Annotated in this window: 112 protein-coding genes, 1 riboswitch and 1 other annotated feature (1 of these 114 running past the window's edge); of the genes, 40 read left to right on the forward strand and 72 right to left on the reverse strand. The window is 43.9% G+C overall.

Annotation, left to right across the window (positions count from 1 at the left end; genetic code table 11):
* The 5 genes from MKZ13_RS25190 to MKZ13_RS25210 all read right to left on the reverse strand — a co-directional run.
* Positions 1 to 318 carry the beginning of a carbohydrate ABC transporter permease gene (locus tag MKZ13_RS25190; protein ID WP_221821009.1) on the reverse strand. The gene continues 603 nt to the left of window position 1, outside the view, so the window shows 318 of its 921 coding nt (coding positions 1-318); its start codon is at positions 316 to 318; its stop codon lies off the left edge, out of view.
* A 23-nt stretch (positions 319 to 341) separates the two neighbouring features.
* On the reverse strand, positions 342 to 1271 hold the full coding sequence (locus tag MKZ13_RS25195) for an ABC transporter permease subunit (RefSeq protein WP_036605780.1): 930 nt from the start codon (positions 1269 to 1271) through the stop codon (positions 342 to 344).
* A 77-nt stretch (positions 1272 to 1348) separates the two neighbouring features.
* Positions 1349 to 2821: an ABC transporter substrate-binding protein gene (locus tag MKZ13_RS25200; protein WP_036605779.1), complete on the reverse strand. Its 1473-nt coding sequence runs from the start codon at positions 2819 to 2821 to the stop codon at positions 1349 to 1351.
* A gap of 281 nt (positions 2822 to 3102) precedes the next feature.
* Entirely contained in the window at positions 3103 to 4617 is a 1515-nt protein-coding gene (locus tag MKZ13_RS25205) for a response regulator transcription factor (RefSeq protein WP_221821010.1), read from the reverse strand.
* A gap of 1 nt (position 4618) precedes the next feature.
* Positions 4619 to 6406, reverse strand: a complete 1788-nt coding sequence (locus MKZ13_RS25210; RefSeq protein WP_221821011.1) for a sensor histidine kinase — start codon at positions 6404 to 6406, stop codon at positions 4619 to 4621.
* A 482-nt stretch (positions 6407 to 6888) separates the two neighbouring features.
* Here MKZ13_RS25210 and MKZ13_RS25215 point away from each other — a divergent pair, with 482 nt between their 5' ends.
* A complete protein-coding gene (locus MKZ13_RS25215) occupies positions 6889 to 9711 on the forward strand; it encodes an endo-beta-N-acetylglucosaminidase (RefSeq protein WP_221821012.1) in 2823 nt (940 codons plus the stop codon).
* 321 nt (positions 9712 to 10032) lie between these two features.
* Here the strand turns inward: MKZ13_RS25215 and MKZ13_RS25220 are convergent, their stop codons facing one another.
* Positions 10033 to 10683: an MBL fold metallo-hydrolase gene (locus MKZ13_RS25220; RefSeq protein ID WP_221821013.1), complete on the reverse strand. Its 651-nt coding sequence runs from the start codon at positions 10681 to 10683 to the stop codon at positions 10033 to 10035.
* Entirely contained in the window at positions 10673 to 11356 is a 684-nt protein-coding gene (locus MKZ13_RS25225; RefSeq protein ID WP_221821014.1) for an NAD(P)H-binding protein, read from the reverse strand. The genes MKZ13_RS25220 and MKZ13_RS25225 overlap by 11 nt, the downstream gene beginning before the upstream one ends.
* A 292-nt stretch (positions 11357 to 11648) precedes the next feature.
* On the opposite strand from MKZ13_RS25225, the gene MKZ13_RS25230 reads away from it, so the two are divergent.
* Positions 11649 to 12209 (forward strand): TetR/AcrR family transcriptional regulator, encoded by a 561-nt coding sequence (locus MKZ13_RS25230; protein ID WP_221821015.1) that lies wholly within the window; start codon positions 11649 to 11651, stop codon positions 12207 to 12209.
* Positions 12210 to 12831: 622 nt separating this feature from the next.
* The gene (locus MKZ13_RS25235) at positions 12832 to 13737 is read left to right on the forward strand and encodes an NAD-dependent epimerase/dehydratase family protein (protein ID WP_339179110.1); all 906 of its coding nucleotides are present in this window, start codon (positions 12832 to 12834) and stop codon (positions 13735 to 13737) included.
* 335 nt (positions 13738 to 14072) lie between these two features.
* On the opposite strand, the gene MKZ13_RS25240 is transcribed toward MKZ13_RS25235, so the two are convergent.
* Both MKZ13_RS25240 and MKZ13_RS25245 read right to left on the reverse strand, forming a co-directional pair.
* Complete coding sequence (locus MKZ13_RS25240; RefSeq protein ID WP_339179112.1) at positions 14073 to 14738, reverse strand: cyanophycinase; 666 nt, start codon at positions 14736 to 14738, stop codon at positions 14073 to 14075.
* A gap of 173 nt (positions 14739 to 14911) precedes the next feature.
* Positions 14912 to 16135 (reverse strand): sigma-70 family RNA polymerase sigma factor, encoded by a 1224-nt coding sequence (locus MKZ13_RS25245; protein ID WP_221821018.1) that lies wholly within the window; start codon positions 16133 to 16135, stop codon positions 14912 to 14914.
* A 255-nt stretch (positions 16136 to 16390) separates the two neighbouring features.
* Between MKZ13_RS25245 and MKZ13_RS25250 the strand changes: the two genes are divergently transcribed.
* A complete protein-coding gene (locus MKZ13_RS25250) occupies positions 16391 to 17209 on the forward strand; it encodes a hypothetical protein (RefSeq protein WP_221821019.1) in 819 nt (272 codons plus the stop codon).
* A 104-nt stretch (positions 17210 to 17313) separates the two neighbouring features.
* Here MKZ13_RS25250 and MKZ13_RS25255 read toward each other — a convergent pair whose 3' ends face one another.
* The gene (locus tag MKZ13_RS25255; protein WP_036605770.1) at positions 17314 to 18849 is read right to left on the reverse strand and encodes a helicase DnaB; all 1536 of its coding nucleotides are present in this window, start codon (positions 18847 to 18849) and stop codon (positions 17314 to 17316) included.
* Between the two features lie 386 nt (positions 18850 to 19235).
* The gene (locus MKZ13_RS25260) at positions 19236 to 19529 is read right to left on the reverse strand and encodes a YuiB family protein (RefSeq protein WP_221821020.1); all 294 of its coding nucleotides are present in this window, start codon (positions 19527 to 19529) and stop codon (positions 19236 to 19238) included.
* Between the two features lie 274 nt (positions 19530 to 19803).
* Between MKZ13_RS25260 and hemQ the strand changes: the two genes are divergently transcribed.
* Positions 19804 to 20550, forward strand: coding sequence for a hydrogen peroxide-dependent heme synthase (gene hemQ / locus MKZ13_RS25265; protein WP_036605768.1), 747 nt, complete (start codon positions 19804 to 19806; stop codon positions 20548 to 20550).
* A gap of 332 nt (positions 20551 to 20882) precedes the next feature.
* Here the strand turns inward: hemQ and MKZ13_RS25270 are convergent, their stop codons facing one another.
* Both MKZ13_RS25270 and MKZ13_RS25275 read right to left on the reverse strand, forming a co-directional pair.
* Positions 20883 to 21137 (reverse strand): hypothetical protein, encoded by a 255-nt coding sequence (locus tag MKZ13_RS25270; protein WP_017692433.1) that lies wholly within the window; start codon positions 21135 to 21137, stop codon positions 20883 to 20885.
* Positions 21134 to 22327 carry an NAD(P)/FAD-dependent oxidoreductase gene (locus tag MKZ13_RS25275; protein ID WP_221821021.1) on the reverse strand — a complete coding sequence of 398 codons (1194 nt, stop codon included), beginning with the start codon at positions 22325 to 22327 and terminating at the stop codon, positions 21134 to 21136. Before MKZ13_RS25275 ends, MKZ13_RS25270 begins: the two co-directional genes overlap by 4 nt.
* Positions 22328 to 22851: 524 nt before the next feature.
* On the opposite strand from MKZ13_RS25275, the gene MKZ13_RS25280 reads away from it, so the two are divergent.
* Positions 22852 to 23853 (forward strand): NAD(P)/FAD-dependent oxidoreductase, encoded by a 1002-nt coding sequence (locus MKZ13_RS25280; RefSeq protein ID WP_036673343.1) that lies wholly within the window; start codon positions 22852 to 22854, stop codon positions 23851 to 23853.
* A 76-nt stretch (positions 23854 to 23929) separates the two neighbouring features.
* Positions 23930 to 24181, forward strand: coding sequence for a hypothetical protein (locus MKZ13_RS25285; protein WP_074096361.1), 252 nt, complete (start codon positions 23930 to 23932; stop codon positions 24179 to 24181).
* A 21-nt stretch (positions 24182 to 24202) separates the two neighbouring features.
* Here the strand turns inward: MKZ13_RS25285 and MKZ13_RS25290 are convergent, their stop codons facing one another.
* A complete protein-coding gene (locus MKZ13_RS25290; RefSeq protein ID WP_017692430.1) occupies positions 24203 to 24346 on the reverse strand; it encodes a sporulation histidine kinase inhibitor Sda in 144 nt (47 codons plus the stop codon).
* 355 nt (positions 24347 to 24701) lie between these two features.
* Positions 24702 to 25361 carry a YheC/YheD family protein gene (locus MKZ13_RS25295; RefSeq protein WP_221821022.1) on the reverse strand — a complete coding sequence of 220 codons (660 nt, stop codon included), beginning with the start codon at positions 25359 to 25361 and terminating at the stop codon, positions 24702 to 24704.
* A gap of 238 nt (positions 25362 to 25599) precedes the next feature.
* Between MKZ13_RS25295 and MKZ13_RS25300 the strand changes: the two genes are divergently transcribed.
* Positions 25600 to 25854 carry a hypothetical protein gene (locus MKZ13_RS25300; protein WP_017692428.1) on the forward strand — a complete coding sequence of 85 codons (255 nt, stop codon included), beginning with the start codon at positions 25600 to 25602 and terminating at the stop codon, positions 25852 to 25854.
* A 25-nt stretch (positions 25855 to 25879) separates the two neighbouring features.
* Positions 25880 to 27409 (forward strand): Ppx/GppA phosphatase family protein, encoded by a 1530-nt coding sequence (locus tag MKZ13_RS25305; protein ID WP_221821023.1) that lies wholly within the window; start codon positions 25880 to 25882, stop codon positions 27407 to 27409.
* On the opposite strand, the gene ppk1 is transcribed toward MKZ13_RS25305, so the two are convergent.
* Complete coding sequence (gene ppk1, locus MKZ13_RS25310) at positions 27369 to 29450, reverse strand: polyphosphate kinase 1 (RefSeq protein WP_221821024.1); 2082 nt, start codon at positions 29448 to 29450, stop codon at positions 27369 to 27371. The two genes, MKZ13_RS25305 and ppk1, sit on opposite strands and share 41 nt — an antisense overlap.
* Before the next feature lie 248 nt (positions 29451 to 29698).
* On the opposite strand from ppk1, the gene MKZ13_RS25315 reads away from it, so the two are divergent.
* The 3 genes from MKZ13_RS25315 to MKZ13_RS25325 all read left to right on the forward strand — a co-directional run bounded on the left by MKZ13_RS25315 (position 29699) and on the right by MKZ13_RS25325 (position 32647).
* Entirely contained in the window at positions 29699 to 29926 is a 228-nt protein-coding gene (locus MKZ13_RS25315) for a hypothetical protein (protein WP_017692425.1), read from the forward strand.
* A 383-nt stretch (positions 29927 to 30309) separates the two neighbouring features.
* The gene (locus MKZ13_RS25320) at positions 30310 to 31323 is read left to right on the forward strand and encodes a glycosyl hydrolase 53 family protein (RefSeq protein ID WP_339185450.1); all 1014 of its coding nucleotides are present in this window, start codon (positions 30310 to 30312) and stop codon (positions 31321 to 31323) included.
* 868 nt (positions 31324 to 32191) lie between these two features.
* Positions 32192 to 32647: a hypothetical protein gene (locus MKZ13_RS25325; RefSeq protein ID WP_221823564.1), complete on the forward strand. Its 456-nt coding sequence runs from the start codon at positions 32192 to 32194 to the stop codon at positions 32645 to 32647.
* An 8-nt stretch (positions 32648 to 32655) separates the two neighbouring features.
* Here MKZ13_RS25325 and MKZ13_RS25330 read toward each other — a convergent pair whose 3' ends face one another.
* From MKZ13_RS25330 to MKZ13_RS25350, 5 genes are all read right to left on the reverse strand, one after another.
* Complete coding sequence (locus MKZ13_RS25330; protein ID WP_221823566.1) at positions 32656 to 32997, reverse strand: hypothetical protein; 342 nt, start codon at positions 32995 to 32997, stop codon at positions 32656 to 32658.
* 219 nt (positions 32998 to 33216) lie between these two features.
* Positions 33217 to 34095: an EamA family transporter RarD gene (gene rarD / locus MKZ13_RS25335; protein WP_339179126.1), complete on the reverse strand. Its 879-nt coding sequence runs from the start codon at positions 34093 to 34095 to the stop codon at positions 33217 to 33219.
* Positions 34096 to 34245: 150 nt separating this feature from the next.
* Positions 34246 to 34797 (reverse strand): hypothetical protein, encoded by a 552-nt coding sequence (locus MKZ13_RS25340; protein ID WP_339179128.1) that lies wholly within the window; start codon positions 34795 to 34797, stop codon positions 34246 to 34248.
* Between the two features lie 372 nt (positions 34798 to 35169).
* Positions 35170 to 35535 (reverse strand): hypothetical protein, encoded by a 366-nt coding sequence (locus MKZ13_RS25345; RefSeq protein WP_221823570.1) that lies wholly within the window; start codon positions 35533 to 35535, stop codon positions 35170 to 35172.
* 286 nt (positions 35536 to 35821) lie between these two features.
* Complete coding sequence (locus tag MKZ13_RS25350) at positions 35822 to 36463, reverse strand: NAD(P)-dependent oxidoreductase (RefSeq protein ID WP_339185451.1); 642 nt, start codon at positions 36461 to 36463, stop codon at positions 35822 to 35824.
* 524 nt (positions 36464 to 36987) lie between these two features.
* Between MKZ13_RS25350 and MKZ13_RS25355 the strand changes: the two genes are divergently transcribed.
* A complete protein-coding gene (locus MKZ13_RS25355) occupies positions 36988 to 37365 on the forward strand; it encodes a hypothetical protein (protein WP_221823572.1) in 378 nt (125 codons plus the stop codon).
* A 476-nt stretch (positions 37366 to 37841) separates the two neighbouring features.
* Here MKZ13_RS25355 and MKZ13_RS25360 read toward each other — a convergent pair whose 3' ends face one another.
* Positions 37842 to 38198 (reverse strand): iron-sulfur cluster assembly accessory protein, encoded by a 357-nt coding sequence (locus MKZ13_RS25360; RefSeq protein ID WP_036605753.1) that lies wholly within the window; start codon positions 38196 to 38198, stop codon positions 37842 to 37844.
* Positions 38199 to 38826: 628 nt separating this feature from the next.
* On the opposite strand from MKZ13_RS25360, the gene mqnE reads away from it, so the two are divergent.
* Positions 38827 to 39933: an aminofutalosine synthase MqnE gene (mqnE, locus tag MKZ13_RS25365; RefSeq protein ID WP_047841294.1), complete on the forward strand. Its 1107-nt coding sequence runs from the start codon at positions 38827 to 38829 to the stop codon at positions 39931 to 39933.
* Positions 39934 to 40166: 233 nt separating this feature from the next.
* The gene (locus MKZ13_RS25370; protein WP_036673332.1) at positions 40167 to 41228 is read left to right on the forward strand and encodes an NAD(P)/FAD-dependent oxidoreductase; all 1062 of its coding nucleotides are present in this window, start codon (positions 40167 to 40169) and stop codon (positions 41226 to 41228) included.
* Here the strand turns inward: MKZ13_RS25370 and MKZ13_RS25375 are convergent.
* Positions 41225 to 41479 carry a YuzB family protein gene (locus MKZ13_RS25375; protein WP_036605750.1) on the reverse strand — a complete coding sequence of 85 codons (255 nt, stop codon included), beginning with the start codon at positions 41477 to 41479 and terminating at the stop codon, positions 41225 to 41227. The two genes, MKZ13_RS25370 and MKZ13_RS25375, sit on opposite strands and share 4 nt — an antisense overlap.
* An 80-nt stretch (positions 41480 to 41559) precedes the next feature.
* Here MKZ13_RS25375 and MKZ13_RS25380 point away from each other — a divergent pair, with 80 nt between their 5' ends.
* Positions 41560 to 41805 (forward strand): NifU family protein, encoded by a 246-nt coding sequence (locus MKZ13_RS25380; protein ID WP_053783253.1) that lies wholly within the window; start codon positions 41560 to 41562, stop codon positions 41803 to 41805.
* Between the two features lie 138 nt (positions 41806 to 41943).
* Here MKZ13_RS25380 and MKZ13_RS25385 read toward each other — a convergent pair whose 3' ends face one another.
* Entirely contained in the window at positions 41944 to 42723 is a 780-nt protein-coding gene (locus MKZ13_RS25385; protein WP_339179134.1) for an SDR family oxidoreductase, read from the reverse strand.
* A 212-nt stretch (positions 42724 to 42935) separates the two neighbouring features.
* Between MKZ13_RS25385 and MKZ13_RS25390 the strand changes: the two genes are divergently transcribed.
* Complete coding sequence (locus MKZ13_RS25390) at positions 42936 to 43895, forward strand: DUF2167 domain-containing protein (RefSeq protein ID WP_339179137.1); 960 nt, start codon at positions 42936 to 42938, stop codon at positions 43893 to 43895.
* A gap of 119 nt (positions 43896 to 44014) precedes the next feature.
* Here the strand turns inward: MKZ13_RS25390 and MKZ13_RS25395 are convergent, their stop codons facing one another.
* From MKZ13_RS25395 to MKZ13_RS25420, 6 genes are all read right to left on the reverse strand, one after another.
* Entirely contained in the window at positions 44015 to 44854 is an 840-nt protein-coding gene (locus MKZ13_RS25395) for a MetQ/NlpA family ABC transporter substrate-binding protein (protein WP_339179139.1), read from the reverse strand.
* Between the two features lie 75 nt (positions 44855 to 44929).
* Complete coding sequence (locus tag MKZ13_RS25400) at positions 44930 to 45589, reverse strand: methionine ABC transporter permease (protein ID WP_339179142.1); 660 nt, start codon at positions 45587 to 45589, stop codon at positions 44930 to 44932.
* Entirely contained in the window at positions 45590 to 46624 is a 1035-nt protein-coding gene (locus tag MKZ13_RS25405) for a methionine ABC transporter ATP-binding protein (protein WP_339179145.1), read from the reverse strand.
* Positions 46625 to 46750: 126 nt separating this feature from the next.
* Positions 46751 to 46892: riboswitch (SAM riboswitch) on the reverse strand.
* 136 nt (positions 46893 to 47028) lie between these two features.
* Complete coding sequence (locus MKZ13_RS25410) at positions 47029 to 47745, reverse strand: Cthe_2314 family HEPN domain-containing protein (protein WP_221823580.1); 717 nt, start codon at positions 47743 to 47745, stop codon at positions 47029 to 47031.
* Between the two features lie 192 nt (positions 47746 to 47937).
* Positions 47938 to 48861, reverse strand: a complete 924-nt coding sequence (locus MKZ13_RS25415; RefSeq protein WP_260632920.1) for a heme A synthase — start codon at positions 48859 to 48861, stop codon at positions 47938 to 47940.
* Between the two features lie 498 nt (positions 48862 to 49359).
* Positions 49360 to 49704, reverse strand: a complete 345-nt coding sequence (locus MKZ13_RS25420; RefSeq protein ID WP_017692403.1) for a thioredoxin family protein — start codon at positions 49702 to 49704, stop codon at positions 49360 to 49362.
* 141 nt (positions 49705 to 49845) lie between these two features.
* Here MKZ13_RS25420 and MKZ13_RS25425 point away from each other — a divergent pair, with 141 nt between their 5' ends.
* Entirely contained in the window at positions 49846 to 51132 is a 1287-nt protein-coding gene (locus MKZ13_RS25425; RefSeq protein ID WP_221823584.1) for a DUF2515 family protein, read from the forward strand.
* A 197-nt stretch (positions 51133 to 51329) separates the two neighbouring features.
* Here MKZ13_RS25425 and MKZ13_RS25430 read toward each other — a convergent pair whose 3' ends face one another.
* The 4 genes from MKZ13_RS25430 to MKZ13_RS25445 form a co-directional block, all read right to left on the reverse strand.
* Positions 51330 to 52958: a polysaccharide biosynthesis protein gene (locus MKZ13_RS25430; RefSeq protein ID WP_221823585.1), complete on the reverse strand. Its 1629-nt coding sequence runs from the start codon at positions 52956 to 52958 to the stop codon at positions 51330 to 51332.
* Between the two features lie 61 nt (positions 52959 to 53019).
* Positions 53020 to 53460, reverse strand: coding sequence for a DUF456 domain-containing protein (locus MKZ13_RS25435; RefSeq protein WP_047841365.1), 441 nt, complete (start codon positions 53458 to 53460; stop codon positions 53020 to 53022).
* A 54-nt stretch (positions 53461 to 53514) separates the two neighbouring features.
* Positions 53515 to 54264 carry a Cof-type HAD-IIB family hydrolase gene (locus MKZ13_RS25440; RefSeq protein WP_076211034.1) on the reverse strand — a complete coding sequence of 250 codons (750 nt, stop codon included), beginning with the start codon at positions 54262 to 54264 and terminating at the stop codon, positions 53515 to 53517.
* Positions 54265 to 54564: 300 nt separating this feature from the next.
* Entirely contained in the window at positions 54565 to 55254 is a 690-nt protein-coding gene (locus MKZ13_RS25445) for a TetR/AcrR family transcriptional regulator (protein WP_313771493.1), read from the reverse strand.
* A 235-nt stretch (positions 55255 to 55489) separates the two neighbouring features.
* On the opposite strand from MKZ13_RS25445, the gene MKZ13_RS25450 reads away from it, so the two are divergent.
* Positions 55490 to 56623, forward strand: a complete 1134-nt coding sequence (locus MKZ13_RS25450) for an SMP-30/gluconolactonase/LRE family protein (RefSeq protein WP_221823589.1) — start codon at positions 55490 to 55492, stop codon at positions 56621 to 56623.
* Positions 56624 to 56773: 150 nt separating this feature from the next.
* Here the strand turns inward: MKZ13_RS25450 and MKZ13_RS25455 are convergent, their stop codons facing one another.
* The 8 genes from MKZ13_RS25455 to MKZ13_RS25490 all read right to left on the reverse strand — a co-directional run bounded on the left by MKZ13_RS25455 (position 56774) and on the right by MKZ13_RS25490 (position 66779).
* Positions 56774 to 57646 carry a metal ABC transporter permease gene (locus MKZ13_RS25455; protein ID WP_221823591.1) on the reverse strand — a complete coding sequence of 291 codons (873 nt, stop codon included), beginning with the start codon at positions 57644 to 57646 and terminating at the stop codon, positions 56774 to 56776.
* Entirely contained in the window at positions 57646 to 58605 is a 960-nt protein-coding gene (locus MKZ13_RS25460) for a metal ABC transporter permease (RefSeq protein WP_221823592.1), read from the reverse strand. Before MKZ13_RS25460 ends, MKZ13_RS25455 begins: the two co-directional genes overlap by 1 nt.
* Positions 58606 to 58608: 3 nt before the next feature.
* Entirely contained in the window at positions 58609 to 59430 is an 822-nt protein-coding gene (locus MKZ13_RS25465; protein ID WP_260632921.1) for a metal ABC transporter ATP-binding protein, read from the reverse strand.
* Positions 59431 to 59461: 31 nt separating this feature from the next.
* On the reverse strand, positions 59462 to 60406 hold the full coding sequence (locus MKZ13_RS25470; RefSeq protein WP_076211030.1) for a zinc ABC transporter substrate-binding protein: 945 nt from the start codon (positions 60404 to 60406) through the stop codon (positions 59462 to 59464).
* 236 nt (positions 60407 to 60642) lie between these two features.
* Positions 60643 to 62592 (reverse strand): penicillin-binding protein 2, encoded by a 1950-nt coding sequence (locus MKZ13_RS25475; protein WP_179088519.1) that lies wholly within the window; start codon positions 62590 to 62592, stop codon positions 60643 to 60645.
* Between the two features lie 395 nt (positions 62593 to 62987).
* Positions 62988 to 65024, reverse strand: a complete 2037-nt coding sequence (locus MKZ13_RS25480) for a penicillin-binding transpeptidase domain-containing protein (RefSeq protein ID WP_221823595.1) — start codon at positions 65022 to 65024, stop codon at positions 62988 to 62990.
* 105 nt (positions 65025 to 65129) lie between these two features.
* Entirely contained in the window at positions 65130 to 66275 is a 1146-nt protein-coding gene (locus MKZ13_RS25485) for a transglutaminase domain-containing protein (protein WP_221823598.1), read from the reverse strand.
* 18 nt (positions 66276 to 66293) lie between these two features.
* On the reverse strand, positions 66294 to 66779 hold the full coding sequence (locus MKZ13_RS25490) for an ATPase (RefSeq protein WP_339179161.1): 486 nt from the start codon (positions 66777 to 66779) through the stop codon (positions 66294 to 66296).
* A 190-nt stretch (positions 66780 to 66969) separates the two neighbouring features.
* On the opposite strand from MKZ13_RS25490, the gene MKZ13_RS25495 reads away from it, so the two are divergent.
* Positions 66970 to 68145, forward strand: coding sequence for an MFS transporter (locus MKZ13_RS25495; protein ID WP_339179162.1), 1176 nt, complete (start codon positions 66970 to 66972; stop codon positions 68143 to 68145).
* A gap of 531 nt (positions 68146 to 68676) precedes the next feature.
* Positions 68677 to 69024 carry a toprim domain-containing protein gene (locus MKZ13_RS25500; RefSeq protein ID WP_062837991.1) on the forward strand — a complete coding sequence of 116 codons (348 nt, stop codon included), beginning with the start codon at positions 68677 to 68679 and terminating at the stop codon, positions 69022 to 69024.
* A 75-nt stretch (positions 69025 to 69099) separates the two neighbouring features.
* Here the strand turns inward: MKZ13_RS25500 and MKZ13_RS25505 are convergent, their stop codons facing one another.
* A complete protein-coding gene (locus tag MKZ13_RS25505) occupies positions 69100 to 69711 on the reverse strand; it encodes an SCO family protein (RefSeq protein WP_339179165.1) in 612 nt (203 codons plus the stop codon).
* Positions 69712 to 70135: 424 nt separating this feature from the next.
* Between MKZ13_RS25505 and MKZ13_RS25510 the strand changes: the two genes are divergently transcribed.
* Positions 70136 to 71116 carry a metal-dependent hydrolase gene (locus MKZ13_RS25510; RefSeq protein WP_339179167.1) on the forward strand — a complete coding sequence of 327 codons (981 nt, stop codon included), beginning with the start codon at positions 70136 to 70138 and terminating at the stop codon, positions 71114 to 71116.
* Positions 71117 to 71232: 116 nt separating this feature from the next.
* Here MKZ13_RS25510 and MKZ13_RS25515 read toward each other — a convergent pair whose 3' ends face one another.
* Positions 71233 to 71454, reverse strand: a complete 222-nt coding sequence (locus MKZ13_RS25515; protein ID WP_056702318.1) for an alpha/beta-type small acid-soluble spore protein — start codon at positions 71452 to 71454, stop codon at positions 71233 to 71235.
* A gap of 120 nt (positions 71455 to 71574) precedes the next feature.
* Between MKZ13_RS25515 and MKZ13_RS25520 the strand changes: the two genes are divergently transcribed.
* Positions 71575 to 71781, forward strand: a complete 207-nt coding sequence (locus MKZ13_RS25520) for a hypothetical protein (RefSeq protein WP_076211019.1) — start codon at positions 71575 to 71577, stop codon at positions 71779 to 71781.
* 128 nt (positions 71782 to 71909) lie between these two features.
* Here MKZ13_RS25520 and trpS read toward each other — a convergent pair whose 3' ends face one another.
* Positions 71910 to 72902 carry a tryptophan--tRNA ligase gene (gene trpS, locus MKZ13_RS25525; protein ID WP_339179173.1) on the reverse strand — a complete coding sequence of 331 codons (993 nt, stop codon included), beginning with the start codon at positions 72900 to 72902 and terminating at the stop codon, positions 71910 to 71912.
* Between the two features lie 73 nt (positions 72903 to 72975).
* Positions 72976 to 73243, reverse strand: a binding site (T-box leader).
* A gap of 245 nt (positions 73244 to 73488) precedes the next feature.
* On the opposite strand from trpS, the gene MKZ13_RS25530 reads away from it, so the two are divergent.
* Both MKZ13_RS25530 and MKZ13_RS25535 read left to right on the forward strand, forming a co-directional pair.
* A complete protein-coding gene (locus tag MKZ13_RS25530) occupies positions 73489 to 74463 on the forward strand; it encodes an aldose 1-epimerase (protein ID WP_036673298.1) in 975 nt (324 codons plus the stop codon).
* Between the two features lie 205 nt (positions 74464 to 74668).
* Positions 74669 to 74902 (forward strand): alpha/beta-type small acid-soluble spore protein, encoded by a 234-nt coding sequence (locus MKZ13_RS25535; protein ID WP_076211017.1) that lies wholly within the window; start codon positions 74669 to 74671, stop codon positions 74900 to 74902.
* Positions 74903 to 74981: 79 nt separating this feature from the next.
* Here MKZ13_RS25535 and MKZ13_RS25540 read toward each other — a convergent pair whose 3' ends face one another.
* Both MKZ13_RS25540 and MKZ13_RS25545 read right to left on the reverse strand, forming a co-directional pair.
* Positions 74982 to 75392, reverse strand: a complete 411-nt coding sequence (locus tag MKZ13_RS25540; protein ID WP_036605727.1) for a hypothetical protein — start codon at positions 75390 to 75392, stop codon at positions 74982 to 74984.
* Positions 75393 to 75666: 274 nt separating this feature from the next.
* Positions 75667 to 77466, reverse strand: coding sequence for a M3 family oligoendopeptidase (locus tag MKZ13_RS25545; RefSeq protein WP_339179181.1), 1800 nt, complete (start codon positions 77464 to 77466; stop codon positions 75667 to 75669).
* Positions 77467 to 77584: 118 nt separating this feature from the next.
* On the opposite strand from MKZ13_RS25545, the gene MKZ13_RS25550 reads away from it, so the two are divergent.
* Together MKZ13_RS25550 and MKZ13_RS25555 are read left to right on the forward strand one after the other, a co-directional pair.
* Positions 77585 to 77755, forward strand: a complete 171-nt coding sequence (locus MKZ13_RS25550; RefSeq protein ID WP_338588501.1) for a YycC family protein — start codon at positions 77585 to 77587, stop codon at positions 77753 to 77755.
* On the forward strand, positions 77752 to 77985 hold the full coding sequence (locus tag MKZ13_RS25555) for a hypothetical protein (protein WP_017692378.1): 234 nt from the start codon (positions 77752 to 77754) through the stop codon (positions 77983 to 77985). Before MKZ13_RS25550 ends, MKZ13_RS25555 begins: the two co-directional genes overlap by 4 nt.
* A gap of 12 nt (positions 77986 to 77997) precedes the next feature.
* Here MKZ13_RS25555 and MKZ13_RS25560 read toward each other — a convergent pair whose 3' ends face one another.
* The 3 genes from MKZ13_RS25560 to MKZ13_RS25570 all read right to left on the reverse strand — a co-directional run bounded on the left by MKZ13_RS25560 (position 77998) and on the right by MKZ13_RS25570 (position 79558).
* Positions 77998 to 78729 carry a DUF2225 domain-containing protein gene (locus tag MKZ13_RS25560; RefSeq protein WP_237178526.1) on the reverse strand — a complete coding sequence of 244 codons (732 nt, stop codon included), beginning with the start codon at positions 78727 to 78729 and terminating at the stop codon, positions 77998 to 78000.
* Between the two features lie 43 nt (positions 78730 to 78772).
* A complete protein-coding gene (locus MKZ13_RS25565; protein WP_036605723.1) occupies positions 78773 to 79150 on the reverse strand; it encodes a globin in 378 nt (125 codons plus the stop codon).
* Between the two features lie 243 nt (positions 79151 to 79393).
* A complete protein-coding gene (locus MKZ13_RS25570) occupies positions 79394 to 79558 on the reverse strand; it encodes a hypothetical protein (protein ID WP_155984997.1) in 165 nt (54 codons plus the stop codon).
* A 151-nt stretch (positions 79559 to 79709) separates the two neighbouring features.
* Here MKZ13_RS25570 and ylbJ point away from each other — a divergent pair, with 151 nt between their 5' ends.
* Together ylbJ and MKZ13_RS25580 are read left to right on the forward strand one after the other, a co-directional pair.
* The gene (ylbJ, locus tag MKZ13_RS25575; RefSeq protein WP_339179187.1) at positions 79710 to 80963 is read left to right on the forward strand and encodes a sporulation integral membrane protein YlbJ; all 1254 of its coding nucleotides are present in this window, start codon (positions 79710 to 79712) and stop codon (positions 80961 to 80963) included.
* A gap of 104 nt (positions 80964 to 81067) precedes the next feature.
* On the forward strand, positions 81068 to 81871 hold the full coding sequence (locus MKZ13_RS25580) for an NAD kinase (RefSeq protein WP_221823620.1): 804 nt from the start codon (positions 81068 to 81070) through the stop codon (positions 81869 to 81871).
* 28 nt (positions 81872 to 81899) lie between these two features.
* Here MKZ13_RS25580 and MKZ13_RS25585 read toward each other — a convergent pair whose 3' ends face one another.
* Together MKZ13_RS25585 and lipA are read right to left on the reverse strand one after the other, a co-directional pair.
* Positions 81900 to 82319: a YutD-like domain-containing protein gene (locus tag MKZ13_RS25585; RefSeq protein ID WP_235200693.1), complete on the reverse strand. Its 420-nt coding sequence runs from the start codon at positions 82317 to 82319 to the stop codon at positions 81900 to 81902.
* A 14-nt stretch (positions 82320 to 82333) separates the two neighbouring features.
* Entirely contained in the window at positions 82334 to 83233 is a 900-nt protein-coding gene (lipA, locus tag MKZ13_RS25590; protein WP_017692371.1) for a lipoyl synthase, read from the reverse strand.
* Positions 83234 to 83473: 240 nt separating this feature from the next.
* On the opposite strand from lipA, the gene MKZ13_RS25595 reads away from it, so the two are divergent.
* Complete coding sequence (locus MKZ13_RS25595) at positions 83474 to 84544, forward strand: M23 family metallopeptidase (protein WP_339179190.1); 1071 nt, start codon at positions 83474 to 83476, stop codon at positions 84542 to 84544.
* Positions 84545 to 84631: 87 nt separating this feature from the next.
* Here the strand turns inward: MKZ13_RS25595 and yunB are convergent, their stop codons facing one another.
* The 4 genes from yunB to zwf all read right to left on the reverse strand — a co-directional run bounded on the left by yunB (position 84632) and on the right by zwf (position 89410).
* On the reverse strand, positions 84632 to 85510 hold the full coding sequence (yunB, locus tag MKZ13_RS25600; RefSeq protein ID WP_237178522.1) for a sporulation protein YunB: 879 nt from the start codon (positions 85508 to 85510) through the stop codon (positions 84632 to 84634).
* Positions 85511 to 85783: 273 nt separating this feature from the next.
* Entirely contained in the window at positions 85784 to 86428 is a 645-nt protein-coding gene (fsa, locus tag MKZ13_RS25605; RefSeq protein WP_036605718.1) for a fructose-6-phosphate aldolase, read from the reverse strand.
* Positions 86429 to 86514: 86 nt separating this feature from the next.
* Positions 86515 to 87408 carry a phosphogluconate dehydrogenase (NAD(+)-dependent, decarboxylating) gene (gene gnd / locus MKZ13_RS25610; RefSeq protein ID WP_017692367.1) on the reverse strand — a complete coding sequence of 298 codons (894 nt, stop codon included), beginning with the start codon at positions 87406 to 87408 and terminating at the stop codon, positions 86515 to 86517.
* Positions 87409 to 87955: 547 nt separating this feature from the next.
* A complete protein-coding gene (gene zwf, locus MKZ13_RS25615) occupies positions 87956 to 89410 on the reverse strand; it encodes a glucose-6-phosphate dehydrogenase (RefSeq protein ID WP_339179194.1) in 1455 nt (484 codons plus the stop codon).
* A gap of 415 nt (positions 89411 to 89825) precedes the next feature.
* Here zwf and MKZ13_RS25620 point away from each other — a divergent pair, with 415 nt between their 5' ends.
* Positions 89826 to 90146, forward strand: a complete 321-nt coding sequence (locus MKZ13_RS25620) for a helix-turn-helix domain-containing protein (RefSeq protein WP_036605715.1) — start codon at positions 89826 to 89828, stop codon at positions 90144 to 90146.
* Between the two features lie 351 nt (positions 90147 to 90497).
* Here MKZ13_RS25620 and MKZ13_RS25625 read toward each other — a convergent pair whose 3' ends face one another.
* Together MKZ13_RS25625 and MKZ13_RS25630 are read right to left on the reverse strand one after the other, a co-directional pair.
* Entirely contained in the window at positions 90498 to 90632 is a 135-nt protein-coding gene (locus MKZ13_RS25625; RefSeq protein WP_339179196.1) for a hypothetical protein, read from the reverse strand.
* A gap of 240 nt (positions 90633 to 90872) precedes the next feature.
* The gene (locus MKZ13_RS25630) at positions 90873 to 92030 is read right to left on the reverse strand and encodes a Gfo/Idh/MocA family oxidoreductase (RefSeq protein ID WP_339179198.1); all 1158 of its coding nucleotides are present in this window, start codon (positions 92028 to 92030) and stop codon (positions 90873 to 90875) included.
* Positions 92031 to 92138: 108 nt separating this feature from the next.
* On the opposite strand from MKZ13_RS25630, the gene MKZ13_RS25635 reads away from it, so the two are divergent.
* Positions 92139 to 93011: an AraC family transcriptional regulator gene (locus MKZ13_RS25635; protein ID WP_339179200.1), complete on the forward strand. Its 873-nt coding sequence runs from the start codon at positions 92139 to 92141 to the stop codon at positions 93009 to 93011.
* A gap of 75 nt (positions 93012 to 93086) precedes the next feature.
* On the opposite strand, the gene MKZ13_RS25640 is transcribed toward MKZ13_RS25635, so the two are convergent.
* Together MKZ13_RS25640 and MKZ13_RS25645 are read right to left on the reverse strand one after the other, a co-directional pair.
* On the reverse strand, positions 93087 to 93836 hold the full coding sequence (locus MKZ13_RS25640) for a DUF3600 domain-containing protein (RefSeq protein WP_339179203.1): 750 nt from the start codon (positions 93834 to 93836) through the stop codon (positions 93087 to 93089).
* Positions 93823 to 94410 carry a sigma-70 family RNA polymerase sigma factor gene (locus tag MKZ13_RS25645; protein WP_339179205.1) on the reverse strand — a complete coding sequence of 196 codons (588 nt, stop codon included), beginning with the start codon at positions 94408 to 94410 and terminating at the stop codon, positions 93823 to 93825. The genes MKZ13_RS25640 and MKZ13_RS25645 overlap by 14 nt, the downstream gene beginning before the upstream one ends.
* 862 nt (positions 94411 to 95272) lie before the next feature.
* On the opposite strand from MKZ13_RS25645, the gene MKZ13_RS25650 reads away from it, so the two are divergent.
* From MKZ13_RS25650 to MKZ13_RS25670, 5 genes are all read left to right on the forward strand, one after another.
* Positions 95273 to 95479 (forward strand): hypothetical protein, encoded by a 207-nt coding sequence (locus tag MKZ13_RS25650; RefSeq protein WP_339179207.1) that lies wholly within the window; start codon positions 95273 to 95275, stop codon positions 95477 to 95479.
* Between the two features lie 199 nt (positions 95480 to 95678).
* Positions 95679 to 96245, forward strand: coding sequence for a methyltransferase domain-containing protein (locus MKZ13_RS25655; RefSeq protein ID WP_339179209.1), 567 nt, complete (start codon positions 95679 to 95681; stop codon positions 96243 to 96245).
* A gap of 57 nt (positions 96246 to 96302) precedes the next feature.
* On the forward strand, positions 96303 to 96983 hold the full coding sequence (locus tag MKZ13_RS25660; RefSeq protein WP_339179211.1) for a response regulator transcription factor: 681 nt from the start codon (positions 96303 to 96305) through the stop codon (positions 96981 to 96983).
* A 49-nt stretch (positions 96984 to 97032) separates the two neighbouring features.
* Positions 97033 to 98079 carry a HAMP domain-containing sensor histidine kinase gene (locus tag MKZ13_RS25665; RefSeq protein WP_339179213.1) on the forward strand — a complete coding sequence of 349 codons (1047 nt, stop codon included), beginning with the start codon at positions 97033 to 97035 and terminating at the stop codon, positions 98077 to 98079.
* A gap of 34 nt (positions 98080 to 98113) precedes the next feature.
* Entirely contained in the window at positions 98114 to 98689 is a 576-nt protein-coding gene (locus tag MKZ13_RS25670) for a methyltransferase domain-containing protein (RefSeq protein WP_339179216.1), read from the forward strand.
* Between the two features lie 82 nt (positions 98690 to 98771).
* Here MKZ13_RS25670 and MKZ13_RS25675 read toward each other — a convergent pair whose 3' ends face one another.
* The 7 genes from MKZ13_RS25675 to MKZ13_RS25705 all read right to left on the reverse strand — a co-directional run bounded on the left by MKZ13_RS25675 (position 98772) and on the right by MKZ13_RS25705 (position 104608).
* Positions 98772 to 99164 (reverse strand): hypothetical protein, encoded by a 393-nt coding sequence (locus MKZ13_RS25675; RefSeq protein ID WP_339179218.1) that lies wholly within the window; start codon positions 99162 to 99164, stop codon positions 98772 to 98774.
* Positions 99165 to 99188: 24 nt separating this feature from the next.
* Positions 99189 to 99971, reverse strand: a complete 783-nt coding sequence (locus MKZ13_RS25680) for an SDR family oxidoreductase (protein WP_339179220.1) — start codon at positions 99969 to 99971, stop codon at positions 99189 to 99191.
* An 89-nt stretch (positions 99972 to 100060) separates the two neighbouring features.
* Positions 100061 to 100639, reverse strand: coding sequence for a TetR/AcrR family transcriptional regulator (locus MKZ13_RS25685; protein WP_339179224.1), 579 nt, complete (start codon positions 100637 to 100639; stop codon positions 100061 to 100063).
* Between the two features lie 61 nt (positions 100640 to 100700).
* On the reverse strand, positions 100701 to 101699 hold the full coding sequence (locus MKZ13_RS25690) for an NADP-dependent oxidoreductase (protein ID WP_339185452.1): 999 nt from the start codon (positions 101697 to 101699) through the stop codon (positions 100701 to 100703).
* A gap of 165 nt (positions 101700 to 101864) precedes the next feature.
* Positions 101865 to 102950: an alkene reductase gene (locus MKZ13_RS25695; RefSeq protein ID WP_339179226.1), complete on the reverse strand. Its 1086-nt coding sequence runs from the start codon at positions 102948 to 102950 to the stop codon at positions 101865 to 101867.
* A gap of 60 nt (positions 102951 to 103010) precedes the next feature.
* Positions 103011 to 103769 carry an SDR family NAD(P)-dependent oxidoreductase gene (locus MKZ13_RS25700; protein WP_221823674.1) on the reverse strand — a complete coding sequence of 253 codons (759 nt, stop codon included), beginning with the start codon at positions 103767 to 103769 and terminating at the stop codon, positions 103011 to 103013.
* A 335-nt stretch (positions 103770 to 104104) separates the two neighbouring features.
* Positions 104105 to 104608: an SMI1/KNR4 family protein gene (locus MKZ13_RS25705; protein ID WP_339179228.1), complete on the reverse strand. Its 504-nt coding sequence runs from the start codon at positions 104606 to 104608 to the stop codon at positions 104105 to 104107.
* Positions 104609 to 105543: 935 nt separating this feature from the next.
* Between MKZ13_RS25705 and MKZ13_RS25710 the strand changes: the two genes are divergently transcribed.
* The gene (locus MKZ13_RS25710) at positions 105544 to 106218 is read left to right on the forward strand and encodes a hypothetical protein (RefSeq protein ID WP_339179232.1); all 675 of its coding nucleotides are present in this window, start codon (positions 105544 to 105546) and stop codon (positions 106216 to 106218) included.
* Positions 106219 to 106713: 495 nt separating this feature from the next.
* Positions 106714 to 107979, forward strand: coding sequence for a hypothetical protein (locus tag MKZ13_RS25715; RefSeq protein WP_339179234.1), 1266 nt, complete (start codon positions 106714 to 106716; stop codon positions 107977 to 107979).
* A gap of 151 nt (positions 107980 to 108130) precedes the next feature.
* Here MKZ13_RS25715 and MKZ13_RS25720 read toward each other — a convergent pair whose 3' ends face one another.
* The 5 genes from MKZ13_RS25720 to MKZ13_RS25740 all read right to left on the reverse strand — a co-directional run bounded on the left by MKZ13_RS25720 (position 108131) and on the right by MKZ13_RS25740 (position 113760).
* Positions 108131 to 109741: a hypothetical protein gene (locus MKZ13_RS25720; protein ID WP_339179236.1), complete on the reverse strand. Its 1611-nt coding sequence runs from the start codon at positions 109739 to 109741 to the stop codon at positions 108131 to 108133.
* Positions 109742 to 110066: 325 nt separating this feature from the next.
* Positions 110067 to 110276: a hypothetical protein gene (locus MKZ13_RS25725; RefSeq protein WP_339179238.1), complete on the reverse strand. Its 210-nt coding sequence runs from the start codon at positions 110274 to 110276 to the stop codon at positions 110067 to 110069.
* 26 nt (positions 110277 to 110302) lie between these two features.
* Complete coding sequence (locus tag MKZ13_RS25730) at positions 110303 to 112165, reverse strand: hypothetical protein (RefSeq protein WP_339179240.1); 1863 nt, start codon at positions 112163 to 112165, stop codon at positions 110303 to 110305.
* Complete coding sequence (locus tag MKZ13_RS25735) at positions 112158 to 112667, reverse strand: ABC-three component system middle component 2 (protein WP_339179243.1); 510 nt, start codon at positions 112665 to 112667, stop codon at positions 112158 to 112160. The genes MKZ13_RS25730 and MKZ13_RS25735 overlap by 8 nt, the downstream gene beginning before the upstream one ends.
* The gene (locus MKZ13_RS25740; protein ID WP_339179246.1) at positions 112660 to 113760 is read right to left on the reverse strand and encodes an ABC-three component system protein; all 1101 of its coding nucleotides are present in this window, start codon (positions 113758 to 113760) and stop codon (positions 112660 to 112662) included. Before MKZ13_RS25740 ends, MKZ13_RS25735 begins: the two co-directional genes overlap by 8 nt.
* Before the next feature lie 416 nt (positions 113761 to 114176).
* Between MKZ13_RS25740 and MKZ13_RS25745 the strand changes: the two genes are divergently transcribed.
* Positions 114177 to 114935, forward strand: coding sequence for a hypothetical protein (locus tag MKZ13_RS25745; protein WP_339179248.1), 759 nt, complete (start codon positions 114177 to 114179; stop codon positions 114933 to 114935).
* The last annotated feature ends 408 nt before the right edge of the window (positions 114936 to 115343 follow it).

Genomic DNA, 115343 nt, shown 5'->3' on the forward strand with positions numbered 1-115343 from the left:
ATACGCATACAGCGACATGAGAATCAGACTGATGATGGTACCAAGTACCGTCACCAGAATGGTAACTCCATACGCCCGCAGCAGCGTGTCCCCACTCTGCCAGACAAACTGATATGCCGCGAGACTCCATTCTGCCGGAATCAGACGATACCCATCACGGGCCAGTGCTTTCTCGTCTGTAAACGAGATGATAACTACAAATATAAAAGGAAATACACAGATCAGAGCAAATAGACCGGCGATGATGTTCATGATCACGTTCCATCCGTTGGATACGTGGTGGAAGTCGCGTTTTTTAACGAGCCTTGCTTGAGCCATAGTGGTTCACTCCTTTCCCTGTCCTAGAATAGGCTACTGTCTTTATCTACTTTGCGAACAACATAATTGGAGATAATAACAAGCACAAAGCCCACCACGGATTGATACAATCCCGCTGCTGTACTCATGCCGATCTCACCACTAGTTTTTAAACCTCGATATACATACGTATCAATAACATTGGTCACGGAGTATAACGTTCCCGAATCCCTTGGGACTTGATAGAACAGTCCAAAGTCGGCATAGAAAATGCGGCCTACTGCCAGCAAGGTCATAATCGTGATGATGGGTGACAGCAACGGAATCGTAATATTACGAATCTGCTGCCATTTGCTTGCTCCATCAATCATGGCTGCTTCATAGAGTGATTTATCAATCCCCAGTATGGAAGCCAGATAGACAACGCTGCTATACCCGATGGTTTTCCATAACGCTACGAATACCAGAATATACGGCCAATATTTTGCCTCAGAGTACCACTGAATCGGTTCCATCCCAAACCAGCCGATAATCTGATTCAACATCCCGCGGTCCATGCTCAAGAAGCTGAAAGCGAAGTAACCAACGATAACCCAGGATAGAAAATACGGCAGAAACATGCCGGTTTGATACAGTTTGGCGAGTCGTTTATTCACTAGTTCCGAGAGCAGGATTGCCAATGCCACAGCAAATACCAGTCCCAGGAAGATAATGGCGATGTTATAAAAGAGGGTGTTGCGTGTAATGAGCCATGCGTCACTTGTGCTGAACAGGAATTTGAAATTGTCCCAACCAACCCATTCACTCTTCATCAGACTTGCCCAGAACCCTTCACGGCTGAATCGATATTCTTTGAAAGCAGCCACTGTGCCCACAAGTGGCAAGTAGGAGAAGAAGAAGAACCAGATGGCGCCTGGCAGCACCATGAGCAGCATGACTCGGTTTCTAATCAGGTTTTTCAAAAATGTAGTCATTGTGGATATCCTCCTTCAGGCTTGAATGAAAAAGGACCGGACGCGATAAGCAGCCGCCCGATCCTTACGATGTACTGTTACTTGTTTTCCGCTCTCCAGGCATCCAGCTGGCTTTGGGCTTCAGCCATTACTTTCTCCAGTCCGGCTTGATTGAACTTCTCAATCACTTGATCCAGATTGGCTGCCGGGTCCAGTGTACCTGTCATCAGTGCTGCCCAATATTGCTCTTTCACGTTCTGTACCGCTGTCAGTTCGGACGATACATTGCTTGCATCAAAGTTAAAGCTGAGGATCGGGGAATTGACACCTTCAGCGTTAAACTTCTTGAACTCATCCCATTTGTTATCCGGGTCATTGCTGTTCAGATAGAGCAGCATGTTGTTCCCAAGGGAGTATGAAGGCATATCGTAGTTTTTCGATTCAGGCAGATTTTCCATATGTGTGTCATCCACTTTTTTGTAGTGTGTGCCCTCAATACCGGAGTCCACCATATTACGCAGCACAGGATCTGTATTGAGCAGGTTCAGGAATTCCATCGCTTTCTCCGGATATTCCGAGTTCGCCGAGATGGCCATGATGGAACCTTGTACAGATGTATTTGTTATAATTGCTTCACTTGCAGGTGTGGAAACGACTTGATAACCGTAACTTGCAGACCATTGATTGTCCGCGAGCGGCTGAGTCTGTGCACGATCCAGGAACCAGTTACCCGATGTTGTCAGGTCGTTCGTGGAACCTGTTGTTGCCGCTTCTGCCGACACATAACCAGCCTTGTAGTATTTGTGCATCGTGGTAAGTGCTTCTTTCATTTCAGGTGTTTCCAGTATGTTTACAAGCTTATAGTCTGTTGTATCCAGCTTGATTGCCATCGGCAGATTCTGAATGACATAGTCATAAGGCACGTAAGGAACATAGTTTTTATCCATGGCAAATGGTGTTACACTTGCCTCGTTTTCCTTAATTGTTTTGAGCAGAGGCTCCAGACTGTCTAACGTACGAACGCCCGAGATATCCAGCTTGTATTTATCAACCAACATTTGGTTAAAGCGCCATACCTCTTGTTGTGGCAGCTCTTTGTTGGCTGGAATTCCGTAATTGTGTCCATCTACCTTGGAACCGCTGAGGAATGCAGGATCAATGGTCTTGGTAAGATCCTGACCGTATTCAGCAAGCAGGTCATCCAGTTCGAGGAATGCACCTTTTCTGGCATTTTGTACATAATCGAATCCACCAGAAGAAGTGAACAGAATGTCCATTGGCTCACCGGATGCTACGTTAACCTGCATCTTCTGCGGGTAGTCACCCCAGTCAACCATCTTCATCGTTACCGTGGCATTAATTTTCTCTTTGGTATACTTGCTCACTTCTTCCATCACTTTATTGACGTCTTTCTGAGGGGTACCGATGGTATACCAGATCAACTCTACCGCGTCATCTCCAGCTCCCCCGGATTCTGAAGCATCTTTGCTTCCTCCACAGGCACTAAGAACAAGTGTAACGGCCATTAACAATGCAAGAACGAGTGAGAAGCGTTTTCTTTGTTTACTCATTTCTTTGATCCTCCCTTTTCGTGTTCCCTTAGGCTCTACTTACTAACTGCTTTAACCTTATCGAATGAAAGCATTTACAAAAAGAAGATAAACTTAAGTTTTCGAGGTACAAATTAAAGAGAAATCGTCCTTGGGCATCTATTTTGTACCTATTTAAATAAATCGCTTACATGAAAGAGACATGCCGGGTAACGTATGCCATGATTTTCATCCATGCCATTCCTGTTCCCGATATGTCTCTTGGCTCTCTGTCCGCATGGTTGGATCTACCCGTCACCGAATTAACCAAACACCTTGAAATCAGTCGGTGAAATCCCTACATATTTGCGGAACTGTTTATAGAAATACCCCGTCTCCCAATACCCTACATTTCGGGCGATCTCATGTACCTTCAGATTGGAATTACGTAGTTGCTCCTTCGCACGTTCAATCCGGTATTTGTTGATATATTCGGCAAATGTCTCCCCGGTCTCCTTATGGAACAATTGTCCCAAATACACCGGATGAAGATGATAATGGGCACCCAGCAGCTTCAGGGAAAGCTCTTCTGCGTAGTGTTTGTCGATATGCTGAAGCACCTGGTTCACAATCGGATTCTTCAGATCCTGCAATAGGGATTGGATCGTCTGCGACCCAACCTGCTGAAGTGCCCGCACGAGTTCATCAAAAGTGCCACTGTCCAGTACAAGTTGAAGCCCTTGTTGGTATATGGCAGACTCATCCGAGTGTTTGATGCTCTCCAGTTCCATTTTGAAGCGAATCACAACTTCCAATGCGGTATTCTGTAACTCCCCAGGTGTAAGCCCATCGCGATGCTGTTCAAAATCCATGCGAATCCGGTCGGCAAGTTGTTCTGTATTGCGGGATAGAATGAGTTTGGCATACTCCCTCCATTCAATGAAAAAGGTCGCCGTTGAATTTCCGCACCTTTCCAGCATGGCATGGTCGATGACTTTAAGGTCGGGATAAATCATCACATACTGGAGTGCTTTTTTGGCCTCCGCATAACTGGTCGGCGCATGGTATAACCCTTTCATCAATCTGCCTGCTCCAATGCGTGCCGCCGGATGGGTTAGGGTTATCGCATCAGATAATGCCTGAAGGCCATCCATTAGCTCCTGTTCCTCGTCACTCGTACCCTGAATATTGGCAATAATGACGATGTCTCCATCGATATCATGAAATACGTTCAAATGGCGTTTGTCTCTCAGCATTTCCTCAACGCGTTCAAACATGCCAGCTGTCTGCCCTTTGTCCCGCAAGACAGCCACAGCAACGTAAGGTGCATCTAGCGAAAGGTTCATAAACTGGGCACGTTCTTCAAATTCGGTAGCTGCAATCTGTCCCGTAAGCCATCGATGAAGAATGTTATCTTTTAGAATCTGGATACCATACGCATCATCGGCTTGAGGTGATAACGTATGATCCAGCTTGGACGCCGTGTTGCTCAGCGTGGATTCCAGTTCCTCCACATTAATCGGTTTGAGCAGATAGTTTTCGATCCCCAGCTGCATGCCTTCCTTCAGATATTCGAACTCATTAAAACCACTCAGGATAATGACCTTGATCTCAGGTTGCACTCGCCTTGCTTCCCGAATCAGGTCAAGACCATTCATGAGTGGCATGGATATATCCGTGATCAGAATGTCCACAGGCTGAGTGGAGAGCGCTTGTAACGCTGCCTGCCCATTACCTGCATGGCTCACAATTTCCATACCAAATGAAGACCAATCCACAATATCGTATAAACCTTCAATGATGAATGGCTCATCGTCCACAATAAACACCTTGTACATATTACACACCTGTCCCTTCTGTATGTGGATAACGCACCCTGATTCGTGTTCCTTCTCCGAGGGTGCTCTCTATGGTGATACCGAACTCTGGTCCATACAGGAAGCGCAATCGACTATGGACACTGCGCAGCCCGAACATCTGACCAGACTCTTCAGGACGTTCCAGTTCTTCAAGGATTTCCGACAGGCGTGCCGGATCAATGCCTTTGCCATTATCTTTCACTTCCACTTGCACCACATCATCTGTCTCTTCCACAACAATCGATAATCGGTTATCCGAACGTTCTGTCTGAATGCCGTGTACAACATAATTCTCAATGATAGGTTGCAGCGAAAGTTTGACCACAGGGTGCTGATAATAAGCAGCGTCGATCTGGATCGTGTATATAAAAATATCCTTGTAGCGGATTCGGAATAACTCCAGATACAATCGACAAGCTTCCATCTCATCCTTCAGCGTATAATTTTTCTTCTGCTGTACCAGGCTCTTGAACAATACGGATAGACTATAGATCATCTCGCCAACATCTCTCGCCCCTTGGGATATCGCCCTCATCCGAATCACTTCAAGCGTATTGTAGAGAAAATGAGGGTTGATGCGCGCCTGTAATGCGACCAGCTCGGTCTCCTTCTGTTTGATCTCGGCTTTGTAGACCCGTTCAATATACAGATTCAGCTCATCCAGCATGTCGTTGAAGCTATGTGAGATCTGCCCCAGTTCATCATCACGTGCGTCGTCGATGCGAGCCGTCAAGTTGCCATATTTCACTTTTTGCGTAAAGCGAATAATTCGACGGGTTCGTTTGGCAAAGTTAATAATGAAAAACGCCGGAACCAGCACGGCAAACAGAATACACACAATACTGATCGAGATGATGGTATTGCGAATGCCCGCATAGGTTTCAGCCATCTCTTCCACCGGAACGGTACCAATGACCACATAACCCTGATCCGCGGAGACAAACTTGTTCACGTACATGTTCTGCTCCTTTTTCATTGAATCCATATCCGTCTGATCAAACAGCGAATCGGCCACATTCACGTAGGGGTACTTCTTCCCGTAATAATGATTGTTGGAGTCAAATAACACTGTCCCCTTCGCCGATAACACCACGATTTCTCCCTTGAGATTACTCTCGTAGTTATCCAGAGCGTTACCGATTCCTTCTGAGTCAAAGAAAACAAGAAATTGGCCCAGATTCCGAAGAGTCTGTGTATTGTTAATTGGTACGCGGATGGAATAGAGCGCAGGGTCCCATTGATTAATCTCTTTGCGAATCCAGTAATTGGGTGCACTGATATTGGGTGTTTCCATCGCCATCACGTCCGGAATATAGGAATGAGCCACATTCGCGTCCAGCTTGCGGAACTGCTTGTGTTGATTAAAGGTAGACAGATCCTGCTGCTCGGCGCTATACAACATGAGTTGATTAATCTGCGAATTGCGATCCATAATGTTCTGAAAATGTTTCAATACATCGGCCGAATAGTCGTCCTGGTTGGCGTAATATCCATTGGTCATGTGCTGAACATATTCAGCGTACGAATGATTCATCAGGTAAGTAATGTTGGCGGAAAGCGCCTCATTCTGATGCATGTCCCTCACCATGTTTTGTACCGATTCATACTGCTGATGAATGTATCGATCCACATGTTCCATCGCCGCTTTCTGGATCGCCAGTTCCCGGCGAATCGTGGAGTCGGACACCGACAGGAAGATGATATAAGATAACGTAATGATCGTGACAATAGATATCATCGAAAAGATCAGGAGCATTTTCATAAACATATTATTTTTGAAGAAATTATTGTAAACGCTAACAATTTTCAATTCGCATGTTCCCTCCGATGCTGTTTTCCTGACTATATAAGTTGAACTAAAGATTACTTACACTGACACTACGATGACAGAATAACCTTCCAATCGCTGTTATCCCCAGATTTTTTCGATTCCCTTTTCTTAAGGGAAAATCCGGTGATAGCGTATGCTTCCGATGCAGCTTTCTTTCAGAAAGCTTTTAGGCGAACGCTTCGCTTTTTCAGGTTTCTTCTGTCCTCTCCGTTATCGTGTAAATGATTAGTTCAACTTATATTGAATTATATCACCAGGCTTCTGACATTAACTTGTCACCTGGAACTTTTCTTTAGTTTATATCTGTGTTTCTTTAATTTCACCCTATTTAAAAACGCTTTCATCCACTATCGTTAACCATAAGTTTAGCTTTGTGTAAAAGAATACCTTACATTCATTCCACTTGAAGGAGGAACAGCATGACACGCAAACTCAAACCAAAAGGCCTCATTCCCAAGGTCACTGCCATGGTCCTGACCACGGCTCTGCTTGGACAAGTTGTTGCATCATCCGTTTATGCCGGAGACACGCTCCCTTACACCGGTGAAAGTGCCAAAGGGGTTAATCAGCCCTATCAACACGGATACACCTCGGCCCAGATTCTGAACTGGACACCCGAAAGTGATATCCATGGCGATTTACTTCGTGCCCATGTTCCCTTGCAGCCCCGTAATGAAGCCTTCGCCGCCACCCAAGCTTATCCCGAGCTTAGCCCGGACACCCAACTGTTCACAATGAGTGGTGATTACGGCAATGCATTTTTCGATAGCACACCTTATACCAATGAATTCAGCCAGTATCTATTTAATTATTGGCAATATACAGATTACTACAGCTATTGGCACGGCATGGCCTCTGCGGGAGTACCTGAGGAGCTGTACGATCCGAGTAAAGAGTGGACGGAGAAATACTTCGAGTTTGGCATTTTGAACATTCCGAATCCGGCCTACACCAATGCAGCCCACAAGAACGGCGTTAAGTCCATTGCTAACATCTTTTTCTCGGACAATGACCGTGGACCACAAACCTATAAACAAATGCTGATCCAGGATGAAAACGGTAACTTCCCTGTGGCCGAGAAACTGGCCGAGATGGCAGAATACTACAACTACGATGGATATTTCTTCAATCAGGAAGAGGTTGCCCGGGGTGTAGCCCCTGAGGATATCGCTTCCTACAAGAAATTCATGAAATATCTAAGAAATAAAGGCCTGTACGTTCAGTGGTATGATTCCACCATCAATACAACAGGCAAAATTCAATACCAGAACCAATTCAATGGGCTCAACAGCCCCTTTGTACAAGATTCCGTTCTCGGCAGAGTCTCGGATTCCATCTTCCTGAATTATGTATGGAACCACAAGATGCTCCGCGATTCCCGTGATCATGCCCTTAGTCTGGGACTGGATCCATTGGAAACCGTATTTGCTGGTGTCGAAGGTGGACATGACAAGTTCGGCCGCTGGAAGCAATCCTATGACCTGCGCCATAACCTGGATGAGAACGGTCAACCCATGAACAGCATCGCGACATTGGGTGCCGACTTCACCCACAACGCCCTGGATGAAGAGATGGGCGACGGCAGCACCAATCACAGAGCTGAGGATGAGTACCAGTGGATGACCTTTGTGCGCGATCGTGCGTGGTGGTCTGGTCCAAATCAAGATCCGACAGATGCACGTCGTAATGCGTCTGCCGATCTGTCGGATGTGTATGCTTCCGGTGCAAATTGGGATGGAATCGCTGCGTATCTGACCGAACGCTCCGTTATCAACGGCTCTAATTTTGCGACCAGCTTCAATACGGGCCACGGTCTGAAATATTATGAAGACGGCGCTGTCTCGAACGATAAAGAATGGTCGAACATCAACATTCAGGATATCCCTGTCACTTGGCAATGGTGGATGGATAGTAAAGGTGACAAGCTCAGTGTTGATTTTGACTATGGTCCCTCTTATGAGAAAGGCGCAAGGTACAACTATGACTCCATTGGCGCGTTTAATGGCGGCAGCTCTCTCGTGGTGAACGGCACACTGAACGCGGAGAACTTCCTGCGCCTGTACAAGACCGACCTGTCCGTCAACGGACAATCGAAACTGGAACTGACGTATAACAAACCGTCGACTAGTGACGCTTCCTCCCTGCATGTTGGGTTGATCTTCGAAGATGATCCATCCAACGTGGTCAACGTAAATGTGCCTAATGCAGGCCAGCATACAGAAGGCTGGAAGACAACTTCGCTGGATTTGAGTGCCTATCAAGGCAAAACCATTGCCGCTATGGGATTATCTTTTGACCCGAATGGCAAAGCAATTGAGAATTACCAGATGAACATTGGCGAGATCCGCATTTCCGACGGTTCAGCGGCTGTACCGGATGCACCGACCGGATTCCATATTGCCAAAGCACTGACCAACACCGACGAACTGGTTGTTGCATGGGACATGAAGGACTATTCAGAGGTCAAGCAATACAATTTATATGAAAATGGCGCCTATGTAGGCGGCGTGTATGATTCCACTTTTTATATCAAATCGCTAAAACAGCCGTCTGGTGAACTGTCTATACGTGCGGTGGGTGCAGATGGTACCGAGAGTGAAGCAACCGTCCTGCCTTACGATCTGAATGCAGCCGTTCAGAATATGGATGTGAAATTCAAAAAGAATGGCGATGCCATCGTAAGCTGGAAAAACCCGAAAAAAGCAAAAGATTCGGGCAAAGACAAAGATAAGAATACCGGTAAAGACAAGGATAAAAATAAAGACAAAGGTAAAGGCAATGAGTCTATTCAACTCACACTACAAGCCGAATACACAAAAGAACCTTTCACCAAGTCACTTCAGGTTAAAAAAGGAAAACAGTCTGCCGTCTTGACCGGACTTCCGACCAACGGTGAGCATTACGTGCTGAACATCGCCATTGGCGGGCAGAACCCGGTAACCCATACCGGACAGCTGGCAGATCTTCAGATTACACCATACGCCAAGGAAAAGGTCACGGTAAAAGATGGAAAGTACACATTAGCCCTCCCGGATCTGGAGGACTGGTATAAGATCTATGTATATGAAAATGGGGTGGCACGCGAGTTCGGAGTCACTTACGTATCGCAAAAATTCCCGTATATCATTCGGGGAAGAACAAAGCTGAGTGAACTGACCTTCACGCCATCATCCAGCAACAGCTCTTTGAAGCTGGTTATTGAGGATTATGCGGGCAATCAGGCCGCTACGATTTTGAGGTAACACTACAAGGTATTTTCGCGCCCGCCTGCATAACAAAAAAGAAACGTACAGCCCTTCACTTCCCAAAGGAAGTTGAAGGGCTGTATTGGTTGATCTCGAGTATGTTAGCGACTGAGATTTAACGCATGAGTTTACCAAAGTTGCCGTAACCTACATTCTAGCTTAATTGGCATCATCATTCTCGTCCCGAAATGTATACAAAAAGATCGTTCGGATTTTTGCAACGATCCGTATTGTCAGTCCGCTAGTTGAAATCAGCAGCTAATCACTTTGATGCCATTTTAAGTTTTGTTCAACTAACGTTCCCCGTAACAATAAACTCTATCGCAAAGGATCAAAACATACAGACAGCCAATTAGATCCCCCCCATCTCTCAAGATGGCTGCCTACTCCGAGAGGGACAAGAAACTTTCTTACTTTGTTTCTTAATTTCTTGATTGCTCGATAATCTAGATGATCATAGTGATCGTGTGATATAAGTACAGCATCAATTTCTGGAAGTTCCTCAATTCCGATTGGCATTTGTTCACTATAACGCCTGCCACCAAATCTAAAGGGAGAGGTATAGTCCGTAAATACCGGGTCTAACAATAATAATTTGCCATCCAGTTGGATTAATGAGGTAGAGTGTCCGAACCATGTAAACGATGCATTATCCATGCTTCTTGAGAAAAAAGATTTTGTTATCCTTTGAACTTGAAGCGGTTCTTTAGGTCGCGCATTAGGATTTCCCTTCGCGATTTCACAAAGTAGTGGTAGTAACACCTTCAGTCTATAGTCGACACGCGATTCAATAGGATATTTAAACTTCCCTTTTACGAAGTTCTTGGATTGTTGGAATTGGCTTTTCTTCTTTCTGGTCGGTCTTGCTCCAAAAACGGGCAAAGAGTTCATAAGAACAATACTTAGAAATGTCAAAATTAGAATAACGAAAACTAACGTTCCGTTTAAGACAACCCCATTATCGCCCAACGTTAACGATCTTCCTGACCCAGGTTGGCTCATTCGTCGCCGCCCTTACGAGGCAGTCGGCGCAGTCAGCGAAGGAAAGTGGCCGGAGCGGAGAAATGCGGATCGAGGGGCCTGCCGTATATTTCGAAGTGGCGGCTACGTCGCTAAGAGCTGGCGGTCGTACAATGATCCAATCTAATTCGCTCCGTTGTACTGCACGCTCGGCAATGGCCTTGTCCTCAACCGCCTTCGTGAAAATACGACCCGAAATATTTATGGCTAAACGATTTAGTGCTGAAAGTTCTTTTCCATCGCTCAGACCAATGCCGCTCTGCATGACGAAGTGCTTAACTCCGGCGCTCTGACAGGCTGCCAGGATGTTTGTAATGCCCACCGACATGATGGTTCCTGGCGAAAAGTTTTTGCGGATGTTCGAGATCCCCTCCGATATGACGGTACCCTGCGAAAAGTGTCCGGTAGGACCTATGCAACTAATTACCACATCTGTATCGGCCAAGGCTTTGGCAATGCTCGGCATATCAAGTACATCTCCCTGTCGGACGCTGAGGCGCGCTGTGGGGGCGATGACTTCCGGCCGGCGAGCCACGGCTACAACCTCGTGCCCCAAATCAAGTGCTCGCTCTATCACTTTCCTGCCAGTCGCACCCGTCGCTCCTATTACCGTTATCTTCATTAAGTAGTTCCCCCTTTGAATATGATAATTATTACTTCTATTCATAGCTGCTTTACTAGACAGCACCAGTGGCTGCCAAAGCTTTGACGCAGCTTGCTAACCGCGAAGAAAATCGGCTCTCTACTGGTTAATATCCACAGAAAAATGCACATTGGAGTATTAAGTAACAACTGTGTATAATTATAAACAAAAAAATAATGCGTCAGCAATTACCAAATAACCGTAATTCGTGCATTTATTCACAAATCATTTGAAGTTGTGTAATTTATTTCAGAAAGCATGGTGACTCATAGTGTCTAAGGTGGATAGAAGAATAATCAAATCTCAAGAAGCGATAAAAAAAGCTCTGATTGAACTGATGATTGAAAAAAAAATCGACCAAATTACTATACAAGAAATTTCCGATAGGGCAAATGTTAGCCGAAGAACCATCTATCTTCACTACATAGATAAATTTGATCTTCTAGATAAGCTAATGGAAGAACATATTAACGAACTACGGAAACTCTGTGAATTAGCAGCTAATAATACCGTTTTTTATGATGCGGTATTGTTATGGTTCGAGTACTTTGAGAGTCATTATTTATTCTTTTCAACGATGTTGGCGAATCAAGGAGGTCCTTTTTTTCACAGTCGGTTCCTTGAGTTTGTCCTCCAAGAGTTAAAGAATGTAGAAAACATAACCGAAGGAGATTCTCAAGGATTAAGTGACGGTGACGCTGAAGATGTGATTATTCAATTTTTTGGAGCTGCTATCGTAGGGGTAGTGGAATGGTGGTTCAAGAATGGAAAGCCCTCCCCCCCTCACTATATGGCACAACGAGTGGGGGCATTGTTAGAAAGGAATTTATAATCGATCTTGAATCAACACACTTTATTTCGCTATCCTGCCCGTTAGTTGAATAAAAGCAGCCGATCACATGGATCAGTTGCTTTCTTAGTTAAATTGAGCTATCGTTTCTTCGTTAGTTCAATATCCTTTACTGCTAGGATGTCAGCAATCACTTCATTTTTTCAAAAGGAAACCGAAGTAGAAATTTATTGAAATAATATGCAGAGGATTTCCTAATTGTTGATAGCTTCATCGGCCGAGCTGAGATAATTGCAGAACGAAAAACCGGATGCTCGTTGTTAAAAACATTTGGCACGAGAACGATATAAAGCTAACAAAGAAATTGCGAACAGCTTTGAAGTTTTATGCCGGTTTAGGCGAGCTCGGTACTTGACATATGTAATGCATAGCCCTAAAATGAGCTAAGTCAGTCGATTATGGACTCGATGAGTCGATAATAGGAGCGCAAATGAATTATTCTTAACTCGACTTTGTATGAATGCAAGCTGAATCACGCACCTTTTTTTACCTCTATTATAGATATAAAATATCTATAATATCTTATTATTAATCTAAGTATAGGAAGCAGTGACAGATCGTATTACTTTACTTTTAAGAACTTAGATTAGGGAGATGACGAACGATGAAAATATTTATGACAGGCGTTACCGGATATATAGGAAGTTCTGTGGCTAAAGTATTGCTCGATGCAGGGCATTCTATCTATGGTCTGACCCGGAACACCAGCCAAATAAACGAGTTGAAAGAGCTTGGAGTGGAGCCTGTCGTGGGCACACTTGGAGATACGGAAATACTGGCTGATTACGCAAAACGGAGCGATGGAGTGATTCATACAGCTGACGTTGCTCACCGCAAGGCTATTGAGACGTTTATTAGCGCTTTGCGCGGTACAGGAAAGCCATTAATTCACACATCCGGTTCAGGCAACGTTGGGGATGATGCCAAAGGCGAATTCCAGAGCGAGCAAATCTATAACGAAGAAACACCTGTAACAAGGGACTTGGAATCGATTCGAGTCAATGAGCTGGTGCGTAAAGCAGGGGTCGATCAAGGAGTGCGAGGTATTGTCATCGTACCTTCGATGGTATATGGAACGTCTCTCGGACTTCCAAGAGACAGCATTCAGCTTCCAATGATTGTACAGAAATCGAAAGAAATGAAGGCCGGAGTATATATTGGCAAAGGTCTGAACAGATGGTCGAATGTCCATATTCGTGACTTGGCCCAATTGTATCTTCTTGCGCTAGACAAAGCGCCCTCCTCCTCTTACTTTTTCGCAGAAAATGGCGAGGAATCGTTCTGTGATCTAAGCCGTTACGTGAGTGAGGCGCTTGGATATGAGGGACGCACGGTGAGCTGGTCTCTGGAAGAAGCGGTTGCTGAATTTGGCCTTCTGGCTCAATATACACTTGCGACGAATTGCCGAATTCGCTCTGTGCATGCTCGAAACTTGCTTGGCTGGAAGCCTGAAGCCGAATCCGTGCAAACTTGGCTTGCCATGGGTATTAACAACGCTTTCAGTCAATAAAAATTACACCTCTTATTCGCAAGATGGCATTGAGTTAACCTGCCCGTTAGCTTAATGAGGAGCTCATCATCCTAATATCATATTGTTCCTGTTCTCTACTTTCTATAAAGGTATACAAAAAAGGAGCGTCACCATTTCTGCAACGCTCCTATTGTCCGTCCGCTAGTTGAAAACAGCAGATGATCACTTTGATACCCTGCCGACTATAGGTCCTAGGAATGTTAAGATTGCATCTGTTTACAAACAGTATTCCACTCATAGAGAGGTTGCTGTAAGTCATGATTTTATACATCAAAAGGAATTACTTATGTAAGGTCCCCAGCCACTCACCCTAATTAGAACGTCTCAACCAACTTCTGAATCTTTGAGTGGGAAATTAAATATACTGGTCCCATTATTTCTATTTTGCCGTCCTCGACACGTATAGCGCTCTCCTGTTCTGCCGCATAAATATCAATTTCTTCAGACAAGGGGAACAGGTAGCCTTGAACAAACGTTGCGTAATCGCGTTGAGAATGAGATTCGTAGGCAAAATGATCAAAGCCAATACCATCATAAATAGTACTTGTTTCAACTTCATCCGTGTTATTCAAGCTTAACCATTTTGCAGCCATGTTTAACGCACCGGCGCTGGCACCCATTATAATGGCATTGCTATTCTTAATAACATCCGATAATTCATATTCCACCAAAAAATCGTTCTGCAAAACAGGATATCCACCACATAAAAAAATGACAGAAGCGTTCTGAATGAATCGCTGAGCATCTTCTTTCTGCATACGGTAATCGATGAAATGATATTCATTAAAAATAATGTTAGCCTGATTCAACCATGTCCATTCAGAAATATCATCAAAGTTAACTTGCTCATCTGTATAACCAGACGGATCAGCACTAATCATAACAAGCGATTTTCTGTCTTGTATATCCTCCTGCAAACAATGGACCAGCTTCTCAGGAAAAAAATGATTAAACCAACTGAAATAGTAGTGAGTTTTCAAACTTAATTACCTCCATATGTATTATTTACATTCATCCATAGGATTCATAAACAACCTCTTTTTATATGCATTATACAAAATAATCCAATTAATTGATAGTACATTTAACATAACTATAACCCCGTTAAAAAAAGCCCGGTTCTTCCCCCGGGCAACATACATTTTTGTATGGGTTACTTACTTATAAACTCTACCATCTTCTGATGCAATTCCTTCTCGGAACATTGAAAGATACCATTAAAATCCTCAGGGTTACGGATCAATGTGTTTAACTGGTCTATTCCATATTGTTGAACAACAAACTCCACAAATAGGAACGAAAACTGAAAACCTTTCATCGTTTCGAAATCCCAGGTATCATTATCTAATTGTTCGAACGTTGGGATCTCTAAATTGTGAATAGCCTCTTCTGTTGTACCTTCAATATAGTCCTGAGTCATCAGCTTGGCTTCATATCCACCAATTCCTTGCCTTATCCATTTCGGAGCCTTCGGATTGATTTCACTTATTAGCCACATGGTGAACAAGTGAACCGTACCTTTAAGAATCGATTGATAGGTATGCTCCGGTCCTGGATTTAATGGAGATACAATTTTAAGAATACTCCCTTCATAGGTACCCATGAACCAATTCGGAGCATCTGCTTCTCCGACCGCTTGGTGAAACGATGGCATATCAGGATATACTTCAATCGTTACTTTTCGCGATGGATGATAATTGTACTTTAACGAGATTCGTTCAATATGATCACTTAGTTCATTGAACAAATCATGGTGTACTTTATTAGGCGTATTGTTCAATCCCTCGTTTTTACCCTTATTAACAATTGAAATCAAATCTTGAATAGACATGATCGTAACGCCTCCCCATTCTTTCAGTTCCTTTTTAAGTTTTTCCAAAGCTCTATAGAGTCTGTTCTTTACTGCACTCTCACGCATCCCTACAATCTTAGAAATTTCAAGCAATGTGCAGTCCACAAAAAAGCGTAATGCAATGATTTCCTGGTCGGTTTCATTTAACTTTTTCAGCGCAACTCCGATATCAATTCGAAAATCAACATACTTCGTAAATTCTAGGGAGATCGACTGTGATTCATATCCCGTAAAATCAAACGGCGTTTCTTTTTTTCGCGATAATCTTCTATATTCGTTTTTCACTGTATTCTGAGCAATCTTGAATATCCATGTAAATAAATTTGATTTCCCTTGGAATCGGTGAAGATTCTCGACTGCTTTTAAAAACACCTGTTGAGTCAAATCATCTGCAACCATCGGGTTCAATTTCAGGGAAAAGTAGTTGCAAATTCTTTGACGATACAGCTCATAAGTGTTTTCAAAGTTAGTGATACTTTCCTGTTTATCCGGATAAACAGGTTTTGTGTCATGAGCTCCTGACATGGTAAGAACCTCCTCTTGATTTACAATGAATTAGACACCAGAGAGAGTCAGAAGGCCACATAAATATAAAATAAATATGTATTCAATCTTTCAGGTTTGTTACTTACAGGACTAATCACCCTTTTTTGAAATCTCACTTCATATCATCTCTATGATTTCATATCTTTACAAATTTATAATGATAAGCAAAGATTGGAGTAGTTCTGGAGGGAATCACATCATGTAACGACTTCCCAAAATGAAGGAGAGATAGTAATGAAATACACCAATGTTTTATTATCAAGCGTCATTGTTTTAGGTAGCTTAGGCACGTTATCAACAGCATCATCTTCGTTTCATACTTCTGATAAAGTAGCACACATTGCTGTTGACTCAACATCTGTGAACTCTTCGACATACCAGAGTATACCTAAGTTAAAAAAAACGACCGGCTCAAATAAAATTGTCTGGAAAGGTGACAACATCACGATAACCGCGAACATCTTAAAGCTAGATGCTGCTGCCGATTTTGAGCAGAACATCATTGACACCATTGTAGTTACTCATGATAAAGAAAAGTACACCCTACAAACAGGAGATTTTGAGGTTAAATTATTGGATATCACTAGTGTTGTTAAATCTCCATCTAATCAATGGATTGCTATCCAAGTAGAAAAAAGTGCTGGTAGCAACCTCATTCTCATGAACCTTAAAACAGGAAAGTACACGATTATTAACGAACGTCTTGAAAAAGCAGGTAAACAAAATGTAGAAACCATTTCATCATATAATTGGTCACCAAAAGAAGACATCATTGCATTTTCTTATGGAAATACGGAGAAAAGCACGTTAGCAATATACGACACTAAGAAAGACAGTGTTGTTTATCTCCCTCGGGCAACCAACTATATTAGCACCGGTTTAGTTTTATGGCATAAGAACGGAAAAATTATGGATTACATTAGTGAGTATCCTTCAGATCAATGGATTCTTTGCAGATACGATACAGGAAGCAAAAAAGTTAAGCCTGTAAAAAGAATCACAAAAAAGGAATTTCAGCAGTGGTTTAAATTAGATAAATATCCTACGAGCTAAAAAAAATGATTGGACGGAAAATACATTTCTTTCGTTCAACTTATATAACAAAAAGGCGAGTCTCCATTAATCGGGGACTCGCTTTTTTGTCTTTATTATTAAATTTAAGAAGTGCCTTTTTGCTTACTCGCCTGCATCTGCTGGGCAAATCGCATCATCTCTTCGAACTCTTCCTCGGATACGGCATCCCCATCGGTGCTTATGTCTTGTACAATTGGAATTTCGGGTTTGGCTTTGGTTCCTTTGCCGTATGTACGGGTACGGGTTCCAGCTGCACCAGCAGCCTGTTTGCCTTTGACCTTGGCCTGATCACGAATATATTGCACAGCTTTCTCATATGAGTTTACCTGCTTAAGCAACATGTTGGAGGCTATGGCCTCAACGAAGTTACGGTTAATCCGCTGCTCTCCGCCGGATACAAGTAATGCCATCAAATAATGAATCAGTACATTGATGACTTCGCCAGGTAACTTGTAGCTGAGATCAATTTTCTCAAATATATCGATCAGATTGTCCGGTACTGCGCCCGGGAAAAATGTCTGCAACAGACGTGTGTATGGCTCATTGCGCAGCATCATATTATATTGATGAATATCACACTTGGTCATAAATTGTGGAGGCACTTCGACGTAATATTCCATCTGCACTCCATGCTCCACAGGTGGTTCACCGGAGTCTTCTTTCCGTTCAGGCTCCTCCATATGCTGTCTCAGTGCCACGACCTTGGCTGCCTGTACAGTCTGTTGCTCATGGCGCTTCTTCGTCTGTCTGAACTGCATACTCGCCTTATGCTGAAGATCATCCAGAATCAGCTGGCCCTGTGGACTGAAAATATCATCTTCATCCAGCAGACGGCATACATCCTGCACACTGAGATTAAACTTGTTCACGACATAATTTACAATGCCTAGTTGTTCATGATCAAATCGCAATTGTTCTACATGACGACGATTGACCGACTCCCGCGGGAAACGCAAAATAATGTCGGCATAGTTCAAACTGTTTTCTTCCGCTGCATCATTCGTGCCTGTCCGTTGGGCCGTAGTTGATACTTCCGACAAAGCCTGCTCCAACTCGTAATCAATCACGTGGGTATTCAATTCAAATATATCGTAAAAGGGAACGGAAATATTCTCTTTATTGGCTGCCGGATAAGGCGCGTCCCCATTTTCCACTGCCGAGAAACCCGAACGCAGGGAAAGGACGGCGAATTTACCTATCTTGTCACGAAGCAGCAGTGTCAAATGCTGTGTCCGGAAAAACTCTGCCGGAGAGAGCGGCGGTTGCAGCTCATATTCGTAGATGTAATCATCATTTTCCGGTATATATAGGCGTGATGTCTGAAGTAGCCCCACTGCCTCAAGCTTGGATGTCTGCTCTAACAAATATTTGCGCCCTTTCTCACTTGGCTCCAAGCCAAGCGTCATGAACAGCCTCCGTTGCTGTTCAAGCGGCGAATAACCGACCTGTTCACCGGGAAGATGCTGAAACAACAGCCGATACAAGCCAACCGCAAAAGCACCTACCATGGGCTGATATGCTCCTGTAAGCATACGGTCATCCAGGGCGCTAAGTCCAAACTCCCTGTATACGCAGTAGCGATGATGTTCAGTATAATGGTGCAGATTCTTCATGCGCATAGCCTGATCTCCTTCTCCCCAAAAGTATGTTTATCTATTCTATCATAAATGTCTGATCATCAAATGCTCAAAAACAGGTAAAAAGATGGCCTGTTCTCGCTCCGTTTCGTCCTAGGTCGACATCATTCACGTTTTCGCCGAATTTAGCAAATTTCTAAAATAAAAATGTCGAGAGCCGCTAGAATACTATAAAAGCTGTAGCCGCAGAATACAAGGGAATATCTAAAGAGAATGTTCTCCAGATGTATATGAAGTACAAGTCTACAATAATCCTTCTAATAAAAATGAACAGCAAAAAAGCCTTCCCTTTGTACTCGTAAGCGTTTACGACAAAGACAAGACTTTTCACGCGATTACAGTGGCATGTGTTACCTCTTTCCATCAATCTAAAACATTCTGTACCCACCCAAACGTAACTTCTGAATCGTCCAGCCACTGATTACCGCACCAGCCAGTCCAGCGATGCCCGTCATATAGTCTACAATCTGGAAAGAACCCAGATGTGACATCAGAGATGACGACTGATCCCATAGAGAGTACACAACAATAGGTAGAATTACAATAATGAACAGATAGGAAGGAAACCAGGTTGTCTTCATCAGCATGTTCAGAATGAAACCGATACCAAACATCATAACGAAAAATAATACCATCAATACCAACACAGGTATAAATTGCATCGGACGACATTCACCTCTTCTTTCACACATTCAGGTTTCACTTCTGGATAGTAGTTAGTGTACCGCAAAAAATGTGGCGAAGCAACGAACTTTCTGGACAAATTTCCCTATATTTATACTCTGTTCATTTGCCCTTCTGCTTCATGTTGGGATACAATGTAAACGATAAAGCAATCACCCGTCCCTTATAGTGCGTGTTCAAAATCAAAAGCGGACTTTTTGAACAACCTCTTATAGGGATTTGGAAATATACCTTGCAGGAGGAACACAACCAATGAACGAAGCCGCATCAACACTGGAGGGCTGGTATGCCCTGCATGATTTTCGCTCGATTAACTGGGCCGCCTGGAAAGCAGCAGATGATGAAGAACGCGCTGTAGCACTGGACGAGCTTCAGGAATTCTGGAAAGAATGGAAAGAAGTCGAGGATTCATCCAAAGGAAGTACCGTTGTATATACGGTTGTAGGTCAAAAAGCAGACCTCGTCATGATGCACCTGCGTGAAACGCTGGAAGATCTGAAGGCTGTTGAGAACGCGTTTAACAAAACGATGTTTGCCCAATACACAACCAAATCGTATTCCTACGTCAGTGTAGTGGAGCTGAGCAACTATCTTGGCAAAGAAGGCGAAGACCCGATGCAAAATCCGGATATTATCGCCCGTCTGAAACCTGTTCTGCCACAACGACAATACATCTGCTTCTATCCGATGAACAAAAAACGTGAGCTGAATGACAACTGGTACATGCTTTCCATGGACGAGCGTCGCACCATGATGCGCAGTCACGGCATGATTGGCCGCAGCTATGCGGGTAAAGTGAAACAGATCATTACCGGCTCTGTCGGTTTCGACGACTGGGAATGGGGCGTTACGTTATTTGCGGATGATGCACTTCAGTTCAAGAAACTCGTCTATGAGATGCGTTTCGATGAAGTTAGCGCCCGTTATGGCGAATTCGGTTCGTTCTATGTGGGAAGTCTGTTGAACGAAGGAACACTGGAAGACATGCTTAAGCTGTAAAAATAGCACAAAGCACAATAAAGCACCGCGACATCTCCTATTAAGGATATTGTCTGCGGTGCTTTATTATCTATCAATATTCTACTACCTCAAGCTTGATTTAGATCTATATTGTTTGAACTATTTATTTACATAAAAACGGAAAGGACAGAAAAAACCTAAAAAAGTGAAGCTATAAGCTTTCTGAAAGAAAGCTACTTCGAAAGCATCCACTTCGCCTAAAAGCTTTCTGAAAGAAAGCTGCATCGGAAGCATACGCTATCACCGGATTTTCCCTTTAACAAAAGGGAATCAAAAAATCTGGGGATAACAGCGATTGGAAGGTTATGTCTCTAATCCTCGTCCTCTTCATCTACCGCTTTCAGCGACTCGAGGAACTCGGCTGTGGCCCGGTCACGGTCACGTCCCTTCTCTTTAAGCCGCTCAATCGCAGGCATAATGAGAATATCCACTTCTTTCTGCACAATGTAGGCCAGATCATATTGATCCTGTTCCTCCAGATAACCACCGACCTGCATCAGGGCGTTGTAACGATCCAGCTCTTCACGTGTTAATAGTCCCCGGACCTGAACACTGCAATGTCTCATCCAAAAAACCGCCCTTTCTTCAGGACTAACGGAATACCACCAATGATGAACAGATAACGCAGATCAACCAGCTTCTTCAACTGAGCTGCTTTCCAGCCTTTGTATTTCTTGCCGCCTACAACGGCAATAGCTTCACCTTTACCCAATGAGGCAACCGTGCCTTTGCTCGTAAATACAAAAGGTTGTTGCTGTTTCTTGCGAATGGATGCCACGACGTTCTTGGCGCAGTTCACACCCTGCTGCATCGCAATCTGGGCTGTTGGTGGATAAGGCCGTCCTTCAGCGTTGAAGACAAGTGAATTATCACCAATGACATAGACATGCTCATGCCCTGGAGCACGCAAGTAGTCGTCTACTTTCACACGTCCTCGCATCACTTCAAGACCTGCCTGTTCAAGCAGTGAGTTACCGCGAATACCGCCGGTCCATACGACTGTAGCCGCATCGAGTTTTTCACCCTCACCCACAATAACCCCGTCCGGGAGACATTGCTTGATTGGAACACCAATTTTGAAAGTAACGCCCTTCTTCTTGAGCACATTCATCGCATGTTCTACCAGTTCCGGATCAAATCCAGGCAAGGCCGAAGGCGCTGCCTCTACATTATAGATGTGCACATGTTTTGGATTCACGTCGAACTCCTTGCACAGCTGTGGAATACGATCTGCAAGTTCAGCTACGAATTCAACACCACTGAAACCCGCTCCACCTACGACAAACCGAATACGATTTCGTTTATTATCGTTTTTGTACATCGCAAATTGATATTCGATGTGTTCTCGAATCAGTCTGACCGAGTTAATGCTGCGGATTGTCATGGCGTGATCGAGCATCCCCGGAATACCGAAGGTCTCAGGCTCACCGCCTAGTCCAATAATCAGATAATCATAGGATAACGTACCATCCTCCAGAATAATCTTCCGATCCTGCAGACGAATCTCCTTCACGGAAGACTTGACCAGATCAATCTTGAACTCATCAATCAGCTTGGAAATGGGCACTCTTGCATGCTCAATGGTATCCGTGCCGGCTGCCGGCATATGTAGATGTGTAGTAATATAATGATAATCATGCCGGTTCACCAATGTGACATCGGCCTCGTTATAGTTCAATTCCTTCTGCAGCCGCTGGGCTGTCAGAATCCCGCCATAGCCCGCGCCGAGGATGACGATTTTGGGAATACTGCTCATGTCTATACCCCTTCCGGTTTCACTTGCATCAGCCCGATCTTGGGTGAGATGCAAAATGCACATACTTACAAATATTGATGAGGTCTTGCCCATTATGACGACAAATGTTAACTTCGCGAATTTATTTAAACGTTTGCATCAAAATTGATCCGTTTGTATGCAAGTTATCGTTTTAAGTTGTGAAATTAACCACAAGATTCTACAAAACACGGGATCTCTCTTCTTATTACATATTGACTCTAAATTAGACAAAAAAACACATAGTACAGGTCAAGGATATCTGTATTTCAAGTAAAGATCAAGGTTTTTTTTGTTATTTTTCATAACCTTTCATTTCCAATTTCATCCTATTCTCATCTGATCTTCATCAATTATTCTCTGATTCGTGATGTAGCTAACTTTGCAACCCTGAGTACACCGTTTATAATAGGAAAGACAGTTCAGCACCCATGCCGGTTACGATCCGTAGCCTGCACATTCTTTCTGTTAACTACCTATTAAAATATGAAAGGTGTTGTTGATTCTTGACTGCACAAAATTCCAGTCATGATATGACTGATTTACTTATTATCGGTGGAGGCCCTGCGGGTCTGTTCGCCGCGTTTTATGGTGGGATGCGTCAGGCATCCGTTACACTGGTTGAAAGCATGCCACAGCTTGGCGGACAACTTGCCGCTCTTTACCCGGAGAAATACATCTATGATGTAGCCGGATTCCCGAAAGTAACAGCTCAGGAACTGGTGAATAACCTCGTTGAGCAAATGAATCATTTTAACCCGAACATCCGCCTTGAAGAAAAGGTTGTATCGGTGGAGAAAAAGGATGAACAACATTTCATCGTGAAGACGGATGAGAATGAATATCATGCCAAAGCCGTCATTATTACAGCTGGTGTAGGTGCATTCGAACCACGTCGCCTGGAGCTTGAAGGTGCTGCCAAGTTCGAGAAGAGCAACCTGCACTACTTCATCAGTGATCTGAATGCCTTCGCTGGCAAAAAGGTACTGATCAGTGGCGGCGGTGACTCCGCGGTAGACTGGGCACTCATGCTGGAGCCTATCGCTGAGCAAGTGACGCTGATCCATCGCCGGGACAAGTTCCGTGCGCATGAGCACAGTGTCGAAAACCTGATGAATTCCAAGGTAAATGTCGTTACACCGACCGAAATCACGGAACTTCACGGAGATGACACGATTACCAAAGTAACCCTTTCCCATGTTAAAACCAAAGAAACTCAGGAAATCGAAGTAGATGATGTGATCGTTAACTTCGGATTTGTCTCTTCTCTCGGACCAATTGCCGAGTGGGGAATCGAAATTGATAGTAACTCCATCGTTGTTGATTCCCGCATGGAAACATCCATTCCAGGAATCTTCGCTGCCGGTGATATCACAACATACCCGGGTAAACTGAAACTGATCGCTGTCGGATTCGGCGAAGCTCCAACAGCTGTCAACAATGCGAAGGTATACTTCGATCCGGATGCCAAGTTGTCCCCAGGACACAGCAGTAACATGAAACGCTAGTTTTGCTGAAATAACATATATTGATACAAAAAAGGGTATCTTACTCCTGAGTGAATCCATATCAGGAGGGATACCCTTGTCTTATATATGCCCGCTGTGTAACGGTCTGGTTGTACCGGAGCAGGCTTGCCCCCACTGCCTTCAGGGACTGTTAGAATGCGGCAAATTGGATGATTACACCGGACCATACAGCCCCTACGTATTCCAACCTTCCTCTGACACGGCAGACGAAGTCGAAAACGTTTGCAATCATGTGATGTACTGTCACCATTGTCAGACGAGCACGCCATGGCCTGTCTCACTATGGGACTTGTCCGGAAACCTGTAACATTGCCTGCAATGAGGATCTCTAGTGAAGAATGGCAGATACGTCGGTACCCAGTTTGCGCTTATGGATTTCTGCCAACAGCAGTGCGATGAAATCTCGTTCGAGATTCAACTCAATCGCTTTATGGTAGGAATCCAACAACATCTCATCGGATAACATAGCCATTTCCCGCCACAACCTTTCCTTTTTTTTCCTCAAAACTATCATATCAGAGATTCATATAGAGAACAAGCGTTCTTGTTATCCACAACGATATGTGGAAATCCTGTGCATAGTTTGTTGATAAATGGAAAATATATAGAGTAATCAACGTGTATAGTGTGGACAATATTTATGCACAGGAAGTTTGTACTACTGTCAGAACGTTTATCAGCGTATTTTTTTTGGAATAAATTCATAGTTTCAAGACTTGTTGCGAGTAAATTACCCGGTAATGTAAAATTTCAAACGGTTTTCATAACGTTTTCTTCTATATATTATCGGTTTTTCTTGGATTTTCTTGAGCTTTCCCATTCATTTTCTATTGGGGTCTGGTATTTACTTCCAAAATCCAGATCTTGCCTGAATAATCCAGTCCATAATCAAATCCAAGCTGACCTACACCAGGGAACTGACTTTCCATAATGTACGTACATGTCAGTGTAAGTGAACGCATCTCCCGGCGTTTGTGCCGACCGGATATATGTGGCAGGGATAAACCAAGAGCTCGCCTTCCTGATAACATGGTGCCACCCTTGCTCAGATTCGTCACACAGAGCCCGGGACGAGCGAGTCGTCCTACTAAAGAACGGAATACCCAGCCTCGTTCGGTTTTGACTACTTTGACTCTGTAATCAACAGGTCTCCCTTGAATCGTTGCCAGATGAATGCCTTGCTGGATCAAGTACCTGCGTCTAGCCTTTACACGCACCAGAGAGCGATACATCTGACTGAAACTGGCGAAAGAACGGGTCGTTTTCATATGGGTGTATCGATAAGCCCCACCGCTCGCCGATACCCGGATGACACCGTAACCTCCACCACCGACAATAGGTTTGACATACACCATTCCATAACGACTGAGCATTTGCAGCAGATTACCCGGGTTGAATGCCTTGGTCTGTGGGATATGGACAGCAGCTATCGGGTATTTCATCAGAGCCGCTGTCTTCCGCCATTTGCTTGCAAGTTGTCTCGACATGGGTTGATCTCCTTCCTTGAAACCATAGTCCTTCCTTATACATACTCAACAGAAGCCTTGCTTTCTTGGATGTCTGTCCACGGCAAAGGCCCCTTTTCCATGTAACCTGTCCCAGGGGTGATGGCGGAAACGGGAACAAGCGCCCGGTTTGCTTTTCAAACAAGTCAATCTGTCGTATGCTACTAAGGAATGGCTTGGAAGGGCTTAAATATGAGGATCTAAGGAGCGTTAAGAACAAATGGAAGCATTTTTCAAATCACTTTATGGCGTAGCCTATTTTGCAATGTCGATCGTTCTGGTAGCTGTTACGGTACTTCTCTTTGTCACAGGTATTCGACTGTTTATGCAAAAGCGTAATCGCGGCTTTGCCGTGAGTTGTCTTATATTTGCCTGTTTCATCGTCTTTATCATTGTTGTTATGTTAACTACGCCCTTCTCTGCCACACCGCCGGGTTCACCGGAAGCCATGGCTGCCCTTCTTCACTTTGGGTAGTTGAACTCTGTAGAAGGAGATGCTTATGACACGTACTAATGAAACCTTAGGAATTATTGATATCGGCTCGAACTCCATTCGTCTAGTTATATATGAACTGGATCAGGACGCAGCCTATCGCATCATTCATGAAGACAAATATGCCGCTCGTCTGAGCAGCGTTGTTGAGTCCGATGGAACCATTCTGCGCCATTCTCTGGATAAAGCCATTACCATCTTGCGTCAATTCAAAGCGACCTGTGAAGCGTATCAGACCAAACTGATTCGCGCAGCAGCTACCGCTGCCATTCGTAATGCAAGCAATGTTCTGGAGATTATTGAATGGCTGGAGACAGAGACGGGACTTACCATTGAATGTGTATCGGGAGATCGGGAGGCCTATTATGGGTTCCTTGGTGTCACTCAATCCATTGATCTGGCAGACGGTTACGTCGTGGATATTGGAGGTGGCAGCACAGAGATCACGGTCTTTCGGGATCGGAAAAGGTTACATAGCATCTCCCTCCCCATTGGTGCAGTGAATTCACATGCCCGTTACGGGGGCGAAGATCAGTGGACCGAGGTTAATGCACATGCATTATGCAACGAAGTCATTGAGGCTCTCCGTGGACAGGATTGGATTCGTGAGCATCCTGGTCTGCCACTCATCGGACTTGGCGGCACAATGCGTACACTCGCCAAAGTGGAACAAAAGCGTACCCAGTATTCTTTGCCTGTCAGCCATCATTATGAGATCAGTGAGGAAGCGATGGAGAACATCGCTCGCTCCTTGCCACATCTCACCTCAGCACAACGCAAAAAGGTACCTGGGCTCGCCAAAGATCGCGCAGACATCATTGTGCCTGGCGTACTGATCCTGCGAACAATCTTCCAGTTAATACAGGGAGATCGTTATGTGGTTAGTGGCGCGGGTCTACGAGACGGGTTATTGCGAGATTACATGGCTGGAGGTCAGCCGGTCGTTCCAGACGCGCTGAAGGACAGTATCCGCAACTTTATCCATTTTGGTCCGCCTATTCCAGAGAAACGTCTGCAACGGATTCATCAGGATATGGTCACCCTGTATACGGCATTACAAGGTACCCCTCCTGATCAAGCAGATGCCCGAATCCTGTATGCATCCTCCATGCTGCACATGGCAGGTAAGCAAATTAACTATTTCCGTTATACACAGCATTCGGCCTATTGGATTATGAATGCAAGCATCTATGGACTTTCTCATCGGGAGACCATTCTAAGTGCCAGTGCAGCTGATTATCATCCCAAAAAAAGAACGCCCCAGCTGCTGAATAAGCACCGGGACATTCTGAAAAACTCGGATGAGCGGCATGCTCATCGAATTGGCTCTCTGCTGCGCGTAGTCGAAGCCATTAATCGATCTGAGAGCATCGCTGCGATCAAAGCAACAAAAGAAAACGACTCGCTGCAGGTGCAATTCACCTGTACAGCTGAGCCGTTACTGGAACTTGATGGCCTGGAAGAGGCCGTCAAGGATCTGAAGGAAGCCTGGGGAGTTACGTTAACGCACTCCATTCAGCAGGCTTCCAAGGGATAATACCCATGGCCTCCGTCTGACTTCTCAGCGGGGGCTTTTCATTTTTTACAAATACATAATTGCCACCAGGCATAAGTTCTCTGGCTTTGACATTATCCATAAGCGACAGATTAAGAATATCCACCAGCATCTTTTTCAACTCTGGATCGAATACGGGACACATCAGTTCAATTCTTCGATTCAGGTTACGTGTCATCCAGTCTGCACTGGAGATGAATACATCGGGATTGCCGCTGTTTTCAAAATAAAACAACCGTGAATGCTCCAGAAAACGATCCACAATGCTAATGACCCGAATATTCTCACTGAGCCCCTCTACCCCCGGACGCAGACAACATACACCACGCACAATCAGATCAATCTGCACGCCAGCTTGAGAAGCCTCGTACAATTCATCAATCATTTCCTGATGGGATAAGGAGTTGATCTTGGCAATGATTCTGGAAGGTTTGCCTTTCAGCGCATGCTCTGTTTCTCTACGAATCAGTGCAAACAGCTCATCCTTCATACCATCTGGAGCTACGCGGAACGCCTGCAATGCCTTCGGACCGGAGTATCCGGTAATCTCATTGAACAATTCGGATGCATCTTCCCCAATAATCGGATTAGAGGTGAACAGTCCCACGTCCGTATACACTTTGGCTGTACTCTCATTATAGTTACCGGTTCCTACATGAACATAACGTCTCAGCCCCTGCTGTTCCCTGCGTACGACAAGTATGATTTTGGCATGGGTCTTGAGTCCAACCAGTCCATAAACCACGTGACAACCGGCTTTCTCCAGCTTACGGGCCCAAGCAATGTTGCGCTCTTCATCAAACCGGGCTTTCAGTTCAACCACCACCGTGACCTGCTTACCACTCTCAGCGGCAAGTGCAAGTGCCGGAATAAGACGTGAGTCGCCATTGACCCGATATAATGTCATCTTGATGGCCAGAACTCTTGGATCTTCCGAAGCCTCCAATATAAAATCAGTGACTGGTTCAAACGATTCGTACGGATGATGCACCAGTACATCTCGTTTGCGCAGCAGCTCAAAATGACTTTCTCTTGGCAGAAACTCAAGTGGGTAGACTGGCTTCACCGGACTGTATTTCAGATGTGAGAAACTTTCCAGACTGTCCACGAATCCCGCCAGAAAACTCAGATCAAGTGGTCCATCAATTTCATATACCGGGTCCTGAATATCAAATTCATCCTGCAATTCCAATAGAGCATCCGGACGAAAATCCTTACAGACTTCCAGTCGTACAGGAGCCCCGCGGCGTCTGCGGCGCAATTCTTTTTCAATAGCCTCAAGCAGATCTTCCGCTTCTTCTTCATTAATGAACAGATCCGCATTACGGGTGACTCGGAATTCCTGTGCAGCAAGTGAGATATATCCGCTGAAGAGCGTATGGATATGATGTTTGATAAGATCTTCAATCAGTATGAATGTTTTCTTTTTGCTATTCGCCCGAATGGGAGCCTGAACTACCCGCGGCAGATTGGAAGGTACCTGAACAATAGCCATAAACGGCTCGCCCTCTTGCTCCCCTTCCTTCTGTAACATCACGGACAGATAGACAGACTTGTTGTGTACCAGCGGGAACGGACGACTCTGGTCAATCGCCATCGGTGTGAGTACCGGAAAAATAATTTCATGAAAGTACTGGTCCATTGCGCGCTGCTGTGTCACATTAAGATCTGTATATTCCTGAATGTTCACGCCTTTCTTGGCGAGTATACGAATGAGTTCACGATACGTTTTATACTGTTCGGCGACCATGGTCCCGGTTCGTTTGATCAATCTGCGGTACAATCCCGAAGGCGTGTATCCTGTAAAATCTTTTTGCGTGAATCCGGCCTTGATCTTCTCTTTTGTCTCCGCCACCCTTACACTGACGAACTCGTCCAGATTACTAGCGACAATGCCGAGAAATCTCATGCGTTCCAGCAGAGGCGTTGTTGGATCCTGGGCCTCCTGAAGTACGCGCCGATTAAATTCAACCCAACTCAAATCACGATTAACGTAGTTACCTGTTTTGACGTCTCTATGCATGTATGGCCTCCGAATGTGTTGCATATCTATTCTTGGTTAGAAGTTCTCATATAATTGTACTATTCGTAATCAACATCAAGCGTCAGCGCAGTGTAAACGCTACGTAAAATTTATGTAAATGATACCTCATGGCCGCAACTTTTTCCATCCCTTTACAAAGGTCAATAGACAGAGTAAAGTGAAGTACAGTGTGATTTGGTCCGGTTGCTTGTTCTCATTCCAAATATAGTTGATTAAAGGAGTATATAATGAAATCCAACAAACCTAGAACATTACAAAAAAATATAGAGTTTTTCACGGCTGCACTATCCCAATGTATGGTAAGCGCGTGGCAGGAAGACCCGGCTGGTGTCTATTGCGAGGTCGGTTGTGGCATTGTGGAGCGGATCAGTGAAGACAGTGTGCGCATCCGAAACAATGACGGAACAAAGAGCCATTATGCACGAGATATCACGATGTTCCAAACTGAAAAATAATTTTGCTTAAATACGTAAAAAAGACTAGCTTTCCGAAACAAGGTGTTGTATACTCTTGCCACAAGGAAAGGAGGTGCGTCAACATTTCTAATGTCATGTTGAACGTGTCCCTTACCCGATCCACTAGCTCAAATTAAAAGAGTCTGGTGGAGGCGCGGGATACGGATCAATGTTTCAAAAAGCGCCACGGGTAGAAAAGCCGTCTTCGGACGGCTTTTTGTTTTCTCTTTTTCTGTAGAGAGGTTGAGAAAACACCCAAAATATTGGAAATGGACCCTTTAGTAGAGCAAACCAGGATGGCTATAATTAGGATGCAACTCAACCTAAATCCGAGGAGGCATCTTGTAATGTTCAAAAATGTAAGGGGTTTCAAGACATCCATCATGTTGGCTTTTGTTTTGTTATTCACCTCCATCATGTTGCCCGCAGGTCAGCATGCCAGCGCAGCACCAAGTTTCGCCAAAGGAGCCGACATCAGTTGGGTTCCCGGAATGGAAGCCCTGGGTTACAAATGGAAAGATAAAAACGGCGTACAGCGCGACATCATTGATATTTTGAAAAAAGACTATCAAATCAATTCCGTTCGCATTCGGGTATTCGTTAATCCTTCGAATGATTATGGGAACGGTTACATGAATAAGGATCGCGCGGCTGCACTCGCACAACGTGCCAAGAATGCTGGCATGAGTGTAATGCTTACCCTGCACTATAGCGATTCATGGGCAGACCCTGGTCAACAAACCAAACCAGCTGCCTGGAAAAACTACACGTTTCAACAGCTCATGGATGCGGTGTGGAACCACACACGTGATGTCATGACGGCGATGCAAAGCAAAGGCGTTACCCCGGACTGGGTACAGATCGGGAATGAAACAAGCAATGGTATGTTATGGGAAGATGGCAAAGCATCCACCAACATGAAAAACTATGCGTGGCTGGTGAACACAGGCCATAACGCAGTGAAGTCCCTGAGCAGCGGCACCAAAACCATTGTGCATCTGGCAGGTGGAGATGATAACGCCCTCTATGTATGGAATATTGGTGGTCTGATTAATAACGGAGCTAACTTTGACATGATTGCCATGTCCCTCTATCCTTCAGCTTCCGGCTGGAACACTGCTGTGACAAATACGGTAAACAACGCCAAGGATATGATTAACCGTTATGGTAAAGAGATCATCATCTCCGAAATTGGCATGGACAATAACCAGGCTGCAGCTGGTAAAAGTTTTGTTGCTGCGATGAAAAACCAAATCCGTAATCTGCCCAATGGCAAAGGTAAAGGTGTATTCTACTGGGAGCCTCAGGCTACACCAGGATACAACGGCGGCTACGGCAAAGGCGCATGGCAGTCCAATATGATGCCAACGGTGGTCATGGAAGGATTTATTGACTAGGTACGGTGGGTAGAAGTGAATTGGTGGGCAGCGTGGTGGGCGTTCCAGTGGCGGATCGTTCTTATGATCGCTGTTATCCCCAGATTTTTATGAATTCCCCTGATAAGGGGAAAATCCGGGGATAAAGGCGAACGCTCCGCTTCTTCAGAATCGATTCCGCCCCCTCCACTACGTTGCTGCTCCTTGAGATACTTCTAAAACCGTGTGTAGGCAAGTTATTAGGGTACCGAAAGGCGGAAGGCGCTGTTCCCGGTGGGAGTAGCGCCTTTTTTTACGTTGGATTGCGTTGAGGGGGTAGCGTGGTGGGCGTTCCGGTGGCGGATCGTTCTTATGATCGCTGTTATCCCCAGATTTTTATGAATTCCCCTGATAAGGGGAAAATCCGGGGATAAAGGCGACCGCTTCGCTTCTTCAGAATCGATTCCGCCCCCTCCACTACGTTGCTGCTCCTTGAGACACTTCTAAAACCGTGTGTAGGCAAGTTATTAGGGTAACGAAAGGCGGAAGGCGCTGTTCCCGGTGGGAGTAGCGCCTTTTTTTACGTTGGATTGCGTTGAGGGGGTAGCGTGGTGGGCGTTCCGGTGGCGGATCGTTCTTATGATCGCTGTTATCCCCAGATTTTTATGAATTCCCTTATTAGGGGAAAATCCGGGGATAAAGGCGAACGCTCCGCTTCTTCAGAATCGATTCCGCCCCCTCCACTACCTTGCTGCTCCTGATCGGGCACTCCTAAAGCGTGTCGCAATCAATCGAGGAGGGGGGCATCACTCGGGCTGGAGACTGATGTTCTTTTGGCTTACATATGAATATAATAAGTTTATTGAGATAACACATAGGATCAACTTCTAATTGGAGAGGAGGCATATGGATGAGCTTTTTAAAAGGGTTCGGTCAGTTAGCTGGGGAAGTTACCGGAAAAGTGTTGGGCGGCAGTGTGAGGGTTGTTGGTGAAATCGCGGGTAGCCCCTTTATCAAAGAAATCGGGAACGGCGTAGAAAAAGCTACGATTAATACAGGCAAAACCGTTGGACAACTGGCTAGCGGGACATATGATCTTGCCAGTGGTGCAATTCGAAAAGATGATACCGCCATAGACGCGGGGCTTGCCGATATTGGAGGTGCCGTAACCAATACTGCAAAAGGTGTAGCGATATCAGCCAAGTATGTATATAACAGCGGTAAAGATGTTGTTGTGGGCATGAAAGAGGAAGATAAGGACCGAGTGAAGCTTGGTGCCAAGAATCTTTTAGCTGCTGCTGCGGTAACAACACTTGCTGTCGGCGTCATTGATGCAGTTGATGGGGCTGAAGGTGTAGATACGTAGGATTTAGATTAGATCACCAATAACACAACAACTGAAGAAATACAGCCTAGCAGGGCAACCAAAATATGGAGACAACTAAATGAGATTTTTTCAAGTAAAATCCGTTGTCTCTTTTGAATTAAACACGAGTAGATAAACACTGTAACCACAACGGGCAGATATAAATGAAGATCCGGACCATCCGTGCTTGGTAATAGTTTATTAATATATCTACCTATCGTTTCGTTGACCATCATGAACCCATATATAATACCGATTATCGCTGAAACTGCAAACTGAAATAGTATCTGAACTACAGCATTCTTTACAAAGAATGGATCATGTTTGCGGTAACGGTCATTAACGATCATCTATCTGTCGCCTCCTCGTTTTTCGATTACTCTTTTTGGTTACTCTTTTTAGTTACTATTTTTAGTTACTATTTTTGATTACTACTCCTGTATTTTACCATAACGTTGATCAGCCTTCCTTTTTAGTTTTTATCGACCTATCGCTCCCCAACAAACAAAAAATTGCCCTCTCCACCTCATTGGCAGAAAGGGCATTTATAACGATTCAGATACCTCTGTTCAGCTTACCTTAGCGAGTCTCGTAGCACGTATCGATGCGGCAGCGTATACGATAAGCGCTGTCCAGATGAGTGTGAAACCAACAAGCAGAACTGGCGAGACCGTTTCCTTGAACACAAACACACTCAGGATCAGCATGATTGTCGGCCCAATATACTGTACGAAGCCTAGTGTGGACAACGACATCCGAGCAGCCGCCCTTGCAAAGAACAGCAGCGGCAGCGCCGTCACCACACCGGAAAGCAGCAGTTCGAAGAACATCGGCGCAGGTAACGTCCATGCCGTTGCTTTTCCTACTATGGCTAAGTAGATCCAGTAGCCCAGTGCGACGGGTAGAACTACAGCTGTCTCCGAAAATAAACCCACAGAAGCGTCTTGCTTAATCTTTTTCTTCGCCAGACCGTACAAGCCAAATGACACGGCCAGCGAGATCGCTACCCATGGGAAACGTCCGTAGTCGATGGCGATGATAAGCACCGCGACACCAGCGATGGCAATCGCGAGCCACTGTCCACGGTTTGGCTTTTCATGAAGAAAGACAACCGCCAGTAACACGTTCAGCAACGGGTTCAAATAATAGCCCAGACTTGTCTCAACGACATGACCGTTGTTAACGGCCCAAATGAAGATAAGCCAGTTAATAGCAATTAGCAGCCCACTCGCGGTAAGGGACAGCAGGGTCGAACGACTGGTCAGAATGCGCTTCATGTCACTCCAACGACGTTGGACGGCAACGAAAATCCCCATAAAGACAAATGACCAGACAACCCGGTGCGATAAAATCTCACCTGCCGGTACATTTTCAAACAACTTCCAATACAGCGGGAGAACTCCCCACATGATATACGCAATGATCGCGTTGATTAATCCACTATTCATAACTGTATCCCCTCTTATTGCTCTGATATCTCAACGGATTATACGCCTCGATCCTCGTTTAAGTAAAGGGGGTAATAGGTCATACAGGAATCCATGCCTAGTTCAAATGACTTTTTCTTTGAGCAAAATTCCCCGTTTAGCGCTACCAAATTATACTTTGCGTTTTTTCTTTCTTACTCTCATGAAGAAGATAAAGATCGCCGCAAATACGACTACACCTACGATAAACAAATCAATATCTTGCTCAAACATAAACCACATTTTGTGTTCTACGTTTACTTGTTGTTTTGGTGGAAAGCCTTCCCCGAATAGTTCAGTTGCTTGATTAATATTGTTCATTTCGATGGTTGAACTGCACGGACTACTACTTAATTCACCATCCACTTCGCTAAAGTATATTAAGTATTTGTTACCTTCCTTGAAATCAAATCCCCATGTGAAGTTAGTTGCAATAATTAGTTGAGAGTCAACTTCAGTATTCCAACTCCTCTCAACTTCCACTAAAATATATCTAATTTTCTCTTTGGTCCCTGTAAATCCCTCTTGCTTCAAGTCGACCTTTACTTGCTTTACTTCACCATAAACAGCTCCATCATATATTTCTAACTGTTCTTGGGGACCTCCCGATTCGGCACATGACAAGGCTTTAACATCTTGTACATCAGAAATAAAAAACACGGTAGAGATAAAAAAAATCAACATGATTATACGAAGCTTCAGTTTATCCACCTTCTTCTCATAACATTAATTCGTACATCTTTATTGACCTCTTTAACAGGAAAAATGTTGCATTTCCCCTGGCCGTTAGGTGAATGAACAACGAAGCAACCAATCGGACACAGTTGGTTGCTCCATTTGTCTTTATTAAGTTACCATTCAAGACTAATCTAAAAGAAATAAAACTAAGATATTTTTCTTACAGCAAACCATAGCTCAACAAAATTCAGTCCATCTTTACCACCAGTAATTTCAAATTCCATTCCGTCGACCTGTTCATATCCTGTAGTAGGAAGCCATTCAGAAAAGAATCGTCTATGTATGGTAGCATCACATTTGATCCTATTTTGGTTACTTTCACTTTCCTCCAACATGAAACACGCCAATTACGGTTTCACCATCTTTGTCATACAGTGGAATATCCCATCCGTCTGGTGATCTGCTGTTCTGTATCGCAATAGCTTCTTCAGGTGTTTTTGGTTGCTCGCCATCCATGTCTTTTTTCAGCAGATATCCTTCTGTACCATCCACACCAGTAGCCAAGATTAAATCAGGTTCCGTTTCTGGAGAAGTCGCATATGCGGCAGAACCATATGTCTGTCCATTCTTATTTTTCGGATAAAGAGAAGTAATGTGAAATTGATTCATCGTATTTTTAACGTTTGTATATTGGGATAACCCTGAACCACTCGATACACTAATCATTAAAACCACAAATATCAATAGTATGACTCCTTTAGAATACATCTTCACAACTGTTCACTCCCTTATACTTTTGAACTCGCAGAAATTCCAATGAAGAGAAGATGGTTTTCACCCAATCACATTTCCTTCCCATCTTTAGAATAATATAACATAGATTCAAAGGAGTAGTTGGAAGTTGAACGATACTCATCTAACCTGTCTAACGTTATTGCAGAGCATCCCTCTTCGATAACATAAAAAAAACGGACACTGATCTGTTGAGATCGGCGTCCGTTTGTATGTTCCATATTATAATCTAAAAGTGTTACTTCACTTCGCCAACAACGGTAAAGCGCTCGTTTTTGTGTTGTGGATTTTCGATCTCATCAACCAAAGCAATCGCATAGTCTGCATAGCTGATGTAGCTGTTGCCTTCGCTATTCACGAGAATAACGTCGTTGCCTGCTTGATATTGGCCGGTGCGTACGCCTTCTGGATTAAAGAATCCAGCCGGGCTCAAGAATGTCCATTGAATACCTGAAGATGCTTGCAGATCCTGCAAGTTTTGGCCTTGGTTCGTTGCAGTTGCTTTATAAGCATCAGGGAATCCTGGGGATTCAAAGACACGCAATGTTTTGGACTCGTCTGTGAACAAGCTTCCTGCTCCACCCACAACGATCAGACGAGTGTTTGGTGCATCCTTCAGGATGTTGATCAACGCTTGTCCTACTTCCACATGAAGGTTTTCTTTACCCGCTGGTGCACCAAATGCATTTACAACCACATCGAATGCTTTAACATCTTCTGCTGTAAGATCGAATACATCTTTCTCCAGCGTATTCAGGCTTTTATCTTCCAATTTGGATGCATTACGAACGATTGCCGTTACTTTATGCCCTCTGTCTGCCGCTTCTTTCAAAATCACACTTCCTGCTTTGCCTGTTGCACCAATGATTGCAATGTTCATCATGATCTCTCCTTTAAATTATCGATATTGTTTATGTTTGAACTTTATATTGTAACTATAGTTGTTACAACTAGGTTTGTCAACTCTTCTCGCTCAGACAGTATTCTTATTAAAGGATACCCACAAACTGAACTCAATCTTCTAATTTATAAAGATATGAATAAAATCACTTCGATATTTTTCCTGTTTTATCCATTTACAGACTATGAAAAAGAGCGTAGTTATAGAGTTTTCCACATACAACTATAAAAATGACATTTTAATCTGGAATAGATAACCTTAGATTATATGAAAAAAATGACACATATTTTACAATATTTTTCCATCATATATATGTTACATTATATATGTGGGATGGGATATAAAAGAAAAAAAGTAAATATAAGGAGGTTTAATTGATTTTATAATTTAAGTTTACTCTTTTGCATTTGTTTGTAATCAGAGATAACTCTATTTCATCTCACTCGGTGATTTTACTCATTTTAGCGAATTATAATCTATTCAAAAAAAAGGAGAGTTTAGCCATGTTAAAAAAATTCATCGCAACATCCGTAGTTGCATCGATGTTAATCCCTGTTTCTGGAGTCTTTGCTTCTGAAGATGTTAGTAATACAGTAATCCAACCTACACAGGCAACATCTATCACTCAAGAATTACCTAATTCAGATGTATCCATACTGGCTCTATCTTCATACTATAGAGTGAATGACTATTCTAATTTTAGAAAAACACCTTCACCAACTGGAGTAAATATTGGTTCGCATGTTTACGGAGATGTAGTTTATGGCGGAACGGAAAGTGTTGTTGCAGAAGGGATGACATACCTCTATGTCTATAGTTACAAATATCAAGCCTGGGGATGGATTCAGAATTATTATCTCGACAAAATCGTGCAGCCATAATTCAAATGAAGTTAATTAGCTAAAGAATATTTTGGAGAACAACATATTAACTAATGTAAAGTACTGATTGCAACTTACAACTTCAATCAGTACTTTTTTTGTTTCAGCGATACTTACATATTGTTATAGAAAACAGGACTGAAATTAGAAAAACCTTGAGTGGTTGTTTTAATCTATATCATTCGAATTTCTATGTACATTAGAAAAATAGTGGTGATTTCCGCCTCAGAGTGGAACCCTTCCTTTTTTCGGACCATAAAAGAAAGACCTCCACAACGTAATTAGTACGAGACTAATACGTCATAGAGGTCGTGATTCACAACCCTGAAATGGCATTTCAAGGATTGATAACGTTCATCTTCCCGGGTTGTTAACCTACCGAAATATCTGCGCAATTCACAATCTGCACTGGTAAGGCTACCGTTACATGCTTGCGTCCGTTATCCGTTACCGAATGCGCTCAAACCCGCGCCAGTTTAACAATCTTTATCAGGTACGCCCGCGTCTTCCTTCGTACGGAAAGAAGATCCACAACCACAAGTGGCTACCGCGTTCGGATTATGGATAGTGAAACCACCCGTCATACCGGACTCTTCAAAATCAATTTCAAGTCCATCCAGGTATTTCAGGTTTTCCTTCTCGACTACAACCTTCATGCTCTGAATATCCATATACAAGTCCTCATCGGACTCTTTATCGTCAAAGCCCATGGCGTACGAAAATCCGGTGCAACCGCCCGGTGCTACGCCAAGACGCAGGAACATACCAGGTGTCTCTTGCTGTGCAAGCATCTCTTTCAATCTGTCAGCAGCCGTTTCGCTGATGTTAATCATGCCAGGTCACTCTCCTTTTTCATATAAAATCATGTTCAAAAGGGCGCTTTTCAGTACCAAGAAGATGGGATGAAGATAGAAATGGAGTAGCGGAGCGTAGGCAAAACTACGTAGCAACGGACATTTCGGCTGAATCCCATATTCGACGCTGAGATGCCTCTAGGCATCCTTCGTAATCAAAAGCGTACTTTTTGAACAACCTTTCATTAACTCTTCTTTAAATTATACTCCACCCCGTCAAGGGTCTCAAGTCATGTTTGCCTCTTTCCGCGTTCCCCCTCTACTCCTTTTTCTTCCCAGTGTATTGAACCCCCGCGACACGAGGTTTATAATGAATAGGTGGTCGCACTGAAATGTCGATATTTTGTCATGACTTATTCAGGTGACGATCATATATAGAGTTGTAATTTTTTTCACATTTCGAGACTGTCCGCAGTCCCCAATGCATATAGAGTCACAGGACTCACTTTAATGAAAAAATTAGCTTTACGTACGCAGCACACGCTGCACCGGGTAAATAAGAGTTAGTCCATATAAGAAGGCGGCAGTTGACCGCATCTTTGCTATGTAGTTCTGTATACAGATCCTACACACAACTCAAATCCGGTTAAGAACAGGAGGAAACAGTATGTCTACATTGGTAACACCGTTCACAGACAAAAGAATGGCTGAAATCGTTGAGAAAGTGCAGAACGGCGTAAGGCTGAACGTAGAAGACGGCGTATATCTGTATGAAACAGATGATCTGCTGACTTTGGGCCAGCTGGCCAATGAGGCCAACTTGCGGAAAAATGGTAAGAAAGTATATTTCATCGAAAACATGAGTCTTTATTTTACGAACGTATGTGAAGCCCACTGCGCTTTTTGTAATTTCCGTAAAGACCAGGGTGAAGAAGGCTCCTATACATTATCTGGTCAGGAAATGATCGATTATGTAGAACAGCATATTCATCCGGGCGTGCGTGAGTTCCATATTGTAGGCGGACATAATAACCATGTTCCTTTTCAGTATTATGTCGATTCCCTGCGTGCTTTAAACGAGAAATATCCGGATGTTACGCTGAAAGCCTACACGGCAGCCGAGATTGATTTCTTCACCCGCATCAGCGGACTCAGTATTAAGGAAGTTCTGCAGGAGCTGCAAAAAGCAGGTCTGAAAACATTGACTGGTGGCGGCGCTGAGATTCTGTCGGATGAATATCGCAAAAAAATGCGTGTAGACAAAGCGAACGTCGATCGTTATCTTGAGGTGCACCGTACTGCTCATAACCTGGGCATGCGTACACATACTACGATGTTGTATGGATCGATTGAATCCTATGAGGACCGGGTCAACCATATGGTGCAGATCCGTGAATTGCAAGACGAGACCAACGGATTCATGGTCTTTATCCCGCTTTCCATGCAGCCAAAAAGTAAAAACGCGAGCATTATGCGTCGTAACTCGGCTTATGAGGATCTCAAAACAATTGCGATCAGCCGTCTGATGCTGGATAACATCGATCACATCAAAGCATACTTCATTAATATCGGTCCACAGCTAGCTCAAGTTGCCCTTGGATTCGGTGCTTCGGATGCACACGGCACAATCGTCCGCGAACGGATTAGTCATGCGGCAGGTGCACTCACTCCTGAAGGCCTTACACGTAAAGAGCTCATATGGCTCATTAAGGGTGCAGGACGTATTCCGGTAGAACGTGATACGTTCTACAATGAAATTCAAGTGTACGAATAGGATATAACTCCATCACAACCAATATTGCACCAGCACCACTCCAGAACGCAGCTTTCATTATAGGGAGACGTTTGAATTCGAGTGGTGCAAACTGCTGAATAATATCTTCAATTTTCAACGTCTACTTTTTAATTATTCAAAACCAAACAAAAGGAGCAGCTATGTTATTGCATAGCTGCTCCACAGTTTACAGCCCCATTTCAGTGGGACTGATGCAGAAAGGAAGCCGAGTCATGAAAAATTTCGTCATTCTTGGAGGCGGTTATGGCGGCCTCACCATCATCAAGGAACTTCTGGAGGGTAAAATTCCATCCGATACACAAATTATTTTGGTGGACCGCAGCCCCTTTCAGGGATTAAAGACCGAATATTACGCACTCGCAGCAGGAACCGTATCTGATTATGACCTGCGTATCCAATTTCCAGTGAGCGATAAAGTCACTTACCGTTATGGAGAAGTTACTTCGATTGACCTGGAACAGCGTCAGATTGAATTTGAAGGCCAAGACCCGCTCGTGTATGACAAACTTGTCATTGGACTTGGTTGTACGGACCGTTTCCACAATACACCAGGTGCCGAAGATTATAGCTGTACCATTCAGAGCTTTAGCAAAACACGCGAGACCTACCTTCGCCTTAATGAAGTCAAAGCCTATGGCAATGTGCATATCGTAGGCGGTGGACTAAGTGGTGTCGAGATGGCAGCCGAACTTCGTGAGAGCAGACCGGATCTAAACATCAGCATTTTGGATCGTGGTGAACGTGTATTATCCGCTTTCCCGCAACGTCTATCCGTGTATGTGCATGAATGGTTCAACGAACATCAGGTAGAGACACGCGGGCATATCGCCATTTCACGTGTTGAACCTAATGCTATCTATAACCGGGATGAACAGATTCTAACGGATGCTGTCGTGTGGACTGCAGGCATTCAGCCCGTAAAAGTGGTACAGGATCTGGACGTGACCAAAGACCCTCAAGGACGTGTCGTCCTGAATGAATACTACCAAATCCCGGAATATACCGATGTGTATGTCGTTGGTGACTGTGCCAGTGTACCTTATGCACCTAGCGGTCAAGCTGCGGAAGTACAGGGTGAGCAGATCGCCCATATTCAGCATGCCCTCTGGAAAGGCGAAAAGCCCAATCCACATCCACTCAAGCTTCGTGGCACACTGGGTGCACTCGGCAAGAAGTCTGGGTTTGGGCTGATGGGCAAAACGTCCATGATGGGACGTGTACCTCGTATTTTGAAAAGTGGTGTGCTCTGGATGTCCAAGCGCCATCTCGGTTAGTCGAGATCGAGCTCGTCCCAGACATCGGCTTCGGCAATTTTGGCCAGAATGGCGTTATATAGATCTTCCACTTTGTCCGTGATGACAACTTCACCATTCACCAGTGCAAATGGAGTCATGGAACATTGGCCGCAGTTGGTGAGGCAGCCGTATTCAATCACGTCATAGTCTGGATTTTCTTCCAGTTGATCCATGACTTCATCTGTGCCAAAATGCATATTATTGGCACAAAATTCAATAATCGGTCTCATTTAGGTTCACCTGCTTTGTTTGACCATTTTAATTTGTGGCCATTTGTAATATAATATAGGAAGGAAAGGAGTTGAACAATATGAGCGAAAACGCACAAAGCACCATGTATGATGAGGTATCTGATGTGCTTGATAAACTTCGTCCGTTCCTGCAGCGCGATGGCGGTGACGTGGAACTGGTCGACGTGGAGGACGGCATCATTAAGCTGAAACTGGTCGGTGCCTGCGGCAGTTGCCCAAGCTCCACCATTACCTTAAAAGCCGGGATTGAACGTGCCCTTCTCGAAGAAGTAGAGGGTGTACAAGAAGTCGTACAAGTATTCTAATCAATCCTTCACGAAATAAACCTCAAGAGCCTTTCGCTTCGCATGAAGCGGAGGGCTCTTTTTTTGTGTGCATATGCAGAGAGTCCATTTCATCTGTCCCTTTGACGGGTTTCCACGTACAATCCTTCAATTCACCTTTTAAGTATCCTCGCGCTGTATGGTTGGACGAATCGGATCAAGTCCTCCAGATACATCCATAATGTTGCCTGTTATAAAATCGGAATGATCAAGGCACAGATACGTAATCACTCGTGCAATATCTTCACCGCTGCCTGGTCGCCCTCTTGGCGTTTCGACATCGGTGATGCCTGCCATTTCATCAATCGTTTTCTCTTTGTTCGCACCACGAATGTCACCTGGACATACCATGTTAACCGTAATTCCATACGGGGCTTCTTCAACCGCGAGTGTCTTTGTAAAAGATACCAGACCCACCTTGGCAGCCGCATATACGGCGCGATGAGGCCAAGATCTTGCTTCTCCAGCATGACTGAAGCCAAAATGGATAATGCGTCCCCATTGCTTGCGTCTCATCTCTGGCAATACACGCTGATCCAGTAACATCGGTCCCAACAGATTTCCCTGCACAAGCATCTGGACCTCAGCTTCAGAATAATCCGCAAATAATCGTCGTTCACGGACAAATGGACCCGCGTTATTCACCAAAATATCAATGCTGCCCAGGTTGCCTTCCACCTGCTCAACCAATGAAGAGATATCTTCCACCTTGGATATATCAGCCTGGATGGCAATGCACCGCACACCCTTGGCTATAATCTGAGCCTTTAAAGCCTCAGCTTCTGTTCTGCTGTGTACATAGTTAAGGGCAATATGACACCCTTGATCTGCCAGACTGAGGGCCGTCATTTTACCAAGACCTTTGGCACTTCCCGTTATGAGGGCAATCTTTCCCTTCACGTTCATCCCCCTCTTCAAAGAGCAGTCACTATCCAGTATAAAAGATTTATCGTCCTCCTACAACTCACTTATCCACAAGGGATTATCCACCTTTAATTCCAAATATATCTTGATTGAAAACAAACACCTATGGTACTGTCGAGGATATAACCCGAAAGGACCTCTACATGAATATGAAGAACAAAAGATGGATAGCATTTCTTACACTTTTAATGTTGAGTTTATTCACAGTCTTTAGTGCCTTACAGGTATCAGCCGCAAATGAGACTGAACAAGCACCTGATGAGTATGATTGGATTACTGGACCAGCATCTGTCTCTCTGGACGGTAAGGCCACCCTGGAAGTCCCTGAGAGCCATTCCTATCTGGATAAGGCCAATACCCAACGCTCGATACTTAACAGTGATAGGAAGCCTAACGGGAATGAAATCGGAAGCCTAACCAGCAATAGTGAATTCGGCTCGTGGTATGTTGTGTTTGAGTACGTGAAAACAGGTCATATCCATGATGACGATCAGAATTTGAGTGCCGAAGAACTATTAAGCAGTTATATCCGAGGCACAGAAGAAGATAACAGAGAACTTGATCCTGAATATAGAACGTACATAACGGGGTGGGAAATCGAACCGGCATATGACAGTACCAAACATCAGTTGGTTTACTCCCTTGGTTTCAAGAATGCTGATCAGCAAGCCATGGTCAATTACAATGTAAAACTCCTGACGCGTGAAGGGTACATTACAGCCATTCTGGTTACAGATACGGCCAACTTTCAACAGAGCCGCCAGGCATTCGAGGAAACTGTCCTTAATCAAATTAGTATCAATGCAGGATATACCTACGAGGAGTACAATGCTTCGACTGACAAAACATCCACCATAGGGCTCAACAGTCTTCTGATGGGCGGGATCGGGTACACGGCTTCCCAGAAATTCAGTGCTCTTCTTTTGCTCAAAAAAGGATGGGCTTTGATCCTGGTTGTCCTTCTTGGGCTAATCGGTTGGATCAGATACAAGATCAAAAGCTCACACGCAGAAGAAGAGAAACTCTCTCCCTCCGAGAGGACGTACCTGCAAGAAGCAGATGAGCAGCAGTATGCTGATCAGAATGAATTATCCTATTACCGCCAATCTGGACATCACTCTAGCGCTGATAAACCGGAAAAACTCTGACTTAAGTTGATCCCCACGTCAGCACCCACTTAGGAAACATAAAATAAGCCGTATATCTCTTCTGGAGAGATATACGGCTTATTGTTAATAGCTTCACATCATATCATACATATTGTGAATTATTCAGTTGCAGGTTCAACTGCACCTTTATAACGTTCTTTGATGAATGTTTTCACTTCTTCGGAGTGCAAAGCAGCAGCCAGTTTTTGGATTGCATCTGCATCCTTGTTGTCCTCACGGGAAACGAGGATGTTTGCGTATGGGTTACCTTGCAGATCTTCGATCAGCAAAGCATCATTCGCCGGATTCAGGTTCGCTTCAAGCGCATAGTTAGCGTTGATGAATACCAGATCCGCTTCATCCAATTGACGAGGCATCATGGCTGCATCCAGCTCAATGATATCCAGGTTCTTCGGATTGGCTGTGATATCTTGAATCGTAGATGAAATATTTGTGTTGTCTTTCAGCGTAATAATACCTTCCTTCGCGAGCAGCAACAGTGCACGTCCACCATTGGATGGGTCATTTGGAATTGCTACTTTTGCTCCGTCAGCCAATTCATCCAAAGACTTAATCTTTTTGGAGTATCCACCAAAAGGTTCAACATGAACAGGCGTTACAGAAACGAGGTTGAATCCACGTTCTTTATTCTCTGTGTCCAGGTAAGGCTGATGCTGGAAGAAGTTTGCATCCAATTTTTTGTCAGCAAGTTGCTGGTTAGGTTGTACATAGTCATTAAATGTAACGACTTGCAAACGAATACCTTGTGCTTCCAGTTCAGGCTTGATGCTTTCCAGAATCTCTGCATGTGGTGTAGGTGAAGCTCCAACTTTCAATTCAACCGTGCGTGGTGCACCTGCTGAATTGTCTGCGCCGCTATCCGAGTCCTTGTTGTTTCCGCAAGCTGCGAGAACCGCAATCAACATAAGACTAAGTAAAGCAAAAGACCATTTTTTCATGTGTAAAACCCCTTCTCTAGTCATTTTTGTCATGTGGCATCCGCATAAATGCATATCCATCATGTTATCTATGTGTTATTTCCTGGTGAAAAATGTAACCAAGCGATCTCCAGCCATCTGGAGAATTTGCACTAGAATGATCATCGACACTACGGATATAATCATGATTTCATTTTGATAACGGAAGTATCCATAGTTGATTGCCAGTGTTCCCAGTCCTCCACCGCCAACCATGCCCGCCATCGCCGTATAGGAGACGAGCGTAACAATGGTGATCGTTATACCAGCAAGCAGTCCAGGCAGTGCCTCAGGCAGTAACACCCGTCTTACAATCTGTCCGGTCGATGCACCCATCGACTGTGCCGCTTCAATGACACCCCGATCAACTTCTCGCAACGTTGTCTCCACCAATCGAGCAAAGTAAGGAGCTGCTGAAATAACTAAAGGTGGTATAACACCTAACACTCCTGTAGCTGTACCAACGAGTATACGAGTGAATGGAATAAGAGCAACAATCAATATGATAAATGGGACTGAGCGCAGAATATTAACAATAAGTGATAGTATAGTGTACACTGCCCGTGACTTGATCGAAGAAGATCTAGCCGTCATGAACAGCAGAACTCCGAGCGGCAAACCTAAGATAACGGTAAACAAGCCTGATACACCCAAAATTTGCAGTGTCTCTATGGAAGCTTTACCAACCTCTTCCCAGCGTACGGTTGAAAAATCCATCTAACGAAGCACCTCCACATCAAGTCCCTCAGCGGTTAATTCTGATATCGTCCGATCAATCGCATTTGAATCACCCTCGAACCGAACGGTCAGCTGTCCATAAGGAACCTGTTTAATCGTAGAGATTGTTCCTTGCAGGATGGCAAAATCAACACCCGTCTTACGTACCGTCCTGGACAGAATCGCTTCATACGTTTTGTTACCCAGAAAAGATATCTTCACAAGTTTGGAAGCAACACCTGCCTGCAATTCAACGCCTGCATTCGCCAGAGCGGTCTCTTCCAGAGCAAGTCCAGCTTCATGGTCACGCATCATGAAGTCCCGCGTAATCGCATGTTTCGGCTTCAGGAACACGTCTGTTACAGGTCCCTGTTCCACAATGCCACCTTGATGAATAACAGCTACCTTGTCACAGATGTTCTGAATGACATGCATCTCATGTGTAATCAGTACAATCGTGAGGTTGTACTTTTCATTAATGTCGAGTAATAACTTCAGGATTGAATTTGTCGTCTGCGGATCAAGTGCCGAAGTAGCCTCATCACAGAGAAGTACATTTGGATCACTTGCAAGTGCTCTTGCAATCCCTACACGTTGTTTCTGGCCACCCGATAATTGAGCCGGATATTTGCTGCTATGGTGTTCCAGACCAACCAGTGCCAGCATTTCCTTCACTTTGCGATCAATGGCTTCCTTGGGTGTATTCACAAGCTTTAGTGGAAAAGCTACATTGTCATATACCGTTGCCGAGGATAACAGATTAAAGTGTTGAAAAATCATCCCGATTTTGCGTCTCTGTTGCTGCAATTCGGTTTTGCTCAGTTCAGTCAGGTTGATTCCGTCAACCCATACTTCACCCTCCGTAGGCCGTTCCAGCAAATTAATACAGCGAATCAATGTGCTTTTGCCCGCTCCGGAATGACCAATCACTCCGTAGATTTCGCCCTTTTGGATGCTCAAATTCAGCTCGGACAACGCTGTTGTAGATTTTGCCCCTTTGCCGTACGTTTTCGTTAAACCTTTTAATTCAATCAATCGCACTTGCCCCTTTCCAACCACCTACATGTATCTTTACCCGATCTAAAGGAAAACTCCCCTTAAAGTACAAAAAAAGAGCCCTTTGCAGATACAAAGAGGGCTCTTTACGTGAAAGAATATACCTTCTCATCTGCCAAAATCGTGTCTTGCACCATTTTGTAGGAATTAGCACCTAACATCTATAACGAATGATACATGTATCATGTCGTTACAAATCGGTTGCCGGGCTTCATCGGGCCTGTCCCTCCGCCGCTCTCGATAAGAAATATGTTGTTGTAGGATTTTATAAGTTCATGTAGTTTATGCTTTATAATGTGAACGTAACTTTTGAAATATCAGTTCAATCTTTGTCACTGTAACATTCTAATTGAAACTCAGTATATTCCAAGTATTCCGATTTGTCAAAGGGAATTATTTCTTTTCCATATTTTGTTGATATAACTATAAGAGGCTGTTAACGTTTCACAGACCATATCCACGCCCTGACGCATTTCCTGCACATGCTGATTCAGATCCTCCAATTTCACTTTACCTTGCAGGGTCTGATGTAACTGCCACAGATCATCATGCATTTCAGAGTTCATGTAGTGAATTTCCATATTACGTCGTTTGCGCAGCTTGCTCATCGGTTCACGATAAGAGTCCTTGATCTGTATTAATTGCAACGCAAGATCATGATGCTCCCTCGCATAATCGAACTGCCTTAACACCGTAAAATAAGAAAAATGCGCTTTGGTATTGGAAGTATTCAGCTGGAATATTTCATTTAATACCGTGCCCACTTTATCCAGAATGGCAAAGCAGCGGATAAAGCCATCTTTGTAGAAATACACATATCGGGCATACTCGGCTTTTTCAGTCGGCGTCATATCGTTCGTTGAACCTGCAACGACCTTTTTGCGAAAATGAGCAGCAGCGAAACAGCTTTGCTCCAGTTCATCCAGTGAGGAGATGAGTCCCTGCGTCCACACATACAGCTTTCGATAGTCATGCGTGGGATCATGGTCTACATGCATTTGTCGCTGAAATAGCTCAAGCGTATGCGCCATTGCGTCCATCGCTGCCTTCAATTTACCTTCGTTTATACGTGGCTTTTCCCCCAACAACGTTCGTAGCATATCTAACCTCCTCTTTTCCAAATCAACAAGAATTCATCACCGTAAACGTAAAAACATCATCCATTCCGTGTAATTGCTGCATGCCATAGGTTGCCCTGATCCCACTGACATCAAACAAAGTCCACCTGTCCAATGATGTACATCACTGGATGGTGGACTTTCATGTTTAGCCCAAAAGAATGGAGCTATGTCTTAGAATCGATTAACCGGGCGATGCAGCTTGTACACCAGGAAACTCATATACGTTAAGATTCCGAACAATAGGGCAATATCCAGCATATGAGCAAGAGCTACGAACATGTATACTTCCGGACGGTTCATTGTCACCATCATGAAAATACCAATGACTACTTGCATCAGAATAAGAACAACGGATACCACACCAAGAGTACGCATTTCCTTGTTGTCCGGATGATTACGGTAAGCGAAGTGACCCAGGATTGCGATAACAATCACGAGCGACGCAGCTGCTGCACGGTGAGCAAAAGCAACCGCTACCCCACCTGAAAGCTCAGGAATAATCTGCCCGTTACAGAGCGGAAATCCGGAACATCCGCCGGCAGAATCCGTGTGGCTCACAAATGCACCCGTGTATACCACGAGATATGTGTAAATGGTGGAGAACCAGACCAGATTCCTGAATTTTTTAGTGACCCGAGGGTATTTATTCAGGCGCTCCAATCCACCATCTTTGGCCTCCTGCCTTATGCCCAGCGCCATCATTAGGGAACTGGCAAAAGCAATCAGTGCAAAGCCGAAATGCAGTGCCATGACTGCTGAAGATTGGGAGAAGACGACGGCAAAAGCCCCCATGATTCCCTGGACGATAACAAATACCAGAGTTAAGAAAGAAAACAATTGCAGGTCACGGCGTGACTTGCCGAATCGCAGAAAAGCCACAAACGAGGCAATGGACAACAGTCCAGCCAGTGCACTTACAGCGCGATGGGAATATTCAATGAGTGAAGCCACAGTATGTGCGGGAACGAGTTTTCCGTTACATAAAGGCCATTCCGTTCCGCAGCCAAGGCCCGATTCCGTTTTGGTTACAATGCCTCCACCAAAAGTGGCCAGAAACATGACAAGACAGGTTAATACGGTTAACCATTTAAACAAAGTTAAGTGTTTCAATTTTTTCTCACCCGCTGTTGGTTTAAGATGGCGAAGAATATTCTCCGCTTGTTTCGGTACTTTGACACTTATTTCACAACTAAATTCATTATACCGGATAAAATGTTCATTGACGTCGCGCTTTGTGACAAAATGTTAACGTCTGGTGAAATAATGACCCACAGGTCATTGGTGATATGTACAGAAACGTTTCTTATATAGAACAAGTCGAACACACAAACGCCATTTCCCTATTTCAAGAGAAATGGCGTTCTTTGTATTATACCCTTTTACAACATGAACCTCTCATACTTTTATATAAGTTCAATGAAACATTTACACAATAGCGGAGAGGACAGAAATAACCAGAAGAAGCGAAGCGTTCGCCTTTATCCCCAGATTTCCCCCTTTATAAAAGGGATCAAAGAAATCTGGAGATAACAGCGATCGGAAGGTTATTCTGTCATCGGAGTGTCTATGTAAATTTATCAAACTTATATAACATTATTTATGGATCGTGTTGTACACCTCAACTGCGCGATCCAGGAACTGCTCAATCTCTTCTCTCGACTTGCGCAGCTTGTTCACATACCGTACCAGTTCGCGGCCATCTGTATACGCCACAAAGCTTGGGATGCCAAGAATATTCTGTTCTTCACTAACAGTTCCAACCTGATCCACATCGACCTCAATCAAAGTCAGTTCACGTGCATATTTCTCTTCAACCTCAGGCATAAACGGATCGATGTATTTGCAGTCACCACACCAGTCTGCCTTGAATACGGCAATCGTCAAACGTGGGGATTGGATGGCTACATCAAAAGCCGGTTTGGAAGTAATCTGTTCCATTCGGTTCATCTCCCTTTCTGTACCTTGTCTTACCCTAAGTGAAGCAAATTGGCGAGTGGAAGTCAAATAATCAGCGCATACTTAGAATAACCACATGGTCTGTGAAATTAAACCCAGAACATCATGAAAGGATGTCACATCATGACTTCCACCAGAACCGATTCTTCCAGCGAACAACATCACGGGTCCCTCCTGCAGATGGTTCGTTCCATTCCGGGTGCTGCCCGGGAAATATGGCGTGGCAAACAGGCTGCATGGCAAGCTTCAGCACAGCTTCGTCACCCTTTGCGTGACATCGAGTGGGATACCGATACGGCAGCTGCCTTACAGTCTGAGGTGGAGCGTTTGTTACCTGCCAGCAGCAAATCTTTTGCACGCACGGACCAGGTTCAAAGCGCACTCGTCTGTGAAGAAGATTGCATCATTCTGGAAGAGATTAAGACACTGACCCAGGAGCACAATCGGAGTAATATCACCCGCACGGCAGCCTATCTGGAATGTTATGAGCAATATCCCGAACTGCATTGGGCACTGCTGGCCCATATGGTCTCTCGCAACGGCGGATATCACATGACAGATCTTCAGAGTGACTTGATGCATAATCTGCAGAATCAAAGCGATCGCGAGCGTATGTATCGGCTGCTGGAGCGATGCAATGCACTCATTTTCCAGGATGCATATCCCCAGCTTCTGCTGTATATGAACAGCCGTCGCATCGGACGAAGCTGTTTCCATCTCTTGTCGCACTTTCACGTATCGGCGTTTATGACGCCGTTTTGGGAACGCTTTTGGCTGGAACGATGCAGTTCACTGCTAAGTGTGGCATTAATTATTAATGAGCAGAACTATATCGAGAGCCGAGTCGTGCAGCATCCTTATTTTCAAAAAGAAGTACTTTCCAAACCCGCATTCCATCTGCATAATCTGGCCGGTCTGAATCATATCGTCTTCCCTCTTGGACGAGGAGCAGGACTCGCAGGACGCGTCATTGAACATTTTGGCAAGTTGGATGAGCGAATCATGTTTGGCAAAGGCCTATATGCTCTGTTGTTTGGCGTGGAGCAAGTACACACACAAGTGTTGGAGTTCGCACGTTTGGTTCCCCATCGTGGCTCGCGCGCTGAATATTGGCCTGGCCTGTTTACCAATCGTGAAGACGAGGCGGGTGAACATACATTATACGCTCAGGCGTTACTGGATGAGGAATGGCTTCCAGAAGGGCAACGATTATATAGTCCGGAACTGCTCTCCGTATGGGGAGACACGCCTTATGAACCGATCACCAGACAGGACTGGCTTCAGACTCGGGATTGTCTCGGTTATCTGACGGCACCGCGGCGTCCATGGCTATTCGAGATGAGTCACGAACACCGGTATGGCATGCTGAAAACAGCACTGGCTCATGATGCTAAAGCCATCACACACTAATCTAAAGATCATATAGAGCAGGCAAAGACGGATGATGTGAACACCGATGTACCGCTAATCCTCGCTTGCTGGACTAATGTAAAGTTCAGTCGCTCAGCTCTCCTTATCTATACAAAAAGCCCTGTCCGCTTAACAGCAGACAGAGCTTGTATCCTATTTTCACAAAATAGTAATGCTTGAATGGTACTCCTTGCATTTTAAGCTCTTTGCCCAGCTCCACGTTGAAGACGCATAAGTGGACGAAGAATTTTTTGCAGGATACGTGGGTAACTGCCCAGTTCGTCCTTGCGCAATACACGCAGCACAACCATGAGAACCAGATACACCACCACAACAAGCACACCAACCACAAGGCAGGTAAGCAAGAAGGATACGCGTGCTGGCAGGAAGAGTCCAAAGATCATATTGCCAATCCAGTTCGCTGCAAATCCTACACCTGCTGCAAGCAACACTGTAATGATAAACCCTTTCCAACGATCTCCCATGATGGAGAAATCAACGATTTTACGAAGGACCCGCAGATTCAGGTACGTGATGACCAAGAAGCAGAGGGCCGTTGCAATAATGATGCCGTAAATGCCGAAGATCGGCGCCAGAATCAGACTTGCGATCAGTTTGATCACAACTCCTGCTGCGACACTGATCATCGTAATCCGCGGTTTCCCTACCCCTAGTAAAATAGAGTTGGTGGTCATCATCGTAATCTGGAAAATGGTACCGAATGTCAGCAAGGCAATGATCGGCGTTCCATCCAGATTGGTAAACAGCAATCCGTTGACCGAATATGCTGCCGCACAAAGTGCAATGACAATCGGCATACCAGTCAGAATCGAAATGCGCAAGGCAAGTGTAACCTGACTTTTCAGATGAGCTTCATCCTTGCGGGCAAATGCTGCCGATATGACAGGCACCAATGATTGACTCAAAGCGATAGCCAGAATCGGAGGAATACCCGCAATACTTTGGGCTTTCGCACCCAGGATCGCAAGTACACCAGTCGCTTCTTCGAGTCCGATCTGGCCACTAAGCAGTGGTACCACAAGGGATGAGTCGATGAAGTTAATGGCTGGAACCGCAAGTGAAGACAGCACAATTGGAATAGACAGCTTGAAGATATCACTGTAGATACCTCGCATTGGTAACTGCTCTGCACGCTCGTAATTCAATTGGGCAGCACGGTCGCTACGACGCAGCTTCAAGGTGAAGTACAGCATGACACCGAAGGCACCCACACTTCCCAATACCCCACCAAATGAGGCTCCCGCAGCAATCGTCTGGTCATCATAATTCCATTGCAGCATGACATAAGCCACGATAATGGCTGTACCTACACGGGCGAACTGTTCAACAATCTGTGAAATACCCCCCGCTGTCATGTTGCCGCGTCCCTGGAAATATCCACGCATCATCGCAATGGCCGGGAACAGCAGCAAGGCTGGAGCCAAGGCGCGAATGGCGCTGACCGACTCCGGTACTTTGGAGACATACGTAGCATAATAAGGTGCCGCGAACCACAATAAAGCAGACATGACTACCCCGGCAACAGCTGCAAAGATCAGGGCTGCACGGTAGATCTGTTGAGCTTCACCCGCGCGTCCGAGCGCATAACGTTCCGATACCATTTTACTCAGAGTACTCGGTATGCCCGCCGTTGCTACAGTTAACAGCATTAAATATACCGTATTGGAGATCGTAAACGATGCGTTACCGACATCTCCAAGGATATGCTCAAGCGGCACCCGTTGAACCAATCCGAGTACTCTTGCGATCAGTGCAGCGGCCGCCAGAATGAGCGTACCCCTAATGAATGTTTCTTTCTTAGACAAACGAATTCCCCTTCTTTCCTCCACACCGGACGTGCATCCCGTTGAAGCTAATCCTGAACGTTTAGGCGAATCTTACCACCCAAATAATAAAGAGAACAATCATGACGATTTGCAAAATAATTTTCATCACAGTACTCGTAAATAGCCCCACGACGGAACCAAATCCAACTTTCGACGCTTTGGAAGGTGAAGAACCTCCGATCAGTTCACCGATAAAAGCACCGATAAATGGTCCTAGTACCAGTCCAAATGCCGGAATGACAAATGGACCAATGATAACACCAATGGTACTCAGCGTGGTCGATAACTTGGAGCCACCAAACTTCTTCACACCCCATGCGCTGACGACATAATCAGCCACAAACAACACAACAACAATCAGAATCTGAATGATCCAGAACCACACACCAAACGGATCAAAGCTGAAGAACCAGCCGTAGACCAGAAACGCAAAGAAAATCGCTACAGCACCAGGCAATATGGGATATACCGTTCCAGCCATCCCCACTGCAAACAGCAGCACAATTAAAATCCAGGCAATGGTTGCGAGCAAAGGTTACTCCCCCTTCAAAATATGTTCACGGATCACTTCAACAATGCCGTCTTCATTGTTACTCGCTACGATCAGATCAGCCGCTTCCTTGACCTGCTCCTGCGCATTGCCCATCGCTACACCCAGACCTACGGCCTCAATGACAGCCAGATCATTCAGACTGTCTCCGACAGCAACAACTTCGGACATCTCGATACCCAGCAGTTTGCAAACCTCAGCTACACCACTGGCTTTGGATATTCCAGCAGGGTTGATCTCGATATTAACAGGTGAAGAATTCGTCATCTGCAGACCACCCATTTGTTGCAGTTCCATCATGATCTGGTGACGAGCTTCATCCACTTCGGTATTAAAGCCGAATTTTAGCCATTCCAGACCTTCAATATTGTCCGTCCAGCGATCACGATTGAACAGCTCTTCCACGGAGTATGCCCAGTACCAGCTGTTATATTTCTCACCAATCTCCTGCATTTTACGAATCAATGCCGGATCCATCAGATGACGCATATGCAGATCATGCGGTGCTTTCCAGACTTCACTACCGTTAACGGTTACCATCGGTGTCTCCAGCCCAAGCTGGACCGCATAAGGCATCGCATGGAATACAGCTCTTCCCGTAGAAAGGCACACATGTACACCCCGACGAATGGCAATCTGAATCCACTTGGCGGTCTCCTGTGTAATTTCATGATTATCGTTAAGTAATGTTCCATCCATATCCAATGCAAGCAATTTGTATTTCAATTCACTCATACAGTAGTTCCTCCTAGGTTGTCTCTCTATTTCTCCCTAATTTTAAACTCACAACAAGATCGCCCGGCATCCGCAAAATCGGACGCTCCGGACGTCACAGCTAACGACATTTTACCACAGATCGTCGACCTGCAACAAAATAACCCGCTCAGGATTACACTTCGAAGTTATTACATTTTATGTAATATATAATTTCCTAAATAAAAAACGATCCATCTCCTACAGATGAACCGCTTTTAGCTTAACCTTAGTCAATCTGCCTGTTTTCCCTGCCTAACCCGTAGCCAAGATTAAATCCAATTATCCCCTGTCCGCTCCTCTGTCTTGCTTGGATACTGCAAACAAGGATTGGGACATCAGATTCATGGTTTGTTTATATACGGTATGGGCTGCCTTTACATCACCAAGGAACCCGCCCATATACAGGTGGATTACACCGTGCAGCGATGCCCATATAGTACTAACAAGAGTTTCGGTCTCTTCCTGGTCCGAAATCTGTCCTTGCTTCTGGGCAGTGCTAATTAGAATCAGCAAGCGGTGTATGGCAGTCATCGTTCCCTGCATACTCTCTGCATCCGGCTTGAACTCTGCAAAAGCCCCTCCGAACATCAGCTTATAGTAGCTACTATAATCCTGCGCAAACTGCCAGAAGGCTTCCCCCAAATCCAGTAAATGCTGCAAGAAGTCAGAGGACGGCGGCACTTCTTCCAAACGCTTGGCGAGCAATTTGCAGCCCTCCAGATACAACTGCTGGGCCAGGCCCTCTTTATTGACAAACAAACTGTAAATGATCTTGGTGGAGCAGCCCATCTTTTGCGATACTCTGCGTACAGTAACAGCCTCCGGACCTTCTTCCTGCAAAATGGTTGCAGCCGCATCAACCACAAGCTTACGGAGATTTTCCGTATTTTGCAGGCGAGCTTGCTGATATGTTTTTAATGCCCGCCTCTTGGATGGTGAGGGCTTGTCTTCGTTACTTATAAGGATCACCTTCAATTAGTTATCACGTTTCCGACTTCTAACAGGCATTCTAACCATTAGCAGAAAAGTTGTCAATGAAGTCATCATGATAAAAAAAAGAATTTGACACAATCGTTTTCTTTTGGTTACTATGATTCTTATAGGAAACAATGTTACTGAAAATGGTCTTGAGTTCATTTTATATTTTTTTGGAGTTTCGGTAACGTTGTTCCCCAAAAGAAACAGTGTATTAAGGAGGATTAATATGTCAACAGAACAAAAACAACGCAAACGATCCACTGGTCAACAAATTCGTAAATGGAGCCTGACTCTGCTAGGGGTAATTGTGCTGGGAATCGTTGTATTCCTGCTAATGCCCGCCCCGGTAGAACCCGCTGTTTGGTCTGCACCTGCTGCTCCTTCTTTTGAGAAGGAGGGTCCCTGGAAAGAGAACAACAAACTTAGCTCCGCTGAATTGGTTACCGGCCGCGCGAAGTTCCCGGAATTTATCACTTTTGACAAAGAAGGGCGACTGTATACGGGTGACTCCGACGGCAAAATCTACAGAGTAACCTTTGACGCCGAAGACAAGGCACAGCCAGCAGAGGTATTCGCTGATACCCATGGAACACCTAACGGCCTGAAATTTGATGCTGCCGGAAATTTGATTGTGGCGGATATTCAGAAAGGGCTCCTGTCCATTGACCCGAACGGAAACATCGAAGTACTAACCACTGAAGTAGATGGGGGGCCGATCTACCTGGCGAACGAACTGGACATCGCGCAAGACGGATCTATTTATTTCTCCGATACCTCTAACTATGGCAAAGTCATGTTCAAAGAAATTGCCGAGAATAAACCGCATGGACGATTGTTGAAATATGATCCACTGACCAAACAGACGAACGTTCTGCTTAAGGATTTATATTTTGCCAATGGGGTGGTACTGTCTGCCGAAGAAGACTTCGTGCTAGTCGCAGAATCGTATCATTACCAGTTGACCAGGTACTGGTTGAAGGGTCCCAAACAAGGCACCTCTGATATTTTTGCGGAGAATCTGGCTGGGTTTCCGGACAATATCACCCGTGACGCAGAGGGACACTTCTGGGTAGGGGTATTCACAACCCGTCTGTCTTTTGCCGATTACATGCATAGTCACCCTTGGTTAGCAGCGACGATGTCCAAAGTTCCACAGTCCTTGTTAAATGGAGCCAGTGCCCCGGTGAAACACGGACTTGTTGCAGAATATGGACCAGAAGGAGAGCTTATTCGTAGTTGGCATGATCCAGAAGGAACATTGTATGGCATCACCACGGCCGTAAACCAAGGGAAATATGTGTATCTCGGAACCGCACCGGGAGGAAGCCAAGGGGTTCATCGGGTGCCTTTGAAACCGTAAGGATTGTTATATTCATCTACCTCATTGCCACCTTTAGGCATCCCAATAGCAGCTCACTCCAGCAGGAGGGGCTGCTATTGAATTTTTCTTCGTTCACAGTCCAATCATAAAAAACCGCCTGCAAAGCAGGCGGCTAACAATCTCTATGAATTAACGTGCCGCGAATTTGCGACGAACGTAACGGAATACGATGCCATGTTTCGGTGACAGAAGCAGTGCAAGAACAAACAGAATTCCAGCAACAGCTACCATGCAGCCCGCAATGGAAGCATCCAGGGCGTATGCCATGATGTAACCTCCAACCGAAGATGCTGCTCCGATCAGGACGGCATACAGTATCATTTTGCCCAGACGATCTGTGAGCAGGTAAGCCGTCGCCGCTGGTACGATCAGCATGCCCACCACGAGAATCGAACCAACACTTTCAAATGAAGCTACGGACGTCATCGAAACAAGTCCCATGAGCAGATAGTGGAACAGCACTACTGGAATGCCGCAGGCCGCAGCCAGCGCCGGATCGAAGGCACACAGCTTGAACTGTTTGTAGAACAGCCCAATAACGACGAGGATGACTAGCAAAGTGATACCCAGCATCCAGACTGCCCTCGGACCGACATCGGTACCTCCAAGGGTTAGCGTATCCCACTGTACATAAGCGATCTCTCCGAACAAGACACAGTCCAGATCCAAATCAATATGCTGGGCGTTCAGACTAATCAGAATGACTCCTACTGCGAAGAGTGCTGTGAACACAATTCCGATCGAGGCATCAGACGACAGTCCACCTGCCTGCAAACTCTGTATGAAGAACACCGTCAGTAATCCAAACACTGTTGCACCAAGTAGCATCCATAACGAATCTCTGGAACCGCTCCACAGGAAAGCAATCGCAATACCGGGGAGAACCGCATGGCTGATCGCATCACCGACCAGAGCCATTCGCCGCAGAATCAGAAAACAACCCAGAATGGCGCAAGCAGAAGATACCAAAACGGCCGTCAAGATAATCCAAAACGTTGCCATTACATTTCCCCCCGTTCCTGCTGATTTCGCTGTGCGGCGAGAGTCTGGAGTGTAGCTCGCTCTTCACGCATATATGCGGACTTTGCCTGAATACTACGCAACCGTCGGGCTAACAATCCACGACGTGGGGCGAGCAAGGCTGATCCGGCAAACAGCACCGTAGCCGCAAGAACCGTTACAGGTCCTGTCGGCAGATTGGGCACGAGCGTGCTGAAGATGGTACCCGTCGCTCCGCTCAATGCACCAAATATGCCTGCCAATAATACCATGAGTGCAAGGGAGTCGGTCCAGCAGCGTGCCGCTGCAGCCGGAGTCACCAGCAGGGCCGCGACAAGCACCACACCCACCGCCTGAATCCCGGCAACCACCGCGATCACCGTCAAGAGCAGAATGAGCTGCTCCAGCATGGCAACTGGCAGACCCATGCCTCGTGCAAAACCCTGGTCAAAACTCACCAGCTTAAATTCCTTGAACCAGGCAAGACAGGCAATCAGTAACACGAGACATACCCCCCCCATGACATAGACATCCGTCATGACCATGGATGCCGCCTGTCCAAACAAATATTTATCGAGTCCGCTTTGGCTTCCACTCGCCCCATGCTGAATGCGCGTAAGCATGACTACGCCAACCCCGAAAAATACGGTCAGCACGATCCCCATCGCCGCATCCTGCTTGATCCGGGAGTAACGTGTAATCCACGAAATTCCAAATGTAGCCACAATGCCAGCCACCAGAGCACCGAACAGAAATAAGCCTACGGACTTCGTTTCCGTTAACATAAACGCAATACAGATTCCGGGCAGAGCAGCATGAGCAAGGGTGTCCCCCATCAGGCTCTGTTTACGAAGAAAGGTGAAGGAGCCAATAATTCCGCTACTGAATCCTAACAACAGACAGCCAAGCAATATCCAACGTGTATTGGGGTCAGATAAGATGGCAATGATCCAGTTCCACATGCACTACACCTGGCCTTTCTCCGTCCGGCTTCCGATCATCGCAATCCGGCCTCCGTACGTCTCTTGCAGTGTATCCGGTACAAATACTTCGCTTGTCGGTCCGCCAGCCACGAGTCGTCCATTGAGCAGCAGCACATGGTCGAAGTATTCCTCGACTGTCGCCAGATCATGGTGAACGACCAGTACCGTCTTTCCTTCTTTCTTCAGCTGTTCCAGAAGTAAAATGATAGCTTTCTCCGTTGTAGCATCCACACCTGCAAACGGCTCATCCATGAAATAAAGATCTGCGTCCTGCACCAGTGCCCGTGCCAGAAAGACACGCTGCTGCTGTCCACCGGACAGCTGACTGATCTGGCGGTACATGTAGTCGCCCATGCCTACTTGCTCCAGGCAGTGTGCCGCCAAGTCCCGCTCCTTTTTCCCCGGACGACGGAACCAGCCCAGATGACCATACCGTCCCATCATCACCACATCGAGCGCATGTGTAGGGAAATCCCAGTCCACCGATTCCCGTTGGGGCACATAACCGATGCGGCGACGTTGCTCCCTGTACGATTGTCCGAAGATCCGTACCTCACCATGCATCTTCGGTACCAGTCCCAGAACCGCTTTGATCAGTGTTGATTTCCCTGCACCATTTGGTCCGAGAATTCCGATGAGCTGTCCTTCCGGAATATCGAAGGATACGCTGCTAAGCACCGGCTTTTTGTGATACGCAACGGCCAGATCCCTCACACTGAGAGGAGCCGATGTTGGCTGCGTTCCCTGCAAGTGACTATTGTTCAGTTTCTTAGGAGTTTGTTCCAATAAAGTTGTATCTTCCATAATCCTGTAACTCCTCTCTTCATGTGATTCATTATTTCAGGGCTTCTACAATCGTCTCAACATTGTGGCGAATCATACCGATGTATGTGCCTTCTTCCGTTCCCTCAGCCCCCATGGCATCCGAGAACAGTTCTCCACCAATGCTGACCGTATGGCCTTTTTGAGCTGCTCCGGCAATGATGGCTTCCATCGCTTTTGCAGGTACACTCGATTCAACAAATACTGCTTTGATATGGTTATCCACGAGATAATCCCGCAGTTCGCTAACATCTTTTGCACCATATTCGGCTGCTGTACTGATGCCCTGAAGCCCCATCACTTTCATGCCATAAGCCTGACCGAAATATCCAAATGCATCATGCGCCGTAACCAATACCCGGCTTGCTTCCGGAATCTCCAGAATCTTCTCACGCACCTCGGCATCCAGTGCTTCGAGCTTCGCCAGATACGCCTCTGCCTGAGCCTTGTACTCTTCCGCATGGCCCGGGTCCGCCTCCACGAGCGTATCGCGTACGGCTTCTGCCGCATGCATCCAGTGGCTGACGTTAAACCAGACGTGTGGATCATATTCGGTGCCGCCTGTATCTTTGCCTGAGTGTAACTCCTCGACTGGAATAGTCTCTGTAACAGCAGTAACCAGCTTGCTTGAGGACATTTTCTCCAAAATGTCTGTCATTTTGCCTTCAAGATGCAGTCCATTATAGAAAATGACTTTTGCTTGTTCCAGCTTGCGAATATCACCTTGGGATGCCTTGTACAAGTGGGGATCAACTCCCGGGCCCATTAGCCCGGTAACATCAACATATACCCCGCCTACCTCACGTGCTACATCAGCGATCATTCCCGTTGTAGCGGTTACTTGTAACTTGCCACCACTGCTCGTCTCTGCATCACTGGAACATGCCGTAAGTACAATAACCAGAACCAGAGCCGCTAGCGTAATGACCCCCCTCTGAATACTCCTCATTTTCACCATTAACAATTCAATCGTCCCCTTTCCCTCTCCTAAAATACTTGTCTACATCTAATTTTGTTGTACAAGGTATTAAATTTTAATCAAGACTAATAATGTTTCCCTTGTGCAAATTTTATCCGAAGCCAAAAAAAAAGGCAAGGGATTATTTCCCCTGCCTGTCCAAATATATTTAATTCACTTCATAAACCTTTCGGTCACGATGTTAAAAGAGCTAACTTCCGCGAGGTTCTTTTGCATTACTCTTTGTCTTTTCCTTCGTCTTTCTTACCTTTCGGCGTTCCATCGAGACCATACACTTCATCATATGCATCGAAAATTTTCCGTGCAATCGGTGAAGCACTGACTGACCCGAATCCACCTTCCGGTACAACAACAGCTACAGCAAGCTTCGGATTATCTCGTGGTGCAAAGGCAATAAATACACCATTCTCTTTTTTGTTCGGTCCGGTCCCCTGCTCTGATGTTCCTGTTTTCCGTGCATAATCGTATGGGAAACCGTCAAATGAACTTACTTTGGTAACCATACCTTTGTGCACTTCATTCCAGTGCGCATCGGCAAAATCAACTTCATTGAGCACCTTAGGTTTGATCTCTTTCACCACATTACCGTCCGCGTCACGAATTTCCTTCACCAGATGTGGTTCCATCCGTTTACCCTTATTCGCAAGCATCGTGGTATATTGGGCGAGTTGCATCGTGGTGTACTTGGCTTGTTGTCCAAAGGAGGCAAATGCCAAACGTGTTAGAGCTGATTCATGATCCTTTTTATATTCCAGTGTACCCAGGTATTCACTTGGTAAATCTACTCCCGTAGACACACCCAAGCCAAATTCCTGCATGTGTTTGTGCCAGACATCGATGCCTTTCTCTGAGCCATAATTACGTAACAAACGTTTACCCACCATATCAATCATGAAGGCATTGGAGGATTTCTCAATCGCTCTTCTCGCCGTAATAGAACCATTATACGCAGAATGCGAGTTCTTCACTTGTCGCCCGTCTTTCCCCAAAACCGCATATCCCTGATCATGATAGGTCTCTCCTGCTGTAAATAATCCCTCTTTTAATCCAATAAGCACACTTAGCGGCTTGATTACTGATCCAAGGAGTACAACGGATTCCGCCCGACTAGGCTTGGCATCATTCGGTGGGAACGATTCAGTGGTTCCGTTCCGGAATACATATTTGATTTTGTCATAATCCCAATCGTTCGGATCATAATCTGGCATACTTGCCATAGCTACCACATTCCCCGTATCCACTTCCATGGCTACTGCGTATCCGGTAATTGCCTTGGGAAGTCTGCGCAATTCGTCCGTTATCGCCTCTTGTGCAGCCATCTGAATTTCCTTGTTAATGGTGGAAACCAGACTGTAGCCTTTCTCCGGTGGTGTTTGTAACATCGTCCCATCTGGCAGATTACGTGCGTCAATATCAATGGACTGATATCCGCTTCGTCCACGGAGTTCTTCCTGATATTGAAGCTCCAGCCCATCGAAGCCAACCTTCTCTTCTTCATGGTACACAAGACCAGGATCACGCTGGGTACTTGCCCCCTCGCGGATTGCCTTATATTTGGCAATGGAATCTGGTGCTCGTTTGAACTCTCTTGTGTAACCGACAACCTGAACCGCTACGCCATCCGGGTCATATTTTCTTATGTTTTCTTCCAGCACCATAACACCTGGATATTCTGCTTTTTTCTCCATAAAAAAGGCAATTTCTTTAGTCGATAGATCCGACTTCACCAATCTTGGCACATACCCGAACGTTTTCTGGTAATCCAGATCCAATCGTTTGATGATCTCTTCCGCGTCCGGCTGCTCTTTGTCCCCTGGATTAAACTGCTTAAACACAGCCGCCAAATCATGAGCCAGCTCCTCTGCTTCCTGTCTACGTTCATCATTCCGATAATCCTCGTACAACAACACATACAGGGACTGTACAGGTTCGGAATAAGCCAGCGCGACTTCCCCTGTCGCATCATAGATGGGACCACGAACAGGTGCGAGTGGAATGTCTTTGGTATTACGACTCGTTTCCATATACGTCAGTTCAGGACCCTCCACAAATTGCACAAAGGCCAACCTGAAAATAAGGATACTGAATATGACAAATGCCGCGAAAAAAAACAGATTCAGCCTTGCGGTGGAAGGCTTGTTGACGGGTGTATCTTCCTCAGTCATGGGTTTCTTCCTCAATCGGTTAAACATGTTTTAAGCCTCTCCCGTTCCTCTATAAAAATAAAATATTTAATCCGTCTTGTGAACGTGTTCAATCCATATTTAATCCTTTCTCATACAAGTCTACCAAAGGTTAGCTGTCACGTCTTTCAATATTTGGTTACATTTTCGTAAACAGAACCGTTACACTACCCAATCTACGGATTTCAATGTAAACACTGACATATCAACGTTATCCCGTTCTCCGGATCGCGTTTACCCTTCCCTTATATAAACGTGGAACAGCTCATATGGTTACATATTAATGCAACTAATTAGTTCACTCTTACGATCCATTCTCCGCGTAAAAACAAAAAAGAGGACCCACGGAGGGTCCCCTCTGTAACCAATGCCTCACATCACTGTGTGCCTGATTCCGAATCTGATTCTTTATTTTTGTCCTTTTTCGGTACACCGTCGAGACCGAATTCCTCGTCATAGGCATCGAAGATCGCACGTGCAACCGGAGCCGCACTGCTTGATCCAAAGCCCCCTTCGGGGATAACTACAGCGACAGCAAGCTTTGGATTATTACGTGGGGCATAGGCGATAAACACCCCGTTATCCACCAGTTTACCGCCGACGAGTTGCGTCGATGTTCCTGTTTTTCTGGCGAAATCATAAGGGAAGCCGCTAAATGCCGAAACTTCGGTAGCCATGCCTCGTTGCACTTCGTTCCAGTAGGCGTCGTTAAACTCCACCGTGCTCAGTACCTTCGGTTTTACTTTCTTGACCACGTTGCCTTCCGAATCCCGGAACTCGTTAACCAGTTGTGGTTCCATCCGTTTTCCTTTGTTCGCAAGCATTGTGGTGTACTGTGCTAACTGCATAGTTGTATATTTTCCTTGCTGACCAAAGGAGGCATATACCAACTTGGTCAAGGAACTCTCGGAGCTTTCCATGTATTCTTTGAGACCAGGCCGCTCATTAGGCAAATCTACCTCTGTAGATACACCAAGACCGAATTGCTCCATATATTTATCCCATACGTCAACACCCTCTGCACCATACTTCGAATACAGTTTCTTCCCGATCTCGTCGATCATAAACACGTTTGAGGAATGACGAATCGCATCACGAGGATACATTGCACCATACACATGCCCTGATGAGTTCTGCACTCTGCGATTGTCTCCACCAAAGGTCGTTGAACCTCTATCCGAATATACGGTATTTGTAGTGAAGAAACCTTCTTTCAAACCGATCAATACACTAAGTGGTTTGATCGTTGAACCGAGCAACACAACAGATTCCGCCCGTTTACCAGAGTCATCCGGCGGGAAGCCCCGAATCGTACCATTCTGATAAATATATTTTATTTTTTCATAATCTTCTGTACTTACACCGCCTGTTTTCCACACATTGGTGTCGTAATCAGGCATACTGGCAGCTGCTACAATTTTTCCCGAATCCACTTCCATCGCCACGGCATATCCCGTCTTCGCATTTGGATGCAATTTACCGGATACCGGATTCCGATGGAGCCAGCTCAGCTGGTCTGTAATAGCCTGTTCTGTTTTCACCTGAACGTTCTTGTTAATGCTGGAAATCAGGTCGTAACCTTTCTGCGGCGGGGTAGAACCTGCTACACCTTCAGGCAAATTACGCAAATCAACATCAACGGATGTATATCCGCTTTTGCCGCGGAGTGCATCCTGATATTGCAACTCCAGTCCATCAAAACCTACAAATTCATTCTCCGTATACACCAGGCCCGGATCCGTTTGCGTTTTATTGGCCTCATCCACCTCTTTGTATTTGTTCAAGGACTTCGAACTTCTGAACTTCTTGAGATAACCGATGGTCTGAACCGCTACCGTATCCGGATCATAGAATCGTACACTCTCCTCGACGATCTGAATACCTTTGAACTCGTCCTTGTGCTGTAGGAAATAAGCAACTTCTTCCTCGGACAGATCACTCTTGATCAGACGCGGCATAAAACCGTTCGCTTTGCGGGAGTTCAAGTCCATCTCTTCAATAATTTTCTCCACTGTAAGTGACTCTGAATCCTTCAGCTTGTACTGTTCAAACACATCATGCAACCGAGTTGCAATATCCTGCACTTCCCCTATGTTAGGACTCGGTTTCCCATCAACATCCCCATAGTTTTTATACAGTGTCAGGTAGAGAGACTGAATGGGCTTGGAGTAAGCCAACTTCACCTCACCTGTAGAATCATAGATCGTGCCTCTCACAGGAGGAAGTGGTACATCCTTGGTAATGTTACTTGCTTCTTCCTGACTAAGTTCAGGGCCCTCCACGAATTGCAAAAAGGCCAAGCGTACAATAATAACGCTAAAAATAACAAAGGAAGCGAAGAAAAATACGTTCATTCGGTAACTGAAGCGCCGTTTGTCCGTAAGTTCATCCTTCTCATTGGAATGTTTTTTCATCCATCCTACCTCTTTCATGACTTGATGCATACCGCTCAAACTGATTCTTCGCGGCATGATAACCTGGCAACGTCGTCATATTCCGGACCCATGTCCGTTGTATTGCTAAGCTGATTGATCCTTTAGATGGGTGTCGGCAAAATTCGGAGGATTAAACCAGTCTCCACTGATCGCCCATGTCGGGTCAAGCGGAACCCAGCTCTCGGAATCACTCAAATACACCTCATTCCACGCATGCGGACCGTACCCTCCCTGACCGTTATAACCAAGTCCTGTAACCACTTTGACTTCAAGTCCTTGTGAACGGGCCATTACCGCATAGAGACGTGCATAATCAATACATACGCCTTTACGTGTATCAAATGTATTCTGTGGATTCTGTTCATGCCATATGCCCTTTTGCTCATAGTCATCCACTTTACCATAGTCATACTGAATACGTGAACCTACCCAGTCGTATAGCGCTTTTGCTTTGGCTTCATCTGTCGATTGGCCTTTGACAATCTCACTCGCTGCAGATTCAATGTCCGTCGGAATATTGTGGTCTATGACTTCATATTTGCGTTGCAGGATGCCGCCCAGTTCCTTCTGCACAGCCTGCGTAAATACGGGTAGCTTGTCCTTAATGAACGTGCCGGACAAAGGTTCGATAACCGATTTGGCCCCTTGCATATAGATCGGAGATGCTTCCACATATCGGCTGAACATGCTTCCAGGGTAAAGACTGACAATCATGAACAAAACCGCAATGACAATCATTCCGCGGACGGAGCCTATGATCGTGCCAATGACTGCACCCGTCAACCGACTAAACATACCTTTAGGCGCACTTTCCTCAGCTGACCCCTGCCTGCTGCTAAAAATAAATGATGAGAGAAACCCAAGAATCAGTCGGATGAGTCCATAGCTAAGTACAAATAATACAGCGAACCGCATTAGCGGAAAATCTGCAATCGCCGTAACCAACGTATAATACATCTGTTCCCACCGGTTCAACTCACGGTTAGGCATGGCTGAAGCATACTCAGACAGCCACTGCTGTACATATGGCGCAAGCCACAACGTTAAACCGATCGACAACAGAATACCAATGACCGCCATAATGCCATCCATCAGGAACCCAAAGAGTCTGCCTGCTGAACGCGAAGCCCCTCTGGACCAACCCTGCAATAATGAAGCAGCCACAATCAGCAACAGCATAATCGTGATGCCATTCAATTCCTTCAGGCTGTCCAGCCAATTCTGCAGCACGTACCGATTCCCCCTTTACTACGATGCTGGTGCTGTTTTGTTGTTCTCCTGTGCCTGTTCGACAAACGTACGTATCGTTTCATTGTCGAGTTTCCATTCGCCAAGTGAAATTCCGCGGAAGGTCACATCGACTTTATCCGATTGAGTTCTGCCTTTAATCTCCACATTGGGACTTGTGATGGTGAACGCTCCATCCTGTCCTTTGACGTATTTCGCTTTGGAAGCCTCCTTAAGCATCATGCTGGTTGCTTCCTTCTTCAATGTATCCATCGTGCTGGATTGTACTTCTGTTACTGTCTGTTTGATCTGATCAATGGAGATGCCGCTGTATATCAGTAGAGCCGCAATAATGATGATGGCAATCGCCCATTTCAATACGGTTTTGACCACATTCAGAACAAAGAACAATATGATCAATGCAACCACGATCACCAGCCAGTTCTGCATCACAAACTCTTTGATTACTTCTATGTTCATGACTACACCTTCCGTATTAGAATTCATTCGTAACACTCCCGAATATTATACATGATTTCCGAAGCTGCTGTCAGCTAAGCCCTCTCCCTTAAAAATAAACGGTCTAAGTTCGTCCCGCCGGGCGTACAAGTAGTACCATGAGGTTCTTCCGGGAGAACGGGGAACACGTTCAAGACCTGTAGTTTGAACATGCATCGCTTAACAAGGAGGGGCTTATGTGAAAACGGCCATCTGGCTATACCTGTTTTTGTTCCTTGCCGTATTTGATTTGCACGCCCAGTATCCCATTCTGACTCCTTTTGCCATCTCGCTGGGAGCCGCCCCTACCTTCATTGGCTGGATGATGGGCATCTATTCCTTAACACATCTTCCTGGCAATCTGATTGCTGGAACACAAATCGATAAACATGGCAGTCGCCGCTACATTGTATTCAGTCTGCTCGGTGCAGGATTCATCCTGCTCCTGCAAGCCTATGTCCAGACACCATGGCAACTACTGGCGCTGCGTTCCATCAGCGGGTTTGTACTGGCCTTCCTGTCTCCTGCATGTCTCGCCCTGCTTGCACAGTTATCCAGCGATCCGGTTAAACAAGGGAAGTATATGTCGGGTCACGGGGTAGTACATACCCTCGCATCTGTGGTATCACCAGCAGCCGGTGCGATCATTGTAGGTTCCATGGGATTCTCGGCTACATTTTCAGGCTTGGGCTATCTGCTTATTCTCACTGGTGTTATTGCTTTCATGACGATGCCTCGTGGCATCATCAAGCAGCAGGAGAGAGTAACGGAACCTGCCAAACCTGACGTTGCACCAGCAGATGCCACAAGTGCATTCCTGCCGGTGTCCTGGCGATACTTTGCCTTGCCTCTGGTGATTGCCTGTGCCCAAGGGATTCTCTTCTTCGAATTACCCCTGCGGGGCGGAGGACAATCGTCCATCATGTCTACCGGACTGCTGTTCTCTATAATCAGTATTGGGGCACTCTTCACCCTCAGCATGTTATTTCTCAACCGGTATTCCCCCAAACTGCGTCTGGTTGCGGGTGTGCTGTTGATGTCCTTGTGTTTTTTTGTAATGGCCGCCATTCCGCAAATCCCGTTGTCTACCGTATTATTTGTACTCGGGATGTCCAAAGGCATTATTTTTCCAGCTATGGCTACCCTATTTATCCGTCTGAGCGGAGGAAGCAGGTTAGGCCGCATTTTCTCGCTGCAATCCATCGCCACTTCCATCGGCTCTTTCATCGGCCCCATCACAGCCGGGCAACTTCGTGTCGGGTTATCACCCTATTTCATCGCGTTTCTTTTGTTAATGATTGGTATACTACTGCTTCCATACTATACATCCAAACGCGAAGCTCCCCTGTCCGATCCGAAAAGTATATTAAATTAGGCCTGTATCAATCTCTTCTTCCCTACCGTTATAACAGCAACTAGGCCTGTATTTTCATTAGCTTTGCATCATTCCCCCATTTACAGCTAAACTATATAAAATGGACTAACGTTTTACACGTTGATAAAAGCTAACTGGGAAATCTATCTTTTACAATCACCGAAGGTTTTATCTTATTGAAGATCATTAAGGTTGAACAATTAGCCAAAAGTAGTGAAGGGGACGGAATCGATTTTGAAGAAGCGGTAGCGTTCGCCTTTGTCTCCAAATATTAACTTTATAAAAGCAAATCAGAAATATATGGAGACAACAGCGATCGGAAGAACGATCCGTAACCGGAACGGCCACTGCAAGCTATTACTGACCTAATGATGCACATGAGATAAGATTTCAGAGAATTGTCTTGATGGGTTGTTCTCTCCAGTTAGCAAACGCGTAAAGAAAGGAGTCCATTTTATATAATCAGTCGATTTTCGCTGCAACATTTCCCGGGGAATGTCGACATAAGCTCTCGAACAAGAGGTGAATATCATGCCTATTCATGTCATTGTGGAAGGTAAGAATGACCGAAGCAAACTGAAACGTTTGGTTGGACCCGAAATCAACATTCTATGTACGTTTGGAACACTTAATTCCCTCAAGCTGGAGACCCTGCGCAAGCAAGTCGGTTACGATGAAGTCTTTTTATTTATGGATAATGACAGTTCCGGCAAAAAAATTAGAGGTGTACTTCGGGATGCTTTCCCGGATGCAGTACAGATGTATACACGACGAGGATATGCGGGTGTGGAAGGAACACCTGATGAGTATATCATTGCCCAGCTGGAGAAAGCCGGGTTAGAGACATACATCCAATACCCTGAACATCCTTCCTTTTAAAATGAAATACCAAAAGGCTGCCTTTGGGTTGATATCCAACCTGAAGGCAGCCTTTACAATATGAGTATCAGATGATTATTCCTTAATCAGATTGCGAATATCCTCAGCAATGACAGCTGGCACAACGTCCTCTGTATTAAACGCATTATATACCTTGCGCAGCTGGTTGTTCTCATCCACCAGACCAATCATGTTCATATGGGCAAAATCATCCTTACTCTCCCCATCGATCAGGATCTGGAATGATTCCCTGGCCAACTGTTTGGTTTTGTCCATATCCCCTCGCAAGAAGTACCATCCGGAATAATCCGCGTGAAAACGGTCTGCAAACGTCTTAATCTTCTCTCTTGTATCGACTTTGGGGTCGAATGAAATAGATACAAATGAGACATCTTTACCAAAGGTGTCGTCCTCTTTCAACAGATCCTGCACCTGGGATAACGTAAAGGTCGTAATCGGGCAGACATCCGGACAACTGGTGAAATAAAAGTAGAACAATCGGACTTTCCCTTGCGTATCCTCCAGTGATACCGTACTGCCATCTACATTTTCCATAGAAAAGGATTGGATTTCACGAATCTCGGGTAATTTTTCCTTACTGGCAAATACGGTGCCCCACATCAGATACACAGCCATTATCAGTGCGAGCCCGAGCAGCATCCATGTCCATTTGTACTTTTTCAGCATCTTCCTCGTCCCTTCTGTATCTTCTCTTATGAATACGCATACATATGTGAACCCAAAATCACGTTTGTTTCGCTTCATCCATCTACTGTGACATATGTATTCAAAGAAACCTACTTTTTATGAGATTCTATATTATTGTAACGGTTAAAAGGAACAATGCCCATAAATATTTATGTAACATATCCGACCGCGTATTCTCTGATGCAACTTCTCTCAGTATCCGATATAAAGTTTATCATAGGAAACACCAAAATAGTTTGACAAACTACGTACATTTATTGGGTATAATACAGTTTATTGTCATAAATTTGAAATTAGGGATGTTTTGCATCCTGACAGACGGATATTATACACTATATATGGGTATCACCTAGATAGAGAAGTAATATGCCTTAGAACGATACACCACACAAAGGAGACGTTTATGGATACCTCTACACATTTTGTCATGGGGATTGGTCTAGCCGGTCTGGCTTATGTCGATCCTGTCGTCGCAGCGAGTCCCATGCTTGCAGCTGCGGTAATGATTGGCACGATCGCCGGTTCCCAGGCCCCTGACATTGATACTGCTTTACGTCTCAAAAGCAATTCGCTTTACATCCGGAATCATCGGGGCTTGTCACACTCTCTGCCATTTCTCCTGTTATGGGTTTTGCTCATCACCGGCGTCATTGCACTGATATTCCCTGATGTCCCTATTGGACACGTTGCCACCTGGACCGCTGTGGCCGTAGGCTTTCACGTATTCACCGATCTGTTCAACACCTACGGAACCCAAGCCGCCCGGCCTTTTACGGAACGCTGGATCGCCTGGAACATCATTCATATTTTTGATCCGTTTCTATTCACTACACATGTCATAGCTATTCTGTTATGGGCCTTTGATCTGATCGCCCCTGCACCACTCTTCGTTACGTTGTATAGTTTGACCGCTTTATATTATATATGGCGAACGATTGCTCGTGCACAAGCAGTCAGAAAAGTCAGACGTCTCGACAACAGCCCAGAGCAGGCAAGATACATCGTCATTCCAACGATATCCTGGAACCGCTGGCATGTGGTTAAACGAGTTGAGGACGGCAGTTATGTGATCGGTAAAATGGATGGTTCTAATCTGGCATGGAGTCTGCACGCCTCTTCTTCTACTCATGCGGCCGTTGCTGCTTCACGCAAATCACCGGAAGTCAGTGCCTTCCTCTATTTCACCTCCTATGCGGTGGCAGAGGTTGAAGAACTGCCTGCCGGTTACAAGGTCCGGTGGGCAGATGTACGTTATCGACACCGGAAACAATATCCATTTGTCGCTGTGATTGTGATGGATCGGAATTTTGAAACGATTGATACGTATGTAGGCTGGTTAAGCGATGAGAAGATGGATAAAAAACTTTTATCTGCACGCCCTTGACGAAGTGAGCATGGCAAGGCACAATCAAACTTAGGAACTGATACGCGAGAAAGCCCGGTGCGTTTCCGCCCCGGGCTTTCTGTTTATCCTGTTTTGTTGCTGTTGGTTAAAATAAATTATTTGCCAGACCCAGCCAGAGACTGCTCAGCGATTTGTACCAGACGTTTGGTGATATATCCACCCAAAGATCCTGTTTCACGGGAAGTGTAGTTACCGTAGTAACCGTCTTGTGGGATAGTTACACCCAGTTCCTGTGCAGCCTCCATTTTCAATTGTTGCAGTGCTGCAGTCGCTTGAGGTACCACCAAGTTGTTTGAAGAACGAGATCCTTGAGCCATAATTTATAATCTCCTTTCAATCTGTGTCTGTAATGTATTGCAAGCTTGCAAGATTATTATGGCTCGTAGGCTTCAGGTTATACGGAATTTCACTAAATTTGTAGATGGAGGTTTTTCCCAATGAGTAAAGGCTTATCCTTATGGTTCGCATTCTCTTCGATTATCTTGTTAACGGTTTCAGCAATTATGATCTCCTACTCCGGTTGGTTTGCTGCACTACTGTTTGTCCTGTCCATCGCCAACATTGGCTGGGGATTTGTGATTCGTGCCAAAAAAGAACGTCAGGAAGTTCAATCGGCTGCTTCAGCTTCAGAGCCCACTTCGTGAGCAGGTCATTTGATAGTTCAATAAAGTTCAATAATGAACGCACAAAAATAAAGAGGAGTCCTTCAATAGGGCTCCTCTTTATTCATGTTAACTATTCATTGCGTGAAATATGAAGGTCTTGTTCAGGACTACTGTTTATGTCTTGGAACAAATCCCATACGTTCTTTCACTGCATCCAACGTTTGAGCAGCAACTTCTTCTGCACGACGGGCTGACGTATCCAGAACATCCGCCAATTCGCCAGATTCACGAATCTCATTATAACGTTGTTGTAGCGGTTCAATCACAGATACAACCACTTCAGCCAGTTCCTTTTTGAACGGACCATACATCTTGCCTTCATAACGCTCAGCCACTTCTTTAAGCGTCATACCTGCACATTCAGCGTAGATGCTCATTAGATTGCTGACTTCCGGTTTGTTTGCCGGATCATATACGACTTCACGTCCCGAATCTGTAGTGGCACGACTGATTTTTTTGCGAATCACATCCGGCGGATCCAGCAGGGCAATATAGCTGCCAGCATTAGGGTTACTTTTGCTCATCTTTGAAGAGGCATCATCAAGTGACATGACCCGAGCACCCACCTGCGGAATATACGGATCTGGAATGGTGAAGTACTCTCCATAACGGTGATTAAAACGTCCTGCCAGATCACGTGTCAGTTCCAGATGCTGCTTCTGGTCCTCACCTACTGGCACAAGGTCAGCATTGTATAACAAAATATCAGCCGCCATTAATGATGGATACACGAACAGTCCCGCACCAACGGAATCTTTACCGGATGATTTATCCTTAAACTGAGTCATCCGTTCAAGCTCACCCATGGAGGTCAGCGTTGTCATCAACCAGCCCAATTCTGCGTGCTGCGGTACATGGGATTGCAAAAATACGTTAGATTTCGACGGATCAATACCTGCTGCAATAAACAGTGCAGCTACTGCTTCTGACTGTTCACGCAATGCTGCTGGCTCCTGAGCCACGGTGATGGCATGAAGATCAACTACCATGAAATGACATTGATAGTCATGCTGGAGTTTTACAAAATTTTTGATTGCACCAATATAGTTGCCCAATGTGAGCTTACCGCTTGGCTGAATACCTGAAAGTACTGTTTTCATTACCCATAACGCCTCCCTGATTATATATATAAACTCCTGCTATTCTCTGCGAACGCAAAAAGACCCCACATCCGCAAGGGACGTGAGACCGTGGTGCCACCCTTATTCGCATTTCTTCGATTGCTCCTGACTCTGAATCAAGTCAAGCCGATGAAATGCCTTCATTGTTCCGTAACGTGGATTATACGGCAGACTCTAGTGAGGCAAGCCCATCTCTGGCTTAACCTGTTCAAACCTACACTCAAGGGTCCATTCGGTAAAGAGCTCACACCGGTTCACATCAACCACCGGCTTTCTGAAGAGGATTCTCTTGGCCTACTTATCCCTGTCATCGATTTCATGTCATTCAATTCTAATAAATGCTTTCAGAGTTCCATCTTAATGCGCACAGGCGCGAATGTCAAAATGAGTTGAACTTTTTTACCCGAGACATCAAAATCTGTTATGATGGAATTGCTTATCCTGTTGCCTGCTTCACACGAAATAGCGCAGGAAATAGCTGGCATGTACACAACGACACGCCTGCAGCAGTAGCTTCATCACGACTGCTTGCAGACAGATTTCAAGTGGGAAAAGGAGCATCGATATGAAACAAGTGACCAAAGGCCAATGGAATGGTTACGACACGTATATCCTACATAGCCGTGAATTGGAAATCACCCTGCTGCCGCGTCTTGGAAATAATATTATTTCTATTCGCGATTTAGTGCAGGACAGAGATGTCGTCCGCCGTCCGGATGAAGACGATCTTGCCTTTTATCTGCAGAAGCCGTACCATTTTGGCGTTCCTCTTCTGATTCCACCAGGGCGCATTCATCGTGGACAATTCGAATATGAAGGTGTTCGTTACCAGTTCGATCAGAACACGGCGAATGACAACCATATTCACGGTCTCCACCGTACCCAATCCTGGTGTGTCAGTGACATTGAGGAAGATGAAGACGGCTGTGCTATTACGACTGAATTACTGACCGAAAATGAAGAGCATTGGATGGCCCAATTCCCGATTCCCCTGAAACTTGAGATGACGTTCAGTCTGCAAAACGCTGTATTTAGCCAGCGTCTGCGAGTCACCAATCTGAGCTCAACACCTGCTCCATTCGGGATGGGATATCATACATGGTTTTTGTTAGATGGCAAACCTGCCGACTGGACACTGCAACTACCTGTTTCCGGAATATACGGACAGAATGAAGAACAACTACCGACAGGTGAACTGGAATCCCTGGGTGAATGGTCTGCTCTGAACGAAGGCATCAATTTGCAGGGACGTAACTGGGATACCCTGTTGAAAGCTACCGAAGGTGAACCGGCTACGGCTTACTTACGCAGGCAAGATGGATATACATTGAAATATTCAGCAGATGAAGCATTTTTCAAACATTGGGTTCTCTTTACCAAAGGTGAATCCGATCAGTTTTTGTGCATTGAACCGTACACATGGCTACCTGATGCACCTAATTTGGCTTTATCGGATGAACAAACCGGGTTGATTCGTTTGGAACCGGAACAGCCTGTTGAGTTATTTACACGTATTGAGGTTATACCTCCTACCGACTAAGCGAGCTGATCATCTTCTATGTTACTTTTACGCATATCACCCTATATTTTGATATCCAAATACAACTTGCCGACCCGCATTGGGTCGGCTTTTTTATGTGTCCTGTGCACTGATATTTATCCATATTTTCCCTTACGCCATATCATGTATATTTCCGTATTCTCTAACCATACTAACATCACCAAGCCATAAGGAGGTGACACATATGTACGGAAGTCAAAACCAAGGTAGCGGTAGCCGCTCCAACAACCTGGTCGTTCCCCAAGCAAATGCTGCATTGCAACAATTGAAAATGGAAGCTGCACAAGAGCTGGGTGTAACGATTCCACAAGATGGTTACTACGGTAACTATACTTCCCGTGAGACAGGTTCTCTGGGTGGATACATCACTAAACGTCTGGTACAAATCGCTGAGCAGCAATTATCGGGTCGTTCGTAAGCTCGTAATTAATGCTTAAGTAGCGTTAAAAAACAAAAGCGGCCTTCTTCGGAAGTGCCGCTTTCTCTTGTGTAACTAATTATGAGGTCGACTCCATATCTGAATCCTTGTATGTATTGGTTCTAGGGTAACGAATCATCAAGCTTGCCATATTGTAATTAGACTCCATCGTTGCATCTACCAAAATCATACCTTGTCTTACTGTGAAATCGTACGATATTTCGCCATGTGTCCAATTGCGTTTGAATTTCAACGTCTCCAATGCCATTGCCCGGAAAGAAGTTCTCTGGGTTTCATTTAGCCCCCCTTCCTCCACATCCATCTGCCCATCTCGTCCAGCTATCGGATTATGTCGAATACCGAATTTCCCAATTACGTTGTTTCGTATTTGCACAAAAACTACCCCTGAATCTAACCCTGATAACTCATGATCAAGTTCTTTGAATACCAAATCCAACTGTCTCGCTAATGAAAGCTCATCAATTTTCATATTAACACTCTCCTTATATGCTTATAGTCCTATACATCAAGGACTTATGACTCATTATATGACATCATATGTGCTCATTCAACAAAGAACGGCAAAGTTGGGTATTTCTAACTATGATTTGCACAATTAATTGCCATTTCACTTCCTTAAACTGAGCTTTTTCACTTAATTACGACAAAATCTTCGAGAATCGAAAATGAGGATTCAGTACAAAAAAAGGCTGAAATCCCGAGTCTGTTAACACGGGATTTCAGCCTTTTTATATATGTTCAACCTATTTTTCGGTTGCTGTCATCTGTAGAAACTGCTCAATATCGGCAATAACCAAGTCCGCAGCATTTTGCCAGAATTCCGGTTGTGTCAGGTCGGTACCCAGATGTTTCTGAGCAAGTTCTTCGACCGTCATACGCCCTGTATCCCGCAACAAATCATCATATTTATCTGCAAATGCTGTACCTTCCTGCTGTGCTCTTGCATAGATTCCCGCACTGAACATATAACCGAACGTGTATGGGAAATTATAGAACGGTACACCAGTTAGATAGAAGTGCAGTTTGGATGCCCAGAAATGAGGGTGATCTGATGCAAGTGCACCGCAGAACGCTTCCTGCTGCGCCTCCACCATTAATTTTGATAATTCATCCGCGTTGACCAAGCCTTTTTTGCGTTGTTCATAGAAACGATTCTCAAACAGGAACCGGGCATGGATGTTCATAAAGAAAGCCACACTTCGCTGTATCTTGTCTTCCAGCAAAGCCAGCTTCTCTTGCTCATCTGTTGCCGCCTGCACCAGGGCATCAGCTACAATCAGTTCAGCAAACGTGGACGCTGTCTCAGCCACATTCATCGCATAACGTTGATTCAATGCAGGCAACTCTTCCATAATGTGTTGATGATATCCATGACCAAGTTCATGCGCAAGGGTCGACACATTAGACGGTGTCCCGGAGAAGGTCATGAAAATTCGAGTTGCTTTGCTAAGTGGCAAAGACGTACAGAATCCACCTGGACGTTTGCCAGGACGGTCTTCTGCTTCGATCCAGCGTTTCTCAAAAGCCATCTCTGCAAATGAGGAAAGTTTAGGACTGAACTTGGCAAACTGCTCAACAATATTGATGGCTGCCTCATCGTAAGTGATTTTGCCACTCGATTTACCTACAGGTGCATCTACGTCGCTCCAGCTGAGTTTGTCTACCCCCAGCAGTTCTGCCTTGCGCTCCAGATATTGAACAAGCGCAGGTTTGGCACCGTTAATCACATCCCACATCGTATCCAGTGTCTGACGTGACATCCGGTTAATGGCCAGAGGTTCTTTGAGGATATCATCCCAGCCACGTTTCTCATATAACTTCAGACGGAATCCCGCGAGGTGATTCAGCGTGTCAGCGCAGAAATCTTCGACATCGGTCCAAGCCTGCTCCCAGTTTGCGAATACCGTCTCGCGTACATTCCGATCACTATCGCTCAGCTTGTTGGCAGCCTGTCCTGCGGAGAGCATCACCGTTTCCCCATCTTGCTCAAATGGAATGTTCACCTTGCTGACAATCGTGTTGTAGAATTTGCCCCAACCATGGTAACCATCCACACCCAGATCCAGAGCAAGACCTTCCAGTTCAGGCGACAGCTTCTCACGAGCCAGCGTGCGACTCTCGTTCAGTACAAATGCCAGCGGCTGAATATCTTCCCGAGCAATCCAAGCGTCCCACACCGAATCCGATGTCTGACTGAGTGTATTATCGAACTTCGATTTGCTGCCGTTCAGCATCGCTGCAATAGAACTGATGGCGCCCTGAAGCTGGGTTGCCTTTTTGTCCTTCTGGTTTTGCGATGAGAGGCAGGATACAAACGCAGAACCTTCCGATATGCGGATATAACAGCTTTGCAGCAGTTCCAAAATCGGATCAAATGCAGCCGTCTCTTCTAATGAAGTCGGTGCAGGTGTTTCGTTCAACAGATTTTGCAGTTTACGTACATCCTCTTCCAGTTCAATCAGATACGCAGCGAATGTCTCGGAGGAAGAACCTCCACTAAAAATGGACTCCAGATCCCATACGGGGTGTAATGGCGTTTTCATTTAATAAGGCACCTCTCTCTATAAATTGGATGGTTAGGATTGAATTAAAAACTGGTTTTCTGTGTGCCATATCTCTATACTAGAGAAATACTTATAGTAACTTTCAGGAGGTAAACGTATGAAACCTTTACAAGTATCGGCTGATACAGCCGTCAAATTAGCAGAATCCCTGGGCGTACCTTTGGAGCACCTGATGCACATGCCCCAACATATCCTGATGCAGAAGATTGCGGAACTTGCCAAACAAGAAGCCTCCAAACCTTCCGCATCAGAAGGCGAACAAGAATGATTCCGTTTGAGAACAGCTGGCCTTACGATATTGTGATGGGAGACATCTATGTACAGCAATGTCCCTATTGTCATGCAAGCAACGTGCTGCTCCCCCTCAAACCCAAAGAGCTTGTGCTCATTCGCGAAGGCAAAAAGAAATTACTGGTCTTTCCCTGCTGTAATACAAGCATGACCGTGATCGACAACGACAGTGACTATTTGTTATCCAGCCGTCCTGTCCGTAACTAATGTAAGATCAACTTAGAGGGGGCTGCGCTTTGCAGCCTCTTTGTCTGTTTCCAGCATCTCTTCAGGGAGTTCCAACTTACTTGAAATCATCTGCTCACGCAGCAGAGCCCACTGTTCCCTTGAAGCACGAATCATGGCCGCATCTGTGATCCGCTTGTCATGAATGACCTTGCTGAACCATTGCACTGCTTCATTAAACCGCCCTACCCTGCGGTTCAATTCCCCGAGCAAATACAACAGTTTGGCTTCATTGCCACCCGTTCCTTCACGTTCGAACACCTTTACATAGGCTTCAAGGCTAAATTCAAGAAAACGATGTTCCTGTGCATGGTCCTCCATATAACGATACAACCAAGCTATATGATGCAACAGACCAGCGACGACACGATCTTTCTCCTGGATAACCTGTGCGCATAGCAAGGCAAGCTTGTACGTAGCCAGCGCCTGTTCCAGTGTTCGTGCTCCGCTATAATCACGTTTAACCCAGCGGTTACCGATCTGTTCCTTAAAAGCCTTGCGCTGAGCATCATTCAAATGCTCCGTTGCGTTCTCCGTCGAGGCAAACCCGCACTGCGGACAGATGCGAACCACATAAAAATCTGGATTCTCCAGCTTGTAGTACGCACAAAAATCCGAATCCGTCCGGTAGGGCCTTTTCAAACTCGGTCTTACCCGTGAGGTTTCATACTCGGTTTCGCAATAATGGCAGGTCACTTTCACCTTATACAGCGGCTCTAATTCCAATCTCTCCCATCCCTCTCCCGTACGCTCGTAATCATATTCGGAACTATGGTGTATTCACAAAATGATGTGCAGGCCCGGATAAACGCTGCAGGATAAACGAATGCAAGGGCTCCTCCACACCAATCTGTGTTAAGGCTTGATCCATACATGCAAGCCAAGCCTCAGCCCGTTCAACCGTCACTTCAAAATGCATATGACGGGCACGCATCATCGGATGTCCAAACGCCTCGGAAAACAGCCCTGGGCCTCCAAAAAACTGAGACAAAAACATATACTGCTTGTCGATGACCGGCTGAATATCTTCCGGGAAAAGCGGAGCCAGCTGCTCATTCTGCTGAACGATTGGATAAAAGGCCTCGACCAGTGCGCGAACACCTTTCTCACCGCCAAGATTGTCATAAATACTCAAACTGGGATTCATTCGTCTGATTCCCCTTTCTGATGTCGAATTTTGCCATATATTACACGTTCCGTGAACATTGTGAAAACAGTAACAATAACCAGGCTCCAAAAGCCTTTATCTCCATTCTATCAAAAAAAACCAAAAAGTCCTATATAACATGAACTTTCAGGACATGTAACCTGCCACCTGTATATAGGACTTTCTTCAAAACATAACACAAAAAAAGCGCCAACCGCATAGGTTGGCGCACTAGATATTCCATTAATAACTCCGCCAGTCCTCTTCCTCAGAGCGTACCAGCGAGGCACGTATCACATATACAAAAGCACAGACCAGGATTCCGGTGACAAGACTCATGATCATCACTCCATCCGAATTGAATTCCACCTTGGAGACAATTAGGTGACGTTCAGGCGTTTTTCTCATTTTAGCACACATCACTCAAAAACACAGCCACTTTTGCAAGCGCTTTCTACGTATAATTTTGTACTGTTTGTCCACTTTTTTTCATATATTGATGGCAATAACATCACAGACTTCGCACACCGACCATTCCAAAAATAAAGGAGAAGAATTCATGGCTGCTTCACAACGACTCACCCATGTCCTGGTCACACTCGCTCTCCTGATCCTTTGTGTGTTAATTGTTTTGTATCCAGCGGAAACCTGGCATGCAGGTGTACGCGGACTGTCCATCTGGTGGGACGTATTGTTTCCCTCCCTTTTTCCTTTTTTGGTGCTGTCCGAGCTGCTGCTCGGCTTTGGCATTGTTCATTTTCTAGGTACCTTGCTGAATCCACTGATGCGTCCATTGTTTCGTGTTCCCGGAAGCGGTGGTTTTGTATTTGCCGTGAGCTGTGCATCCGGTTATCCTACAGGGGCTAAACTGACCGCCCAGTTATGGGAACAAAAGCTGGTTACCCGGGAAGAAGGAGAACGGCTCGTTGCCTTCACTACATCATCCGATCCGATCTTCATGATTGGAGCGGTATCAGTTGGATTCTTCCATAATGTCGCCATTGCTCCAGTATTGGTTGCGAGCCATTACGCTGCAGCTTTTCTGGTGGGTATGCTCATGCGTTTTCACGGGGGTACAGCGCAAGGCTCACAGCCAGACATCTCTTCTGCATCCCCATCGGAGGGGATACCTAGAAACAGACTGGTCCGGGCCATCTATGCGATGCATGAAGCAAGAAAGGCTGACGGACGGGCATTCGGTGAACTGCTGCGCACGGCAGTCTCCTCATCCCTTCGCCTTATTATTATCGTAGGAGGGCTGGTTGTATTCTTCTCGGTCATGATGGAGCTACTTATCCAGACCGGTTGGCTTGGCGGATTATACGGGATAACCGAGCAATTGTTACGACATAGCGGACTGCCTCCATCCTTATCTCCTAGCTTGGTTGGGGGGCTGTTTGAAGTAACGCTGGGGAACAAAGAGGCCGGGAGTGCCGGGGCATCCATCCCACTCGTCTATAAAGTAGCTGCAGCAGCCTTTGTTCTCTCCTGGGGCGGATTATCCGTCCATGCACAGATTATGAGTGTTCTTAGCAACACACCCATGAGATACGGTCCTTTTCTATTTGCCAGAGCAATTCATGCGCTAATCGCACCTGTGCTGGTCCTGCTATTGTGGACACCCATGATGGGGCGTTCCTCTTTACCCGTTCTCATGGAGCCCGGTTTCATCCCATCGTTATCAAGGTATACACCCGATTGGGGACTGATTTTCTTGTCCGGAATGATTGTTTTTGTAAGCCTCATCGTATTGTTGTTATTCCTTGCGATATTAAGTTCCATTCTCAAGCCTAGACGACATGCCAAAAAATAAGTGAACGATTCATCTATATTTAACTGAATATGCGCCCAAACGTTGTGTTCTTCCGCGGAATTGATTATCATCGGTAGTATAATGACCACAAAGGAGCTTTCATCTTGAGATACTATGTTCAAGACCGCGGAGACCAGTTATCGATTGATCTCAGTCAGCAGTTTCACGCGCTGGCGAAGGAAGAAGGGTTCAAGCTGGATGCAGAATCGCCGGAGATTGTTATCTCCATCGGGGGCGATGGTACGATGCTACAGGCATTTCACAATTTCATCGACCGTATTCCGGATATTGCTTTTGTTGGGGTTCATACAGGCCATCTCGGCTTTTACGCCGATTGGAAGAAGGAAGAATTACGGGAGTTAGTCAGGCTGATGAGTGGCAAAGGAGATCCGGAGCGTCTCAAACCACGCATTGTGCAATACCCGCTATTGGAGCTTGAGATTCGGAAAAAGTCGGGGAATACCTCTTACATCGCCCTTAATGAATTTACGTTAAAAGGTGTAGACGGTACCGTCGTGGCCCAGGTCGATATTAACGATGTGACATTTGAGATGTTCCGTGGGGATGGCATCTGTGTATCCACGCCATCAGGCAGCACGGCATACAACAAGGCCCTTGGCGGTGCCATGGTTCATCCGACCATCGAGGCAATTCAGATTGCGGAGATTGCATCGATTAATAACCGGGTCTATCGGACACTTGGTTCACCGGTTATTTTGCCCAAGCATCATCATTGTGATATTTTCTCCCGCAAGGATCAGCGGTTACTGATGACCATTGATCATGTGAATGTGATGGTGGAGGATCTGATCTCCGTCCGTTGTCAGGTATCCAGTCACAAGGTCAGTTTCGCACGTTTCCGCCCTTATCCATTCTGGAACCGGGTTCGCACGGCATTTCTTGACTAAAATAAACACAGCAAAAAAGCGGTCCTTCTCAGGAACCGCTTTTTGCTTTGGCTTGAGGCTGATCCTTGCTCTTCTGAAGTACAAAGTACGCACAGCCAAAGTTACAATATTCATTGATATAATCCACCATACTGGCGATCGTGGAATCCTTTGTCGCTTTTGGATGGTTATCACGGTAAAAACCTTTTAACCTCAACTGGCTATAACCCCAGTCCCCGATAATATAATCATAACGCTCCAGCACTTCACTGTAACGATCACGGAAGACCTCTGGATTCCAACCTTCTTTGTGGTTCTGGACGATTTCATAATTTTTGCCGCCGATCTGTACAATGACCGGTTCTTTGGGCTTTTCTTCAACTGATTCAACAACCGATTCCTGAACCGGTTCCTGGATCTGTTCCTGAAGTTGGTCCTGAATCTGTTCTGTGATTTTTTCTTCTTCCAATCCGGTATCCTCCATCACGCGTGTGTTGCCGCCTGTTCAGCATGTTTGGTAGCCGATTTCACCTGTTCATGCGCATGGTAGGAGCTGCGGACCATCGGGCCGGACTCGACGTGGCTGAATCCACGTTTTAGTCCTTCCTGTTTCAATGCAGCAAACTCCTCTGGCGGATAATACTTTTCAACATACAGATGTTTCTCCGATGGCTGCAAATATTGACCAATCGTCATAATATCACAGTTTACCGCACGAAGATCATCCATTGTTGATAAAATTTCATTATATTCCTCACCTACACCAAGCATGATGCTTGATTTCGTAGGGATGTTAGGTTGCATTTCTTTGGCACGAGCAAGCAATTCCAGTGAACGTTTATATTTCGCCTTGGCACGCACTTTGTCTGACAACCGCTCAACTGTCTCAATATTGTGATTCAGGATGTCCGGTTTGGCATCCATTACAATCTGCAAAGATTCCCGATCACCCAGAAAGTCTGGAATGAGTACTTCAACGCTGCACAATGGCAACCGCCGCCGTACGGCCTTCACCGTCTCTGCAAAGATCGTAGCTCCCCCATCCTTCAGGTCATCACGGGCTACACTTGTAATTACGCAGTGTTGCAGATTCATCTGCTCTGCTGCTTCCGCCACACGTTCTGGTTCCTGCAAATCAAGCTCCGTTGGCAAGCCAGTATTCACCGCGCAAAAACGGCATGCCCTTGTGCAAATATCGCCCAAAATCATAAAAGTGGCCGTTCGATTGGCCCAGCATTCATAAATATTCGGACACCGCGCTTCCTCACATACCGTATGCAGCGTTTTGGAACGCATCATCGTTTTCATTTCCTGATAGTTATCGCCGGTTGTCAATTTGATCCGAATCCAATCCGGCTTCGGTTCTTTAACACGTTTAGCCAATGCATAAACCTTCTTTCTACTGAAGTTAGGCTGTTGCTCGGAACATATTATACCATGAAAGCGCTGGAAAAACCCCCATTTGTCACATCTTGTGCATTCATGCCCGATATGGACAATTTGTATAATTCGATTCCCCCCAAGAGTTTACATGGATAAAATGAGAACTTTTGAAGAACGCTAACCTTTAGCTTGGTTCATCGGGTACCTTGTATCATTCTAATGGAAAGGGGCTGCTTCCCAGTGCAACAACGCTTGACCTTCAGGCACACATACCGCTTTTGGATCAAAACATTACTTGCAGGTACTCTGCTTCTCCCATTCTTGCCTGTTGAAGTTTACAGTGAACCCGCCGAGGCCGCTCCCAAACCACAGGCTGCCGAGTTAAAACCCGCAGAAATTTTTGCTGCACGTCGCCATTTATATGAAACCATTGGTCAGATGACACAGATTCCCTGGTACAGGCTTGCCGCAATTGATCAGTATGAACGAACGATTACTCGTGCACACCCAAAGGATCGCAAGCATCCTGAGCGACTTACAGGTATTTTCATGACCTCTCCGGCATGGAGAGGATGGCTAAATCCTGATGAGACGGATCAACGCCCGAACTCCATTCTCTTTTTCAACGGATATGGACGTGACGGTTCTGGGGATGGCCTGGCAGATGCCAACAATGATCAGGATGTGCTGTACAGCATAGCTTCTGTTATTCAGGGTTACGGACACAAGCAAGAGGACTTCAACATTGCCTTGTGGGAATATTATCACAACTCCCGTGCTGTACAACGGATACAACAATTCGCGAAGTTATATGAGCATTTTGACAACTTGGATCTATTTGGACATGCCTTTCCCGTGCCGCTCGGAACCAACTACTCCTACCGCAGCACCTGGGGTACGAAACGAAGCTGGGGCGGCTATCGCATTCATGAGGGAACCGACATCTTCGCTCCGCATGGACTACCTGTGCGCAGCACCTGTTACGGGATCGTGGAAATCAAAGGCTGGAACCCGTTTGGCGGCTGGCGCATCGGAATTCGCGATTTGAACAACCATTATCATTACTACGCGCACCTCTCGGGTTTTGACAAGAGCGCACGCATCGGTGAAGTGGTTATCCCTGGTCAGGTCGTGGGATGGGTTGGCAGTTCGGGTTATGGCAAACCTGGGACACAGGGTAAATTCCCTCCTCATCTGCACTATGGGATATACCGGGACAGCGGACTGCACGAATGGTCGTTCGATCCTTACCCACAGCTGAAACATTGGGAACAGGAAGAACGCAAACAAAAGAACAAGAAAAGTAAGTAAAACGAGGATATGCACGATCAGCAAAGCGAAAAAGGGACCTCATTAATAGAGGCCCCTTTCTTTGTTTTACAATTCAAATTGTGTGTATCATGGGTGCGCGTCCTTATTGAGCTGCAATCCCCCATTCACATCAGGCAGATCATCCGGTTCAATTTCAAGTTCATTCCCTTGCAAATGGTCTGACGGCGTCTGTTGCTGGTTCTGGCTAGGGGGATTCGTAGTCACTCCATTACCGCTTGATACACCCGTATGACCTGATGGCAGCGCAATAGCTGGGGCGTTACTGCCGTTAGTGCCCACTGGCTTGCCCTGATTATCGTAATAATACATTGGCACATCCCCGACAACCAGAAGGTAGGAAATCGGAATTTCCGTATCAACCGTTTCGGGCTCCATGTCGAATGGCACCACGACCGCGACCTCAGCAATAATGTGAATGTACACTTCCACCAAAATCATGTTAATCCCCGCATTTTGCTGACGGGTGTTCAGGTCCACTTTGACAGCGCCTTGGGGCTCAATACGAACCGGTATACTCGGGCCAAATGAAGCCAACACCGGACTGCCCAGCGCCTGCCCCAGCGGGATTTTTTCTTTTAACATGTGTACATTCTGCAGCGTGGATTGCACAATATTCATCGTACTTGCAGTAATTCGCATATGCTCATTGTAGTTCAGCATGAAACCGGACACTTTCCCGGCGGTATCCGTCTTCCAGTCAATCAGTCCTTCGTTGGTTTTGCCATCTGCAACCTGTGCTGTAATCGCCTTGTTGATCGCTTCAGTCGCAATCTGCTTCACTCTAATCTTGGCCAAGTGCATGATGGGGGGCTTCATCTTTTTATCCACATAAGCAAAGCCCTGCATCAAACAAAACGCGGTGACCAATAGAATGATCAACCACATTTTGCGTTTGCCGCTTGGCGGCTTACGGCGTCTCCGGCTTCGCCATTTTCTTCTCATCATCGAAGTGTCCCTCCCCTACGGGATGAGCTATAGGCTATATGTTAACCTTATGCACCGTTGTCCCGAAAAAGAAGGACAGTACATGGACACTGGATAGAAAGTAACAACAACAACGACAACATTAAAGGGACAAGTACTCCTCATTGGCTAAACTAACCGCAAATCGGAAACTACATAAACAGAGATAAAAAAAGCCTTTCGCCCGCAGATTACTCTGCAAGGCAAAAGGCTTTATGTTCAGACCACCCAAAGATTCAGGCCATGTCTATCCTTTTATTTCGGAACAGATTCCCAGTCTTTCAGGAAACGTTCAATCCCGCTGTCCGTCAGTGGGTGTTTCCAGAGTGTCGGCAGAAGCGAACCCGGAATGGTGGCAATATGCGCACCGGAAAGGGCTGCATCCTCTACATGTTTGATATTGCGAATGCTTGCTGCGATAATCTCGGAAGGCAGATCATACATGTCCAGAATCAGACGCAGATCACGAATCAATTTCATACCATCCACCGCAATATCATCCAGACGACCAACGAATGGACTGATGTAGGTTGCACCGGCTTTCGCCGCCATCAGACCCTGTGCTGCGGAGAAAATCAGCGTTACATTGGTTTTGATCCCTTTTTGCGTCAACTCATGACAAGCGTACAGCCCATCTTCGGTCATCGGCAATTTAATGACTACATTCGGTGCCCATTCTGCAATTTCATAAGCTTCCTTCAACATATCCTCGGCTTTGAGACCGATGACTTCAGCACTGACCGGCCCTTTAACAACGCCACAGATCTCCTGAATGACTTCTTTAAATACGCGACCTTCTTTGGCAATCAAAGACGGATTAGTCGTGACTCCATCCACCAGACCCAGACGTTCGATCCGTTTGATTTCTTCCACATTCCCTGTATCCAAGAAAAATTTCATGATATGTTCCCTCCACTTGATGAATTCGTAAACACGATATAAGTCATTACCCGATGTTCATCATATGTTAACAGTTATATATAAAATTAATTTTTCTCTACTGCGTGACCGCCAAATTCATTACGCAATGCTGCTACCACTTTACCTGTAAATGTATCTGTTTCCAGTGAACGATAACGCATCAGCAAGGACAACGCAATAACCGGTGTAGCGGTTTGAAGGTCAAATGCCGTTTCTACCGTCCAGCGTCCTTCACCGGAAGAGTGCATTACGCCTTTAATCTCATCGAGGTTTGCATCTTTGGAGAAGGCACGTTCTGTCAGTTCCATCAACCAAGAGCGGATAACGGAACCGTTGTTCCATACGCGTGCTACTTGTTCGAAGTCGAAATCAAATCCACTTTTCTCCAATACGTCAAAACCTTCACCGATGGATGCCATCATACCGTACTCGATACCATTGTGAACCATTTTGAGGAAGTGACCGCTGCCTGCTTTACCAGCATACAGGTAGCCATTCTCCACGGAAGTATCTTTAAATGCAGGTTCAACGATTGCCCAAGCTTCCGGGTCTCCACCGATCATATAACATGCGCCATTACGTGCGCCTTCCATACCGCCAGATGTACCTGCATCCATGTAGTGAATGCCTTTAGGTTTCATCTCTTCGTAACGACGGATAGATTCTTTGTAGTGGGAGTTACCCGCTTCAATAATGATGTCCCCTTTGGACAACAATGGGCTAACTTCAGCCAGCACAGCGTCTACTACGTTGTGGGGAACCATGATCCACAATACACGTGGGGATTCGAGCGAAGCCACCATCTCTGCGTAAGAAGATACGCCTTCAGCGCCATATTCTTTCATTTCATTTACTGCTTCAGCGTTCAGGTCAAAAGCAACCACTTCGTGTTTGTGATCAATCAGGTTTCTACCCAGGTTCAATCCCATTTTTCCTAATCCGACAAGTCCAAGTTTCATTTCAAAATCCTCCTGTTATGAACAATGTTTAAATTTCATTTGCGTTCAAAATTTAAAATAAGTGCTTAACGTTTGGCGAAGTAACCGTTCCGGTCACGAATCGTTCTTTTGATCGCTGTTATCCCCAGATTTTTTGAATCTCCTGTATAGGAGAAAATCCGGGGATAAAGGCGAACGCTTTGCTTCTACAGAATCGATTTCGTCCCCTACACTACATTCTCAGCGTTCAAGCCAACCCATTTTCAAAACTGAACCGCTAATCTATATTCAAAAATTTTCACGGCCTTCTGGCAAACATAACCAGAAGGACTTATGCAAAATTGGAACGGTATGATTCGTAATAGTTACTGTATATATCAGTATTTTGCATTATTCGATCCAACTTGCTTTCAATTGACAAAGCCCTCAGGGAATAAAACATTTCTTTCTATATCCTGCTAACTTGAAAGACGCAATTTGGATTGTGCAAAATGTTCATGGGTGAGCAGAACGGATTGTACTGTTTTTTTTACTATTGTGTTCTCTTATGCTCACTCTTTCGTTTCACTTACCACCAACGGTAACCGTCTGCTGCGGTCAGGCGATCTGCTGACTCTGGTCCATGCGAACCTGCACTGTACGTATCCAGTGGCACGCTGCCCGCTTCGAATGCTTCCTGAATCGGTTGTACCCATTGCCATGCCAGCTCCACTTCGTTCCAGTGTGCAAAGAAGGTGGAATCTCCACGCATCGCATCAAAGATCAGATTCTCGTAAGCTTCAGGGATGTTACGTTTACCTGAGTTAAAGGTCATATGCATTGGTTCCACTTCACCATGGTTCAATGGATTCTTCGCATTTAATTGAAGCGAGATGCTTTCTCCCGGACCAATTTCAATCGTCAGCAGGTTAGGTTCCGTTGTATTTTCGGATTCATGACCTGTCTTCAGTGGTGCCTTGAATTCAACAACGATTCTGGTGGATTTCTCAGCCAGGCGTTTACCTGTACGGATATAAAATGGAACTTCGCTCCAGAATGGATCATCGATCCAAAGTCTCGCGGCAACATACGTCTCATTCTGAGATCCGGCTGGAATGCCAGGCTCGTCCAGATATCCAACAACCGAGGAACCTTGCAGCTCACCTGCTGCATATTGCGCACGAACAACCTCAGAAGCGATATTTTCTTTTGTCAGCGGACGAAGTGCTTCAGCAATTTTTTGCTTTTTGAATTGAATCTCTTCCGGTGTGCAGCGTTTTGGCAAATGCAAACCAATCATCATCAGCAACTGAAGCATATGATTTTGGAACATGTCACGAAGGGCACCGCTTTGGTCGTAATACGCGGCACGTTCTTCAACACCTACCGTCTCACTTGCCGTAATCTGTACATTGGCAATATAACGGTTAGACCACAACGCCTGAATCACCGGATTTGCATAGGTGAGCGTCTCAATATTTTGAACCATCGGTTTACCGAGGAAATGGTCAATGCGATAGATCTCTTCTTCCGCAAAGGTATTGCTCAGTTTCTCATTCAAGTCACGAGCCGATTGCAAATCATGTCCGAATGGTTTTTCGATAATCAGTTTCTTCCAGCCTTTGGTGTTACCCAGGCCACTTTCTTGAATGTTCAATGCGATTGGCTCAAAGAATTCTGGTGCCACCGACATGTAGAACATACGATTTTCTGGAATGTTAAGCTCTTGTTCACGCTGTTGAACCAGTTCCAACAGTTTGGTGTAATCTTCAGGCTTCGTATTATTTAAAGAACAATAACGGAAAGCTCCAATGAAATCACGAACCTGAGATGCTTCTTCCGGCGTCTGACGTGAGAATTCATGCAGTGACTTTTCAACATTCGCTTGGAAGTCCGTATCCGACAATTCACGTCGTCCCAATCCAATAACGGAGAAGGATTTCGGCATTTTCTGATCCATGTACAAGTTATATAATGCAGGGTAAATCTTGCGTTTGGCTAAATCGCCTGTTGCCCCGAACAGGACAAATGTCATTGCATCCATTGGAGTGCCTCCTGTGATCTGTGCAGTATAGTATATGATGTTGCAAAATGTTCAAATCCAAGCATGACAAAAGACGGAATAAGTGGGTGTGTTCCCCGCCTTGCCTCCGTTTATATAACGCACCTGAATTCAACCATGGAACATTCCTTCTCTCCACAACCTGTGTTTAGGTTATAAATTGTAACCATTTGAATTAACGTTACCCATATTACACCTGTCGTCACAATTCGTCAACAATCGTGTCGAACCTGTGAACTCCAGTGTTTATAGGGTTTTTATTTGATGATAACGCTTTATGTGGTAACATTAAGAACAATTGGCATGTGACATTTTACACATATGGCCTGTGGACAAGTAGGTTACAATAAGTATACTAATGATATTACAAGCAATACTAAATCAAAGGAGTACAATCATGAGCGATGATGAGAATGCCAAGCAAATATGCACAAAAGTGGAACAATCTTATCAGATCATTGGCCGAAAATGGGTAGCCCTCATTATCCATGCGTTGATGGAGGAACCCAAACGCTTCAGTGAGATTCACGCTTATATCCCTGACTTGAGCAAACGTGTGTTAAATGAGCGAATGAAGGAATTGGAGGAAGAAGGACTTGTGGTTCGCCATGTCGTCACGGAACGTCCAGTTCGAACTGAATATATGTTGTCACGAAAAGGAACGGAACTGGGGAGAGCGCTAAGTGCCGTGGAACGTTGGGCTGATAAGTGGTTGTAATAGCTTAAGGAATCCTTAATGTTTATTTAGCTTGAAGATTACCGATGTGCAATCCCGGAGGTGGAGTATCGCATTTAGCAACTGGCTAGTGCAATCCGCATCCGGGATTTATTTACTTCAAACGGTAATACTAATTGTGTATAGAGACGTAATAACGCTATTTTTACAATCCAAATTAATGCTTACTGTTCCGTTCAAATTGTTGCCGATACTGAAGCGGGATCGTCTCGGCAGATTTGCGAAATAACTGGATGAAATACATCCGTTCGGAAATCCGGCACGTCTGCCAATCTCCTCCACCGAAAGTGTTGTTGTCTCAAGGAGTAAGTAGTCCTGCTTTAAACCTTCGAGCTATGACGTAATCCGTAATGCTTCTACCTGTCTCTTGATGAAAAACGCAGGAAGCATTCGATTTGGCAAGTGAACATCTCCCGCCATCTGGTCCAATCTGATCTCATATTGGAAATGCTCTTCAATCCATTGCATCCTCTTCTCCAAGTGTCTAAAATGACGTGAATCCGCTAACTGCGAAAGCGTTTCATCTACTTCTTATTTTTATTGATCCAATCCCTGACTTGGAGATTATTATCTTAAAGTGATTTCCAGTTACATGGATGGAAAAACCAAGTGTATTGATTTTTTATGGTGATGTAGGTGTAATCGACCTAGTACAAAAAAAGATGCCCATTCTCACTTATGTGAGGGGCATCCTTTTCACGTAAAATACTACGAATCTAACTTCCTCCCGAGTGTAATACTCGAATCCTCGAAGTTGTCTACCGTCGTCTTTTTTTCATAAAAGTGTACGGCATGTTGCATAATTCCTTCTCTTGTGTAAAACGCGTCTTCCGCCCCTAGTGGAAAAACAACCTTTTCTCCCGTACTTGCCGACTTATAGATACCCACAATCAGTTCAAGCGTATTCCGACCACTTTGGCCATCCACCAGAAGGGGAGATCCTGTCTCAATAGCATTTAACACATTCTCAACTTGCCCAGCGTGACCGACATGAATAACATCTGGTAATTCGTCAGCGAGCTTCTGAATCTGGTGTTCCAACTCTCGATTCGGTTCCGGAAATCCGTTATTCCGCGCGGTAGAAGCAACGACTTTCCAAGGTGCAGATACCCGGGCTTCTTTGCCCTGAAAAATTAACTGTTGCTCCTCTCCGTGATGTACGACGGAACTGGTAATCATGCCAAGCGCCCCTTCCTGGAAGCGAAGCATCGCCATGGATATATCCTCAACTTCGGCATTATCATGTGCCTTATTTGCCATCATCGCCTGTAGTTCCACTGGAGGTCCCATCATCCAGAGCATGGCATCAATATGATGCACCGCATGATTAAGGGTACAGCCTCCGCCTTCTTTTTCCCATGTCCCGCGCCACCACAGATCATAATAATTGTGGCCACGCCACCAGAACGAATCAACCTGCACATGTACAATCGGTCCCATCCGTTTACTGTCCAGCACACCTTTTAACTTCATCATTGGAGTCGTAAAACGATTCTGTGCTACTACGGATAGCAACTTGCCACTTGCTTGCGCTGCTCTCAACATCAGATCCGCTTCCTCCAGGGAAGAAGCCATCGGTTTTTCAACCAACACATGTGCACCTGCTTGCATGAAGTCACACGCAATGGGAGCATGCGTATACGGTGGTGTACAGACTGATACCAGATCAATGTTTTGGGCAAGTAACTCTGTGTAATCCGTGACAGCTTGTGCACCTTCCAGACCATATTCATTAATTCGCTTCTGTGCTTTTTCCACGTAGATATCGACCACAGCAACAATCTGACATCGCTCAGGGAACGACATATATGCTGAGATATGTGCTCCACTAATTGCACCTGCTCCGATAATCGCCACTTTTAACATCGTTGCATACCTCCCTTATTCCCTTCACAATACACAATAATAAAGCGCTTTTATGCGTTCATCTTGTGCTAAAATAAAACTATCTTGCGCATGATAAGGGAGGCATTTATGAAGTCCATTTTTCTGGGAGAACAATTTAATCTGGTCTGTCGTCGTACATCCAACACTACGTCTCGCGAAGTGTTCCATGCTCATTCGCAGCTGGAGATAACCTATATTCACGAAGGATATGGGCAGTTGATAACCGAAGGTCAGGTTTTCTCCCTTGAACCCGGTATGCTCATGATTTTTCGACCTTTTCAATTGCACCACATCCAGATTCAAGTATCCAGACAGCAGCCTTTCATTCGAAATGTACTCATGGTTGAACTTGATCTACTGAAGGCACATTGGCCCCAATTTATCGTTACTTACGACTTCATACAGGATCTGCTGGAAGAGCAATCCCCCATTCAGCCCATCCGACTTGCTGCCACATCCCCACTCGTTCAACGAATGGAACAATATGCAGATACGTATCTAGGTCTGCTTCCCCACGAAATAGAGGAGGATACACGCCTCTTTTTATTGGATCTGTTCGCACAACTTCGCTACCTGTGGCAAGACGGGCAGCAACGCCGCTCCGAAGATGTACTCTCGTCCAGTGCAGTTCTTCACCCTCATGCCGAAGCCATCATGCAATGGATTGAACAGCATTACCATGAGCCTTTTCGTTTGGAGGATATCGCAGATACACTTCATTTATCTCCCTATCATCTGTCTCATGTTTTCAAAAAAGCGACCGGAACCACAATCGTTGCTTATGCTCAAGCCACCCGCATTCGTCATGCCTGTGTGCTGCTCACCCGTTCCTCGCTCACCGTTCCCGAAATCGGTCACCGTGTCGGTATGACGAGCCCCTCCTACTTTTGCAAAGTATTCCGTACTACCACAGGCTCTACACCACATCAATATCGGCTGAAGGTGCAGGGGAGGAAGTAATGGATCACAACAACAAGAAAGAAGCGAAAGAATTCACTTCTCCGCTTCTTCTCGTACAAACCGATTTCACTTGCTTCACCGCACATCAAGCCCCAACTTCTCCAAATACGGAATAAGTCGCTCTCTTAATTGCCTCAAATCATCCTTCTGTTCCACTGACAAGCGTTCATCATGAATACTTCCATCCTTGTCCACCACCATCACTTCATACGCCTTCATTTGTTCATACACAGATTTCAACTCGGTAAACTCCTCTTTAGTTAACATCTCCTCCGCCCGCGCCAACTGCTCCGTCCAGAATTGTTGCTCATTCATAGGATCCTTTTGTGAAGCATTACTCACAGCTTCCAGCTTCTCGAAAAACGGTTCCAGCTCAGCTACAAGAAGGTTATATCGTTCTTGCTCTACTGTACTCCACTGCTCTGGATGCATATTGCCCTGAGAATCAGCATGCTTCACGGCCATTTGCCCCATTTGCTTCAGCAGGTCCATATATTGAACAAATTCTTCTTCGCTGAAATGGGCCTTGGCCGTCTGCAGCTTTGTTTCCAACCTCATGTAATCCTCAGCTGTTCCCCCCATAGCAGCGATATTCTCCTGTGAACCATATATTCCGTCTGCGAGATAGGTGTACCCTGCATAGGCTCCGGTGGGAACAATGAGTACAGCAGCCAATAGCCCAGTGACCAGCCATTTTTTTCGATTTCTTCTGATGTGTGAATCATTTCGAATACCATCCATCATTTTATGTTTAATCCTCGCAGGAACGGACCAGTCTTTGGTCTCTTCCTGATAGGCTTTTCGCAACTGTTCATTGAGTTTCATGCAGATCCTCCACCTTTCCCCGCAATCTTGGATTCATCTTCTCTTTCTGTCTCAACTTCGCCAGAGCCGCATGTATACGCGATTTTACGGTTCCAAGCGGAATCTCCAATATGTCAGCAATCTCCTCTTGCGTATATTCATTCAAATAATGAAGTGTCACCACCTGCTGCAGCTTGTACGGTAAACGGCGCACCTGTTCCAGGAGAGGACGATTTGCCAGTTTGTTGACCAGATCAGTGGAAAAATCATATTCTAGTCCAACGTCAGATTTTTCGATTCGCTTGCTAAACCGAAACTGCATCAACCTTTTGCGTCGATAACTCTGAACCTGTCGCATCGTCACCCCCATCAACCAGGGACGAAAAGCACGCTCCGCATCATATCGCTCTAATGACCGATACGCCTGAATGTAAATCTCCTGTACCACGTCCTCCGCGTCAGACTCGTCCTTGATGAGAAAACGCACAGTTCGATATATCCCCGTCACTGTTTTCTCATATAATTCTCCATATGCTTCTTCACGCCCAGTACGTATTAACGTTACAAGTTCTATGTACTCATCCTGCTCACTCATTAGCCATCCCCTTCCTCCTTACACTATATATTGGCACGCCAGCATCATATCGTTCGATTTATTTATTGAATGAGTAGGTATAGCTGAATCTGATACAAAAAAGGCCCTCTGGTGTTTATCATGATATAATATACCTAATTTTGATATAATTGGAGGTTCTGCATCTGAGTTATAAGATCCCCTTTGGTCTTTTGCTATTATCTTATTTCGATCATCGGATTGGTAATCGCCAGAAGCTACTTCGAGGCCTACGCCAAGGTATATAGACTTATTGGGATCTTGGTTATCTTATCGTCTCTTTTTCTTTCGAAAGCGGACATAAGGGAGAAACTTAGCAGGGGTGGTCACTACTGTAATGAAACTTTTCAGCAAATTGTACTCAGAATATCTCCTGATTCCACGACCTCTACGTTTGTTGTTTTTGTGGGGGTGGATTGTTTTGTTTTTTATTGCTGGTGCCAAACTCAGATGGTTCTACTTCCTACAATAAACTGATTATAAAATTGTAGTTCTCATGGAACATAAAAAAGAGCTGAGTCGTCATTATGACGTCTCGGCTCTTCTTTGATGCTCATCCTCTTCCTTGCAGATAAAGATATAGGTAATCAACTCGAGCTCGCCTATACGTTCCTTTTTGAGGCAAACCTTATTTGGTATTCAGAAATTCATATCACTTGATCACCGCTCCTAAATATGTCCACCTGTTCAAGTCTTGCCAGTACGTTGGCAAGGCTTTTTTCTCTTAAACATAAGTTGTTTGGCTTTGCTTATGTATTCTTTAGATTTTCTTCAGAATTTTGCTCATTAATTCCTTAGTTTTTTTCATTAAGATTGCTATATCAACAAGAGAGGAGGCAAAACAATGATCAGTAATACGATCTTAGAGCTACTTCATCAGTATGGTTATCTAATTGTTTATTTTGCCTTCTCATTAGGGCCTTTCGGTATTCCAATTCAAATGATAAATCACAAATTTCAACATCATAAACACTTCATTAAAGCTGAACTCATTCTGAATAAAAGTGGCAATTGGGCGATGTGCATCGGTTTGTTCATTCCAATCGTGTGATATGTTCTCCCTTTGGTGATGGGACTCAGTGGCGTGCAGTATAGAAAATTTGCTCTTATCTCCTATTCCAGTGCTTTGTTATGGACCATAACGTATTTTACAGCGGGCATTTACTTCGGTGGCCCCATTCTATCTACGCTTCATTTATTACATTTCTAACTGGTTTGGATAACATACCATCACATTATGGAGGAACCCTATGAATTCCAATGAACCTGTTTTATTTTTGAAAAGCTTTCTGCAAAGCCCTAAACATGTCGGCAGTATCATACCCAGTTCCCGGTTTCTCGCCAGCAAAATGGTGAAGCAAGCCTCTTGGCTAGAGGCAAAAGCAGTCGCCGAGCTTGGATCGGGTACAGGTCCTATCACTCGTTATATTCATCAACAAGTACAGGATTCCACCAAAGTCCTATTGTTTGAGATGAACGAAACGATGAGAGATAATCTTCAGACGGCATACCCGGAGTTCTCCTGTTATCCAGACGCCGCTCGATTGGTAGAATCTATGAATCAAGAGGGCGTTCAGCAACTGGATTACATTTTTAGCGGATTGCCGTTTTTCAACTTTGAGCCTGAATTAAGAAATACGTTGGTAGACCAGATCCATAAGGCACTCAAACCTGGAGGGTTATTCATCGCCTTTCAATATTCACTCCAAATGAAAAAAACATTATCCGAACACTTTATTATCGAAAAAATAGAATTCGTGCCTTTGAACATACCTTCTGCGTTCGTTTATGTCTGTCGCAAAAAGGAAACAATTTAAACATCTTAGGCTATCGTTTACACTGATGTTATCCTAATTTTTAAGGAGTGTTGAATCATGAGTACCGTTCTCGTTGTTGATGATGAACCCGATATCCGGGATGTCATTCATGTCTATTTACGTAACGAAGGATATCAGGTCATTGAAGCAACCAATGGTGAGGAAGCGCTAAATATTATCAAAACAACATCGGTCCAACTCGTAATACTTGATGTCATGATGCCCATTATGGATGGAATCAAAGCCTGCTTCAAAATAAGAGAAGTATCAGCCACTCCGATTATAATGCTATCCGCCAAGGAAGAAGACATTGATAAAATCACGGGCTTGACTACCGGGGCTGATGATTATATGGTCAAACCGTTTAATCCATTAGAGTTACTGGCTCGCGTTAAAGCTCAGTTACGACGTCAAACACTGATTGGCAAAGCCGAATTCAATTCACTTATCCTGATCAAGGACCTTGTCATTGATACAAGTAAACATTCTGTGAAGCTCAAAGATAATGACATTTCGCTTACACCACTGGAGTTTTCCATTCTGGTGTTGCTTGCCAGCCATCCTGGACAAGTATTTAGCTCCGAGAAGATATACGAAACTGTATGGAAAGAACCTTTCGGGTATTCCGATAATACAGTGATGGTTCATATTCGTAACCTGCGTGAGAAATTGGAAATGAATCCACGGGAACCTCAGTATATTAAAACGGTATGGGGAGTGGGCTATAAAATTGATTAAACGATTACCACATTTTAAAAAAAAGATACAGATTAACATCCTATATCAAATGTTGATCAGTTTATTGATTTCGTTTGTTGGCTCTGTGGGTGTAAATAATATGTTGATCATAGCTGCCGCAAAAATTAGTGAAAGATTTAATTGGCCTTCGCTTCTCTACATCTTTCCTTATGTTCTAACACCAATCTTCATCGTAATTTTCACGTTAATTTTTTTGTTTTCCACACGAAAAATTGTGAGAGATCTCGTTACATTAGAGCAAGGACTTCAACTCATATCGGAGGGCAATCTGGACTACCGTGTACCCGTCAATCGACAAGATGAACTTGGACGAGTCGCTTCCAACATCAATCACATGACTGAGCAGTTGCAGCTACAGATGATCAAAGAGCGCGAGTTGGAAAAATCCAAGATGGACATGATTACAGGCATCTCACATGACCTGCGCACACCGCTTACCAGCATAATCGGGTACATCGAGCTTCTTAGAACAGAATCTTTTCAAGACAAAGCAGAGTATGACCGCTTCATACAGAACACCTATAACAAAGCAACGCATTTAAAGAAGCTGCTCGATGATTTATTTGAATACACACGCTTAACCTCAGTAGATACCCAACTGGATATGAAAAAGGTTGACCTACATCAACTCTTGGATCAGTTACTGTTTGAATTTGAACCATTGGCTCAGGAAAATAGTATTCATATTGTTAAAGAGATCGGCGATGCTCAAATCATGGCCATCGTAGATAGTGATAAGATTGCTCGCGCCATCGATAATCTTCTCATGAATGCCCTAAAGTATTCCTTCAAACCGGGTACGATCCACATTCGAATGAGTATGCGTCATGAACACATTGCCATTGAAGTCGAAAATAAAGGTATGCCACTCACAATAGAGCAAAAAGATAAACTGTTTGATCGTTTTTATAAGGTAGATTATTCAAGAAGCAGTGAAGGCATCCAAACGGGGTCTGGTCTGGGTCTTTCGATTGCAAGAAACATTGCAGAGTTACATCAGGGTACCTTGACACTTCAGCATACGCATAACATATTTACGTTCCAGATAAGCCTGCCTTCCAACAACATCCAGTAAACCATCAGCGAATTCAGTCATGGAGGATACAGCAATGAAAACATCCGAACCACTTCTTTTCCTGCAAGGATTTCTGAAGAACCCCAAACGAGTAGGCAGTCTCCTGCCCAGTTCCAAGTTTCTGGCCCATAAAATCGTCCAGTCTGTACGATGGGATAAAATTCGAACCATTGCTGAGCTGGGGCCTGGAACAGGTGCCATCACACGTCTTATGAGAGCTGAATTACCCCAATCTGCTACCGTTTTTTTATTTGAAAGAGACCCGAAAATGAGGAATAATCTAAAGAAAACATATCCTGAATTCATGTACCATTCGAATGCATCCTATCTATTGAAAAAGATGCATCAAGAAAATGTGCATCATTTGGATAGTATTATCTGTGGACTGCCCTTTTTTAATTTTTCCAGAGAAATGAGACAAAACATCCTGTCACAGATCCATACAGCGCTCCGACCTGGAGGCACGTTAGTTTTATACCAGTACTCACTTCATATGAGGAAACAATTAGCTGAGTTATTCGAGATTGAGAAAATTCAATTTGTGCCCTTCAGCTTCCCTCCTGTTTTTGTGTATGTTTGTCGTAAAAGACCCGATGAAGGACAAACGTGAACGATCGAATTGGGGAAGATCTGATTTATCCTCGCCATTGTAACCCGATATTGATTTATGCATATCATGTTTTCTTACCTTCTCATTTTACAGTTGCTAGCCATTGGAAGGCTTCATTTAAGTCATGGAATTCTTGAGATGGATTGGATATGTCCATTCCTGAGAGCATTCGGTTTGCACTCGATTTAGCTATCGCTTTATGGGGAACAAGCAGTGCTGAATACTTAAGTCCTGCTTCGAGTGATCTCGGATACCACTCTTGTGCAACCCATTCTTGGTCATCTGGCGAAATAACGGCCAAGTGACGGCTATCGTATAACGCCTTATCAGAGCGTTTTTGCACCGCTAACTCCAATAATTTATTTAGTGGTGTACGATATTGTTCACCTCGCGCAAAGCTCATCCATTGCAAAACAACTACCTTATTATCCTCATTCCATGAAACGGTTGCTTGAGGGGAATCATAAAAAATCATATCGGTCATCTCCTTTTTAAATGTTTAATGTCCTGTCTTGTCCTGGGAGGATCTAATCATGCGAGTCATCATCTTACGCGGCAACAACCGCGGCATAAACGCGATGAATCGGTTTCGAGCACCAGGCATAATTAATGTCTTGCCACGCAAAAATCCTCGATACCCTTCTTCGGCCACCTGTCCGGCTTCCATGATCGGGCCCTGCAACATCTTCGAGACACCCATACCCGAACGATCAACAAATCCGGTAGATGTCAGCCCTGGGCACAGTGCTGTCACCGTAACACCAGTTCCGCTTACTTCATTCTCCAAAGCCTCAGTGAACGATAGCACATACGCTTTCGTCGCATAATATACCGACATCATCGGTCCAGGGAAAAAACCTACCAATGAAGCCACATTCATCACTCCGCCTTGCCTACGTTGGATCATATCCGGCAAGAATAGCTTGGTCATGACGGTTAAAGCCTTGATATTCACGTCAATCATATTAACTTCTTGTTCCATATCCGTTTCCATAAACGTCCCGAACAGACCGAAGCCTGCATTGTTGACAAGATAGTCAACAACAATGCCCTTTTCCTTCAGCTCATGATAAATCTCCTGTGGTACCCCAGGTGCCGCTACATCTTTGGCAATAACCGTCGCCTGAATGCCATACTTTTTCCGATACTCCTGAGCTAGATCCTGTATTTTACCCTCACTTCGTGCTACCAGCACAATATGATGTCCACCTTTGGCAAACCGATCTGCTAACTCTTTACCGATCCCACCTGATACCCCTGTGATTAGAACTGTCTTTCTCATGTTGTTGCCTGCCTCTCTTTTCTATAAAATGTGTTTCATCTGGAACATCAATATTTGAACGAACGTTCTATAATAGTGAAAAAAATAGACTACCTCCGTATGAGATCCATGGATAGCGTCGCTATACGAAGAAGTTTTTCTTTGGTTATCGAAGTTTTGGCCATCACCCTTAACCCAACGCCTACATTATGCAGATATTCTGCCAATACTTCGGCGTTGTACTCGGTTGTGAATTCATCTTCCTGCTGTCCCCACACAATAATGTCCTTGATTAGTTTCTCCGTATTTGCAAACATCTCTATCGATCGATTGTTCATATCGTCATCACGTGCCGCCAATTCGACCGTTGAATTAACAATGAAGCAGCCTGATGCTGGATGCTCCTCACTATGAATCAAAGAAGAAAATATAAACTGAAGTGCTTCCGTTGCCGTTTGAGAATGCTCTACACCTGTTGCAAGGGCGGAGCTCATCTGGTGATCATATAGATCTACTGTCTTCAGGTACAAGGTATGTTTATCACCAAATGTGTCATACAAGCTTTTACGATGAATTCCCATATGATTGACTAGATCGGTCATAGACGTCTTCTCATAGCCTTGTTCCCAAAAAAGTCTCATCGCTTTATCCAGTACAACAGACTCTTCGAACTCTTTGCTTCTCGCCATTGGCTTCCCTCCTGTTCAGAAAACGAAAATTGAATAACATGAGTATGATCTTAACGAGCCTTTAAAAGGTAACAATGACTTTGCCCTGCGAGTGACCTGTTGATACTTTAATCAATGCCTTTTCAATGTCATCAAACGTATACGTAGAATCGATCGAAGGTTTAATGTCTTCTTTTTCTACAAGAGCTGTGATTTCTTGCAACTGAATCCCACTGGAATGCACAAATAAAAAACGGTATTCAGCTTGAGTCTTACGTGCCATGGAATCCAGGCGTGCACCTACGAGACCAAACAATGCTCTTTTCCACAACGGGAATTGACTGTCCACTGCAAAACGATAATTGGGTCCTGCCTTCAAAGAGACTAATTTCCCCTGTGGTTTCAAAATACTCAGTTCAGCTTTGATCTCATCCGCACCCAAGGTGTCGATCACATAATCGATATCGGACAGAATGTCAGCATACTGCTCAGTCTTATAATCAATGAATTGATCTGCTCCAATGGATAGAGTACGTGCTCTGCCCCTCTCACTGCCACTTGTGATAACCGTTAATCCCATGGACTTGGCAATCGGGATAGCCATTGCACCGAATCCACCCGTTCCACCAGGAATAAACAGCTTTTTATTCGGCTCAGCTTGGAGTACATCATGCAATGCTTGATACGCGGTCAGGGCAGTAAGGGGTACCGCCGCAGCTTCGATAAAAGATAGATTTTCAGGCATCATGGATAAGGCATCCTCATGTACAGCTGCATATTCAGCAAAAGCACCAATTTTATTCAGAGGCAACCTGGTATAAACCTTATCACCTACTTTAAAATTCAAAACATCATCACCAACGGCTTCAATGACACCCGATAATTCATTCCCTAAAGTTAAAGGTAACGTATAGTCGGCAATCATCCGAACACTGCCATTCATATTCAAGATATCCAGCGGATTTACACCCGCAGCTTTCACTTTGACAAGGACCTCACGGCTATGAATCTGAGGTATCTCAATATTATTGATTCCCACTTGGATTTTTTTGGAATATTTCTGTATTTGAGCTGCTCTCATCATTTTTCCTCTTCCTTTACTTATAGACTATAAAAGTTGAACTAAAGATTATTTACACTGACACTACGATGACAGAACAACCTTCCAATCGCTGTTATCGTGTAAATGAGTAGTTAGGAACATGGCGCGCAGTATTCAGTTGTACGCCATGCTCCATACTTTGTGCTAGTGTAGCCCCTCTTGCGACTTTAATTCTTCCAACGTAGGGTAATCCGTGTAGCCCTTACTTCCCAAACCAAAGAATGTTGTCGGATCTGCTTCATTCAGTGGCGCACCCTGTTGAAGTCGTTCCGCGAAATCCGGATTGGCTAAAGACCATACACCAACCGGTACCACATCAGCGAGACCACGATCTAAATCGACACTGAGATCCTCCAACGTTCTTCCAGCCCGATTGACCAACAATGGATTTTGCCAGATCGAACGAATGTCTTGAAGTAGGTTCTCATCTCCAAGATGCATAACATGAAGGTAAGCCAGATCCAATTGAGCCAATTCTTTTACAAGATAGCGATAGAGTTCAGGGCCTTGTTCGCCATCTTGAATTCCACCCAGCGGTGTCCCTGGTGAGATACGGAAGCCTGTTCGTTCTGGCCCTATTTCCTCCACGATGGCTTTGGTTACTTCCATCGCAAAGCGAGCACGATTTTCTATAGATCCACCATACTCATCTGTGCGTGTATTCGAATTTTCTCCTAAAAATTGATTGATCAAGTAACCATTAGCTCCATGAATTTCAACGCCATCTGCCCCTGCTTCGATCGCTGCGGCTGCTGCTTTTCGGAAATCGGCGATGGTCGTTTGAATATCCTCCCGACTCAATTCCCGGGGTACAGGGATATCCTGCATTCCTTTAGCTGTGAACATTTCTACACCCGGTGCGATTGCTGACGGAGCAACCGGTTGACGATGATGCGGGGTATTGTCCGGATGGGACATGCGACCAGCATGCATTAATTGGATATATACATATCCGCCAGCTTCATGCACCGCATCGGTTACCTTTTTCCATCCTTCAATATGCTTATCGGTGTAAATGCCAGGTGACCACAAGTAACCCTGTCCATCATCTGAAGGCTGTGTTCCTTCTGTAATCAGAAGTCCCATCGTTGCACGCTGAGCATAATAAAGTGCCGCTAACTCTCCAGGTGTACCATCTTCTTGTGCTCTACTGCGTGTCATAGGTGCCATCGCTAGTCGATGAGACAATTCCATGTTACCAATCTTCGTTTTACTCCATATCTTTTCCATTTGGATGTACTCCTCTTCTTATTTGGGATTTTGTAGATGTATCCTCTAGATTCTGCTGTATTAATTCAATTCTGAAATGACCGGGTAGATTGCGCCTGTCAGCTGAAAATCATAGTTCTGGTCTACAATGCCTACAACCACTTCGTGGTGATCATACAGATCGATCATGAAGCCTGCCATTTCTTTAGCTGTGTGATATTTGGACATATTCGCTTTGTAATCAAATCCTTCAGCATCAATTGATTTTTGTACAAACTCTGTTTCCGTGATCGCTGGTGCAAGCACCTTCGCTTTTAGTTTTGCACCCTTCAGTTCCAGTTCTTTGGCAAGACCTTCTGTAAAGGCGCTAACGTAGTATTTCGATGCAGAATAAGCAACACTGCCTACAGCAATGGCATATCCGAGTGCGGAGGAGACGTTAATCAACTGAGTACCTTCGACATTTGCATAATCTCGCACATACAATGTAGAGAGAATGGTTAGTGATTCGATGTTAACACGTAGCATGGTCTCCACTTTATCCAAATTCTGTTCAGCAATGAACGAACCTTCTCCCAGCCCCGCATTATTGATCCAAGTCTCAATTTCATATTCCTTCAAATCGTTATATAGCGTGTACGCCTCTGCGGTAACAGACAGGTCGCTTGTGTGTACGATAACATTCACTTTAGGATCGATACCCTGGATAGTCGATTTAAGCTCTTCAAGCTTATCCAATCTTCTAGCTACCAAAATCAAATTTTTGCCCCGTGCTGCAAATGCCAATGCTGTTTCATATCCAATTCCTGAACTTGCTCCCGTAATCACTGTGTATTTCATCATATTCTCTCCCTCATATTCTTTAGATTAGTGTAAATTCACTTTTGAGAACGATCGTTCTTTATTGTGCAAAAAAAAAGTAGTTAGAACTAACTTGCTGTTAGCATATCATTTCTAGAACGAGCAGTAAAGAATTATTTTATATGTAGAACATATGCTTGGAACATACTTAAATGAGAATAAAATCACGCTATATAAACCATTTATATCATAAATTAAGAATTCCTATATCGTTTCACTCCTTCAAATTAAGTAGAATTAACTTTTCTTTCGTTGAATAATCTAATGTCAGGCTTGCTGGCCACAAGTATAACCATCAACCTTTCCTAGTTACGCTAATCTGAATTCGACATGATCCATGCCAGAAATTCTCCAAACGAATCGGATACCTTTTCAACCTCTTCAAATTCAGGCTCACATCCACGGACAATAGCTCCTCTGTCGGTTGTTAAGTCAATGGCATAGAAGGCATATCCATCCTTCACAGACATTACGATCGGCAAGTGATGATCCCACCAGGCCGTTATCTCTGACTGCCAAATAGCATCCCCCTCTGCTGCCTCCAAACTAAGCATTTCAAATTCATTCCATTGGAATGCGGTCTCCGTGCTATTGTTGAACTCAGCCTCACAAATAAACCAGGTTTGCTCATCCGGTGCAACGCATTTTTCAACTACATTTAAAAATTCTAAATATTCATCTGGAAGCCCTTTGTATCTTGAAGTAATCCCACTGTTTAAATGTAGCTGCGAACCGGATTTGCTCATTATTTCCCAGCCCTTTTCCCCAGCCCAAGTCATAAATTCCCTAAAGTGAGTGTTTCCTTTTCCATTATTCATTTCCAATTTATACACCTGCCCATCAGCTTAAGAAATAGAAACTATATCACCTATTCGGGAATTGAATGGAAAATCCCTGCTATGGTGCTTCAAAGACAAAGACAAAAAGACTGGGGAAATGGTTGGGAAAAGCGGCAACCAGCTTCCAGCCTTTGGTGGTTGGGGAAAAGTTAATTTTAGTTAGGGACAGTTAATTTTAAATTGGACAGGAATTATTAGTTAGTTAAACATCCTGTAGAAAACTAAAAATAACTGTCCCCACCTCCAAATCCCCCAATCCCTTACCCCACAAGGCTTCATCGCTATTTCCGAGATAAAAATTCGTGTCCCAAAAACGCTGAGAAAAAGCCCTCAAAACTGGAAAGAAACTGGTTCAATTGTGAACAAAAACGACTAATAATTCGTGTCCTGAAAGGATAGAGATATGCCTGAGAAAAGAAAGAATTAGCATTGAAAAAGACTGGGAAAGAACCTGGGAAATGCCTGAGTAAAACCGTCTCTGCTTTCCTCATAAACCTTGAGGAGCCTGGGTTTCTGCTTGATTACCTATTCGGGATTTGCTTGAGAAATCCCTGCTGTGATGCTTTAAGAGGAGAGAAAAAGACTGGAGAAATGGTTGGGTCAATCGTCAACCAGTCTCCAGTCTTTGGTGGTTTGGGGACAGTTAATTTTAGTTAGGGACGTTAAAAATAAAATTGGACATGAATTTTTTATTTGTTAAAAGGAAGAAATCCTATCTTTAATGCGGGAAAGCGACGTTGAACTCATTAGGAAAACAAATTAGATAAATTAACTTCACAGCGATCACATATAAATTCACTGCGAAATTTGCAAGATATTTCAGATAAAATAACTTCACTGTTGATTTATTTTAATTTCACAGTTAAAATCATTGCAGATGAATGAAAAGTTAAATCATAAGGGGTTGTATCCGTATGGAATCTAAACAGCAACTATTCTTATCTCAAATCAATTTTTATGAAAATGAAATCGTAATGACAAGAAATCGATTATCTTGGCTTGAGATGGAGGTTACGAAGTTGACGGATTTTCTACTCGATGAATCACCTCCAGAATATGATCGTACATCCCAAGATGAAGAACAAGTAGAGTCAACAAATGGAGTCAGTAGGGATCCTCAATTAAGAAGAACTATTGCAGAAACCATTATGGGTAAATTGAGAGGACTTCTACCAAGTGACTGGACATATGAGTACCTTCCTTACACCAACATAAAAGCTTACAATAAAAAACAGCAAATAAAAATTAAACTCTATACATGTACGGACACATCACGAAAAAAAGAAATTAATGACAGGGAAACAAAACTCCCTCAAGGGTGGTTTGCAACAACACAAGCACACCTTCAGCGTTTTGACATTGCAATATTTGCAATTATTGATAAACCAAAAGTCAATGTGGAATTCTTCATTATGACAATTAATGAGCTTAAACAGCTAAATGAGAGCAAAACCATTACAGACAGCGATGACTACGATTACGTCATTGAAAACAGAAACGGTCTATGGCAAGATATATCATCTAATGGTTCAATTTGGAATTCTTTTCATGGAAATTGGAATGTTTTTAGTGAGTATTTAAAGGCTTGATCTCTCCAGTAAGGGGCTGTCCGAAAAGTATCTTTCAAGTACGAACCAAAAAAGGTGAAGAGAATTATTCTACGGCATTCCTGGGCTTTTTAATTTGAGTTTTATTTACTTGAAAATTGTCTTTCTGGACAACCCCTTACTGCTCACACCAAATAATACTTTTTATACAATACGATAAAATTATTACAAAAATAGTTTAGTATAGCTACTTTCTTGTCAAGTAAAAAATCACTTACAAAACGAAGCCTGAAAATTAAGCGAGAAAAACTGAAAGAGAACTAATTTAACTGTTTCTATTAACTCAGGTACGGAATGAAGATAGAGAATAAAGCGATTAACAATTATTAATACACTCATTCATTGCTCATTTGATTTTACCTCTCAGCGACTCAATCTAATCCTCATCCAGATAACTTCTAAGCTTAGGAAACCATTCTATACTCTAATTCGTTATATATTAAAAGAAAATAAGGAAGTTAATTGGAGGGTTTCTGAATGGCTGTTAACAATCAAGTTGTGGTTTGTGATGTTTGTGAAACGGAAGTATTAGTAAAGTTTCAAGTTGGTGTGTTAGATGTATATCCTGTATATTATTCGTGCCCAACCTGTTTAACAAACATTTATGGTAATATTTCGATTGATCATGACAAGGGAATGCTAACGTTCAAATTACAAAATGCTACAAATAAAAACGGCATGGAAGGCTCATATATTTTAGTCCTATCAGGAGAGTTCCCTTCTATTAAAATGATTCCATTTACAGAAGAAACCTTCAAGGCGTCCTTATTTTCACCTTTTATCCGATATTCACCGCATAGCGCTAAAGCACATCGTGCATACGAGGTATTGTTACAATTTGTGCCTTTATTTATTAATGACGAGTGGAAGAAGGTTGAAAGAATTACTAACCTATATTTCAATGGTCAAGATATATACTTAGAAAGTGAAATTGAAAAACTACGGGAAAGTCCTCGTATTAATATGAGTCCTTATGAAAAAGATTCAAGTGTCAGCAAGCTTGTCACAACAATATTTAGAGAAATGGTGTTGTGTAAACCGTTATCAGTTGTTTCTGATGACGATCTGACCTATAGGTTAGATTCTTTTAAACAGAATAATCCAAATGAATATGAAGAATTTCTTTGTTTTTCTACCAGAGATGATTTGTTGAGAGTTCAAAAAAGCCTATTTACACTTTTTGATGCATTCGCAAATCACTATCGTTATTTATCTCCTGTGGTATATTTAGAAGGGAAGGGCGAGTTGATTTCCGAAGTAAAAAATCATGAGGGACTCAATACAGTATCTTTTGATCTATTGGATCGTTTATATCAAAATACTTTTGAAACATTATTGGCAAACTCTACTATTTGCTTAATGTTGGATAACCTGTTGGTAAGAGGTTCAATTCATAGTATGAATCCTTCAATACAAGTTAGAAACAGACCTGTTGTTACTTTGCAAGATTATATGTCATTAACGAATGGACAAAAACTGAAATATTTATCAGATGAAACAAATATTATTTCGCATGTGTTTACAGACATACTGGATAACGATCTACGAAATCCAATTGGACATAATAACTATTCATATGATCCAAACTCACAACTAATTCATTTTCATTCTAATCGCAGTAATCAACCTCCAAAAGTAATGTACCTGATTGAATTCGCCGACAAATGCTTTCAAACAATGAAAGTTAACTTGTTGTTGTGGGATCTTACCGTACTCATTAGAAAACTCATCACACAGCGATAATAAAAAACAGAGTTGTAGTCTTAATGCGTTTATCTTATGGATGTACGATTTAATAATATAAATAAACCGAGCGAAAGCAGGTTGCAAGGCATCAACCTGTTTCACTCGATTATTTTAAAGGTATTGTTTACAGCTTATAGCAATGAAAGCCCTATACGTTGCTAATAAAAGAATCTTCCAAGAACCCTAAAAATGAAATTGAATCATTCAATATTTTTTCAAAAACTTCATCAAAATTCCGATTTTGTAGTCCCACTTTTTCAGAAACTTTATCATAACTCTTTCCTTTGCGATGACCTGATCCAGTTGAACGCAGTTCCTGTAAATCTCTTAAAAATTTCAGATGTGGTTCATATCCTGTAACATTTTTTTCCTCAAGGAATCTTTCCAATCTTGATATACTCCCTTTTAGATCCTCTTTATTCATTATCAGTTTATTAAGTTCCTTCTCATTTATAGAATCAATCATGGTCTTAACAAGTGATAGAACTAAACCATCAAATTCTACTTGAGATTTTGCAATAGGAATTCTTAGATGCTCGAAGTTATATTTGTCAGCGTCCGATAGTTCTATAAATAAATCCCACCCCATCTTCTCGATCCATTTTCCTCTAAACATGACGAATTTCTGTTTGAATTTCAAGTCGGAGATTTCTGGGTCAGCAAACTGAGCAAGAAAGTCTCTTTTAAATTTAGTTTCACTCAACTTACCGTCAGGTATAATATTAAAACTTTTCCAATATATTTGCTCCTTATGAGGCAACTCGCGTCCTAAATCCCCCAGATACGCGGACACATACTCCTTATTCAAGTTGTCAATTGGTAACAACCAAATACCTTGGCAACGAATGTGTCCATCATTTACTTCATACAATTCAGGCTTAGAGTAATACTTTGTTAGGACGTCCTTCGAAAAATATACTGGAGTTAGGTATTGTGGCGAATTGGGATTGGATCCAAAATAATTCGCTAAATTTTTTGGGTCTGAAGGAAATTTAACTTCTTCTCCTTTTTCGTCGTATCCGATAACAAATTCCTCAAAAGACTTCAGTTTGTCGTAAGGCCAATATCCACTTTCTTCAATACTGACACCAAACAAAATCTTTTTTCCATGTAGTATCGAATATGCTCTTCTATCACTTGAGGACATAGTGTCGTTATCGTGATGATAATCGAAACAACAATCGGGGCCATAATAACAATCTTGATCCGCCACTAAGTTCATTTCTTCTAATGTTACTTCCGAATCAAATCTAATATTAAAATACAGTGCTATTCCCATTTGCTTGACGGCCGCAAAGCGCTTTAAATAATTTAGTTTAAAGAAGACGTTGTTTCCCTCGATTTTGATTACAGGATCTAATTCACCGTTGTCGGAGACATAAATATATTTGTTATCTTTGTGGTCATAATATAAATTATTTAGTAATCTAAATTCTTCTGAAATCTCAATATACGATTCGAGAACTCCTCCAAATTCCCGAAGAAATAGTAGTGGCTCAAATTCCGCTCCAGCATATCTCTCATAAACATATTCCGATGTACCATGTCCTACGAAACCTGGTCTTATACTGCCCTCTTCATGTTCCCAATTAGTGCTTTTTAAAACCTCTTCTATTTCATTATTAGGAATTAGCCCAGCCCAAAAATATCCATCTGCTCCGTTCATATTTCGGTTCCCTCTTACTTGTACCCATAACTCATGTCCAAATTCATTAATAATATAATTGATATTCTCCTTCTGAGTAAAGCGCTCACTCATATCTAATCCCCCTACGTACATTATGAACTTAGTTTATCACAATCCTCTTATTATCTGTCTATCTTGAGTTCTTTATTGATCTGTAGGTGAATGCTCCAATACTCTTTGATTATTCCGAACGAATCTTTCGGAATACTTATTGAGAAAGAGCTGAACAATCCCTACTCGCCTCATCTCTTTTGTCTTTTTAAAATAAAAACGGTATCAAACTTATCTCCATTCTTAGTACCTGGTATATGTAATAAAAATGGACTATCACAACAGCCCATTTCTTTAAGGAAAAATCAAATTTTATAATATTGATTCTCTTATAAGTCATACTATTTTATTTACATTCGTAAATTTTTGCTTTACAATGCTTTTGCTTAAAATCTGCAATTGTCGTAGACATCTCTTCCTTTGTTATTCCATCAAAGCCACTTCCCAATAATCGGTGTTGATTTTCCTCTCGAAAATCTTCCACTTTTATCTCGTCCCCCCAAATAATAAATTCCTCTTTGGTATTCTTATCAAGAATCAACCAAACTGAGTACATTAAAAAACCTCCTTAGCAATTTGCACCTACATAAATCCGTATCTTCCAATTGTACTATCCTTTGTGAACTCAATAAAATTCATCTTCTCTTCATTAACATTCATAGAGAATTTATTCTCTAATAATATTATTTGAGATCCAATTAAGTTGGAAAATGTATTTAAAAATCTGACTTTCAACTCTTCGGGAACCTTTTCTTCTTCCTCCGTCTCACTTGCTTCTTGATATGTGGTTAACGGTGAATCAATTAATACAAATCCAGCATGAGGTAAGGTGTTTTTTTGACAATACTCCATTAAACTAATTACAAAAACACTGTAGATAATAGATCTAAATCCTTTTCCGTAAACTGACCTTGCTTTACCATTAATAATAAAATCAAATTCCTTAAAATCAAAAGAAACATTATTAGATGTTAAATCAAGACCTGGAAATTTCATATCTATCAAAAAGCCATTCATTAACTTCGTTAGTCCTTCAATACTTCGATCTACTACATCCTTATCGACTGTTGGCTCTTGAGATGTATTAATTAGTATGTTTGTTGTGCCAAACAATTCCCTTTGTGAATTTAATCTAATTAGTTGATTTGTCAAATACTCTATTTTAGCTTTAATTAATTTTGCATCTACCTGCTTATCGATTTTTTCTTGAAGGGCGGCTTGAGTTGGTTTAAGTTCATCTTCAACTTTTTGTTTTATCTCATTATATTTTTTTTCTTCTATTAATATCTCTTCATTTATTTTTTCGATATCCTCCTCCAAGTTACCAGTTGTCATACTTAAATCACTTAGATTCAGCATTATTTTTTCTTTCTCGGAACTGTATGATGAAATTAACTTCTCATAATTAACCCCTCTTACAACTTTTTCGTGATGTGTTTCATCATGGTAGGAATCAAGTTGTTTGCCGCAGGCTGGACAATTTTCTGGTTGAAGATTCGAAATAATACTGCCACCTTCTAATATAAAATCAAGACGTTGAAGGTCAGAATTGAAATGCTCCTTAAGTAAATTAAATCTCTTTAAGAGTTCTTGATTCATCAATCTTTTGGTTTTGAGTTTCTCCATATTTTCAAAAGTCTCTTTTATAATTTCGCTGTGCTGTTGTATTTCAGAAGTTATGAATAACAATTCTTCTTTAAACGAAATGTCTGAAGAATCCTCTCCCAATTGTAATGTATATAATTGATTTTGAGTCTCAATTATTAATTCATCCAAGTAATCCGTTTTATCAACCTGTGGCTTCTCTCTCTTCTTCTTCTTACCAGCCTTTAACTTGGATAAGTAAGACATAAAATAAGTGTACTTTCCAGAAATAAAATAAAAAAATGCATTTAATTCCACTGTTCTTGATAGATACTGTCCCGTTGTTAATAACGTTTTATCTTTAATTACTTCTTTCTCATCTATTAGGGAAAAATGTAAAAAATCACGGAATGCTAATTTTCTATACTTCTCTTGTTCAACATGTGTTCTCAATTCAATCTCAGAGTTAGCTCCGAGATACTCCATCATATTGCTGGAAATTAACTTTGTGCGACCTTTTGTATTTACTCGTAAGTATTCCGTTTTATCGTTAATGCTTTCAAAAGAACAAGGGTAAATATAAACCTTGTTTGTCGAAAATACGCGCCTTAAAGTAAAAGTATCTTTTTTAGCAAAAGAATAAATTTCTAAATAACCGTCTAAATAATCTTTATTTTCAGGTATAGTTTTTGGGGAATCATTAGAACCAAGCATATACTTCAACCATTGGAAGACATATGTTTTCCCTGTATCCGTTGGACCTGAGATGATGTTGAGACCTTCAGAGAATTCAACTTCTCTCTCATCCGTACCATTCGACAAAATAAGTCTTTTTATCAGCAAGCCGAAGTTTTTATTCATATTTACCTCTCACTAATGATTCAAATTCAAACTCTCCACCCCACTGTTGAATGTTCTTATTTACGATGGAGTTTAATTCTGACGTTTCAATAGAACCGTATGTTTCGGCAACCCAAGTAGACAACTTTTTTAAAATCATAAAGTAATTGCTCTTCAATAAATCAACAAACATTTTAGTTAAAGTATTTGAACAGTAGTATATACCTGAATCCTTATATACGATTTCAATTAACCCTCTACTTACTAATAGGTCTAATCCTTCAGAAATCAATTTCCGTTTAATGATGATTTCAGAACCTCTTAAAGGTAATGATGGGTGCAAATTCATTTGTTCACTATCAACATCATTGGCATGGATAATAAAGTAATCAAAAATGACTAACCTATCTAAATCATACGTGTTATTTGAATCTTGGCTTAATAATACAAGTATTCTTAATGCAACTTCTAAATTAGAATTAAATAATAGAAATTCATCAGGATTTTTGATATCCCTACTCATCTTTTCTCACCCATTCGATTAAGCCGTCATTCGCAAGATGATGGCAAATTCCATGTCTATCGTCATCCTCCACTACTGAAATCAGAGGATTTCCCGATAGCTGTAGACTTCTTGCTGTTTTCGTTACCTCTTTTACCCTTGCAAAGCCACTCGAAAAATCCGATTCAACAGTATCAATAACTCCCATATATACTGAACTCTTCAATTTAGCAAATGCATCCGCACCTTCTGGTAATGTATCTCGTTCAAATGATGAAAGTGACTGAGCCTTGTGGTAATGGATTCTTTCACGTTGAAAATGATTCTTATAAATATTGTAACTTGTTAATTCGTCAGTATTATTAAAAGTTACTCCCTTATCTTCACTGTACGCTTCTAATAATTTTGTTACATAAGTCAGCTCTGACTCATGAATTTCTTCTGGCGTAATCGCTTCTTCTCTAAATTTATTAAACCCACCGCCAAATCTCGGTACATAATAAGGCGTCTTTCTGTGTTGTTCAATTACCTCAAGCGGATCGAGAAATCCTACTATCTTGAAATCAAATTTTTCCACATATTCTTTTAACTCCTCTGTTAGCTCCACATTTTCAGTATCGGTTATCTTGCTTTTACAATGTTTTTCCCAATTTAGAATAAGATTGTTTTTAAGTTGCTCAGGATTCTGAATGTAGGATTTTAGTAAAGGACCCACACCTTTGGAAGTCGCAAATATATATTTTTGTGGTACAGTGAATTCTCTATTAAACGTGTAATAACAAAGTTTGCCGAACTCAACCCAAACATCACTTGGGGTTAAAGGATTATTATAATGCTTACATTGATAACAATCCCATTTCTCCCCAGATTCATCATAGCAGGCTACGACATCCCTTCCTTTATCTCCTGCACCCGCGTTTCGATAGACTTTTTTGTAACCGACTATCTCAAGTAAATATCCTGTTGCCCATTCTTGTATAAACCGTTCAAAATCTGCATCAGAAAATAATGTTAATAATTCGATTGCAGGAATGGTTATAGTCATTCCATAAAGGATCTGTTGATTAGTTAGACTTTGAACGTTTGGTTTACTTATTTCATTTAGCTCTTCCATGTTATGTTCCCCTATATTAGCCCAAATTCATATTTATTCCTTTTATTTCGACAGGGTTCCTCAATTTCCCTCCATTGCGTCAATCCAATTTCATCAAATAATAGAATAATCAAATCTGTATTGAAGCATTAGGCTTTCTCCATATATATTCCGAAAAGGTATCTTTTCGGAATATATATACTTCAATAAGTAAAGGTCTGAGGGTATTGTACTCCTCATGTCTTTACTTATTTGTGATTTGGAGCTATTACAGGAGAACTCCTGCTAAAATTTTTTTGGAACCCTACTTACTCCAGCCTTCACTTTAACCCTATTTAAAGTTAGTTTAAAAGAAGAACGAGTCGCATTTTTGTAGGAAACTATAAATATATTAAAATATCATTTAAAGCGATTTAATAGAGAGGTGTGTAATGTATATGGAACTTCCTTTTGAATATTTGAAGCATGTGTATGGGAAATCGGGGGCAAGAGAAAAATTCGAAGCAATTTGTGTTGAATTAATTCAGACTATACATGAGGATGATTCCCACACGGTTGACAGTGATGGTGGTGATGGTGGAATCGATATATTTGTTGGCGACTATGATGGCGATTTAGATGTTTACCAATGTAAATATTTCATCGATAAAATTAATGCAACTCAAAAAAGACAAATTACAGAATCCTTCAACAAAGTAGTCTCCGAGAAGGGCGATAATATTATGAAATGGTATCTGTGTGTTGCGAAAGACTTTAGTAAGAAAGAACATGAGTGGTGGGCAAAATGGAAAAGAGAAATGGAAGAGAAACATAACTTCAAAATAAAGTTATGGGACGCCAGTATGTTGACAACTAAAATTAAGAAAAATGGATTGTTTGATCGCTACTTTACAAATGACAAGACAAAAAAAGAAGCATTCAGCAAGGACTTTCGTTATGCAATTTCAATGATGAGTGAGAATCCAGTGTACTATGAGCTTAATTTTCTTGAACATTTAGAAGAGCTAAAACACAAATGGGTAGCTGATGAATTTATTATTAATAATGAATCGCCAATATTTTCATATATGAATAGTTTCAATTTTATTATTTCCTGTAACAGTGGAAAGTTAATGAATAATGAAGAAGATAGGAATAAAATTACGGTTTTAATCAAATCGATTATTAGGGAATATAAGAAACTCGTGAAGAATTAAACATAATTGATTCCTAATCATCCCACATAGCTAAGTTTAATACTTTGGAAAGAATCACGTTTGATAGTCAGTAGTTTATGACTATCAAACTGATACAAGTTTGCTTAGAAATCGAGGAAACTTAATATTTCATTATAAAATAATGGCTCAACGCAATAGTTAGTGGTTGACAGTCTTTGGGCGCAAATTTTACCGAGTTCTCAATTGAGTAGTTCCTGTCTTTACTACGATTAGTGGATATACTTGGGGCTTTAAATGAGTCAACCCCTAATGTTGGCGTTGAGCCAAAAAAATTCTATATATCCTAATTGATCAAGTGTTTTTTTCTACATTTTTCTTACTAATTTCTCCTGCTAAATCTACAGAAAATCTGGATTTGTAACAACCAGAACCATCTCTCCAATATGT

It is taken from the genome of Paenibacillus sp. FSL R5-0701 (genome assembly GCF_037973995.1).
Classification (GTDB): Bacteria; Bacillota; Bacilli; order Paenibacillales; family Paenibacillaceae; genus Paenibacillus.

Coding starts and splice junctions, on each gene's coding strand:
- ppk1 (WP_221821024.1), bottom strand. CDS start 29,450: ATGCATAGAGACGTCAAAACAGGTAACTACGTTAATCGTGATTTGAGT.
- MKZ13_RS25200 (WP_036605779.1), bottom strand. CDS start 2,821: ATGAGTAAACAAAGAAAACGCTTCTCACTCGTTCTTGCATTGTTAATG.
- trpS (WP_339179173.1), bottom strand. CDS start 72,902: ATGAAAACAGTACTTTCAGGTATTCAGCCAAGCGGTAAGCTCACATTG.
- MKZ13_RS25695 (WP_339179226.1), bottom strand. CDS start 102,950: ATGGAAAAGATATGGAGTAAAACGAAGATTGGTAACATGGAATTGTCT.
- MKZ13_RS25725 (WP_339179238.1), bottom strand. CDS start 110,276: ATGTACTCAGTTTGGTTGATTCTTGATAAGAATACCAAAGAGGAATTT.
- MKZ13_RS25225 (WP_221821014.1), bottom strand. CDS start 11,356: ATGAAGATAACGGTAATAGGAGCGACGGGTGCGACTGGCAGGAAAGTG.
- MKZ13_RS25730 (WP_339179240.1), bottom strand. CDS start 112,165: ATGAATAAAAACTTCGGCTTGCTGATAAAAAGACTTATTTTGTCGAAT.
- MKZ13_RS25665 (WP_339179213.1), top strand. CDS start 97,033: ATGTTGATCAGTTTATTGATTTCGTTTGTTGGCTCTGTGGGTGTAAAT.
- MKZ13_RS25720 (WP_339179236.1), bottom strand. CDS start 109,741: ATGAGTGAGCGCTTTACTCAGAAGGAGAATATCAATTATATTATTAAT.
- MKZ13_RS25295 (WP_221821022.1), bottom strand. CDS start 25,361: ATGTCGAGACAACTTGCAAGCAAATGGCGGAAGACAGCGGCTCTGATG.
- MKZ13_RS25450 (WP_221823589.1), top strand. CDS start 55,490: ATGTCAACAGAACAAAAACAACGCAAACGATCCACTGGTCAACAAATT.
- MKZ13_RS25735 (WP_339179243.1), bottom strand. CDS start 112,667: ATGAGTAGGGATATCAAAAATCCTGATGAATTTCTATTATTTAATTCT.
- MKZ13_RS25655 (WP_339179209.1), top strand. CDS start 95,679: ATGAATTCCAATGAACCTGTTTTATTTTTGAAAAGCTTTCTGCAAAGC.
- MKZ13_RS25205 (WP_221821010.1), bottom strand. CDS start 4,617: ATGTACAAGGTGTTTATTGTGGACGATGAGCCATTCATCATTGAAGGT.
- MKZ13_RS25630 (WP_339179198.1), bottom strand. CDS start 92,030: ATGTTAAAAGTGGCGATTATCGGAGCAGGTGCAATTAGTGGAGCACAT.
- mqnE (WP_047841294.1), top strand. CDS start 38,827: ATGTCTACATTGGTAACACCGTTCACAGACAAAAGAATGGCTGAAATC.
- MKZ13_RS25330 (WP_221823566.1), bottom strand. CDS start 32,997: ATGATCGTTAATGACCGTTACCGCAAACATGATCCATTCTTTGTAAAG.
- MKZ13_RS25410 (WP_221823580.1), bottom strand. CDS start 47,745: ATGCTACGAACGTTGTTGGGGGAAAAGCCACGTATAAACGAAGGTAAA.
- MKZ13_RS25275 (WP_221821021.1), bottom strand. CDS start 22,327: ATGAGCAGTATTCCCAAAATCGTCATCCTCGGCGCGGGCTATGGCGGG.
- MKZ13_RS25390 (WP_339179137.1), top strand. CDS start 42,936: ATGTTGAGTTTATTCACAGTCTTTAGTGCCTTACAGGTATCAGCCGCA.
- MKZ13_RS25195 (WP_036605780.1), bottom strand. CDS start 1,271: ATGACTACATTTTTGAAAAACCTGATTAGAAACCGAGTCATGCTGCTC.
- MKZ13_RS25305 (WP_221821023.1), top strand. CDS start 25,880: ATGACACGTACTAATGAAACCTTAGGAATTATTGATATCGGCTCGAAC.
- MKZ13_RS25510 (WP_339179167.1), top strand. CDS start 70,136: ATGGATACCTCTACACATTTTGTCATGGGGATTGGTCTAGCCGGTCTG.
- ylbJ (WP_339179187.1), top strand. CDS start 79,710: ATGGCTGCTTCACAACGACTCACCCATGTCCTGGTCACACTCGCTCTC.
- MKZ13_RS25570 (WP_155984997.1), bottom strand. CDS start 79,558: ATGAGAAAAACGCCTGAACGTCACCTAATTGTCTCCAAGGTGGAATTC.
- MKZ13_RS25715 (WP_339179234.1), top strand. CDS start 106,714: ATGGCTGTTAACAATCAAGTTGTGGTTTGTGATGTTTGTGAAACGGAA.
- MKZ13_RS25435 (WP_047841365.1), bottom strand. CDS start 53,460: ATGGCTGGAACGGTATATCCCATATTGCCTGGTGCTGTAGCGATTTTC.
- MKZ13_RS25215 (WP_221821012.1), top strand. CDS start 6,889: ATGACACGCAAACTCAAACCAAAAGGCCTCATTCCCAAGGTCACTGCC.
- MKZ13_RS25440 (WP_076211034.1), bottom strand. CDS start 54,264: ATGAGTGAATTGAAATACAAATTGCTTGCATTGGATATGGATGGAACA.
- rarD (WP_339179126.1), bottom strand. CDS start 34,095: ATGAATAGTGGATTAATCAACGCGATCATTGCGTATATCATGTGGGGA.
- MKZ13_RS25535 (WP_076211017.1), top strand. CDS start 74,669: ATGTACGGAAGTCAAAACCAAGGTAGCGGTAGCCGCTCCAACAACCTG.
- MKZ13_RS25300 (WP_017692428.1), top strand. CDS start 25,600: ATGGAAGCATTTTTCAAATCACTTTATGGCGTAGCCTATTTTGCAATG.
- MKZ13_RS25635 (WP_339179200.1), top strand. CDS start 92,139: ATGAAGTCCATTTTTCTGGGAGAACAATTTAATCTGGTCTGTCGTCGT.
- MKZ13_RS25340 (WP_339179128.1), bottom strand. CDS start 34,797: ATGTTGATTTTTTTTATCTCTACCGTGTTTTTTATTTCTGATGTACAA.
- MKZ13_RS25700 (WP_221823674.1), bottom strand. CDS start 103,769: ATGAAATACACAGTGATTACGGGAGCAAGTTCAGGAATTGGATATGAA.
- MKZ13_RS25315 (WP_017692425.1), top strand. CDS start 29,699: ATGAAATCCAACAAACCTAGAACATTACAAAAAAATATAGAGTTTTTC.
- MKZ13_RS25620 (WP_036605715.1), top strand. CDS start 89,826: ATGAGCGATGATGAGAATGCCAAGCAAATATGCACAAAAGTGGAACAA.
- MKZ13_RS25650 (WP_339179207.1), top strand. CDS start 95,273: ATGATCAGTAATACGATCTTAGAGCTACTTCATCAGTATGGTTATCTA.
- fsa (WP_036605718.1), bottom strand. CDS start 86,428: ATGAAATTTTTCTTGGATACAGGGAATGTGGAAGAAATCAAACGGATC.
- yunB (WP_237178522.1), bottom strand. CDS start 85,510: ATGATGAGAAGAAAATGGCGAAGCCGGAGACGCCGTAAGCCGCCAAGC.
- MKZ13_RS25670 (WP_339179216.1), top strand. CDS start 98,114: ATGAAAACATCCGAACCACTTCTTTTCCTGCAAGGATTTCTGAAGAAC.
- MKZ13_RS25320 (WP_339185450.1), top strand. CDS start 30,310: ATGTTGGCTTTTGTTTTGTTATTCACCTCCATCATGTTGCCCGCAGGT.
- MKZ13_RS25425 (WP_221823584.1), top strand. CDS start 49,846: ATGACTTCCACCAGAACCGATTCTTCCAGCGAACAACATCACGGGTCC.
- MKZ13_RS25355 (WP_221823572.1), top strand. CDS start 36,988: ATGTTAAAAAAATTCATCGCAACATCCGTAGTTGCATCGATGTTAATC.
- MKZ13_RS25210 (WP_221821011.1), bottom strand. CDS start 6,406: ATGTTTATGAAAATGCTCCTGATCTTTTCGATGATATCTATTGTCACG.
- MKZ13_RS25645 (WP_339179205.1), bottom strand. CDS start 94,410: ATGAGTGAGCAGGATGAGTACATAGAACTTGTAACGTTAATACGTACT.
- MKZ13_RS25260 (WP_221821020.1), bottom strand. CDS start 19,529: ATGCAATTTATACCTGTGTTGGTATTGATGGTATTATTTTTCGTTATG.
- MKZ13_RS25480 (WP_221823595.1), bottom strand. CDS start 65,024: ATGAAAAAACATTCCAATGAGAAGGATGAACTTACGGACAAACGGCGC.
- MKZ13_RS25710 (WP_339179232.1), top strand. CDS start 105,544: ATGGAATCTAAACAGCAACTATTCTTATCTCAAATCAATTTTTATGAA.
- MKZ13_RS25395 (WP_339179139.1), bottom strand. CDS start 44,854: ATGAAAAAATGGTCTTTTGCTTTACTTAGTCTTATGTTGATTGCGGTT.
- MKZ13_RS25325 (WP_221823564.1), top strand. CDS start 32,192: ATGAGCTTTTTAAAAGGGTTCGGTCAGTTAGCTGGGGAAGTTACCGGA.
- MKZ13_RS25490 (WP_339179161.1), bottom strand. CDS start 66,779: ATGAATTCTAATACGGAAGGTGTAGTCATGAACATAGAAGTAATCAAA.
- MKZ13_RS25235 (WP_339179110.1), top strand. CDS start 12,832: ATGAAAATATTTATGACAGGCGTTACCGGATATATAGGAAGTTCTGTG.
- gnd (WP_017692367.1), bottom strand. CDS start 87,408: ATGAAACTTGGACTTGTCGGATTAGGAAAAATGGGATTGAACCTGGGT.
- MKZ13_RS25380 (WP_053783253.1), top strand. CDS start 41,560: ATGAGCGAAAACGCACAAAGCACCATGTATGATGAGGTATCTGATGTG.
- MKZ13_RS25290 (WP_017692430.1), bottom strand. CDS start 24,346: ATGGCTATGTTATCCGATGAGATGTTGTTGGATTCCTACCATAAAGCG.
- zwf (WP_339179194.1), bottom strand. CDS start 89,410: ATGGATGCAATGACATTTGTCCTGTTCGGGGCAACAGGCGATTTAGCC.
- MKZ13_RS25350 (WP_339185451.1), bottom strand. CDS start 36,463: ATGAACATTGCAATCATTGGTGCAACAGGCAAAGCAGGAAGTGTGATT.
- MKZ13_RS25500 (WP_062837991.1), top strand. CDS start 68,677: ATGCCTATTCATGTCATTGTGGAAGGTAAGAATGACCGAAGCAAACTG.
- MKZ13_RS25705 (WP_339179228.1), bottom strand. CDS start 104,608: ATGAATAATGGAAAAGGAAACACTCACTTTAGGGAATTTATGACTTGG.
- MKZ13_RS25640 (WP_339179203.1), bottom strand. CDS start 93,836: ATGAAACTCAATGAACAGTTGCGAAAAGCCTATCAGGAAGAGACCAAA.
- MKZ13_RS25370 (WP_036673332.1), top strand. CDS start 40,167: ATGAAAAATTTCGTCATTCTTGGAGGCGGTTATGGCGGCCTCACCATC.
- MKZ13_RS25685 (WP_339179224.1), bottom strand. CDS start 100,639: ATGGCGAGAAGCAAAGAGTTCGAAGAGTCTGTTGTACTGGATAAAGCG.
- MKZ13_RS25245 (WP_221821018.1), bottom strand. CDS start 16,135: ATGTCAGGAGCTCATGACACAAAACCTGTTTATCCGGATAAACAGGAA.
- MKZ13_RS25625 (WP_339179196.1), bottom strand. CDS start 90,632: ATGCAATGGATTGAAGAGCATTTCCAATATGAGATCAGATTGGACCAG.
- MKZ13_RS25400 (WP_339179142.1), bottom strand. CDS start 45,589: ATGGATTTTTCAACCGTACGCTGGGAAGAGGTTGGTAAAGCTTCCATA.
- MKZ13_RS25690 (WP_339185452.1), bottom strand. CDS start 101,699: ATGAGAGCAGCTCAAATACAGAAATATTCCAAAAAAATCCAAGTGGGA.
- MKZ13_RS25255 (WP_036605770.1), bottom strand. CDS start 18,849: ATGCGCATGAAGAATCTGCACCATTATACTGAACATCATCGCTACTGC.
- MKZ13_RS25555 (WP_017692378.1), top strand. CDS start 77,752: ATGATTCCGTTTGAGAACAGCTGGCCTTACGATATTGTGATGGGAGAC.
- MKZ13_RS25530 (WP_036673298.1), top strand. CDS start 73,489: ATGAAACAAGTGACCAAAGGCCAATGGAATGGTTACGACACGTATATC.
- MKZ13_RS25465 (WP_260632921.1), bottom strand. CDS start 59,430: ATGGAAGATACAACTTTATTGGAACAAACTCCTAAGAAACTGAACAAT.
- MKZ13_RS25675 (WP_339179218.1), bottom strand. CDS start 99,164: ATGATTTTTTATGATTCCCCTCAAGCAACCGTTTCATGGAATGAGGAT.
- MKZ13_RS25375 (WP_036605750.1), bottom strand. CDS start 41,479: ATGAGACCGATTATTGAATTTTGTGCCAATAATATGCATTTTGGCACA.
- MKZ13_RS25250 (WP_221821019.1), top strand. CDS start 16,391: ATGAAATACACCAATGTTTTATTATCAAGCGTCATTGTTTTAGGTAGC.
- MKZ13_RS25740 (WP_339179246.1), bottom strand. CDS start 113,760: ATGGAAGAGCTAAATGAAATAAGTAAACCAAACGTTCAAAGTCTAACT.
- hemQ (WP_036605768.1), top strand. CDS start 19,804: ATGAACGAAGCCGCATCAACACTGGAGGGCTGGTATGCCCTGCATGAT.
- MKZ13_RS25455 (WP_221823591.1), bottom strand. CDS start 57,646: ATGGCAACGTTTTGGATTATCTTGACGGCCGTTTTGGTATCTTCTGCT.
- MKZ13_RS25565 (WP_036605723.1), bottom strand. CDS start 79,150: ATGAATCCCAGTTTGAGTATTTATGACAATCTTGGCGGTGAGAAAGGT.
- MKZ13_RS25420 (WP_017692403.1), bottom strand. CDS start 49,704: ATGGAACAGATTACTTCCAAACCGGCTTTTGATGTAGCCATCCAATCC.
- MKZ13_RS25680 (WP_339179220.1), bottom strand. CDS start 99,971: ATGAGAAAGACAGTTCTAATCACAGGGGTATCAGGTGGGATCGGTAAA.
- MKZ13_RS25515 (WP_056702318.1), bottom strand. CDS start 71,454: ATGGCTCAAGGATCTCGTTCTTCAAACAACTTGGTGGTACCTCAAGCG.
- MKZ13_RS25545 (WP_339179181.1), bottom strand. CDS start 77,466: ATGAAAACGCCATTACACCCCGTATGGGATCTGGAGTCCATTTTTAGT.
- MKZ13_RS25520 (WP_076211019.1), top strand. CDS start 71,575: ATGAGTAAAGGCTTATCCTTATGGTTCGCATTCTCTTCGATTATCTTG.
- MKZ13_RS25660 (WP_339179211.1), top strand. CDS start 96,303: ATGAGTACCGTTCTCGTTGTTGATGATGAACCCGATATCCGGGATGTC.
- MKZ13_RS25745 (WP_339179248.1), top strand. CDS start 114,177: ATGGAACTTCCTTTTGAATATTTGAAGCATGTGTATGGGAAATCGGGG.
- MKZ13_RS25540 (WP_036605727.1), bottom strand. CDS start 75,392: ATGAAAATTGATGAGCTTTCATTAGCGAGACAGTTGGATTTGGTATTC.
- MKZ13_RS25470 (WP_076211030.1), bottom strand. CDS start 60,406: ATGGTGAAAATGAGGAGTATTCAGAGGGGGGTCATTACGCTAGCGGCT.
- MKZ13_RS25505 (WP_339179165.1), bottom strand. CDS start 69,711: ATGCTGAAAAAGTACAAATGGACATGGATGCTGCTCGGGCTCGCACTG.
- MKZ13_RS25360 (WP_036605753.1), bottom strand. CDS start 38,198: ATGATTAACATCAGCGAAACGGCTGCTGACAGATTGAAAGAGATGCTT.
- MKZ13_RS25550 (WP_338588501.1), top strand. CDS start 77,585: ATGAAACCTTTACAAGTATCGGCTGATACAGCCGTCAAATTAGCAGAA.
- MKZ13_RS25270 (WP_017692433.1), bottom strand. CDS start 21,137: ATGAGACATTGCAGTGTTCAGGTCCGGGGACTATTAACACGTGAAGAG.
- MKZ13_RS25460 (WP_221823592.1), bottom strand. CDS start 58,605: ATGTGGAACTGGATCATTGCCATCTTATCTGACCCCAATACACGTTGG.
- MKZ13_RS25475 (WP_179088519.1), bottom strand. CDS start 62,592: ATGACTGAGGAAGATACACCCGTCAACAAGCCTTCCACCGCAAGGCTG.